This is a genomic window from Paenibacillus sp. FSL K6-3182, from assembly GCF_037976325.1.
Taxonomy (GTDB): domain Bacteria; phylum Bacillota; class Bacilli; order Paenibacillales; family Paenibacillaceae; genus Pristimantibacillus.
The window spans coordinates 6,383,087-6,498,429 of record NZ_CP150265.1; the positions used below are offsets into that span (position 1 = coordinate 6,383,087).

The 115,343-nt window shown below is 44.8% G+C and carries 99 protein-coding genes and 4 pseudogenes (2 of these 103 running past the window's edge); 21 read left to right on the plus strand and 82 right to left on the minus strand.

Annotated features, from left to right (window positions below):
* From MHH56_RS28020 to MHH56_RS28090, 15 genes and pseudogenes are all read right to left on the minus strand, one after another.
* A protein-coding gene (locus MHH56_RS28020) for an ABC transporter permease (RefSeq protein WP_339204910.1) crosses the window boundary here: on the minus strand, positions 1 to 721 show its 5' portion. Its footprint begins 74 nt before the window's first position; the window shows 721 of its 795 coding nt (coding positions 1-721); it begins with the start codon at positions 719 to 721; its stop codon lies off the left edge, out of view.
* The gene (locus tag MHH56_RS28025; protein ID WP_339204911.1) at positions 718 to 1,677 is read right to left on the minus strand and encodes an ABC transporter ATP-binding protein; all 960 of its coding nucleotides are present in this window, start codon (positions 1,675 to 1,677) and stop codon (positions 718 to 720) included. The genes MHH56_RS28020 and MHH56_RS28025 overlap by 4 nt, the downstream gene beginning before the upstream one ends.
* A gap of 21 nt (positions 1,678 to 1,698) precedes the next feature.
* A complete protein-coding gene (locus MHH56_RS28030; RefSeq protein WP_339204912.1) occupies positions 1,699 to 2,808 on the minus strand; it encodes an ArsR family transcriptional regulator in 1,110 nt (369 codons plus the stop codon).
* A gap of 171 nt (positions 2,809 to 2,979) precedes the next feature.
* Entirely contained in the window at positions 2,980 to 3,924 is a 945-nt protein-coding gene (locus MHH56_RS28035) for an EamA family transporter (protein ID WP_339204913.1), read from the minus strand.
* Positions 3,925 to 4,140: 216 nt separating this feature from the next.
* Positions 4,141 to 4,968, minus strand: coding sequence for a carbohydrate ABC transporter permease (locus tag MHH56_RS28040; protein WP_339204914.1), 828 nt, complete (start codon positions 4,966 to 4,968; stop codon positions 4,141 to 4,143).
* Complete coding sequence (locus MHH56_RS28045; protein WP_339204915.1) at positions 4,965 to 5,849, minus strand: sugar ABC transporter permease; 885 nt, start codon at positions 5,847 to 5,849, stop codon at positions 4,965 to 4,967. The genes MHH56_RS28040 and MHH56_RS28045 overlap by 4 nt, the downstream gene beginning before the upstream one ends.
* Positions 5,850 to 5,995: 146 nt before the next feature.
* Positions 5,996 to 7,306 carry a sugar ABC transporter substrate-binding protein gene (locus MHH56_RS28050; RefSeq protein WP_339204916.1) on the minus strand — a complete coding sequence of 437 codons (1,311 nt, stop codon included), beginning with the start codon at positions 7,304 to 7,306 and terminating at the stop codon, positions 5,996 to 5,998.
* A 146-nt stretch (positions 7,307 to 7,452) separates the two neighbouring features.
* A complete protein-coding gene (locus tag MHH56_RS28055; RefSeq protein ID WP_339204917.1) occupies positions 7,453 to 8,598 on the minus strand; it encodes a response regulator in 1,146 nt (381 codons plus the stop codon).
* Positions 8,599 to 8,620: 22 nt separating this feature from the next.
* Complete coding sequence (locus MHH56_RS28060; protein ID WP_339204918.1) at positions 8,621 to 10,429, minus strand: histidine kinase; 1,809 nt, start codon at positions 10,427 to 10,429, stop codon at positions 8,621 to 8,623.
* 249 nt (positions 10,430 to 10,678) lie between these two features.
* Entirely contained in the window at positions 10,679 to 12,265 is a 1,587-nt protein-coding gene (locus MHH56_RS28065) for a glycoside hydrolase family 43 protein (RefSeq protein ID WP_339204919.1), read from the minus strand.
* A 27-nt stretch (positions 12,266 to 12,292) separates the two neighbouring features.
* Positions 12,293 to 14,284 (minus strand): YjhG/YagF family D-xylonate dehydratase, encoded by a 1,992-nt coding sequence (locus MHH56_RS28070; RefSeq protein WP_339204920.1) that lies wholly within the window; start codon positions 14,282 to 14,284, stop codon positions 12,293 to 12,295.
* 28 nt (positions 14,285 to 14,312) lie between these two features.
* Positions 14,313 to 15,776 (minus strand): alpha-ketoglutaric semialdehyde dehydrogenase GucD, encoded by a 1,464-nt coding sequence (gene gucD / locus MHH56_RS28075; RefSeq protein WP_339204921.1) that lies wholly within the window; start codon positions 15,774 to 15,776, stop codon positions 14,313 to 14,315.
* 31 nt (positions 15,777 to 15,807) lie between these two features.
* On the minus strand, positions 15,808 to 16,683 hold the full coding sequence (locus tag MHH56_RS28080) for a fumarylacetoacetate hydrolase family protein (protein WP_339204922.1): 876 nt from the start codon (positions 16,681 to 16,683) through the stop codon (positions 15,808 to 15,810).
* Between the two features lie 120 nt (positions 16,684 to 16,803).
* Positions 16,804 to 17,565, minus strand: coding sequence for an IclR family transcriptional regulator (locus MHH56_RS28085; RefSeq protein ID WP_339204923.1), 762 nt, complete (start codon positions 17,563 to 17,565; stop codon positions 16,804 to 16,806).
* Positions 17,566 to 17,875: 310 nt separating this feature from the next.
* A pseudogene (locus MHH56_RS28090) lies at positions 17,876 to 18,193 on the minus strand (IS4 family transposase); the annotation flags it as partial.
* A gap of 238 nt (positions 18,194 to 18,431) precedes the next feature.
* On the opposite strand from MHH56_RS28090, the pseudogene MHH56_RS28095 reads away from it, so the two are divergent.
* The 5 genes and pseudogenes from MHH56_RS28095 to MHH56_RS28115 form a co-directional block, all read left to right on the plus strand.
* Positions 18,432 to 18,839 (plus strand): annotated as a pseudogene (locus MHH56_RS28095) (zinc-binding dehydrogenase); the annotation flags it as partial.
* Positions 18,840 to 18,963: 124 nt separating this feature from the next.
* Positions 18,964 to 19,785, plus strand: a complete 822-nt coding sequence (locus MHH56_RS28100; protein WP_339204924.1) for a helix-turn-helix domain-containing protein — start codon at positions 18,964 to 18,966, stop codon at positions 19,783 to 19,785.
* A 183-nt stretch (positions 19,786 to 19,968) separates the two neighbouring features.
* Positions 19,969 to 20,403, plus strand: a complete 435-nt coding sequence (locus tag MHH56_RS28105) for a VOC family protein (RefSeq protein ID WP_339204925.1) — start codon at positions 19,969 to 19,971, stop codon at positions 20,401 to 20,403.
* Positions 20,404 to 20,415: 12 nt separating this feature from the next.
* Positions 20,416 to 20,841 (plus strand): adenosylmethionine decarboxylase, encoded by a 426-nt coding sequence (speD, locus tag MHH56_RS28110; RefSeq protein ID WP_339204926.1) that lies wholly within the window; start codon positions 20,416 to 20,418, stop codon positions 20,839 to 20,841.
* Between the two features lie 281 nt (positions 20,842 to 21,122).
* The gene (locus MHH56_RS28115; protein WP_339209794.1) at positions 21,123 to 21,407 is read left to right on the plus strand and encodes a hypothetical protein; all 285 of its coding nucleotides are present in this window, start codon (positions 21,123 to 21,125) and stop codon (positions 21,405 to 21,407) included.
* A 147-nt stretch (positions 21,408 to 21,554) separates the two neighbouring features.
* Here MHH56_RS28115 and MHH56_RS28120 read toward each other — a convergent pair whose 3' ends face one another.
* The 3 genes from MHH56_RS28120 to lpdA are packed head-to-tail and all read right to left on the minus strand — an operon-like array spanning position 21,555 to position 24,786.
* Complete coding sequence (locus tag MHH56_RS28120; RefSeq protein ID WP_339204927.1) at positions 21,555 to 22,739, minus strand: ABC transporter permease; 1,185 nt, start codon at positions 22,737 to 22,739, stop codon at positions 21,555 to 21,557.
* Positions 22,723 to 23,355, minus strand: a complete 633-nt coding sequence (locus tag MHH56_RS28125; protein WP_339204928.1) for an HlyD family efflux transporter periplasmic adaptor subunit — start codon at positions 23,353 to 23,355, stop codon at positions 22,723 to 22,725. The genes MHH56_RS28120 and MHH56_RS28125 overlap by 17 nt, the downstream gene beginning before the upstream one ends.
* Positions 23,356 to 23,385: 30 nt before the next feature.
* Complete coding sequence (lpdA, locus tag MHH56_RS28130) at positions 23,386 to 24,786, minus strand: dihydrolipoyl dehydrogenase (RefSeq protein WP_339204929.1); 1,401 nt, start codon at positions 24,784 to 24,786, stop codon at positions 23,386 to 23,388.
* Positions 24,787 to 24,981: 195 nt separating this feature from the next.
* On the opposite strand from lpdA, the gene MHH56_RS28135 reads away from it, so the two are divergent.
* The gene (locus MHH56_RS28135) at positions 24,982 to 25,548 is read left to right on the plus strand and encodes a TetR/AcrR family transcriptional regulator (protein ID WP_339209751.1); all 567 of its coding nucleotides are present in this window, start codon (positions 24,982 to 24,984) and stop codon (positions 25,546 to 25,548) included.
* A gap of 506 nt (positions 25,549 to 26,054) precedes the next feature.
* Here MHH56_RS28135 and MHH56_RS28140 read toward each other — a convergent pair.
* Positions 26,055 to 30,440, minus strand: coding sequence for an AAA family ATPase (locus MHH56_RS28140; protein WP_339204930.1), 4,386 nt, complete (start codon positions 30,438 to 30,440; stop codon positions 26,055 to 26,057).
* Between the two features lie 352 nt (positions 30,441 to 30,792).
* Between MHH56_RS28140 and MHH56_RS28145 the strand changes: the two genes are divergently transcribed.
* A complete protein-coding gene (locus MHH56_RS28145) occupies positions 30,793 to 31,977 on the plus strand; it encodes an acyltransferase (protein WP_339204931.1) in 1,185 nt (394 codons plus the stop codon).
* 53 nt (positions 31,978 to 32,030) lie between these two features.
* On the opposite strand, the gene MHH56_RS28150 is transcribed toward MHH56_RS28145, so the two are convergent.
* Entirely contained in the window at positions 32,031 to 32,666 is a 636-nt protein-coding gene (locus MHH56_RS28150; protein WP_339204932.1) for a hypothetical protein, read from the minus strand.
* Complete coding sequence (locus MHH56_RS28155; RefSeq protein WP_339204933.1) at positions 32,666 to 33,133, minus strand: hypothetical protein; 468 nt, start codon at positions 33,131 to 33,133, stop codon at positions 32,666 to 32,668. Before MHH56_RS28155 ends, MHH56_RS28150 begins: the two co-directional genes overlap by 1 nt.
* Before the next feature lie 242 nt (positions 33,134 to 33,375).
* On the opposite strand from MHH56_RS28155, the gene MHH56_RS28160 reads away from it, so the two are divergent.
* The gene (locus tag MHH56_RS28160) at positions 33,376 to 34,248 is read left to right on the plus strand and encodes a VOC family protein (RefSeq protein ID WP_339204934.1); all 873 of its coding nucleotides are present in this window, start codon (positions 33,376 to 33,378) and stop codon (positions 34,246 to 34,248) included.
* A 96-nt stretch (positions 34,249 to 34,344) separates the two neighbouring features.
* Here the strand turns inward: MHH56_RS28160 and MHH56_RS28165 are convergent, their stop codons facing one another.
* From MHH56_RS28165 to MHH56_RS28185, 5 genes are all read right to left on the minus strand, one after another.
* Entirely contained in the window at positions 34,345 to 34,752 is a 408-nt protein-coding gene (locus MHH56_RS28165; RefSeq protein ID WP_339204935.1) for a GNAT family N-acetyltransferase, read from the minus strand.
* Between the two features lie 184 nt (positions 34,753 to 34,936).
* Positions 34,937 to 35,983 (minus strand): hypothetical protein, encoded by a 1,047-nt coding sequence (locus MHH56_RS28170; protein ID WP_339204936.1) that lies wholly within the window; start codon positions 35,981 to 35,983, stop codon positions 34,937 to 34,939.
* Positions 35,949 to 36,476 (minus strand): RNA polymerase sigma factor, encoded by a 528-nt coding sequence (locus MHH56_RS28175; protein ID WP_339204938.1) that lies wholly within the window; start codon positions 36,474 to 36,476, stop codon positions 35,949 to 35,951. The genes MHH56_RS28170 and MHH56_RS28175 overlap by 35 nt, the downstream gene beginning before the upstream one ends.
* Before the next feature lie 126 nt (positions 36,477 to 36,602).
* A complete protein-coding gene (locus MHH56_RS28180; protein WP_339204939.1) occupies positions 36,603 to 36,935 on the minus strand; it encodes a hypothetical protein in 333 nt (110 codons plus the stop codon).
* A 98-nt stretch (positions 36,936 to 37,033) separates the two neighbouring features.
* Complete coding sequence (locus tag MHH56_RS28185; protein ID WP_339204940.1) at positions 37,034 to 37,543, minus strand: GNAT family N-acetyltransferase; 510 nt, start codon at positions 37,541 to 37,543, stop codon at positions 37,034 to 37,036.
* Between the two features lie 114 nt (positions 37,544 to 37,657).
* Between MHH56_RS28185 and MHH56_RS28190 the strand changes: the two genes are divergently transcribed.
* The 3 genes from MHH56_RS28190 (at position 37,658) to MHH56_RS28200 (ending at position 40,877) form a co-directional block, all read left to right on the plus strand.
* Positions 37,658 to 38,539 carry a LysR family transcriptional regulator gene (locus MHH56_RS28190; protein ID WP_339204942.1) on the plus strand — a complete coding sequence of 294 codons (882 nt, stop codon included), beginning with the start codon at positions 37,658 to 37,660 and terminating at the stop codon, positions 38,537 to 38,539.
* A gap of 281 nt (positions 38,540 to 38,820) precedes the next feature.
* Positions 38,821 to 39,750 (plus strand): ABC transporter ATP-binding protein, encoded by a 930-nt coding sequence (locus MHH56_RS28195; RefSeq protein WP_339204943.1) that lies wholly within the window; start codon positions 38,821 to 38,823, stop codon positions 39,748 to 39,750.
* 5 nt (positions 39,751 to 39,755) lie between these two features.
* Positions 39,756 to 40,877: an ABC transporter permease gene (locus MHH56_RS28200; RefSeq protein ID WP_339204944.1), complete on the plus strand. Its 1,122-nt coding sequence runs from the start codon at positions 39,756 to 39,758 to the stop codon at positions 40,875 to 40,877.
* Between the two features lie 84 nt (positions 40,878 to 40,961).
* Here the strand turns inward: MHH56_RS28200 and MHH56_RS28205 are convergent, their stop codons facing one another.
* From MHH56_RS28205 to MHH56_RS28235, 7 genes are all read right to left on the minus strand, one after another.
* Positions 40,962 to 42,032 carry a cation diffusion facilitator family transporter gene (locus tag MHH56_RS28205; RefSeq protein WP_339204945.1) on the minus strand — a complete coding sequence of 357 codons (1,071 nt, stop codon included), beginning with the start codon at positions 42,030 to 42,032 and terminating at the stop codon, positions 40,962 to 40,964.
* Between the two features lie 231 nt (positions 42,033 to 42,263).
* Positions 42,264 to 43,946, minus strand: coding sequence for an FAD-dependent oxidoreductase (locus tag MHH56_RS28210; protein WP_339209752.1), 1,683 nt, complete (start codon positions 43,944 to 43,946; stop codon positions 42,264 to 42,266).
* A 186-nt stretch (positions 43,947 to 44,132) separates the two neighbouring features.
* Positions 44,133 to 45,623: a glycerol kinase GlpK gene (gene glpK, locus MHH56_RS28215; protein ID WP_339204946.1), complete on the minus strand. Its 1,491-nt coding sequence runs from the start codon at positions 45,621 to 45,623 to the stop codon at positions 44,133 to 44,135.
* Positions 45,624 to 45,654: 31 nt separating this feature from the next.
* Positions 45,655 to 46,209 (minus strand): glycerol-3-phosphate responsive antiterminator, encoded by a 555-nt coding sequence (locus MHH56_RS28220; protein WP_339209753.1) that lies wholly within the window; start codon positions 46,207 to 46,209, stop codon positions 45,655 to 45,657.
* A 60-nt stretch (positions 46,210 to 46,269) separates the two neighbouring features.
* On the minus strand, positions 46,270 to 47,289 hold the full coding sequence (locus MHH56_RS28225) for a LacI family DNA-binding transcriptional regulator (RefSeq protein ID WP_339204947.1): 1,020 nt from the start codon (positions 47,287 to 47,289) through the stop codon (positions 46,270 to 46,272).
* A 140-nt stretch (positions 47,290 to 47,429) separates the two neighbouring features.
* Positions 47,430 to 47,795 carry a metalloregulator ArsR/SmtB family transcription factor gene (locus MHH56_RS28230; RefSeq protein ID WP_076267233.1) on the minus strand — a complete coding sequence of 122 codons (366 nt, stop codon included), beginning with the start codon at positions 47,793 to 47,795 and terminating at the stop codon, positions 47,430 to 47,432.
* Positions 47,796 to 47,890: 95 nt separating this feature from the next.
* The gene (locus MHH56_RS28235) at positions 47,891 to 50,557 is read right to left on the minus strand and encodes a glycoside hydrolase family 78 protein (RefSeq protein ID WP_339204948.1); all 2,667 of its coding nucleotides are present in this window, start codon (positions 50,555 to 50,557) and stop codon (positions 47,891 to 47,893) included.
* 219 nt (positions 50,558 to 50,776) lie between these two features.
* Between MHH56_RS28235 and MHH56_RS28240 the strand changes: the two genes are divergently transcribed.
* The 3 genes from MHH56_RS28240 to MHH56_RS28250 are packed head-to-tail and all read left to right on the plus strand — an operon-like array spanning position 50,777 to position 52,546.
* Entirely contained in the window at positions 50,777 to 51,643 is an 867-nt protein-coding gene (locus MHH56_RS28240; protein WP_339204949.1) for an AraC family transcriptional regulator, read from the plus strand.
* A gap of 49 nt (positions 51,644 to 51,692) precedes the next feature.
* Positions 51,693 to 51,854: a hypothetical protein gene (locus MHH56_RS28245; protein ID WP_339204950.1), complete on the plus strand. Its 162-nt coding sequence runs from the start codon at positions 51,693 to 51,695 to the stop codon at positions 51,852 to 51,854.
* Positions 51,855 to 51,901: 47 nt separating this feature from the next.
* Positions 51,902 to 52,546 (plus strand): metal-dependent hydrolase, encoded by a 645-nt coding sequence (locus MHH56_RS28250; protein WP_076267236.1) that lies wholly within the window; start codon positions 51,902 to 51,904, stop codon positions 52,544 to 52,546.
* 105 nt (positions 52,547 to 52,651) lie between these two features.
* Here MHH56_RS28250 and MHH56_RS28255 read toward each other — a convergent pair whose 3' ends face one another.
* The 11 genes from MHH56_RS28255 to MHH56_RS28305 form a co-directional block, all read right to left on the minus strand.
* Positions 52,652 to 53,635, minus strand: a complete 984-nt coding sequence (locus tag MHH56_RS28255; protein WP_339209754.1) for an alpha/beta hydrolase — start codon at positions 53,633 to 53,635, stop codon at positions 52,652 to 52,654.
* Between the two features lie 235 nt (positions 53,636 to 53,870).
* Complete coding sequence (locus tag MHH56_RS28260) at positions 53,871 to 55,238, minus strand: HAMP domain-containing sensor histidine kinase (RefSeq protein WP_339204951.1); 1,368 nt, start codon at positions 55,236 to 55,238, stop codon at positions 53,871 to 53,873.
* On the minus strand, positions 55,235 to 55,909 hold the full coding sequence (locus MHH56_RS28265) for a response regulator transcription factor (RefSeq protein ID WP_339204952.1): 675 nt from the start codon (positions 55,907 to 55,909) through the stop codon (positions 55,235 to 55,237). Before MHH56_RS28265 ends, MHH56_RS28260 begins: the two co-directional genes overlap by 4 nt.
* Before the next feature lie 132 nt (positions 55,910 to 56,041).
* Positions 56,042 to 57,517 carry a YdiU family protein gene (locus MHH56_RS28270; RefSeq protein ID WP_339209755.1) on the minus strand — a complete coding sequence of 492 codons (1,476 nt, stop codon included), beginning with the start codon at positions 57,515 to 57,517 and terminating at the stop codon, positions 56,042 to 56,044.
* A 272-nt stretch (positions 57,518 to 57,789) separates the two neighbouring features.
* Positions 57,790 to 59,997 (minus strand): S-layer homology domain-containing protein, encoded by a 2,208-nt coding sequence (locus tag MHH56_RS28275; protein WP_339204953.1) that lies wholly within the window; start codon positions 59,995 to 59,997, stop codon positions 57,790 to 57,792.
* A 513-nt stretch (positions 59,998 to 60,510) separates the two neighbouring features.
* Positions 60,511 to 62,799, minus strand: coding sequence for a 5-methyltetrahydropteroyltriglutamate--homocysteine S-methyltransferase (gene metE / locus MHH56_RS28280; protein ID WP_339204954.1), 2,289 nt, complete (start codon positions 62,797 to 62,799; stop codon positions 60,511 to 60,513).
* A gap of 110 nt (positions 62,800 to 62,909) precedes the next feature.
* Entirely contained in the window at positions 62,910 to 63,812 is a 903-nt protein-coding gene (locus tag MHH56_RS28285; protein ID WP_339204955.1) for a LysR family transcriptional regulator, read from the minus strand.
* A 170-nt stretch (positions 63,813 to 63,982) separates the two neighbouring features.
* Positions 63,983 to 64,843: a helix-turn-helix transcriptional regulator gene (locus MHH56_RS28290; RefSeq protein ID WP_339209756.1), complete on the minus strand. Its 861-nt coding sequence runs from the start codon at positions 64,841 to 64,843 to the stop codon at positions 63,983 to 63,985.
* 94 nt (positions 64,844 to 64,937) lie between these two features.
* Positions 64,938 to 65,939 carry a phosphotransferase gene (locus tag MHH56_RS28295; protein ID WP_339204956.1) on the minus strand — a complete coding sequence of 334 codons (1,002 nt, stop codon included), beginning with the start codon at positions 65,937 to 65,939 and terminating at the stop codon, positions 64,938 to 64,940.
* 33 nt (positions 65,940 to 65,972) lie between these two features.
* Positions 65,973 to 66,698, minus strand: coding sequence for a class I SAM-dependent methyltransferase (locus MHH56_RS28300; RefSeq protein ID WP_339204958.1), 726 nt, complete (start codon positions 66,696 to 66,698; stop codon positions 65,973 to 65,975).
* Between the two features lie 363 nt (positions 66,699 to 67,061).
* Positions 67,062 to 67,532 carry an SRPBCC family protein gene (locus MHH56_RS28305; protein ID WP_339204960.1) on the minus strand — a complete coding sequence of 157 codons (471 nt, stop codon included), beginning with the start codon at positions 67,530 to 67,532 and terminating at the stop codon, positions 67,062 to 67,064.
* Between the two features lie 291 nt (positions 67,533 to 67,823).
* Between MHH56_RS28305 and MHH56_RS28310 the strand changes: the two genes are divergently transcribed.
* A complete protein-coding gene (locus MHH56_RS28310) occupies positions 67,824 to 68,228 on the plus strand; it encodes a VOC family protein (RefSeq protein ID WP_339204961.1) in 405 nt (134 codons plus the stop codon).
* 106 nt (positions 68,229 to 68,334) lie between these two features.
* Here MHH56_RS28310 and MHH56_RS28315 read toward each other — a convergent pair whose 3' ends face one another.
* The 9 genes from MHH56_RS28315 to MHH56_RS28355 all read right to left on the minus strand — a co-directional run bounded on the left by MHH56_RS28315 (position 68,335) and on the right by MHH56_RS28355 (position 77,976).
* Positions 68,335 to 68,658: a hypothetical protein gene (locus MHH56_RS28315; protein WP_339204962.1), complete on the minus strand. Its 324-nt coding sequence runs from the start codon at positions 68,656 to 68,658 to the stop codon at positions 68,335 to 68,337.
* A gap of 109 nt (positions 68,659 to 68,767) precedes the next feature.
* Positions 68,768 to 69,646 carry a cation diffusion facilitator family transporter gene (locus MHH56_RS28320; RefSeq protein ID WP_339204963.1) on the minus strand — a complete coding sequence of 293 codons (879 nt, stop codon included), beginning with the start codon at positions 69,644 to 69,646 and terminating at the stop codon, positions 68,768 to 68,770.
* A gap of 235 nt (positions 69,647 to 69,881) precedes the next feature.
* A complete protein-coding gene (abc-f, locus tag MHH56_RS28325; protein WP_339204964.1) occupies positions 69,882 to 71,375 on the minus strand; it encodes an ABC-F type ribosomal protection protein in 1,494 nt (497 codons plus the stop codon).
* A 329-nt stretch (positions 71,376 to 71,704) separates the two neighbouring features.
* Positions 71,705 to 72,064 (minus strand): MmcQ/YjbR family DNA-binding protein, encoded by a 360-nt coding sequence (locus MHH56_RS28330; RefSeq protein WP_339204965.1) that lies wholly within the window; start codon positions 72,062 to 72,064, stop codon positions 71,705 to 71,707.
* Positions 72,065 to 72,121: 57 nt separating this feature from the next.
* Positions 72,122 to 73,246, minus strand: a complete 1,125-nt coding sequence (locus tag MHH56_RS28335) for an FAD-binding oxidoreductase (protein ID WP_339209757.1) — start codon at positions 73,244 to 73,246, stop codon at positions 72,122 to 72,124.
* A gap of 121 nt (positions 73,247 to 73,367) precedes the next feature.
* Positions 73,368 to 73,994, minus strand: a complete 627-nt coding sequence (locus tag MHH56_RS28340; protein ID WP_339204966.1) for a hypothetical protein — start codon at positions 73,992 to 73,994, stop codon at positions 73,368 to 73,370.
* A 368-nt stretch (positions 73,995 to 74,362) separates the two neighbouring features.
* Positions 74,363 to 75,205, minus strand: coding sequence for a sugar nucleotide-binding protein (locus tag MHH56_RS28345; protein ID WP_339204967.1), 843 nt, complete (start codon positions 75,203 to 75,205; stop codon positions 74,363 to 74,365).
* Positions 75,206 to 75,381: 176 nt separating this feature from the next.
* A complete protein-coding gene (locus MHH56_RS28350; RefSeq protein WP_339204968.1) occupies positions 75,382 to 76,866 on the minus strand; it encodes an amidase family protein in 1,485 nt (494 codons plus the stop codon).
* Between the two features lie 141 nt (positions 76,867 to 77,007).
* Complete coding sequence (locus MHH56_RS28355; protein ID WP_339204969.1) at positions 77,008 to 77,976, minus strand: DMT family transporter; 969 nt, start codon at positions 77,974 to 77,976, stop codon at positions 77,008 to 77,010.
* Between the two features lie 117 nt (positions 77,977 to 78,093).
* Here MHH56_RS28355 and MHH56_RS28360 point away from each other — a divergent pair, with 117 nt between their 5' ends.
* Positions 78,094 to 79,446, plus strand: coding sequence for a PLP-dependent aminotransferase family protein (locus MHH56_RS28360; protein ID WP_339204970.1), 1,353 nt, complete (start codon positions 78,094 to 78,096; stop codon positions 79,444 to 79,446).
* Positions 79,447 to 79,449: 3 nt separating this feature from the next.
* On the opposite strand, the gene pruA is transcribed toward MHH56_RS28360, so the two are convergent.
* Genes pruA through MHH56_RS28375 form a run of 3 tightly spaced genes read right to left on the minus strand, consistent with a single transcriptional unit; the run spans position 79,450 to position 83,177 of the window.
* Positions 79,450 to 80,997 carry an L-glutamate gamma-semialdehyde dehydrogenase gene (pruA, locus tag MHH56_RS28365; RefSeq protein WP_339204971.1) on the minus strand — a complete coding sequence of 516 codons (1,548 nt, stop codon included), beginning with the start codon at positions 80,995 to 80,997 and terminating at the stop codon, positions 79,450 to 79,452.
* 60 nt (positions 80,998 to 81,057) lie between these two features.
* The gene (rocF, locus tag MHH56_RS28370) at positions 81,058 to 81,960 is read right to left on the minus strand and encodes an arginase (RefSeq protein WP_339204972.1); all 903 of its coding nucleotides are present in this window, start codon (positions 81,958 to 81,960) and stop codon (positions 81,058 to 81,060) included.
* 5 nt (positions 81,961 to 81,965) lie between these two features.
* The gene (locus MHH56_RS28375; protein WP_339204973.1) at positions 81,966 to 83,177 is read right to left on the minus strand and encodes an ornithine--oxo-acid transaminase; all 1,212 of its coding nucleotides are present in this window, start codon (positions 83,175 to 83,177) and stop codon (positions 81,966 to 81,968) included.
* A 169-nt stretch (positions 83,178 to 83,346) separates the two neighbouring features.
* Here MHH56_RS28375 and MHH56_RS28380 point away from each other — a divergent pair, with 169 nt between their 5' ends.
* Entirely contained in the window at positions 83,347 to 83,658 is a 312-nt protein-coding gene (locus MHH56_RS28380) for a hypothetical protein (protein WP_339204974.1), read from the plus strand.
* Here MHH56_RS28380 and MHH56_RS28385 read toward each other — a convergent pair.
* From MHH56_RS28385 to MHH56_RS28400, 4 genes are all read right to left on the minus strand, one after another.
* On the minus strand, positions 83,651 to 84,619 hold the full coding sequence (locus MHH56_RS28385; protein WP_339204975.1) for an aminoglycoside phosphotransferase family protein: 969 nt from the start codon (positions 84,617 to 84,619) through the stop codon (positions 83,651 to 83,653). The two genes, MHH56_RS28380 and MHH56_RS28385, sit on opposite strands and share 8 nt — an antisense overlap.
* A 131-nt stretch (positions 84,620 to 84,750) precedes the next feature.
* Positions 84,751 to 85,047, minus strand: a complete 297-nt coding sequence (locus MHH56_RS28390; RefSeq protein WP_339204976.1) for a DUF6509 family protein — start codon at positions 85,045 to 85,047, stop codon at positions 84,751 to 84,753.
* A 109-nt stretch (positions 85,048 to 85,156) separates the two neighbouring features.
* Positions 85,157 to 86,089 (minus strand): manganese-dependent inorganic pyrophosphatase, encoded by a 933-nt coding sequence (locus MHH56_RS28395; RefSeq protein ID WP_339204977.1) that lies wholly within the window; start codon positions 86,087 to 86,089, stop codon positions 85,157 to 85,159.
* Positions 86,090 to 86,344: 255 nt separating this feature from the next.
* Positions 86,345 to 86,917, minus strand: a complete 573-nt coding sequence (locus MHH56_RS28400; protein ID WP_339204978.1) for a GNAT family N-acetyltransferase — start codon at positions 86,915 to 86,917, stop codon at positions 86,345 to 86,347.
* 540 nt (positions 86,918 to 87,457) lie between these two features.
* Here MHH56_RS28400 and MHH56_RS28405 point away from each other — a divergent pair.
* Positions 87,458 to 87,643, plus strand: coding sequence for an anthrone oxygenase family protein (locus tag MHH56_RS28405; protein WP_339204979.1), 186 nt, complete (start codon positions 87,458 to 87,460; stop codon positions 87,641 to 87,643).
* A 9-nt stretch (positions 87,644 to 87,652) separates the two neighbouring features.
* On the opposite strand, the gene MHH56_RS28410 is transcribed toward MHH56_RS28405, so the two are convergent.
* The 4 genes from MHH56_RS28410 to MHH56_RS28425 form a co-directional block, all read right to left on the minus strand.
* Complete coding sequence (locus MHH56_RS28410) at positions 87,653 to 88,108, minus strand: GNAT family N-acetyltransferase (RefSeq protein ID WP_339204980.1); 456 nt, start codon at positions 88,106 to 88,108, stop codon at positions 87,653 to 87,655.
* A 324-nt stretch (positions 88,109 to 88,432) separates the two neighbouring features.
* Positions 88,433 to 89,326 (minus strand): sugar phosphate isomerase/epimerase family protein, encoded by an 894-nt coding sequence (locus tag MHH56_RS28415; protein ID WP_339204981.1) that lies wholly within the window; start codon positions 89,324 to 89,326, stop codon positions 88,433 to 88,435.
* Between the two features lie 19 nt (positions 89,327 to 89,345).
* Positions 89,346 to 90,203 (minus strand): sugar phosphate isomerase/epimerase, encoded by an 858-nt coding sequence (locus MHH56_RS28420; RefSeq protein WP_339204982.1) that lies wholly within the window; start codon positions 90,201 to 90,203, stop codon positions 89,346 to 89,348.
* Positions 90,200 to 91,258, minus strand: a complete 1,059-nt coding sequence (locus MHH56_RS28425) for a Gfo/Idh/MocA family oxidoreductase (protein WP_339204983.1) — start codon at positions 91,256 to 91,258, stop codon at positions 90,200 to 90,202. The genes MHH56_RS28420 and MHH56_RS28425 overlap by 4 nt, the downstream gene beginning before the upstream one ends.
* Before the next feature lie 173 nt (positions 91,259 to 91,431).
* On the opposite strand from MHH56_RS28425, the gene MHH56_RS28430 reads away from it, so the two are divergent.
* Complete coding sequence (locus tag MHH56_RS28430; RefSeq protein ID WP_339209758.1) at positions 91,432 to 92,268, plus strand: AraC family transcriptional regulator; 837 nt, start codon at positions 91,432 to 91,434, stop codon at positions 92,266 to 92,268.
* Positions 92,269 to 92,280: 12 nt separating this feature from the next.
* Here the strand turns inward: MHH56_RS28430 and MHH56_RS28435 are convergent, their stop codons facing one another.
* The 10 genes from MHH56_RS28435 to MHH56_RS28480 form a co-directional block, all read right to left on the minus strand.
* Positions 92,281 to 92,580 (minus strand): hypothetical protein, encoded by a 300-nt coding sequence (locus MHH56_RS28435; protein ID WP_339204984.1) that lies wholly within the window; start codon positions 92,578 to 92,580, stop codon positions 92,281 to 92,283.
* A gap of 16 nt (positions 92,581 to 92,596) precedes the next feature.
* Positions 92,597 to 93,262, minus strand: a complete 666-nt coding sequence (locus MHH56_RS28440; RefSeq protein WP_339204985.1) for a ribonuclease H family protein — start codon at positions 93,260 to 93,262, stop codon at positions 92,597 to 92,599.
* 123 nt (positions 93,263 to 93,385) lie between these two features.
* Positions 93,386 to 94,618: a glycosyltransferase family 39 protein gene (locus tag MHH56_RS28445; RefSeq protein ID WP_339204986.1), complete on the minus strand. Its 1,233-nt coding sequence runs from the start codon at positions 94,616 to 94,618 to the stop codon at positions 93,386 to 93,388.
* 201 nt (positions 94,619 to 94,819) lie between these two features.
* Positions 94,820 to 95,572, minus strand: coding sequence for a methylenetetrahydrofolate reductase (locus tag MHH56_RS28450; protein WP_339204987.1), 753 nt, complete (start codon positions 95,570 to 95,572; stop codon positions 94,820 to 94,822).
* A 168-nt stretch (positions 95,573 to 95,740) separates the two neighbouring features.
* Complete coding sequence (gene pyrE / locus MHH56_RS28455) at positions 95,741 to 96,271, minus strand: orotate phosphoribosyltransferase (RefSeq protein ID WP_339204988.1); 531 nt, start codon at positions 96,269 to 96,271, stop codon at positions 95,741 to 95,743.
* A 221-nt stretch (positions 96,272 to 96,492) separates the two neighbouring features.
* Positions 96,493 to 96,882, minus strand: coding sequence for an NUDIX domain-containing protein (locus MHH56_RS28460; RefSeq protein ID WP_339204989.1), 390 nt, complete (start codon positions 96,880 to 96,882; stop codon positions 96,493 to 96,495).
* A 15-nt stretch (positions 96,883 to 96,897) separates the two neighbouring features.
* Complete coding sequence (locus tag MHH56_RS28465; RefSeq protein ID WP_339204990.1) at positions 96,898 to 97,560, minus strand: HAD family hydrolase; 663 nt, start codon at positions 97,558 to 97,560, stop codon at positions 96,898 to 96,900.
* Positions 97,557 to 98,888: a serine hydrolase domain-containing protein gene (locus tag MHH56_RS28470; RefSeq protein WP_339204991.1), complete on the minus strand. Its 1,332-nt coding sequence runs from the start codon at positions 98,886 to 98,888 to the stop codon at positions 97,557 to 97,559. The genes MHH56_RS28465 and MHH56_RS28470 overlap by 4 nt, the downstream gene beginning before the upstream one ends.
* 371 nt (positions 98,889 to 99,259) lie before the next feature.
* On the minus strand, positions 99,260 to 100,618 hold the full coding sequence (locus MHH56_RS28475; RefSeq protein ID WP_339204992.1) for a UDPGP type 1 family protein: 1,359 nt from the start codon (positions 100,616 to 100,618) through the stop codon (positions 99,260 to 99,262).
* Between the two features lie 18 nt (positions 100,619 to 100,636).
* Positions 100,637 to 101,533, minus strand: coding sequence for a LysR family transcriptional regulator (locus MHH56_RS28480; protein ID WP_339204993.1), 897 nt, complete (start codon positions 101,531 to 101,533; stop codon positions 100,637 to 100,639).
* A gap of 119 nt (positions 101,534 to 101,652) precedes the next feature.
* On the opposite strand from MHH56_RS28480, the gene MHH56_RS28485 reads away from it, so the two are divergent.
* Positions 101,653 to 102,735 (plus strand): branched-chain amino acid aminotransferase, encoded by a 1,083-nt coding sequence (locus MHH56_RS28485; RefSeq protein ID WP_144376722.1) that lies wholly within the window; start codon positions 101,653 to 101,655, stop codon positions 102,733 to 102,735.
* A gap of 53 nt (positions 102,736 to 102,788) precedes the next feature.
* On the opposite strand, the gene MHH56_RS28490 is transcribed toward MHH56_RS28485, so the two are convergent.
* From MHH56_RS28490 to MHH56_RS28500, 3 genes and pseudogenes are all read right to left on the minus strand, one after another.
* Complete coding sequence (locus MHH56_RS28490) at positions 102,789 to 103,226, minus strand: VOC family protein (RefSeq protein WP_339204994.1); 438 nt, start codon at positions 103,224 to 103,226, stop codon at positions 102,789 to 102,791.
* Between the two features lie 95 nt (positions 103,227 to 103,321).
* Positions 103,322 to 103,636, minus strand: a pseudogene (locus tag MHH56_RS28495) (chemotaxis protein); the annotation flags it as partial.
* A gap of 209 nt (positions 103,637 to 103,845) precedes the next feature.
* Positions 103,846 to 104,464 (minus strand): annotated as a pseudogene (locus tag MHH56_RS28500) (ATP-binding cassette domain-containing protein); the annotation flags it as partial.
* A gap of 153 nt (positions 104,465 to 104,617) precedes the next feature.
* Between MHH56_RS28500 and MHH56_RS28505 the strand changes: the two are divergent.
* Positions 104,618 to 108,196, plus strand: a complete 3,579-nt coding sequence (locus MHH56_RS28505) for an S-layer homology domain-containing protein (protein ID WP_339204995.1) — start codon at positions 104,618 to 104,620, stop codon at positions 108,194 to 108,196.
* A gap of 178 nt (positions 108,197 to 108,374) precedes the next feature.
* Here the strand turns inward: MHH56_RS28505 and MHH56_RS28510 are convergent, their stop codons facing one another.
* The 5 genes from MHH56_RS28510 to MHH56_RS28530 form a co-directional block, all read right to left on the minus strand.
* Positions 108,375 to 108,656 (minus strand): substrate-binding domain-containing protein, encoded by a 282-nt coding sequence (locus tag MHH56_RS28510; protein ID WP_339204996.1) that lies wholly within the window; start codon positions 108,654 to 108,656, stop codon positions 108,375 to 108,377.
* 704 nt (positions 108,657 to 109,360) lie between these two features.
* On the minus strand, positions 109,361 to 112,795 hold the full coding sequence (locus MHH56_RS28515) for an S-layer homology domain-containing protein (protein ID WP_339204997.1): 3,435 nt from the start codon (positions 112,793 to 112,795) through the stop codon (positions 109,361 to 109,363).
* 99 nt (positions 112,796 to 112,894) lie between these two features.
* Positions 112,895 to 113,389, minus strand: coding sequence for a response regulator (locus MHH56_RS28520; protein WP_339204998.1), 495 nt, complete (start codon positions 113,387 to 113,389; stop codon positions 112,895 to 112,897).
* On the minus strand, positions 113,379 to 114,512 hold the full coding sequence (locus tag MHH56_RS28525) for a response regulator (RefSeq protein ID WP_339204999.1): 1,134 nt from the start codon (positions 114,510 to 114,512) through the stop codon (positions 113,379 to 113,381). The genes MHH56_RS28520 and MHH56_RS28525 overlap by 11 nt, the downstream gene beginning before the upstream one ends.
* A gap of 482 nt (positions 114,513 to 114,994) precedes the next feature.
* Positions 114,995 to 115,343: the 3' portion of an AAA family ATPase gene (locus tag MHH56_RS28530; protein ID WP_339209759.1), read on the minus strand. Its footprint extends 245 nt past the window's final position; 349 of the gene's 594 nt are visible here — the last part of the coding sequence; its start codon lies beyond the right edge, outside the window — the gene reads right to left on this strand; the stop codon is at positions 114,995 to 114,997.

Below are 115,343 nucleotides of genomic sequence, written 5' to 3' on the forward strand. Positions count from 1 at the left end.
CCAGCATGACCCCCTGTGTCCAGCCATGAAGCAAAACTACGCGCATGGCGTCCGCTGCATAAGTTGTAGGGAAAATATACGAGACGACCTGCAGCGCTTTAGGCAGCTGATTGAGCTCTACCATGACTGGAGATAGAAAGGTTACAACCATCATAAGCAGCTGAGCAAGCATACTGGTCAACTGCTGATTCGGCGACCAGAAGCCTATGCATACGCCGAGCCCTACCACACTCGTCAGCGACAGCAGCATAACGACTGGCAAACCCCATGATAGATGAAGGTCTACGCCATAAACAAAATAACCAATGACACCCAGCAATACGAAGGATGGAATCGTGCTCATAAGCCCGCGCAGCAAATTAGCGGCTACGAAGTTTATTTTCCGAATTGGAAGCGATGCATAAAATGTAAAATGTCCCTGATGCTTTTGCATCGATATTTCTTGCCCCATACTGTTTAAGCCCATAATAATGACGCTAAATATCATATTGCCCGCAATGATTTGAACCATCATCTCCGGGGCTGGGTCAGCGATAAAGAAACGCATAAATAAAATCGTCGTGAGCGGAAACATCGTTGCCAGCAGCACAACGATTACCCAGCTGTCACGTATAAGCGCAAATTGAATGCGGAATAAAATTTCCAGCTCCGTCCATAATCGCTTCGGTCCAGATAGTTGTATGGACTGCATGTGCCGCAAGCCAAGTGGTGTTCCATTCATGATGCGGATACCTCCTTCATCGCCAAATCATCAATATGGAAATAAACATCCTCTAAGCTTGGAGGCACTACGGCATATTCCAAAATCGGCAGTTCTGTATGGTCGATAATATACTCTAGCACTCTGCCGGCAACATTCTTCTCAACTAGCAGCAGCAAACGATTCTCGCCGCTCTCCTGCACGATCCCGTAATGATAAAGGGCAGCAGCAGCTTCGGCACGACGCCCATTCTCTGTCGTAAGCTCAAACTTCAAGCGCTGATCAACCTTCTGCTTTAACGTTGCTACATGATCAATCGCCAGCAGCCTGCCATGATTGATAACAGCCGCTCTGTCTACAACCTGCTCAGCCTCCAGCACATTATGCGTGACCAAAATAATCGTCGCGCCTTCGCGATTGCGTTCTTGGATTAAATTCCAAACGAGCCGCCTTTTTTTCGGATCAAGCTCATTGGTAGGTTCATCAAAGATAAGCACAGGTGAACGGCCAATTAGCGCTGTACCAATACCGATCAATCGTTTCTGTCCCCCGGACAGCTGCTTCAGCAGCTTGTTTCTTACATCCGCCATATCAAATTGCTCTAATAATTCCTTCGCCTGCTTTTCTGCCTCTGATGCTGGCATCCCTCTTAGCCTGCCCGTAAAAGAAAGCGCTTCGTGCACTTTCAGCGCTGACAGCACATGCGGCTCCTGTGCGTAATAAGCCACCATGCCGGATACGTGACGCGTATTCTTCATCACATCCTCGCCGCAAAACAAAACCTGTCCTTTGGTAGGTTTCAATTGACCGACCATTTGTTTAATGAGCGTTGACTTGCCCGCCCCATTCGGGCCGAGCACGCCGAGTATCTCTCCTTCACGAATCGTAAGCGAGATATTATCATTGGCTGTGACCATCGTTTTGCCTTTCTTATATACCTGACTTACTCCCTTTAGCTCGTATACATACTCACCCAATCTCATTCACTCCCTTATGTATTACGGCAGCAGCTTGCGCCTTGTTTGCTCCCAGTAATAAGCGATTTTTTCTTTGTCGAGCTCATAATAGATGCGATTATCTACCCGAATCAGCTGAATGAGATTTAGATCAAACAACATATTCGTATGATAGCTTATAGCAGCAGGCGTTAAGCCCATTTCCTGAGCAAGCTCATTGCCATAGTAATTTTTATGGCGAAGCAGCTCAATCAATTCCAGCCTTCGCCTATCGGCAATAACCTTCAAGAAACGCTCAATCGTCTCTTGATCCTCGTTACGCCATGCAAAAGCGTCATTGTTGATTCCAATCACCACCAAATTGGAATGTCCTTCACGGTCATCACGATGAATGCCAACACGCACCTGCGAAAAATAACTAACATGTACGGCTGTCTCTTTATCGACCAGATCAACATCCATCTTCGTAATATCGCGGATCGCGCGCTCTGGCTGTTCATCAAATAAGGCACGATATTTCACAGCTCCAGCTTCGCCAAGCTCCTTCAAGCGATCTCGCATAGGCATATAGGCATAACGATGAAACTGCTCCATTATAAACAGAGTCCGCTGTTTGTATTCCGCAGAAAATCGAATATGTTCCAGCAGTGCCGCATGCTCCGCTTGATCAGGCAGCTCACATCCCGCAACGAGCTCGTAAAGCAGCTCCGCATCCTTCGAGATGGCTCCCCAGTCTCTCCCCTTCGTCCATTCCATGTTCTCGTCATTATATTTCGCAGCTGCCAGGTGGAAGACGAGCTCGCTTGCAGGCTTGTCACGGTAAAACGCCAGAAAATCTTCAGAACTATTCAGCTTGTCTCGTTCCTCTACAAACAGCATAACCATGACATAGTCAAGCCGCTCTTTAAACATGTTGTCACCAAACAGGGCAGCTATCTCTGCTTTCACATAATTGCTCATGCTCGCATTCGCGGTCTCCGCCATACGAATCATTTCATCATCCAGTGTAAAATGAATCTCGCGCGCGAAAGCCTTCATATGCTCGAATTGCGCAACAAATTTCATCGTGACTAAAAATTCAATAGGCTCATGATAAGAAAAATGTAATCTTTTGGCTGCTATTTTCCAGTCTAAAATAATTAACGCCTCCATACTTCGTTAAGTATTCGTTTAATGTTATTTAAACAATATACAAAAGTCATTTAACAATCATTAAACATTAATTTAAATGAACCCACCTAAATTGTCAATATCATCCACAAAAAAAGCTCTGCACAGGCTTAACTTCTTAGCCCATGCAAAGCTTCCTCTATCCATTATTTTTTACGATCCGAATAATCGCATCAGCAAGATACCCGCGAAGGCAAGTGAAATGCCGGTGATCTCTATCTTCGTGAACTTCTCTTTCACAACGAATCGTGTATAGAGCAGCACAATCAGAACGTTTAGAGCTGTGACAGCAGATACTAGCCCCGCTTTGCCAAGATCAAATGCGGTTACAATAAGCATCATGCCGACAGCGTTAGTTGTGCCGACGGCCAAACCAATAAGAAACGTTTTTTTGCCGCTCCAAGCTGGTGGCTTAGCGGTTAAACTAACGCTGGAAGAATGCTGTGACACACGCATTTCCCCCCGGGCAGTTACCGCACCCAGCAGCGACAACGCTCTTCTAGCTCTCTCCGCTTGCAGATCTCGCAGCCACCATATACCAAAACACGATGCGCCCGTCAAAAACATAAAAAACATGGTAGGAAACAAATCTGCTTCCATAATTGTTGACCATTTGCCTGACAAATCATTTGCTGCAAACAGCAGCATGGCCAGCAGCCCCCACTGTGCTCCTTGCAAATTGCGCAGCGAGATGTCATTCGATAGCCGAACGAGAAGCACTCCGCCAACAATCACGACAAATGCAATGAATTGCATCGCATGGAGTTTTTCTCCCCAAAGTCCAAACGCAACGATCACAACAACGACTGAAGGCAATGCCGTTAGTATCGCTACAAGTGAAGCCTTGCCGACTGCAAACCCCTTGAACATACTGGCATTCGCACCGAATGAAAACAAGCCCATTTGAATGCCTATCAACGCCGCGAGAGTCCAGTTCGATGAGAACACTAACGCGCAAATTCCATTTACGAGCGCTCCCATAGTAAACGCACCGCATAGCAACAAGTTACGGTTAAGCGGCTTCTGACTCGTCCAATGGTACAGAATGCCTCGCAAGCCAAAACATAAGGCTGCAAACACTGAATAAGTAAGCCACATGAGTGCAATAGAACCCCTTTCTTAAATCAAACCTATATGAAAGATAAACAAAAAGGAAGCGGTTGTCTACACCGCTTCCCTTTTTAAACAAACGTTGCAAGTCCCATCTTGTTCTCCCTCGATAAAACATTCCCTTTGGAATTAAACTTACAATTAGTGAAAAACGCCCGATTATAGAATCAGGCGTTTCTAACAAATCTATTGATTTAATACATGTCAGCCTTTGACAGCGCCAGCAGCGATACCCTTGACGATATGCTTTTGCATAATAATAAAGAAGATGAATATCGGCACCAATGTGATGACCGTAAGTGTCATGAACATCGGCCAATCAACGGTAAATTCGCCTTTAGCTTTATAGATTTGCAGAACGAGTGTCGATTTGGAGGATGAGTTCAAAAACAGCATAGGTGCCAAAAAGTCGTTCCATATCCACATCGTCTGAAAAATGATGCTCGTTATCGTAATGGGCTTTAGCAGCGGAAAGATGATCCGCCAGAAGATGCCCCATACACTACAGCCATCGATGACGGCCGCTTCGGGCAGCTCCCGGGGTATCGACTTCATATAGCCCGTCATTAGGAAAAAGACGAACACAGAGCCGCTCGTGTACAGAATGATCAAACCGGATATTTTGTCGATCAGGTGCAAATCACTCATCAGCTGGAACAAGGGAATGAGAGTCGCTTGGAAAGGAATCATAAATCCGGCAAGCAAATAGAGCATAGCAAACCGTGTTAATCGATTCGCATTGAACACAACCGGGTATGCCGCCATCGCACCAATCAAAACGATCAATACGACAGAACAGACGGTGATTATAAAACTGTTCCAAAAGCTTTGCAAGATCGATGTTTCCTCGAAAACCTGAATATAGTTTTTAAAGATCCATTTCGAAGGAAGAGCCATCGGGCTTCTTGCGGCATCTTGCATCGTTTTGAATGTGTTGACAATGATTAAATAAAACGGAAAGAACGCTATTAATCCTGCAGGGAGCATGATAATGTCTAGAATCCATAACCGTTTTTCAAAGGTTTTTTTCATTGTATGCCCTGCTCCCTTCGTTGCATTACTGTAACTTGGAAGATAGCAATCGCTAACACTATTAGGAAGAAGACGATCGACATTGCCGATGCTAGACCGTATTGTGTTTCAGATATTCCCCTTAATACGATGACCTGGGTTATCGAGTAAGTTTCATAGCCAGGCCCGCCCTTTGTCAATGCGAATGGAATTTCGAATACTTTGAGACCGCCGGTAAGCAGCAGCATGACGCTGACCGTCATCGCAGGTGCCAGCAGTGGAAAAGTTATAAACCGAATTTGTTGTAAACGATTCGCCCCATCTATTGAGGCAGCTTCATAATAATCTTTCGGAATGGATTGCAGAAATGCCAAATACAACACTGCGTGCCATCCTGTTATCGCCCATGTTGCCACGACGATTGTTGACAGTTTCGCTAGCAACGGGGCGGATAGCCATGGCTGAGGACCGATGTTAAACAGCTCACTAAGGACGGAGTTCAGTACCCCTGACCCAATCGGTGCAAGGATAAATCCCCAAATATAGGCAAGCAGCAAGCCGCTTGGAATCGACGGAAAGAAAAAGATGGCGCGATGAATGTTTCTCGTTAAAAATTTTTGATCCAATATCATAGCGAGCGGGATAGCTAACAACGTAACAAGCAAAGCCTTGCCAAAAGTAAAAAATAACGTATAGGAAATGGCGGATGTAATCGCATCATCACTAAATATCCGCACATAGTTTTTCAAGCCAATAAAATCATATGCCTCCGTATATCCATCAAAATTAGTAAAGCTCAAGAAAAACGATTTGATCAGCGGATAGATCGTAAACAATGAGTATATAGCTAGAATCGGAAGCAAAAACAATAGAAACTGTAGTTGACGAACATATTTGACCATAATTTGCCTCCTTTGAGACTTTGATTGATGATGTCGGCAATCGATAAAACTGCATTGGAAGCATTCAATTAATAGAGGATCAAGGTGTAAATAGTTGAAGAGAGGGTAGTAGGCTTCAACATACCCTCTACTTTAACTACTTCCGATTATTTATTTTCCATTTCTTTCAGTTTCTTATCTAGTGAAGCCGTTGCTTGCTCCGGTGTTATTTTGTTTACGGCTATATCTTGGATCGATACAAGGAATTGGTTGCGCAGCGCTTCTTGATGTCTGTCCCACGATACCATTGGCAAATAAATTTTTCCTGCCATCAGCCCATCGTTATATGCTGGTGCATACGCCGGGTGGACTTTGCTTTCATAACCGTGAGCTGTAATGATGCCGCCAGTGCCTTCCTCGAATTGCTTCAACCCTTCTTGCGTTGTCATATATTCGAGGAACAGCAAAGCTTCTTCCTTGTTTTTCGTTTTACTGTTGACAGCGAAACCTACACCAGGAGCACCGTTGTAATATTTGTTGCCGGGTTCTTTTCCTGGAATCGGCATAATTTCGAACTCAATATCGGGATTCGTTTTCTCAATTGTGGCAATGTTCCAAGGGCCGCCAGGGAACATCGCTACGTTGCCAAGGGAGAACTCGTTCATTACTTGGTCACCGGTTAGTCCAATCATATCTGGCGTCAAAATTTTATTATCGATAAGCCCTTCCTTCCACATCGTTAGCACTTCAGTCCATCCTTCAGCAAATGTTGCCTCGCCCTTAAACAGCTTCTCGTCGAACGTTGGGTCTTTCGTTAGTACATTGCTGCCGAACATGGCGGAATGAATAATCGTAATATCATGCATTCTGTCATAGAGTGGAATGATGCCCGCTTCTTTAAGCTTCAAGCAGTCCTGGATGAACTCATCCCATGTTTCTGGCAATTTAGTGATGCCAGCTTTTTGAAACAATTGTTTGTTATAAAACAAGCCGCCTGCCCATCCGCTTTGAGTGAAGGCATATGTTCTTCCATCTTTACTTAGCATCGGTTTGTTACTGTCCAACATAACGGACATGAATGGTTCGTCAGTCAAATCGAGCGCGTAACCGCCATCGATAATCTCATTGCGGTTTTCTGCGGCAATGATGAAAATATCAGGTGCCGTATTGGACAACAGCATCGTCTGAAGCTTAGCAATGTAATCCTTTACCGGTGGAGCAAATTGAAAATCGAATGAAATATGTGGATATTTTTCTTTGAAGCCGTCTATAACAGGCTTCATTTCTTTTTCATTGTTCCATGCAAGAATGCTTAGCTTGACTGGTTTAGGTGCATCATTGCCCTTTTCAGCATTGTTGGCCGTACCTTCATTACCGGTATTGCCTTTATTACCTGTATTGCTGTTTTTACCGCATGCAGCGAGCACGACTGATAAACAAAGGAGAGTGATAAGAAGCAGTAGAGACGTTTTCTTCATGTTTGATTAACCCCCATGTAATCGTTTTTTTGTAATAAGCACTCGTTGTAAGCACTTACATTTAGAGTGTAATATGAACTCGCTTGAATCTGAATTCATATTGTTGCATCATTTGTTGTCAAATGTTGCACTAGCAGCAAATCCGATTAATTGGGTCGAATAGACGATGCGCGGTACTCTTTAGGCGTTACGCCGAAATACTTTTTGAAAGCGCGGCTAAAGTGGCTCTCGTCCAAAAAACCGATATGCTCCGCGATGTGGTTGTTCCTCCAATTCGTTCCAACGAGTAGTTCTGCGGCTTTAATCATCCGCACCTGGATCACATAAGCCCAATAATTCACACCGAATTCCTGTTTGAACGCACGACTTAATTGATACTTGTCTATATCGAAGCGATCTGCCACTGATTGCAAAGATAAATCCTCTTGATATCGGGTTTCTACATACGGTTTAATCCGCCGCACAGCATCCTGAAGCTTGGATCCGGTTTCCGAAGCAGGCGCTCTTACCGCTAGCATGCTCTCGGAAATTAGCTGTGGCAGAAATGCGGCATCTTGGGTAATTGAGCTGATTCCGACAGACAATGTGTGAGATGGTGATGACTCTGCCACTTTTTTCATCACAGATTCACTTAATTCCCTCAATTGACCGCTAGACAGATCGTCCCCCCCGCCGACTAGCACTACTTGCTCCTTGCGGTTTTTACAACACATAACACAGTGGATTTTGATGACCGCTTGTTCTTGCAGCAAGCAGGAATAATCATGGTCCGATGGCAGACTGTTCTCGAATGTCAAAATAGCAAAACGTTCGATGGCGAGAAATTCCAGGAAGTCTTGGAAGTTCATCAACGAATCTGCTTCGATCTGTCCAGCGTATATCGTCCGATCGAGTTCACTGCGAATCGATTTCTGAGCATCCGATACGGACTGTTGAATCAGCTCATGCAAAGCATCCCGAAGCAATTCGGCGTCGACCGGCTTTAACAGGTACTGGGAAACATGAAGTCGAAGTGCATCCCTGGCATATTCGAATTGATCATATGCACTTAAAATAATTGTTCGCGGTATTTTGTCCAAATGTTGAATCCGCTTCAGCGACTCGATTCCGTCGAGCAACGGCATATGAATATCCATGATCATCAGATCGGGACGGAAGGTTTCTACCATGTTGGCCGCTTCTTCACCGTCATATGCATGTTGCACCTTCGTAATCCCTAGCTCCTTCCAATCCATCACTTTATTTAAATATCTATGCAAAGATAATTGATCGTCCACAATAAGCAATTTCATGCTCGCTACCTCCCCGAAGATATCACGTTCTGGGCAACACGATATAAACCGTTGTAAATATCCCTTGCCTGCTTCTAATCTTCAGTCCGTAATCAGGTCCGAATTTCAATCGGATACGCTGATTGACGTTGAATAGGCCTATCCCATCCGGCTTAAAGTCTTGTTGCTTCAATTGCCTAGCCAATTGACGGCTTCTGCTCCTTGATATCCCTTTTCCATTGTCTTGGATAACGATCATAATTCCTTTTTTGACTGTCATAACCCTAATCGTCATTTTTGCTGACTGCGGATTTTCGCCAAATCCATGAAAAACCACGTTTTCTACGAGAGGCTGCAGGATCAACTTGATCGTTCTGTTTTTTAGAATCGACTCGTCCGGAATAAGAAACTCGATGTCAATTCGATCGTCATATTTTTTGTTCACAATATAGAGATAATCCCTGACGTTCTGAATTTCTTGTTCCAGCTCCACCATCTCTTCCGATTGCTTTATGGAATACCTTAGCAGACTGCTCAATGACAACACCAAATGGTTGGAATCCTCCGTACTTCCACATACAATTTCGGTTTGCAGCAGTTGCAGCGTATTGAATAGAAAGTGTGGATTGATCTGGGACTGCAGCGTTTTGAGCTCTACCTCTTTTAGTGCAATATCTGATTGATAATTTTGTTTGACCAACGTTTCGATCCGGATGACCAGTTCCCTAAATTTGTCGCCTATCAAATCCAATTCGCGATACCTGTATTTATTCTTAATGATATAAATACTGTCTTCGCCAATCTTGTCCAATGTTGAGAGCAGTTGCCCAAATGGGCGGGATATCCGAGCGGTGTTCAAGATGGATATGAGGAGGTTGAGCAGCAAACAAAGATAAATAAAACCGATCAAGTTTGACTTCAGTGAGTCTGATTGTCCTCTGATGACAGACATCGGAATCGTCGAGATCATTCTCCAACCCTGAACGGCAGTAGGGTGGAATATAACAAGTGTCTCATTTCCGCCAAGCTCGGTAACGAAACTTCCTGAGTCGCTGGCATAAATAAGCTCGATACCTGAGAAGTCAAGTTTTGTCCCGATTGCCGAACTATCCTTATGGGCGATGATAGTCTGCTGATCATCGATCATAAAGATGCTTTCATTGTTTTGATAGGAGCTAAATTCAAACATCCCGTTGATTTTGGCTAAATCCAAATTAGCAATGACAGCCCCGATCGTTCTAAGGGTATAATCTTTAACCGGAAGAGCGATCGATAACGTCGGCATGTTATATTTTGAAATATTATTTTCTAAGTAATAGTCCTGCGTATGGAGTCCAAGCGTAATGAATCCTTTGTTTGGAGTATCCGAGATCGCCTGCCTAAACCAAGCTTGTTCGGAGAAAGGATAATCCCACCGAAGTGATTTTCTGCCATCCAGGTTGTTTACATAGCCATTTTTGCCCAATATCAAAACATCACTTACCATTGATTGCAAGGAAGATACGCCAAATGCAAGGTCCGCGATATTCCTCTCATGCTGGATGCGCCCTGCGATATCCATTTCCCTGCCTGGATTCATCAAGCTTCCAACCGAATAATGGCCTGTTAGAAGAACGAGCGGGCGAGTCGCTTCTTCAAGATTGAAGCTGAGCCCGCGTGCTGCCTGCTCCATTATTTTGTAGCTGGATTGAGTGACTTCTTTGGTAAGACTTTTAGTTGAGTCCTGAACGGATAATAGTCCCAGCAACAATAAAAGTAGAATGTTTACAATTAAATATGAGAACATAATCGTTCGAATGATGGTTTTTCCAGGTAAGGAACTAATCAAGAATCTGACAGCATTGTTCATCATTCCGTCCCTCTTTCATAATTTCTAAGCCCATAAAAAGGAGTACCTCCCCAAATCTTTAAGTGTTAAGCACACCACTAACACCGAAAGAAATGGGAAGGTCCTCAGATATATAGTATTTAACAAAAAAATCTATTTTTCCCAGCTGGATTTGTTGGTATTACCACCCGAGTCCACCTGCAGCTCTATTTACACAAAACCCACAACAAAGCTATGGGTCGTATAAGACGTAATATCTGCTGTAATCTTTATTTAATGATCCGTTTGCACAACATCATACTCTTCATATCGAAAATAATCGAAATCAGCATGCTTGCGTTCCCCGCTTAAGTCTTGGACGCAAACACCGATAAAATTGCCTGTAAAACGAATATAATCAGCATATTCATCAGATAAATGGCTAACATCAAGCTGTGGGCCAATCACAATCCATTCACCTGTCTGGCCCGCATACATGAACCTGGCCATTTCACGCTGAATACTGACCTTCAATCGGTATGTTCCATCCGCAATTGGAATATCTTGATCCAGTATTTCGTTATACATTCCATTTTGTGATTGTACAATCCCAATACATGTACCTAATTTCTCATGATGCGTCAGGCGCAAATAGACATAATCACGGGTATCGTAGAACAGAATCAATCCCGCCATTTGCTGATAATGCTCTGGATGGTATTCAATGGATGTTTCCGCTTCACAATACATCGATTGTTGTCTACGCGCGACAAGACTTTGGCGATGCGTTGAACTCATGGACTCCTGGCCGCGAAGCCGCAAGAATCCTGGCCTTTCCGTTAAGGATAGCCAATCGGGACTTGCAGGGATGCGAAGGGTGTTCCATTGCAGCCCAAGCTGTGCTCTATCAAAGTGGTCGAGGCTCGGTTCAGCTGGGAATGGATGTGTTGGCAATTGAGGTGCTTGCACCACATATTGCGGCGAATTGGCTCCTCCGTCAACAGCGATCCAATCATCATCCGTCCAATGACAGCGCTGAATGGCCGTTTCTCTGCCGAGCATACATCGCTTATCAATCACAGGACGACCGACGAGGTGAACCATATACCACTCGCCGTTCTGCGTTTCCACTAGTGAAGCATGCCCCGCCTTTTGTAATTTCAATTCCGGCTTGCCCGCAGATGTCAAGATTGGATTCGCGGGATCAACTTCATAAGGACCATCGATATGCCGAGAACGCGCCATCGTGACAGCGTGTTCATATTGCGTTCCACCTTCAGCTGTCAGCAAGTAATAGTATCCATTTCGTTTATATAAATGAGGTCCTTCGGTTAATCTCAGCTGTGTGCCTAGAAAAATATTTTTCTTAGGACCAATAAGTTTCTTCTTTTCCTTCGAGTATTCCTGAAGAATAGTGCCAGCGAAAGAGTTTGTCCCTCTCCTATGATCCCAGATCATATTCAATAGCCATTGGCGACCATCCTCATCATGAAATAAGGAAGGATCGAAACCGCTGCTGTTCAAATAAATGGGCTCAGACCAAGGCCCCATTATATCGTCCGCCGTCACCATATAATTATGAGTATCCTTGAAGGCTCCCGTGCGACTTTTTACATCTGTATAAATAAGATAGAAAACGCCTTCATGATAGCTTAAGCATGGTGCCCACGCGCCACCGGAATTGATGTTGCCTTCCATATTCAATTGTGAAGAACGTGTCAATATCGAAGTGAGCGGACGCCAATTCACCAAATCCTTGGAATGGTGAACACGTACTCCCGGGAACCATTCAAATGTCGAAGTTGCAATATAATAGTCTTCTCCTACACGCAAGATAGATGGATCAGGATGAAATCCTCGCAGTATGGGATTGTTAATCATGTTCCCCAACTCTCCTTTAAATCTTGTTTAACTGTTCATTATTTTCTGGCCTTCTGCCGTGTTCATACCCGCTTCCAGCAGTTTGACGATTCTGTCTACGTCATAGACGCATCCCCGCCATGTGCCGCCGCTCGCTGCTTGCAGTGCAGCCCATAGCCGAGTGTCGTCAGGAAGATCAGGGTCTTTCGCAAGATCGGGATGAGGCTTTCTAGAAGCCAATACATTCGTTCCCACTTCCGAATCCTCCGGCACCTCACCGCTGCCTACCATTTCGACATGTCCCTCTAATTGACGGAGGTCGATACGGATGTCAATCCAATCGCCATTGCGAAGCTGGCCAACGGGTCCGCCAGCAAGAGCCTCGGGTCCAATATGACCTATACAAGCGCCAGTTGAGACGCCCGAGAAGCGTGCGTCTGTAAGCAGTGATACTTCTTTGCCGAAGGGCAGATGCTTAAGCGCTGAAGTCAGCTGGTAAGTCTCTTCCATCCCCGTACCCGATGGGCCGCGCCCAATGAGTACCATAATATCCCCGGCAACGATGCCTTTGTTTTTTATCGCATGGATTGCTGCACGTTCCGTCGTGAACACTTTCGCCCTGCCGACGTGGCGATAGACCCCATCACTGTCAACCATTGAAGGATCAATTGCAGTCGATTTAATAACAGAGCCCTCGGGACAAATGTTTCCTGTCGGGAAAGTCACAGTCGAGGTCAGCCCTGCTTGTTTGGCGCGTTCCGGGCTGAAGATGACGCGGTCTGGATCAATCCCCTCGTTCTCCAGCAAATGCCGGCGCATGCGGTGGCGGCGTTCTGACGATTCCCACCAATCCAGCGTCTCCCCAATCGTATTGCCTGTTACCGTAAGCGACTTCTCATCCAAAACGCCAAGTTTGCGCATATGCAGCATAACCTCAGGTACACCGCCAGCAAGGAAAGCTCTCACTGTCGGGTGATGTTCTGGTCCATTAGGAAGAACGCTGACTAATCGCGGGACGCTGCGGTTGACTTCTGCCCAATCAGCGACAGTTGGCAGGGTGAGCCCCGCCGCATGTGCGATTGCAGGAATATGGAGCAGCAAATTTGTAGATCCGCCGAAGGCTGCATGAACGGCCATCGCATTTCGAATGGCATGATCCGTTATAATCTGGCCTGTCGTCAGTCCGCTCTCCGCCATTTTGAGAGCAGCTCTGGCAGATTGCCGTGCCATTTCCTCCCACACCGGCTGTCCTGACGGTGCCAGTGCAGCATGAGGAACGGTCATACCAAGAGCCTCCGCTATCACCTGCGCCGTTCCCGCTGTTCCTAAGAACTGACAGCCTCCACCAGGTGTCGCGCACGCGCGGCAACCGAGATCAGCCGCTTCCTCAAGCGAGAGCTCACCATTCGTATATCTCGCGCCAATCGTTTGGATCTTGCCTGCATCCTCGCCTTGGGTCGGTGGAAGAGTAACGCCGCCAGGAACAATTACGCCAGGAAGTTTACCCATCCCTGCCAGTGCCAACATCATGGATGGCAATCCTTTGTCACAAGTGCCTACCCCCAATACGGCAGAGCGTTGCGGCAAGGAACGAATAAGACGTCTTAATACCATAGCCGCATCATTGCGGAACGGCAGTGAATCGAACATCCCCGTCGTCCCTTGTGAACGGCCATCACAAGGATCGCTAACGAAACCCGCGAAGGGCACGCCTCCAAGATCTGTGATTTCCTCCGCTGCGGCTTTCATCATGATTCCAACTTCCCAATGCCCCGTATGATAGCCAAGAGCGATCGGGCGGCCGTCCTCATCTCGAATGCCGCCTTGGGTTCCAAGAATGAGTATTTGCTTTCCCAAAAGCTTCTTCGGGTCCCATCCCATGCCAACGTTCTGTGTTAATCCGAATAAATCACCGCTTGGTGAATTACGAAGCATATCCGGGGTAAGCGGCAAGGAGCCGCTTGGTCCTGGAGCATGGGTATAGATGTCAAAATAAGAATCGATATCTTTGCCCATTATCATTTCGAAGCCTTCATTCATTTCACACCATCCATCCCTTGTGTTGTCGTTATGGCTTAATGAATACGGTTTTGATTGAAGTATAGAATTCAATAGCGGCTTGGCCTTGCTCCCTTGAATGCGAACTGGACTGTTTCATACCCCCGAACGGTGCTTGAAGCTCAACACCGGCTGTCTCTGCATTAATACGGATGAGACCCGCTTCCATATCTTGAACGAACTGCAAAGCGTTTCCGATATTACGGGTATAAATTGATGCGCTAAGACCATAGTCCGTATCGTTCGCAATCTCTATCGCTTCTTGAATATCATTCACTTCGATTAGTGTAAGCACAGGCCCGAATATTTCTTCTTGAGCAATCGACATTTTTGAAGTCACTTTATCAAAAATCGCTGGCGTGACATAGAAGCCATCTGATAATGCGCCCTCAGTTGGTCTTGTGCCGCCATACAGCAATACTGCCCCTTCTTCTACACCCTTACTAATGTAAGATAGAACGGTTTCCATTTGTTTTTCATTCGCACATGGGCCTAACCATGTCTGTCCATCCATTCCATCTCCAACCTTCAATTCAGTCACCTTCTGGAGCAGCTTCGACTTGAACTCCTCATAAATATCCTTTACTACGATAACTCGGCTTGTCGCAGTGCACTTCTGGCCAGTAGAACGAAGCCCCCCGCTAATTGTCGCTTCAACCGCAAAATCAATGTCTGCATCTGCCGCAATTAGGATCGGATTTTTTCCGCCCATCTCAAGCTGATACTTAGCCCCGCGTGCCAACGCTGCCTGCCCTACTGCTTGCCCTACCGCATTGGAGCCCGTGAAGGTGATTCCGTTAATATCAGCATGTTCCGCAATACCTTGACCAATGACGCTGCCACTGCCTACGATCATATTCAGAACACCGGCTGGTAAGCCTGCATCATGGAAGCATTGCATAACTTTCGCTGCTGTAACCGCTGTTTCCGTTGCTGGCTTCCATACGACCGAGTTCCCATATATTAATGCAGGTGCGATTTTCCAAATAGGAATAGCAACTGGGAAATTCCAAGGGGAGATCACCCCTACCGTTCCGAGCGGTGACCTTGTAGTATACAAGAAAGCATCTGGATCGGAAGAAGGTATAACATCACCTATTTTTCGCATGCCTTCTCCTGCATAATAACGCAGAATGGCCACTCCACGTGCCGTCTCGCCCTTCGCCTCGGGTAATGTCTTACCCATTTCCCTCGTCATCGCTTCACCGATTTCATTCATTCTACTTTCCATAATATCAGCTGCTTTGAACAGCAAATTACCCCGCTGTGATCCCGTTAGCTTACGCCAAGCAAGCTTGGCCGCCTTTGCAGCTGCTACAGCATCCTCTAGATCCCGTTTAGTCGAATCCGGGATCATACCTACGACTTCGTTTTTATTTGCTGGACTTATGCTTTTCTGCGTTCTGCCGCTCTCGGAGCTTCTCCATTCGCCATTAATGTAGTTGTTATATATAGCGTAATTTATATTTGCCATTTTAATCTTCCTCTCTTTTTTAAATTGCTATTTAGGCCAAAACAGCAGTATTCACTAGTGTTCCAAGGCTGGTGATTTCGATTTCAATGACATCTTCAGGTGCAAGTGTGAACTGATTCGGAGGAACGATACATGTACCCGTGAGGAGGATCGTACCATCGTACACAATATTATCCCTGTGCAGAAAGGAGACGAGTTCCTCCAGCTTGCGTTTAAGCTGTCCCGTGCTTGCTGATTCATCGACTACTTTTTTTCCATCTCTATATATCCGCAAAGTGATCTGCAACTGGTAGGGATCTTGAATCGTTTCGGCTAATCTTATGACCGGTCCAATTGAGCATGATTGTTTCCAAACCTTGGCTTGCGGAAGATATAACGGATTCTCTCCTTCAATATCGCGGCAGCTCATATCGTTGCCAATAATGTATCCTACAATATGGCCTCGCTTATTTAAAACCAAACCAAGCTCCGGTTCCGGAACCTGCCAATTCGAGTCGCTTCTCAAGCAAACATTATCAAGATGGCCAACCGTCCGAGCTGCTGTGGATTTCATGAACAATTCTGGCCTTTCTGCATCATACACCTTGTCATAGTAGGTGGATGCATTCAGCTTGCCGCCAGTCGCCTCATAATTTCTAGCTTCCTTGCTGCGCGCATAGGTTACACCGGCTGCCCATACTTCAGGGGCAGCTACTGGCATAAGTAATTCAAGACTAGCAAACTCCCTATCCAGCGGCTGATTTGAACGGATCAGATCATTCACGTCTTCAAGTGGTGTTTTTCCTGCCTTCTCGACTCGTTCAAGGAATGATATAAAGTCCGAATCCGCCAATTTGAATACCTTATCCTCGTCAGTTACTGCTGCCAAACATTGCTCTACGCCATCACGATATCGAATAATTCTCATTTTAACCTCTCCTTGTTTTATAATATAAAACGACGTTCTTAAAATATAATATAGATCGACTTGCTTTCATCGCATGTCGATCTAGCATTAACTCAATAGTTATTGCTCAGGAAGCTCATCTTAGAACTGATAACCTAGCTGGCGAGAAATTTCACTCGTTTCCTGCCGAATCAGGTCAATTAAATGTGCCAGTTCTTGATCATCAACGTGTGCTACCATGGTGGATATGCTCATCGCCGCTATCACTTGTCCGTTATGATTGTATATCGGAGCAGCCGCACACCGGACCCCCGGCTCATTCTCCTCATTATCAATAGCATAGCCTTGCTTCCTGACTTGCTCCAACTCTTTCAAAAAAGCTTCGGGGCTGTCGATCGTCTTATCCGTAAGCTTAACAAACGTATGTCCTTCCGCAATCTGCACCTGATCTTTAATAGACCGGAAAGCCGCCAATACTTTACCCACGGCGCTGCTATGCAGAGGTATTCTGCGACCGATACGTGAATAACGAATAGCGGCCTTATGGCCCTCTACTTTATCAATGTATATTCCTTCTTTTCCATCGTCCATAATGACCAAATGTGTCGTTTGGCCAGTGGTAGCAGACAAAGCCCTAAGATGCGGTCTAGCGATTTCCCGAATATCAAAATGATTGAGAAGCAATTGCCCCTTCTCTACAAACCTCATCCCGAGGCGGTATTTCCCAGTCTGCTCATCCTGTGTAATGTAATCATGAATTTGAAGCGTTTTCAACAAAGAATGAACTGTACTTTTGTGCAAATCCATTTCTGAGCTTATTTCAGACAGTTTGTACTCCATATGTTGCTCATCGAATAAGTCGATAATTTTCAGTGCTCTATCCAACGCTTGAATGATGGGCATATTCCTTCACTCGCTCCCCTCCTAGAAGAGGTTTTATATTATAAAACCGTGTTCTAAAATATTGTTGGATAAATAATAGCAAACTCTAATTGCAATGTCCACCCTCTGTTGTCATACAGCAGACCATCTTTTGAAAGCTAAAAACACGTTACAGCTCAACGAATCTATTTTTGTTTGAATAGCAAGAACATAATTGTCACTGCGTGTGAATAAAAAATATAGCTTTTTAATTTTAGATACTCAACTTTCGCAGCTTAAATCTATGAATAATCCCTTGATGTAGCTAGGCAAACCGAGGATCCACTCACGGAAATCCGGCAGAAAGTGCACGCTGTAACAAGTCTACGACAGCATCCGGTTTACGGGTGAGTGCCTCCAGACTACGCTTATATCCATGACTGCGTTTGTAAATATGTTCCTTCATTTCGCAAATTCGATTCACCAGTTTGGCAGAAGAAAGCATGACGAAGTCAATTGGAGCAAAACTAAACCCATCTGACCAACCAAGTGTTAGCATGGCAAATCCCTTGGTGAAGCGTCCAGTCTTGTGGTCGAATACACGAGCTAGCAGCTCGGCTTTCTTACTCCGATTAAGGTTTAAAACGGAATCGTCGATAATGAAAACACGCTAGAAAAACGTGTTTTTGCCTGTTCAGACAAGGACTCTTGGTGTAACATATGAATTACATCACCTTCTTTGTTTGCATGGTTGCTCGACACTTCCATGATACCGAACAAAGAGGGTGTTTTTCTGTCAAGACGTGCAATATATCCCTAATATTCCTTGTAACCATAAGGGTTATCTAGTATTTCGCAGGTGCGAAAGTTGAGTTAATAATATGAGAAGAACATGATTTTAGTAACGTGACCAGGTGTATGCATTAACAGGGATGCGTTTTCGCGCTCATTCCGAGTACACTTGTCTGCCTGAAGATGGAGTTGTAGCTTAGGAACTTCCGCCATACAGCTTGCCAAGTATTATGGGGCAGAAGTTACCGGTGTGTGCAGTACCACAAATGTAGAAATGGTGAAATTTCTGGGAGCCGATAAGGTCATCGAGAACGGGACATACTTGACAGTTGAAGGGCAAGGGATCGCAAAGGTGAGTTCGAAGGATCTAGTTTTCCTCAAAGAGCTTATGGAGACGGGGAAAATAAAATCAGTCATAAATATGCTATCCGTTGGAACAAATTCCTGAGGCTCACAGGTATGTAGAAAAAGGGCACAAAAAAGGAAATGTCGTCATCACCGTGGAACATGCTAACACAACTTAACGAAGATCTGCGCCCTATTTAACATGTTCGGATATATGCTGGTTTGACGTCTTTCTGGTACTCTACATGAGAGGAGGGAGCGACTCCACGGATTAACTTCCATGGTTCTGGTCGCACATATGCTATGTTGTTACAAACGTATATTCCGCAAGCTCCTTTATCAAGTTTTGTAGATTACTTCTGGTATTTCGAAGGATATAGTCCACCTCATTCGAAGGAGCTATCGCTGCCTGATGGTTCGATAGAAGTTGTAATCAACCTGCGTGAAGATAAGATAAAATTGTTTGACCGAGCATATAAGGACCCGTTGCAGACATATGGCAGCTCTGTTATTTGCGGGCCGCATTCCGAATATTTCATCATTGATACTTCCACAGAGACCACGGTCTTGGGCATACATTTCAAACCGGGTGGTATTTATCCATTTCTTAAAATGCCTGTGAATGAACTACATAATAGGCATGTTTCCTTGGATACACTGTGGGGAGTCAGAGCCCGTGATCTGCGCGAGATGTTGCTTCAATCGGAACTTTTGGTCGATAAATTTCGAATACTTGAAGAAAGTCTGATAAAGCTAGCCTCCCGACCGCTGATACGACATCCGGCAGTAAGTTTCGCACTTACCGAGTTTCAGAGCTTGCCTCATACTAGACCCCTCTCGGATGTAATCGGACAAATCGGTTTAAGCCAAAGGAGGTTTATCCAGGTTTTTAAAGAAGAAGTGGGGTTAACTCCCAAGCTCTTCTGTCGACTTCGCCGCTTTCAGGAGGTATTGAATAGAATAGACCGAGCCAAGAGCGTCAATTGGTTGGATGTCGCTATCGCTTGCGGTTATTATGATCAGATGCATTTTATTAAGGATTTTCAAGCGTTCTCCAGTCTTAATCCTACAGATTATTTCTCAATGCAAGGCAGGCATCACAATCATGTTGCGATCCACAGTTAAATCTTTATTCAATCGCAGACGATGTTATATCAATCGGTCAATAATTAAATATAGGGTCAATTTTTTACTATACCCTTATTTGGAGAACGGTTAGGATATTTATATGAGGCGGGAACAGTCCACATGATTGCATCTAGCGATATTGCATAGCTCATCATTCGGGAAAAAGGAAGGTGGAAATAAATGATTAATGCAACTCCATTCCTATGGATCAAGAATACTGCGGAGGCGATTGAGTTCTATAAGAAGGCTTTCGATGCGGTAGAGATTTACCGTTTGACAGAGCCTGGTGGCAAAGTGGCTCATGCTGAAATTACAATCGGCGGAGCCAAAATATCACTCGCAGGTGAATATCCTGATTACGGTATTCTGGGGCCGGAAACTTTGGGCAATACAACGGTTGGTGTCCAACTTCAAGTCGACAATGCGGATAAGCTGTTCCAGCAGGCAATTGCGGCTGGAGCGACAAGTGTTAATCCGATGACGGATCAATTCTATGGTGACCGTGCGGGAAGTGTGAAGGATCCGTTCGGACATTATTGGATGATTTATACGACTATTGAAATCGTGAGCCCGGAGGAAATGCAGAAGCGATTCCTCGCTATGTTTGAGAGTTAGCTGATCAGTGCAATGATTGCTTTGACTACATGCAAGCAAGTTAAAGGTCATGTTGCTGTGGATGCTTGGGGTATTGATTTTGATCACTTAAATGCAGCTGACCTGATATGCAAACAAATGGTTCAAGCAGCTGAAGCGAGTGGAGCTACGATTCTTTCGGTCCAATCCAAGCAATTCGAACCACAGGGCGCCACGGTTCTTATTCTTTTATCTGAGAGTCACATGTCCATTCACACCTATCTGGAAAAAGGCTTTGCAGCGCTGGATTGCTACACGTGTGGAGAAACTGTCGATCCTCAAGTAGCTATTCAAGCCATGATTGACTTCTTACAACCGAATTCAACTTCACAAGCAAGCACATCAAGAGGCATGGGTGCGCTGCATGTTCGTATTTCGGATGAGGCAGATGCCTTGGATGCTGCGGAGTCGAGAAAGTAGTGGAGATATTCGTACTTATTCTGGATCGATACAGCTTGCGTAATGTACTCTAACAGCGGTTAATGCTGTTGGAGTTTTTTTGTTTTGGGTAAAGGATAAACAAAACTTGCCTCTTATTTCTGAATCTGGTGATTGACACGGAACGATGATGCCTTATTTTGATGAACATGCTCTTAAAATGAAAACTCGCGGAACGTGGATTCGGTATATGGTAGGAAATCGCCCGAATAGAGGGAAAACGTAGGAATAAATGATCTACGATCCCCGAAAAGCATATGTAAGTGAATTTATTGTTTACAAATGCTAATTTTGTGGACACGATAATAGTTTCGTTGTTTTATTTGTTCTGGGTTCTGTTTATGGTATCTTTCACAACGATGATAAGTGCTATTTTTATTAGCCAAGGTATTATTGCATTAATTAGTTTTAGTGGTACTAGCGCGTTAAACAGCTCCAAACTGTTGGACCAGAATGCTATCGATGTACTCGGCAATGAAATTATTTTATTAAGCAGCTCCACTATGACGATAACGATAAACCTGTTTTTTACTCCCTTGATTATTTGAAAAATAGTGTCTTTAAACTATTTATTAAACGCGAATAAACAAACCTTCGAACAGTCGAGAATCTGAACTCTCGTATTCCCCCGTGTTCCCTTGACTGAAATAGGGTATCTATCTTAGTCAAGGGCGTTATTCGAACGGGTAAGGAACTTAACGATTTAACGAACCGCTGCTCGGCAGAATGTCCGCACTCACGACTCGTTCCCGGCTGGAATATGTTTTCCCTGCTTCCCGCAGTACCAGTAATCCAGTGAATAAGGACACGCCGCCTATAATGATTAGCAGTGCTCCGAGCTCCTGACTGTAGGCTGTTAGCGCTCCATCCCGAAACGCCATCCCGCGTATGAGGCGGTTAAGCCAGTTCATTGGCAATACCCATGCAAAAATTTGAAATGGCTCTGGGAAAGCAAGCGGAGTCAGTTGAATTCCAGTTGCAAGAAATGAAGGATACAATACGAAGCTGGTTCGCAAATTGACTTTAGACAAATCTTTGGCAGAATAGCCGATCAACAGCCCCATAAGTGACAATGCAAAGGCATAAACAAGCAATGGGATAATAAAAAGATAAGGCTCCGCTTCAAACCGCATTCCCCCCACCTGCTTCAGTAATCCATAACATAAGAGCAGCGAAAGGGCGGTCATGACCGCGTAAGGAACACTGCGAATCCAAAGCTGCAAGGGCGACTTTCCGTTTGCAAAGAGCTTCCCTTCCTGACGCAAACGAGGCGCAATAGAGCCCGCTGCGCTTGTTGTAATCATGAGAACCACAATGTTTACAAAACCAAGCACCATAAAGCCGACATAGCTTGTGGTTGGATTAAACAGCATCCGCTGCTGAAGAGACAACGGAGAAACAACGCCTCTAGCGGTTTCGGCGTCCATCCCTTTTTGAACCAGACGGGACATAGAAAGGGTCATATTTTCCGTTGCGATGACTTCCTGAATCGCTGTCCGAATGCCGGTTAACCCTGAGGGCATCGTGTTATCCATTAAAATGCCGATATTCGTTGATATGCCCTGCTGCTGAATCTGCTGAAGCTGCTTAGGTAGCATGATGACCGCTACAGCCTGCTCATTTGCAAGCATTATTTCCGGGCTCAGGCGGCTCGCGTACACATTTGTAACTTTCATGTAGGGGGAAGCATTTATTTTCGAGATCAGCTGCCGCGAATACGAGCTGTGATCCTCATCAATGACTACAACAGGTGATTCGCTAATTTGGTTATGCGAGAACATTAAACCAAAAAATAAGGCCGCAACAAGCGGACCAATAAAGATTAAACGCAAATACTTACTGCCCGATACGTACCTCCATTCGTCAATCAGCGATTTCATCAAGTCTCACCTCCGCCGTCATCCCCGGAAGCAAATCAGCATTTGAATCCACAGCTATTCGGACAAGAAACATACTTAAATCTGCTTGCCCTTTTTCACGTGACATGCGCAGGTTTGCAAATTGAGGAGCCGCTGAAATCGAAGTCACAATACCAGTCACCTGTGCGGGATCATCCAAATACGGAAAATGAATACCAATGCTTTGATCAACCTGAAGCTTCTGGATTTCACTTTCCTGTATGTAGAGATCTGTATAATAGTTGTTTTTTTGCAAAACCGCCATAGGCGCTCCTTGTTTTACTTGATCCCCCGGCTTAACCGGAATCCTGCTGATCAACCCGTCATCTAGTGCAAGCACATCTTCTTCTCCTTCTTCAGCTAATTTAACCTTGAATAACACATCACCCCGTTTTACCCAGTCACCCGCAGCCACACCCACCTCTACAATCGAACCTGGACTTTTCTGATAAAACAGGGTCGTTTGCTCCGCCTCAAGCACACCTTGTTTCCTCATCTCAGCCAGACTGACAGCATCCTTTCCTTTAACAACAAGAAGTGAACCTCCAACGATCAGCGCAATCGCAATCCCAATATAAAAACCAACTTTTATTTTCATTCCTCAATCTCTCCCATTCTCTATTCGCAGTTAAATCTTCTGCTCTTTTTTTATCTTCATCGTTTTTCTAACCGCGTTTTCGGCAGCCTCCATAATTACTTCTCCCAATGTCGGATGGGGATGAATGGTCAAAGCCAAATCCTCCACGGTTGCCCCCATCTCGATAGCAAGGCCAAGCTCTGATACGAGTGTTGAAGCCTCCACGCCAACGATTTGTGCACCGATCACGATTCCTGAGGCTGAGTCCGCTAAAATTTTTACAAACCCTTCAGTCTCCCTCAATGCCAGAGCTCTTCCATTGATTGCAAAAGAAGCTTTGCCAATAACAATCGGAATGGACTTAGCTTTTGCTTCCGTTTCATTTAAACCAACGCTGGCCAGCTCTGGATGAGAAAAAACGACGAGCGGAATGGCTTTATAATTAACCTCAGAGGCATGACCAGCAATGGCTTCTGCCGCAATTTTTGCTTCGTAAGAAGCCTTATGGGCGAGTGCCGGACCAGCCGTAATATCTCCAATGGCAAAAATATTAGGAATAACCGTTCTGCACTGTTCGTCTGTCTCAATCAGTCCCCTGCCCGTCACGGGCAAGCCTATGTTCGCAAGCCCTAAATGACCGTCTGTATTTGGTTTTCTGCCGATAGTGACTAACACATACTCCGCTGTAACCTCATGTTGCTCCTTATTTTTTAAATAATGCAGTGTAATTGAATCAGCATGCTGCACCACTTTCTGTGCTGTCGCCCCAGTAATCATTTGTATACCATCGGCTTTCAACTGCCGAACCACAGGAATCGCGAGGTCTGCCTCGAAGCCCGGCAGCACTTGTTCTCCTCCTTCTAGAATCGATACCTTTGTTCCAAATTTGGCATACATTTGGCCGAGTTCGATCCCGATATAACCGCCGCCAATAACGACCAAGCTGGTCGGAACTTCAGGGAGCGACAGCGCTTCTGTGGAAGATAAAATCCGTCCTCCAACCGGAAATGCTTGCAGCTCAATCGGACGAGATCCCGTTGCCAATATGGCGTTTTCAAAAGAAATGGTTTGCTCTCGGCCGCTTTGCTGAATAATTGCTGTATGTTTATCAACCAGTCTGGCCTCTCCCTCCAAAATGCTCACACCAGCAGTCTTTAATAAATAGCTAACTCCTCCTGCCTGCTTTTTCACAATTCCCTGCTTGAAATGCTGCGCAATTTCAAATGCTGCTGCCGCATCCGCATGATTGAACTGCCTGAGCAAATCATAGCGATGCGATTCTGCAATTAATGCTTTGGATGGAATACAGCCAACATGCGTGCAGACCCCGCCGAGCTGACTGCGTTCCACAATCGCCGTCTTCATTCCAAGCTGTGAAGAACGAAGCGCCGCCACATAACCTCCCGGACCTGATCCAATGACCAATGTTTCTACGGATTCGAGCTTACTCATTTCCTGATCCCTCCTGATGTAACCATTTAAAATATGATGACCGTAATATATTATAACCATCATATTTTAAAACCGTCAACAGCCGTATTAACCCCTTCCGCTAGCTAACCGTTGCTAACTCTCTCAATTGACACTCTATATTATGACGACTATAATATTTTGAAGATACAATTATGAAGCTGTGGAGTGATTACAATACCGTATCCCAAAGGTCATAAGATGAAAGTGCGGAATAAGATCGTTGAAAGTGCTGCCCAAGCTTTTCGCACGAAGGGCATACTCGATGTAAGTGTTCCGTTCATTATGAAGGGGGCAGGACTTACGCATGGAGGGTTTTATTCACACTTTGACAACAAAGAACAGCTGGTCGCCGAAGCCTGCCGGTATGCGATCAGCGATACCATAGCCATTTTGCAGAATGCTGCTGATCAGGAGAAGCAAAATCCCAAAATCAATAGTGTCATCGATTATTATTTAAGTCCGTATCACCGCGACAAAACAGAGATGGGCTGCATTCTTCCTGCTCTTTCTGGCGAAATTTCCCGTTCTTCCGAAGAGGTCCGGCAGGTATTCACCCACGAACTGGAGCGGATGATTGCTTTTATTTCCAATCTAGCGGAAATTGACACAACCAAGGGCAGCGCACTGATCAGTACAATGGTCGGCACTCTTGTTCTTGCACGGTCTGTTCACGATCCAGAACTGAGCGCTACTCTTCTTTCGGCAGGCAAGCAGTACGCCAAAGAGCTGGTTAGAGCTTAGTATTGCCCGTGGCATGTCCAATAAATAAAAAATAAGGCGTCACAGAAATAAATCTCTGTAACGCCATTTTTTCAATATTCACATGATTTCTTAAGCAAATCATGTTATCTTTGGGACATTCTCTTCTGTGTGATTGGTGGAGCCTAGCAATTAGAATAATGTTCTTTCTCTGATCTAACCCATTCAATCAAACCATTCCTTGCGGGATAGGTTTCTTCATAATCAGATTTATCCTTCAGAAGCTGGAGTCCCTTTAACGTTAATTTTGCTGGTTTTAGCGAATAGGCGTCGCCCACTCTCAATACTCTTTCTAGGTACCCTTGTTTCTCAAGAAAACGGATCATATTATCGAATTCATAGTCTAATAGGCCATAGTCCTTCCCATTAGGCATAAAATCTTTTCTATGAATTTCCCTAAGGATACTGTATCCGCCTCTCATTCTCACCTCTCCAATCTTATGAGTAATTATTGTATTCTCCCACATATAAATGCCTATCCCATACAACTAAGTAACCAGTTCTAATTCTTTTGCACGCGCAATGGCCTGACTGCGCCGTTTCACGCCTAATTTTCCGTATAGATGGAATACATAACTTTTCACGGTGCTTTCCTTTAATCCAAAACGATAGGCGATTTCCTTATTTGACAATCCATCGGTTAAAGCATACAAAATCTCTGCTTCACGATTTGTCAGCAGTTCAACTAGCGGCTGTGGCTCTGCAGTATTGTCAGCGTTATCTAATGGACTGTACTCCGAATCGCTACTAGACGCAGACGCACTGCTTTGAATTAGGAATTCCTCTGACGATTTCAAATAAACCATACGTGCAATCATAAGATCCAGCACTTCCAGTATCTCCTTCGTAAATACATCGGAGAACAGATTATTCTCCAAATAAAGAACAGATTTCAATGATGTTCCTGGAAAGGAAACCGGCATACAAAGAACAGACTGAGACTTACTGCGAGTGATATAGGGATCAGCTGCGTATGAACTGCGTGAAGCATTTGCAAGCACGACCGAATCACCTGTCTTAACCACATAACGGACGATAGCCTCCGCGTACGAAACCTCTCCATCACTCTCATTTCTAGTGCCAGCATGATCTGCAATGGTAAAAATCTCTTCATGGCTCTCCAGCATATATCCCTTTTCCGCACCGGAATACCGAAGTGCCGACTCCAGGAATTGGCTCATTACATTAGAGTCATCTGCCTTTCTTGACCAATCTGTAATTTGCCGTATAAACGCCTTTTCATCAACGAACATTGGCGTGGTTTCATGGATAGTGCTTACTTGTCCAATTTCCTCAGTGGCAGCCACGCTTTCTGTTTGTAGTTCCGCCATAGCTAATTTCAGCTTGGAATTTGACTCCATCAGTCTTTTTGCTTTAGCAGTTGCACCCCATCTTGAATAAGCAGCGCAGGCATCTGCAATCAGAACATCCGCTCCGGTAATACTCCCAGCTTCCCTATAGAAGATTGAAGCACGCTCACAAGAAATAGCCTCCATTAGCCCATTTCCTTCTCTTCGAGCTTCTCGGGTCGCTCCCTCAAATCCTTTGGCTGCATTCACTCGGTCACCATCAATACGGTGGAGCTCAGCTGTTATGAGCAAATATGCTGAAGATTCATTCCCGTAATATCCCGTCCATTGCCTCATGCTGCGCAATTGCTTGTTAAGCTTTGCACGAATGCCCTTTTGCTCATCCACCGCTGCCTCCGCATACATGGCAGCAAGCGTCAGGGAATGGTAAATATGCTGTTTGCGCACTTGCATCCGGGTTTGACGATACGTGTTGAATTTGCCCTTCTCTACCCATTCCAGGGCATCGTGATATCGTCCGAACAAATAAGCAATTTCAATCTGGCTGGTACAAGTATAATAAACCTCATTATTCAGCTTCTCCTCGAATCGATCCTTCAGCAACGGCACTACGACTTCATCGTATTCGCCCGCTCCATCCTGCATTTGTGCCACATACCACCTCGCAATGCGAAAGACATTAACTGTGACTTCATCCAGCAGCTGCTGTGAAATTTCTTCATAATTCGAAATCCGAGCAGTAAGTGTATGCAAATCACCGGTATGAGTGGTCGTAGAGGTTAGCATAGCGATACTTACATAAGACAGATTAATTGATTCCATCCCATAATAAATCGATTGTTCAAAATGCTTGGCGCTTGCTTCAGGATTCTGCTGCAGCCCAACAAGCCCCTTAATATAGTGCAGTCTGCTTCGCAAATCCGAGCTTTCAAAGGAGGCTGATAGCTTAAATGCCAAATCTATATATTGGGGTCCCGTATGGTAGAAAGAAATTTTAAAAATAATCATGCCATAGCCAGCAAGCATAAAAGCGAACGCTTCGTTGCTTCCATGCTTTAGAGCGTAGCGAATGAACCTCGAGAAAAGTACAGCAGACAGTTCAAGGCTTAATGTAAATACAGAAGAAGATATCGCCATGACCAAGTCCGACAAGGCTTTATACTCAGGATTACGATTAATCGGTAAATTCATAATCTCATGCCGCATACTAAATAATGCACCTTGCGTCATGATCAATTCCTTTACGATGACAGCTTTAGAGGGCTTACTGGAAAAAATCCAGCCAAATTCCGCCAGCGCCTGCTTTCCAATATGGACAGCAAGCTCGTCATTCTTCAAGTACGAATACATGGCTATGCGTTTCAGGTAAATCTGAGAGCGCTCCACCAAGTCCGTAGTACAGGACATCAATTGTTCGAGCAGAGCTTCTGCCTTGTCTATGCGACGGCACATAAATTCACATTCAGGCAGCTCCAGCATCAGACGATAGGCTAGTGAGCTCGTACTCCTCCAATCACCCCCCGCAAGCTGCAAGCCTTTTTCAAAAAAGTGCAGAGCAGCCGCAAATGCTGTTGCTGCCTTCGATTTCAAACCGGCCTGATAATTATATTCAGCTAGCTCCATCTTTTCTGCTTCATTTACCAGCTTATCGCTGCCCATATTCAAGTGATACACCACATCATAAATGGAGTGTTCACGCTCTTCTAATGAATGGTCGCGTAGCACACGGCCGATGGTCAGATGCAAGCTCGCTTTTTCCGCTTCGGCAATAGTCATATAAGCTGCCTGCTGCACACGGTCATGCATAAATGTATAATAACCTTCATCCGCTGCTGCATCATCCATTTCAATTTCTCTACTTAATAAACCCTCTTCCTCTACTAAACGTAAAAGCTGAAGTGTATGAAGCGGAGAGCGGCCGCTTACTAAAGCGATCGTAGAGGAATGAAAACGATGACCAATCGCAGCACCTATGGCAAGCAGCTCAACCATATCCGGTGAAAGCATACGAATACGGGTCCCGATTAAATGAAGAATGTCAGGATGTTCCGGTATTTGTGCAACTGCCGCACCATCCCAATTCCAAATCGCAGCTTCCTCATCATAATAAAGCTTATTCTCACGATACAGGCTGTCTAGAAGACGATGTACGAATAGTGGATTACCGCCTGTTCGATGATATAGCACCTCTGCAAGTGTTCGTACACGAGCCGAATTTTCGTTAAGAACATGCGAAAGAACTTGCCTTACATCCAAATAGGTCAGCGCTTCGAGGGCGATATGCTGTACAGGTATGGATGAGCTTGCATGCTGCAAGTTAAGTGTGTTCTCCATCCATACGGCTGCTTCACCTTGATTTGCTCCGTTGTCCGAGCAGCCAGAAGCCGTTTCCACTCTGAACGTTCCTAGTACTAGTAAGTTTAGTCGATTGGGAGCATGGGCAAGCGAACGAAGGACATCCAACGTAGCTGAGTCTGCCCATTGTAGATCGTCTAGAAAAATAAGGAGAGGATGTTCCTTTTCAGCAAATATATTCATAAAAAGAGGAATCAAGCGATGAAACCGAATAGCCGCTTCAGCAGGAGGCAGCGGCTCCACAGACGGAAGTTCGCCAAAAAGCTTAGCTGCTTCTGGCAGCAGCTGTACGATAACAGCTGCTCCTTGACCTAATGCCTCTTCCAACTGTAACTTCAGCTTTGCCATTCGTTCAGGGGACTGGCTGTATATTTGCCGAATCAAGCTCCGCAGAGCCTGCAAGAGCGGCGAGAGAGGAACGTCACGATTCATCAGATCACATTTTCCTCCAATGAACAGACTGCCTTCTTTTCTAGCCAGCACCTGAAACTCTCGAATAAGCGCGGTTTTTCCACTGCCTGCACTTCCGCTAACGAATACGAACGAAGACACGCCGGCTTGCGCCTGTTGCAAAACCTCGCGGAGCGCCCTTCCTTCCATTTCACGACCAAAAAGAGTTTTTGGCGGCTGAAACCGACTAGCCTCATCGACACGAGCGATTTCGAAAGGGATGATCTCTCCTTTTTTCTCCATAGAAGAAGCACAGCTTTTCAAATCAAACAACAATCCAAAAGCACTCTGATAGCGGTCTTCTGGCCTCTTCGACAACAGCTTCATAATTATATTTTCGAGAGAATCCTCCAGCTCCAAACGCACCTCACGCAAAGGCATTGGCACAATCGCAAGATGGGCATGCAGCCATTCTTCCCTATTCTGAGCTTGAAAGGGCAGACGACCTGCGAGCATGTGATAAAATATCATGCCGATTGCATACAAATCGCTTCGTTCGTCAGCTTTACGATTGATTCTGCCTGTTTGTTCAGGAGATAGGTAGGCGTAATCTATTATTCTTTCGTCTGTGAGCACAACACTATTTATTTCCGATTGAATGAGTATCCCTGCTGGATTCAAATGACCGATCAGTAGGTTTTGCTTATGAGCCTTATGTACGGATTCAGTCAGCGCGATCGCTATATGTAAAAAGGAAGATGTATCCATTTTATTTCCGTTCAGCAAATCCTTTAACTTAACATTATTTGCAAGCAACATGTTATCCAGTCCTCCATCTTATCCGTGCAATGCTACTTTGCCAAAACGTTAAAGGCTATTCCACAGTTTATCACTGTTCAGTCAAGTAATGAATAAGAATTACAAATAGGTCTGGTTGCCAATAAAAGAGCCCCAGAGAGTAGTCTCTGAGGCTCCAATCTGTTAAACCTGATGGCTATAAACGAAAGCACAAAATGCCTCTTTCAGCGTTAGGAAGAGGCTCATTCTTCTGTTATCCGATATAAAAATAAAAGTATTGGCTGAAACTGGGACTAACCTTATAATAACGAATAGAGGTTTCCTCATAGCCTCTTAACACAAGCTAGTATCTTATAAAAATAAGGGGATTTTAATGGCACAATTAGCAAAAAGACCATATTTGCCTGCGCTAGACATTTTTAGAGCATTCGGTATTTTAGCGGTCATCATGATTCATGCAACATCAGCGGTCGTAGCTAACTACGATCACAAGGCTACGCTATATCCTCTTTATGTCTTTCTAAACACATTTACCAAATTCGCAGTGCCCGTCTTCATCTTTCTAAGCGGCTTCGTCCTGTTTTACAACTACTACAACAAACCCTTCACAGCAACAGCAATTGGGCAGTTTTACAAAAAACGAATATCTAAAGTATTGATTCCTTTTATCTTATTTTCGTTCCTCTATTTCGCCTTTACGAGACTGGCAGCTTACGGATTTAGTGACCTGCAGACCTTTATCGGTTACTTTACAACGACTAAATTTCTCAAAATGCTTATTTTTGGCAAAACCTATGTCCATCTTTATTTTGTCGTTATTATTATTCAATTTTATGCAATATCACCACTAATGCTGTACGCTGTTAATCGGTTTCGAAAATCCAGCCGGCATATCGTCTGGATAGGTTTGCTGGTGCAATGGTTATTTATTTTTATCATCGTCCGGGAATATCATGTGATTAGCCCCGGCAGCTATGCGTTTACGTATATGCTTTATTTTACGGCAGGTGCGTTTATCGGTATTTATTATGAGAAATTCGCTGAATGGATTAATCTCACTAGAAAAAACGCTACGCCGGCAAAAATTGCAGCATCGCTTGTGCTGTGGGCACTATTCTTATCGTCAAATATGACTATGGTCTACTTTTATTACGAGAAACGGTTAACTGGGCTATCTGTTATAAACACAAGTCTATTAGAGCTGATAGATGAGGTGCGTTGCGTTACGGCTGCTATTGTGCTGCTTCAAGTTTCCTTCTGGATTTATACATCATGGAACAAGATGATCGTCAAAGCTCTTATACATATCGGTGCCACATCCTTTGGCATATATTTGGTCCATCCATTAATTCTGTATCTATACCGCCAGACGAATGCCAGCGGCTCTCCAATTCTGTTCCATGTTTGGGTGGCCGGCGGCTTCCTGCTCGCACTCGTTATTCCTTGGGCTATCATGGCACTAAGCGCACCATTCAAATGGCACTGGCTGTTGTTTGGTCCGCTTCCAACTAAGAAGAAGCAGCCTGCTTCTCCAATACAGCCAAGTATTCAAGGATAATAAAAAAAAGAGCCGTTCGATCGCTTCCAAAGTAAGCGCTGACGGCTCTTCTATTAAATTGCTTCCTTCATTTCCGTTTCTGATTTCGCATCCGCTTTAATCTCCCGCTGCTCATCATTTAGCTCATATAATAATTGCCCGTTTGCATCATAGGCATACACCTTATTCATCCTGGAAGCCGACTGCTCTTTAGTAGAGCTGCGAATAGAACGCCCAGCAAGATATACCCCGTCTTTCATAAGCGCATCCTGCTCATATCCATCCCACCATGCAATTTGCACCCTGCTTATATTCGGATCATTCAGTTGACCAACAGCATAATAATGACGATACTTGCCAAAAGTAGACATCCCCATCCGAAAGCTGAGTAAGATTTGCGGGTCCAGCTTCATTCCAAATCCACCGCCGCGGAAGCTCCAAAAAAGTCCAAGCGAACGTTTCACGAACAATTGATGTTGGAGCTCATGTTTATGATCAACGATTAGCAAAAGCTCATAGCCTTGGCCTGTCTTTGCTTTTAAGGAAATTGGAGCGTAAGGAGACTCCATCATATCCAGTGCACGCTGTGCTACTTTCTCCACACGAATAGAGCTTTGTGAGAAAAGCGCAGCATAGATGATGGAGCAAGCCAGAAGAATCAATAACCAACGGATCAAGTGACCGAAAACTATTTTCGTAGATGACTGCATTAGTCTGCCTTCCCCTCCTCAAGTGGTATATAAAAGGAAAAGGATTCGCCATAAGCTTCATTAAATACGGTGACGCTTTTCAGATTAGGCGGCACGTTAGTAAACGTAAATTGACCATTTGATCGATAAAGCCGCATGGATGCACCTGAAGATTGATACTGAAGCACCTCATTGGCATCTGTTTTTATTTGAATGGTATTAGGCAGTTGCGGCACCGAAAAAAAACGTTTTGAAGATAAATAAACAGTCAGCTTCCCTTCCCCATAAACAACGCCGTCAATACTTATCTCTTTGTTGAAATAGGTTTGCTTATCTGCATCCACCTTATAATAAAAACCCTTCTTCTTAGCCTCGCTCAGCTCAGCATTATGATCAAACAAATCAATTGAAGGAAGCGCAAAAAGCAGCGAAAAACCTCCAATAACAATAAGCAGCACCCACTCTACCCTTCGTAATATTTTTCTCATTCCAACCTCCTTTTGATTAAAATACTATAAGTTGATTACTTTTAATAAGCTACTTTAATTTTTATACTGTATATGCTATTATAGACCTACTTCATACGATTTGAGCTTGTAGCAGCCTTAATGCTCGTTGGTTACATTTTCCAATATTGTACATGATATAGACGTAAAGGACTATGCTTTAGGTGCAGTTTATTTAAAGCAATCAAGTATCACAACCATATATACTTCAAGGAGGATTAATCATGTCGACATTTTTGGATGAACAAATTTCACTGGGAGAAGTAAAGCTTAAGGTAAGCAATCTCGAGCGCTCAATCCTTTTTTATACGGAAGTTGTCGGGCTAAAGGTTTTGCAGCATGATGAAATGCATCGTGTTGCAGCGTTCACTGCTGATGGGAAACATACGCTGCTCATTCTAGAGGAAGTACCGAATGCCGTTGTGCCGCAAAAACGCTCTCATGCTGGTTTGTACCATTTTGCAATTCTGCTGCCGGATCGTCGCTCCTTATCGCTTGCGCTCCGCAACTTGATCACAAGCGGCATTCATATTGGGCAGGCCGACCACTTGGTAAGCGAGGCTCTTTATATTTCAGATCCGGATCATAACGGCATCGAAATTTACGCGGATCGTCCGCGTGAAGAGTGGAAGCGAGATACCGAGGGCAATTATGTGATGGCAACAGACCCGCTTGATTGGGAAGATCTGCTTGCTCAGAGTGATGGTTTGGAATGGAGCGGTCTCCCGCAAGGAACCGTTATTGGACATATCCATCTTCACGTAGGCGACCTTAGGAAGTCGCGCGCGTTTTATGAAGGCAAGCTAGGCTTTGATGTTGTTGGCGATTATGCGCAAATGGCTGCTGTATTCGTCTCGGCTGGCGGATACCATCACCATATCGGCATGAACATTTGGGCAGGCGCAGGCGCTACCTTGCCGTCAGCCAATACGGTTGGCTTATCTTATTATACGATTGTTTTCCCAACTTCAACTTCTCGTGAAGCTTGGCTCGAGCATCTGCGCAGCGACGGTGTTGAAGCTGCGGAGCAAGGAAACGCGTTCGTTGTACATGACGCTTCCGGCATTGCTATTCACGCGACTGTAAAATCGGATTAATTGTTTATTCTAGTGAGCAGAGCTGATTCAAATAACAAAGGCAGACTAGGACATCAAATCATGTCTTAGACTGCCTTTGGTTTGTTCACCCCTAAACTATCTTTTCATTAGGCGATTCATAAATCGTTCTGAATCTTTTATAAATCCATACTGTTCATACAATTCATGAGCATCATGCGTTCGCAGTATGCCGCCAATCCCTTCGAATTCTTTGGTAATGTATTCAACTAACTTCTTTCCCAGCCCTCTACCTCTATATTCTTCATCAATAAAAACATCACACAAATAATAAATCGTTGCCCAATCCGTTACAATTCGAGCGAATCCAACCTGCCTTTTATTATCGTAGATGCCAAAACAAACTGAATTTTGAATGGATTTATGAATCGTTTCCGCTGGCCTTTGGTTTGCCCAATAACTCCTTGATAAAAATTTGCAAACGGTATCCATATCAATAAGTGACTTGTCATCACTAATTAGAAACTCTTTATAAAGATGATTCAAGTTGATGCCCTCGTTTCATAATGTATTTTTATACATATAAATTAATATATATTCAGAATAATTTTATTTATATTTCTTGTCAATACAATGCAGGTTAACAGCTTCTTCTGTAACCAGTCCATACCATCAACAAAGAAAAGAGGAACTGCATACCTGCAGTTCCTCAAAACGCACAAGAATTGAATTAGTCCATCGGAATGACCTTATCAAAAAATTCGACAGCTTTTATTTCTTTATCATTAATAATGGGGGTAAATGGCTTCACAATCGTTATGGTGTTAGTTATAAGATCCCCTGAGGACATCCCCTTAAAAACAGCCGTTGTCTCCGATGTTCCATCTTTGTAATGTATGGTGATTGGATAATGATCCGCATACTCGTTTAACCCTATTTCCCGCGAGGAGCGGCTCGCTGCCTCAGAAATCTCTTTGGTATGCGCACTGTCTACTTTTATTGTAACGGAAATGGGCGAGATAGAAATGGATGATAGTGTTGCTTCGTAGTTATATAATGATATGCCCTGATCAATCTGATACGTTGTTGACATATCCTTATAGTCCAAATTGAATTTGATTTTCCATGAACCTGGGTTTACTTTTTCAAATATATCGGGATAAACATCTGCCGCCTCTAAATTACTGAGCATCAAAGTAACAGGACTTCCTGCGATTGTTCTATTCTTCGTTAAATAACTCATCATTAGACTGATTTTATTATCGCTTGGATTCTCATCGTCCAATAAGGTGTAACCGGTTGAAGAGCTATTTGAACTCATATGATCAAAACTTAAATGTGTCTCAAAACGATACCTTTTGGCATCTAGAACGGTACCTTCCGGCGCGGTGAAGTCCAAAAGAACATATATCAAATTGCTGTCTCCGATAATCTGTTTAACTTCAATGATTCCATTCTCGTTAACCGCTTTTTTGTTGACCAATTGAGCGCCGTTTTCCAAATATAGCTCCTGTTCGTCATTCGCCGGGTTTAGAAAGTTTAAAAATTTCATATCGAGGCCCATATAGCTTGCTGCAAAAGCAGTTGTCGTTAACAAACAGATCATAACCGCTGCTGCCAGCATCGCAGATCTTACATGTCTCCAGGATGCAGGTATTCTTTTGTCCACGGTTTCCGATTCAATTTTTACAATCATGTCGTGTAATAGTTTGTCCTTATGTTCCTTATTAGGCTTTATGGTTTCAAATATTCCCTTGAACTGGTTTTCCGTCAACATATATCCCTCCCAAATCATCCTTCAGGCGTGTTCGTCCTTTGGATAATTGTGTTTGCAGCGTGCTCTCTTTTCGATCTAGTAGTTTTGATATTTCTTTTACAGAATAATCCTCCACATAGTAGAGGTATAACACCGTTCTGTATTTTTCAGGAAGCCGCAGCAATTTCTCGAGTATATCCCTCTGCTGCTCATTGTTATCCCAGTAAGTTTTTTCCGACAAAACGTCTACATCAACCCTGCGAGATTTCCACCAGCTTTTTAATACGTCTTTACACGTGTTTTTGGCCGTCACAATAAGCCATGCTTTTTCATGCTCGCGGTCATTAAAGGTTTTGTTGTGCTTGAATAGCTTTAAGAATACAGACTGAACAGCGTCATCCGCATCCATCGTATTTTTCAATAGGATGAAACATAATCTGTACACCATATCGATATTCCGCTCATACATTTCAGAAAACTCACTATGGGTACGACTTATAGATTGGTTGTCCATTTATTCACCTCCTATATAAAACACGAGCGACCATTCAAAAATATCTTATAAGAACATTTTTTTATATGGCTTCATGAAATAAGAGCAGCCTGCCATACGGCAAACTGCTCCTTGTTCTTTATTTTATTAGAATTCAATCCATATTGGCAGTATTAAAAAAATGATTGTAACTACCACGCTTATAGCAAGCAGGAGCTCACCAATTCTTTTGCTGACGACTGCTCCAAAATCATGAATATGTCTTTTCGAAATTAATATTGTCGCTAACCAAAACGGCATGGAAGCTAAAAAGGGATAGTTGAAACCATCTGTGCCGTTTGAATATACTGCTAATCCCATTAGGTTAAAGAGATAGTGAGTTAAAATAAAACCATTCCCAAAATTATAATTTATTAAAAACCCTGAAAATAAAAAAAGTATAGAAAGTGATCCATAACCAAAAGGTTTTCTAACTGCCAAAATAGATCAACTCCTCCGCAGATACAATATCCATATTGTACCATATGAATTTATGTGAAGATATCTATTCTGGGAGTTTACCTGATCTAACAGGTCAATTAAATCAGCGTTTTGTAATAAAAAACCGTTGCATCTAAATTACCGTCTGCCGATCGTGCATAGCCAGGAATACGTCCGGCTTCAATGTACTCTAATGAAGTATACAGGATATTCGAAGGATCCCCCTCCCTCGTATCGAGAACTAACAATGTTCTGCCATCGTGTCTTGCTCGCCCTTCTGCCTTTTGCATAAGTAAACGTCCAATTCCTCTAAGACGATAGTTTGGATGAGTCATTAATTTTGCAATTTCCCCTCTATGTCCGCCATTTTGCTTCGTACATAGATGCAGCTGCACGCTCCCAACGATTCGATCATCGATTTTGGCAACGTATAAAATCACCTCTGGACTTAACACAGCCTCCCAATACATTACAGCATCAGAAAGCTTCATTGGGGGTAAAAAGCCAATTGAAGCACCATCTTCAACGACCTGCACCAACAGATCCGCCAGCCCGCTAACATGTTCTTCAATGGATTGTATTTGTTCAATTATCACATCATTAGCCATCCAAATCTCCTCCAAACCATGAGTATAGTTTAATAGTAATGAACCAAGTATAATTTGTATAACGAATTTATTTGATTATAATGATTCATATTTCAAATTAGTTGAGGTGCAGCTATGGATATTCCACAGTTAGAGGCTTTCTTATCGGTGTGCAAAATTCGCAATTTCACAAGGGCCGCAGAGTATTTGCATATCTCGCAATCTGCTGTTACAGCAAGAATAAAAGCGCTGGAACAGTCCGTCGGAAAGCCGCTGTTTCTACGTGATAACCGAAATGTAAGCTTAACGCAGGCAGGCATCCATTTCCTCCCTTATGCCGAGAGGATGCTGCTGCTGTTTGAAGAAAGCAAGATAACGTTATCCGAAGGATTAGAAAACTATATCGTCATGAGCGGTCCTGGCTCTGTTTGGCATTACTATTATTTGCAGCATATTGTTTCGTTTAGGCAAGCACACCCGAAGGTGGCTATTAAATTTCTGAGCTACATCGATTCCAGCTACATGATTCGTGACCTTTTACTCGATGGCGTTGTACAAGTAGCTATTCGATACGACCCTCTTGATCGCCCTAATGTTACTAAACATTTCCTATTTGAGGACGAAATTATTCTTGTTTCTTCTCAAAATAGTTCTAACTTGTTTACGAAAACAGACTTCTTTTCGGGACAATATTGTCACATCGAGTGGGGATATCCGTTTCCAGATTGGTTTCGCTCAATCGTTGGGGAAGGTTATCTGCCTACTTTTGAAACCGACCACTCCACCATAATGCTCACATTGCTTTTGCAAGGAGCAGGATTTGGCTTCCTTCCCCGATCTATTGCACAGCCTTTTCTAGATGATCACCGTTTATATGAACTGCGCTGCGAATTGCCTTTTCCAGTTACGAGGGCCTATGCTCTCTATTTAACAGACAATCGCGACCATCCAAGTGTAAAACTAGCCTTGCAATTGCTCGATGTTCCTCTAGCTTCGACAGGAGATTCAACACGCTGATCGTTTTCAAAATCTCCAAACCATTCCGGCCTCCGCCTTAAGACTGAGTCCGAAGCATGCTTAAGACGGTACTCTCATAAAATGGATACGGTTAAAATTATTGTAGCAGATCAATTAAATCGGAAACCTTACATTACAAAAACAAAGCGTATGCTTTCGAAGTGAGTTTTGCTTCACAAAAACGAAGCGTATGCTTTCGAAGTGAGTTTTTGCTTCACAAAAACGAAGCGTATGCTTTCGAAGTGAGTTTTTGCTTCACAAAAACTTTAGGAGGTTACATAATGCCCGTATTAGAAGTGCGTAATTTACAAAAGAGCTTTGGATCAGTCAGCGCTGTAGCCGGCATTAGCTTCACCGTCGAGGCTGGAGAAGTGTTCACCATCATCGGTCCAAACGGCGCAGGAAAAACGACTACGCTTGAAATGATTGAGGGGCTGCAAAATCCTGATTCCGGCCAAATCGAATTTGGTCCTCTAAATTGGACAAAAAACAGTGAACAAATCAAGGTGTCCATCGGTGTTCAGCCTCAGTCCAGCGCTTTGTTCGATTTATTGACGGTAGAAGAAAATTTAGATTTGTTCGCTACCTTTTATCCAAAATCCCGGCCAGCAGCAGAAGTGCTCGAAATGATTAATCTCACTGATCAGCGCAGCAAGCAGGTTAGGAAGCTCTCCGGCGGACAGAAACAACGGCTTGCCATCGGACTCGCCATGATTAATGACCCTACGATCATTTTTTTAGATGAGCCTACAACAGGACTAGATCCGCAGGCAAGACGGAATATATGGGACATTATTCTTAAGCTGAAGGAGCTAGGCAAAACAACCATCCTTACTACCCATTACATGGAAGAGGCCGAAAAGCTGAGTGACCGTGTATGCATTGTTGATCAAGGGAAAATCGTCACCTTAGATACTCCAGCTGCTTTAATTGATCGGCTCACGAAGGAACGAGAGGTCAGACTTACCTTTATTGATGGCGCTGAGGCAGCACTTGAGACTGAGAAAGTCGCTACACTCCACCATGCTGTCGTCCGTACGAATCGCGATGGCGCTTCGCTCCAGCTATGGACGACCCAGCCTGAAGAAACATTGTATGAGCTGTTTGGATTTACGAAGGATCGCGGTTTCCGCGTCGAGCAAATTTCTATTCGTGAAATGAGTCTGGAAGATGTATTCATTGCCTTCACCGGCAAGGAATGGAGGGATTAAGTTAAATGAACAGCACCAAACAATTTTCCAAAATGTTTAGCGCCCAGGTCAAAATGATGTTTCGCGAAAAACAAGTATGGTTTTGGAACATCTTTTTTCCGATCATACTAATGGTATTGTTTATGGTCATTTTTGGCGGAGGCTCATCCGATAGCTTTAAAGCTACAATTGCCGTTGTTGATTCACAGCCGAATGCCAATTCGAGCATGCTGCTTGAGCAGCTGCGCCAAATTCCAGTATTTGAGTTCAAAGAAGAGCAGCCGATCACGAAGGAAGCCGGCAATACGCTCATTGAAAAACAAGATATTGATGCACTCATTATTTTGCCTGAATCCGACAGCTCCACCACAATGCAGCTCGTTGTAAACAAAGCCAATGAGCAAGGAGCTACCACCCAGGCTATTGCCGGCATTTTGGATCAATTTATTCAACAGACGAATTGGACCGTTGCCAAAGCTACGCCAACATTCAGCTTAACTAGACAATCCATTTCGCAAGGCTCCGAGGATTTGAATTACGCAGACTTCCTGCTGACTGGCATGATCGGTCTAACACTCGCGCAGGGCGGTCTGTTCGGCATGGTCAGTCTAGTTGAGATGCGCAGAAAGGGACTGATGAAGAGGCTTCGCATGACGCCAGCCAAGATGGGCCTTTACGGGCTGGCAGGCGTAATTGTAAAGCTGTTGCTCGGCGTTTTTCAAATCATTATTTTAACATTGATTGGCGTATTCGGTTTTGGCGCAAATCTTCATATTAATGTATTAAGCTTAGTTATTGCTTTCTTTGCAGGCGCACTCGTATTTAATGCGATGGGTTATTTATTCTCTTCCTTCAGTAAATCTATAGAAGCTTATATGGGGATGTCCAACATTGCCAGCATGCTCATGATGTTTCTTAGCGGTGTATTTATCCCACTCGAAATCATGCCAAACTGGCTGCAGCCTATTGCACAAATTTTGCCGCTTACTTACTTCGTGGAGGGCATGCGGGATGGTCTCATCTACAATTCCGGGATCGTTTCAACCTCATTCTGGATCGGTATTGGCATTATGGTCACATGGGGTGTTGTATCCTTCTTAATCGGCTCCCAAGTGTATAAATCGAAATCAGCTGTTGAAGCAGCCTAGTCGTAATCATAAGCTAAAAAATAGGGCTGTCACAAAAGTAGATCATCCTACTGAAGTGACAGCCCTATTTTACGATAATCGGATCTATACTTTGCAAGCAGAGTGCTTCAATTGCGATTTCTCGATCTGAATCGTTGAATGTTCAATTTGGAATCTGTCGGCCAGATGTTGAATTGCTTCCTGAAGAATGACTTGGCAATCCTTCTCATCCTCAACAATAAGATGGCAGCTTAAGGAGTCTATTCCCGAAGTTATTGTCCAAATATGAAGATCGTGAACGTCTTTGACACCTTGAATGTCTAGCAGTGCTTCTTTAACCTGCTCAGCATTCACATGAGCTGGCGTTCCCTCCATCAGAATATGAACGGTTGATTTAATCACTCCCCATGCGCTTCGCAAAATAAGAAGAGCAACCACTACACTAATGATTGGATCAGCGATATACCACGAAAATGAATACATCAAAATGCCGGCAATGATCGCGCCTACCGAACCAATGGCATCTCCGATGACATGAAGATATGCACTCCGAACATTCAGATTGTCCTTCACATCCGCCTTCCGCATAAGAAACCATGCACTTGCTATATTAGCCAGCAAACCGATACCAGCTATAATCATCATCGACCCGCTCGCGACGGTCGGCGGTTCACCGAACCGCTTGATTGCCTCCGCAATGATAAACGCGGCGATAACGAACAATGTAATGCCATTAAACAAGGCTGCCAATATTTCAAAACGATGAAATCCATAAGTGCGGTTAGAAGAAGCTGGACGCACGGCAATCCACATTGCTGCCAAGCTTAACGCCAGTGCAGCTGTGTCACTCAGCATATGCCCTGAATCAGACAATAGCGCCAACGAGTTCGTCACAAGTCCCCCTACAAATTCTAGAACCATAATACCCGCTGTAATAATAAGTGCGATCAGCAGCCCCGCTTTATTATTCGGAGCATGAGAATGTCCATGATGACCATGACCATGCGAGTGACCATGGTGATGACCGTGATGGCTGTGATTCCCATGGGAATGTTTAGCTGCGTTCTGTTCATGGTTATGGTCGCATCCTCCATCTCCATGATCATGTTGATGGTTTTCCGCAATGGCTGCTGATTTTAAATTTCCCCCTAGTTTCCCATCCTGTGATCCGTTCATAATTCTCTCCCCCAATCCATTCCAACAGACTTTATTAGTCTGCATCTAAACCAACTTTTTCATGAATGCAATCGAATTTCCATAACATATGAATACATGCTCATATGTTATTAAATTTATTATATGTAATTTATGCTAATGTTGCAACAACTTTTACGCACAAAAAAGAGGCGCATCTCTGCACCTCCATTTCTATTCGGATTCCATAGATCTAACGAATATCGAAGCAGTTTAGCCTTTCAGCGGCTCTACTGCTTCAACCAGCTTTTCTTCCAGCTCCAATGTATAAGCAGTCCGCTGCTCATCATTCCACTGCAGACGATTCGCCATCGCGGCTATGACCTGTGTTTTCCACTGCTGAACATATCCGATTTGGAAAAACAAATCACCCGTGCGGCGAATAAAGAAATCAGTTGGCTTCACTGTCATTTCCGCCTCTATGGCGTAACGAAGCTGTACCGCTAGTATGAGCGGCAATTCAAAGGTTTCCGCCCAAGCGCCTGTCCTTTGCGCAAGCGAGAACAGCTGATCCACGTTTGAGCCATAACGCTGCGCCAGAAAAGCAGACTCTTCCTTACTGAAGCCATAATGTGCTCCCTCTGCTGATTTCTTCTGAACAAAAGGCTCAAAACCTTTTGACCCGCCTAAGTCCCCGCCTGACATCGTAATCGTCTTGGTCTCGCTTTTGGCAAAAGCTTTGCTGCCGCCCTCCTGCCCGAGCAGTTCTACTACTTTATCTACAACGGTTTCAGCCATCTTGCGATAACCCGTCAGCTTGCCGCCCGCAATTGAAATCAGCCCGGAATCCGATACAAAAATCTCATCACGACGCGATATTTCCGAAGGCGATTTCCCTTCTTGCTGTATAAGCGGGCGTAGGCCTGCCCAGCTTGATTCCACGTCCGCTTCCACAAGCTTTAGATCTGGGAACATAAAGTTAACAGCTTGCAGCAAATAAGTGCGATCCGCAAGCGTCATCACTGGATTGACGGTATTGCCCTTATAGTTGGTATCCGTCGTACCGAAATACGTTTTTCCCGCGCGCGGAATTGCAAATACCATGCGGCCGTCCGGCGTATCGAAGTAGACGGCTTGGCGCAATGGGAAACGACTCTGGTCGAAGACCACATGAACGCCTTTTGTCAGACGGAGCGTTTTCCCCTTTTTCGATCCATCAATTTCGCGAATATCATCGACCCAAGGACCCGTAGCATTAATGACTTTAGTTGCCTTCAACTCGTATTCAGCGCCGTTAATCATATCTTTAACCAACGTGCCTGTTATTTTACCGTCTTTGCCATAACGAAGCGTCTCTACCTTGGCATAGTTCACCGACAATGCGCCGGTTTCTACCGCTTTCTTCATTACTTCTATCGTTAGCCGTGCATCATCGGTACGGTATTCCACATAATATCCGCTGCCCTTTAAGCCATCCCGCTTCAAAAGAGGTTCCTTAAACAGCGTGTCCTCTACGTTCAGCATCATCCGGCGCTCTTTTCGTTTGACGCCAGCTAGAAAATCGTAAACACGCAAACCAATCGATGTCGAGAACTTACCGAAGGTGCCGCCCTTATAAAGCGGAAGCAGCATCCATTCCGGTGTCGTAACATGCGGCCCGTTCTCGTATACGATTGCCCGCTCCTTGCCAACCTCAGCTACGACACCAATCTCTAGCTGCTTCAAGTAACGCAAACCGCCATGGACCAGCTTCGTCGAACGGCTAGAGGTCCCCGCTGCAAAATCCTGCATCTCCACTAAAGCCACTTTCATACCGCGCGCAGCAGCATCAAGCGCAATGCCCGCGCCAGTAATTCCTCCACCTATGACGAGTACATCCAGCTGTGATTGCTGCATCTGCTTCAGTACTTGCTCACGATTTTGGGCGGCAAATATTTCTTTATTATGAATGGTCATCATGATTTCCTCCCGATTGTCTATTTATTATTGTTCTGCCATTTACAGTTCATTACTCATGAATGAATCTAAATAAACAAAAAAACCACTCAAACCGCTCCCCAATCCCTAAAAAGGGTGTGGAAGCGGTTCTCGTGGTTTCTCCTGATCTCCAACCGTTATTAACTTGCCATCAGTATAGCATAATTATTGCGCGAAAGCCATGGCCGCTCGGACTGCACGATGCCATCCGCTGTATAAATCGGCACGTGTCTCCTCTTCCATAGCAGGCTTAAATACTTTATCTACCTGTCTCAGCTTAGCCAGCTCCTCGCGGTTTTGCCAGAAGCCTACCGCAAGTCCGGCTAAATATGCAGCTCCAAGTGCTGTAGATTCATTTACTACTGGACGCTCCACAGGAACGCCAAGCAGATCACTTTGGAATTGCATAAGCATATTGTTGGCAACGGCTCCGCCGTCTACACAAAGCGACTCCAGCGGCAAACCTGATTCCTCCTCCATAACGGAGAGGACATCTTTGGTCTGGTAAGCCAGCGATTCTAATACTGCACGGACAAAATGTGCCTTGGATGTCCCCCGCGTGAGTCCAAATACGGCTCCTCTAACATCGCTATTCCAGTACGGCGTACCGAGTCCAACAAATGCCGGCACGACATAAACGCCGTCCGAGGACTCCACCTGCTCCGCCAGTGCTTCCGTCTCGGAAGCCGATTCAATAAGCTCTAGACCATCTCTAAGCCACTGAATCGCAGCACCTGCCACAAATACGCTGCCTTCAAGCGCATACTCCAGCTTGCCATCAACCTCCCACGCAATCGTGGTGAGCAGCCCCTTCTCGGAGACGATTGCTTTGGTGCCCGTATTCATTAACATGAAGCAGCCCGTACCATATGTGTTTTTGGTATTTCCTTTTGCATAAGCATTTTGACCAAACAAAGCTGCTTGCTGATCACCAGCTGCACCTGCAACTGGAATTTTGCGTCCGACTATTTCATCAACCACATGTCCGTAAACTTCAGAGGAAGAGCGTACCTCCGGCAGCATCGCTTTAGGAATGTTCAAAATATGCAGAAGCTCATCGTCCCAGCTCCGCTCATGGATGTTGAACATAAGCGTTCTAGAAGCATTCGAAACATCCGTTACATGCACCTGTCCGCCGGTTAAATTCCAGATCACCCACGTATCGATCGTGCCAAAGAGCAGCTCGCCTTTCTCAGCACGCTCGCGTGCGCCCTCCACATGCTCAAGCAGCCAGCTCACCTTCGTGCCTGAGAAATAAGCATCAATGAGCAGGCCCGTCTTCTCATGAAACTCTTGCTCATAACCGCTTTTCTTAAGACCATCACTAATTTCCGCCGTTTGGCGGGATTGCCATACGATCGCGTTATGAATCGGCTGACCCGTCGTTTTGTCCCAGACAACGGTTGTTTCCCGTTGATTCGTAATTCCGATTCCAGCAATTTGCTCAGCGGTAACGCCTGTTTTGGCCAGCAGCTCTGCCATTACCTTTTTCGTCGACTGCCATATAAACATAGCATCTGCTTCTACCCATCCTGCATGCGGGTAAGACAGCGGAAGCTCTTCTCTTGCTATATCTACAATGGTTCCACTCTTATCCACGAGCAGCGCGCGCGTGCTGGTTGTGCCCTGATCGAGCGATAACATATACGTTTCCACTTGAACCCCTCCTTCACTTCTTTGCTTCCGCTTATTTTCCTAGCTTCCACAGCTCTTTCCGTGATGTCGTTATCGCCGAAGCTCCCGCTTCAAGCGCCTGGCTGACATGCGCCTCCGTGCGAACTAGTCCTCCCGCTATAATGGGAATGCCGCTCCGCTGCTTCACTTCACTTATAATATCCGGTATAACACCCGGCAGTACCTCAATGAAATCAGGACGATTCTTGTCCAGCACCGTATAACTTCTCTCCAAAGCATCCGAATCAATAAGAAATAATCGCTGAATGGCAATCAGCCCATTTTGCTTCGTACGACCAATAACGCTGGATCGCGTCGAGATAATGCCTGCAGGCCTAATAGACTGGCAAAGAAACTCTGCCGCGTATTCATCGTTTTTCAAGCCATCGATCAAATCGGCATGCAGCAGTACCTTTTTGTTATGCTGGCTCGCCAGATCAACGATATGCTTTAACTGTCCCAAATGCCCACCAAGGAGCACCATGTATGAAAAAGGCGAGGCAAGCACCGCTTCCACATCCTTCAGCTTATGCACTGCCGGCAATACGTTTTGCCCGTTTAGCAACATCGACATCTTGCCACCTCCGCTCGAATGCTTGGATTGTACTCGTCTTAGCGGCTGCTTTATTCAGCGCTTCACTCGTTTAATGCTGCTCTCACGTTCCTGCAGCTTGGTCGGCAATACGATCTTTTTCGCAATATCCCGCTTTGAAGCTAGACGTTCAGCAAGTAGCTCAACAGCGGTCTCGCCCATATACTCCATATGCACCTTAACCGTTGTAAGCGGCGGCTGCAAAAAGGCTGAAATAGCGATATCATTGTAGCCAACAATTGAAATATCTTCTGGTATCCGAAGCTCCGCTTCATGGAGTGCACGGAGGGCGCCAACAGCCATAGAATCATTTTCGATAAAAAAAGCGGTTGGCACTTTATTCGCTTTTATCGCTTGCTGCATCAGCTTATATCCATCTTCGGAATACAAATGCTCCCCCGTATAAACAAGTTCTGCATCATAAAGTCCTTTATCAGTCATTCGTTCTATAAATACATGCTCGCGATCATCACGCACACGCTTATTATTTACTAAGTTATGCCCGCCAATATAACCGATTTCGGTGTGGCCAAGGCGAGTTAGATAATCAATCACTTCTGAAACCGACTTTCCTATATCAATAACAACAGAATCAAATCGATTGTCATCCGGGGAAGAATCAACGAACACAATAGGCTCCAGCCCCTCTGGAAAACGGTTCAGATCCTCCTTCTCGAAGCGCCCGATTGCGATGATGCCATCAAACGACTCGCCTCGCCAATCTTTCTCGTCAGAATGGACTTGCATAAACAATTTTACCAAATCCATATTTCTATGGAAGCACTCTCGCTCAATGCCTAGCCGAATGGCCATGTAATAAGGATCAAGCATTTCCTCTTGATCAGAATACCAGTTCACAAGACCAACCCGGTAACGCTCTTTAAGCCCGGCACCGTTACGTTGGCGCAGCGTCTTGTAATTTAACTGCTGCGCGATTTCAAATATACGTTTGCGTGTCTCATCTGCAACCGATATGGCTGGATCATAATTAAGCACCCGCGACACGGTCGCAATCGAAACCTTTGCTTGTTGTGCAATCTCTTTAATTGTAGCCATATTACCTTTCCTTCCTGCCAACCCGTGACGATAAGTAAAATTATACTTTAATTTTACTAAAAATCAATAAAATCCATTCGAATAAAACTAAAGCTGCTCCCCATGGTTGCTAACCGTGAAGAGCAGCTTTGTTTGATGTATTATTCATGCTTCAAATGCTGAAGCGTCAGCATAAAGACTTGTTCTACATGATCGTCATCGAGCGAATAAAAGACGGTTTTCCCGACCTTCCTGCGCTTGACGATACGCATGTTTCGCAGCAGCCGAAGCTGATGAGAAACCGCCGATTGCCCCATGGAGAGCACCTCAGTCAAATCATGAACGCAAAGTTCAGACTGCACTAGCGCATGGATAATCTTCACTCGCGTGGGATCGCCAAGCGCCTTGAACAAATCAGCCAACTGAGCAGCTGTTGTTTCATTAATCATTTTGCTTCTAACATTCTCTATGTTTACCTCAGAGCCTGCGCACGAATCATCACATGCTGCGACAACTTGATTATCCATCATCATCCCACCAACCCTATTCATCCTAAAGCACATTATAACATGTTTCGGTTGATGGGGTGAATTTGAAATGTCTGCTTGCAGCCTGCACAGATCTACCAAGCAAATCGATAGCTGCCAGATCCTGCTTGTATCGTAACGCCTGCCTCAGTCTCAGCTGCTGATGTTATTCCCGCACTCTCGGCTAGCAACCCGCCGCTCTCGGTCACCTTCATCCCTGATTCCGCACCTGGCAAACGAATTTCCGCAGTGGTATTCGAAGGAATCGTCACATCAAGCGTGAAGTGCCCCTCTTCCGATTTGGACCATTTTGAGCTAACTGAGCCATATACCGTCTCAATCTTCCCTTCCGCCCACGTCAGCCCTTCGCCCGGAAGCGGTGCGATGACGATTCGTTTATAGCCAGGAGCATCTTCCACCGTTTGAATGCCCGCTACCGTCCGGTACATCCAATCGCCAATCGCTCCGTAAGCATAATGGTTAAATGAGTTCATATCCTTGCTCCAGAAGCTTCCGTCCTCCTTGATACCGTCCCAATGCTCCCAAATCGTCGTAGCGCCTTTGGTCACAGGGTAGAGCCAGGATGGATAGGTTTGCTGAAGCAGCAGCCTATATGCTACGTCGTTTTTACCAAAAGCACTAAGCACATGGTTCAAGTAAGGAGTACCGACAAAACCAGTCGTCAGATGGTCTTTGCTTTGCTCAATCAGCTCTGTCAGCTTGGCAATAGCGCGTTTCTCTGCTCCTTCATCCAAGAGTCCAAACATCAAGGCTAACACTTGAGCCGTTTGCGTCGGAACAGCCAGCCGTCCAGCACCTGTTACAAACTCTTCTCTAAGCGCTGCTACAATATTGTCGTACAGCTCCGAGTATCTCTTCGCATCAGCCTCCTTGTTGAGCACTGCTGCCGTCTTCTGAACGATAGATACCGAATAGGCATAAAAGGCTGTCGCGATAAAATCCCGATCCGTTGCGCCTACATAATCGCCCGACTTGGCATCAAGACCAAGCCAATCCCCGAAGTGAAAACCTGTATTCCATAAAAACTCATTTTCGCCTTGGCGCTGAATATACGATACCCACGCCTGCATGCTGTCATATTGCTCTTCTAATATTCGTTTGTCTCCGTAACAAATATATAACGTCCAAGGGCAAATCACTGCTGCATCTCCCCATGCTGCCGAGGACATGTCATTCTCGCCCAGCACCTGAGGAACCACGAATGGAACGCCGCCGTCTTCTGCTTGATCCGCCTCTACATCCCGCAGCCACTTCGTGAAAAAAGGAGCGACGTTTGATAAATAGGATGCCGTTTGAATGAACATTTGCGCATCGCCAGTCCAGCCGAGACGTTCATCCCGCTGCGGGCAGTCGGTCGGTACGTCAAGGAAATTCCCCTTGAGGCCCCATTTGATATTATGCTGAAGCTGATTGACGAGCGGTTCAGAGCACTGAAACTCACCGGTTTCCTCCATATCCGAATGCAGCACAACACCTGTAAAATCATCAAGCTTAATGCTCTCCGTTTCAGGGAAGCCAATCAGCTGCACATATCGGAAGCCTTGAAACGTGAAGCGCGGCTCATATGTTTCAGACTCCCCGCCCTTCAGCACATATCGAATCATTTGTTTTGCCGCCCGCAGGTTTTCGGTGTAGAAGTTGCCTTCCTGATCAAGCACCTCTGCATGCAGCAGTGCTACTTCGGAGCCCGCTTCTCCCTTTACGGCAAACTGAACCCAGCCAACCATGTTTTGGCCAAAATCAAGCACGGTTTCCCCTTTGGGTGTCGTAATCAGAGCAATCGGCTTTAACCTCTCCTGCTTGCGAACAGGTTCATTCGCCTGCGGCCTAAGCATATGCTTCTCATGCTGAACCACTTCAACCGTCTGCCACTCTTTCGCATTGTCTTCATAAGCGGCTGTAGTCCAGCCCTCTTGTTCCAGGCGTGCATCATACGTCTCGCCATGATAAATTTCCGAGAACTGAATTGGACTGACCGCGGCCTTCCACTTCGTATCGGATACGATGACCTCTTCACGTCCATCCTCGTAAACGATGTGCATTTGCAGCAGCAGCGCCAAACGATCGCCGTACACGCAGCGCTGATTGCCCCACGCCAAATTCCCTTTGTACCAGCCGTTTCCTAGGGAAGCGCCAATTGCATTCCCGCCTAATTTCAGCAGATCAGTCACATCATAAGTTTGGGTTTGCAGCGTATGATTGTAACTCGTCCAGCCCGGCGCAAAATAACTATCGCCAACTCGCTGCCCGTTCAGCTCTAGCTCATATATGCCGAGTGCAGTCGCATAAACCCGCGCTTCCTTCACTTTGCCTGTAAGCTCAAAGCTTCTCCTCATTAGCGGGCTAGGCTCCGCCTCAATTGGCAGCATCGCAAGCGGCGCAGCGATCCAGTCGCCAAGCCACTCGTCTGGACTAAGCAGTCCCATTTCCCAGAAGGCAACAGCAGACCAAGCGGTTTCATCTCCATTTTGATTCCAAGCCCGAACTCGATAATAATAACGCTTACACGATTCAGCGACAAAAGAGTCCTGCTCAACATGCGTTGACTGCTCGCTATTCACGCGCCCTGACTGCCATAGGATCGATGCAAAGTCTGATTCTGCCGCAATCTCAATCTCGTAAGCCGTTTGAATAACTGCCCTCTCATCAGAGTGTAATTTCCATCCTAATCGAGGTTTTGTCACTCCGATTCCAATTGGGTTTTGCTGATATTCACAATATACTGCGCTAATTTCAAACATCCTGTAATCCTCCTTAAGATTATTGACAACTATTAGTTGATTGCCCGAGCCTATTATAGAGTTGGCGCCCTTTTTTTGAGTGTTCGCCTTCCTTGCCACAACGCTTTACACTATAATTATAAAAAAGCATGCTTGAAAAATGTTGGGTAAAACGGACAATATCATGCGGCAATCAGGACATTTTCACAAAATGTAGAACTTGCGCAGGGAGAGCTCACGATGAACCATCCCGTAGAAACATACCGTGGAGAGTACTTTTTTCAAAACAACCAGCTGCTTTATGTTAATCGTGCAAGCGAAAGCATCATGAGCCCTTATCATGATCACGATTTTCTTGAATGCGTATATATTGCAGAAGGAGCCGGCTATCACCATATCGGAGATCAGGTGCATAAGGTGCGGAAAGGTCAAGTATTTTTCATTCCTATCGGCATTTCTCATGTGTTCAGGCCGATTTCCTCCGACCAAGCCCGCAACCCATTAAGCGTATTCAACTGCGTCTTTTCTCCATTGCTGCTGCATAAGCTTAGTGCATTCGCTTCCGATTATCGCAGCGTGCAGTTTATTAATGATATGGAAAGCGGCAAATTTCCCTATTATTCTTGTATGGATACAAATAGTCAGTTTGAGAAGCTGTTTCTATCCATGCATAGAGAATTCGAACTGACTCAAAGCGGCTCGTCCGATTACTTGCATACGCTGCTGCTCCAGCTGCTCATTACTCTGCAGCGCTCTGTTGCTAGCGAACCGGAAGCAGCGGCTCGTGCGCCGCAGCAGCTGGAATTTATAAAGCTGTTACATGATCTTGAGCAGCGTTTCCAGCAGGAGCTGACCCTAGCTAAGCTGGCCGAGACTAGCGGCTGGAGCGAGCGTCATCTGCAGCGGCTCTTTCAGCAGTATACGAAACAAAGCTTTCATCGTTATTTGCAAAATTTGCGTATCCAAAAAAGCCAAGAGCTGCTTCGTGGCTCTCAGCTGAAAATCAATACCATTGCCGAAATGGTTGGCTATCGCGATATTCATTCTTTTAACGCATTGTTCAAAAGGTGCACCGGCATGACGCCTAGCGTCTATCGCAGAGGCTAGAGAATAACCTCAGCTGGCATGCCTAAGCAGAAGGAGGTTCAATACCATCATGTTTACTCTAAAAGAAAAGCTCTATTTGCTTCAGCTGCTGAAGCAGCAAAATCGGAAACGTTTATTTGGCTTTGGCAAAAAAGACCCGGCGCATGATCGGCTGGTAGAGAAGCTGGAGCAAATGGTTCGAAACGAGCAAGTTAACAAAGAACAACTATAATAGACTGCCATATTTCATGCCACGCATCGTCAGTCACAGGAGGAATTATGACAGGAAAGACCCATCTTGCAATCGGAGCAGCTGTTGGTGCAGCCGCTTCTGTTTATTATCCCTTTACGATCGAGCACGCCGCTTTGTACATTGCCGTAGCCGGATTTTCAGCGCTAAGCGCTGATCTTGACGGACCAAGCATGCTCAGCACCAAGCTCAGCAAGTTATCGAAGCTCATTCGTGAGCTTACGCTTTGGTCCGGATGCCTGCTAGCCGGAATCGTTGCCTATTATTTTTTCACAGATCAGTCTCCATCACCGGTGTACATAGGCGTCGCAGCCGCTATCTTCCTGCTTGGTCTTGTTGCTAAACAAGGCGTGATCCGCAATGTACTTGCCAGCGCAGTTGGCTGTGCGGTTATGTACGCAGGCTACTACTATCAAATGAACTGGCTCATTGGCTTCGGACTGTTTTCAGCTTGGGTGCCTTGGCTGAAGCACCGCGGTATGACGCATACAATATGGGCCGTTCCAATTTGGGGATATATCGGCCTTGGACTGGAAAACCAGCTTCAAATCGAAGGGATCGCGATCGTGGCTATGCTCGGTTATTTATCTCATCTCGTAGCGGATACACTCACGCCAAGCGGCGTAAAGTGGCTATATCCGCTTACGAAAAAATCTTTTAAAATCCGTTTATAATCTAAAATAAAAGCGGCAGCCTGGACGAGTTACCAACGTCCGAGACTGCCGCTTTTTTATTTAGCCTAATATCTTCTTGGTCAGCATCTGCTTCAAAATAATCATCTATTTGTCTTGTTTTACTTGCTCCATAAATGCCCGGAAGTTCTCAGCGATTTCTTTTGATTTGGTATGGTGCAAATAATGACCACCTTCAAATGTCATCACTTTACCATGAACAGAATCTTTTATTTGCCCTTCATGCAGCGGTATCCATCCTTTTACGCCTGTGTTATTCGCTTGTATAAAGAAAATAAGGGGAAGCTCTTTTGGGAATGATAAGCTTCGAGCTGCAACAAAATTGGGATAAAGATTTTCCAATTCATTAATGCTGGTGCTATTAAACATATTTTTGTTTTGCAGCATCTTCATTTGTTTTTTTGTTTCATCATCATATGGCATCCCAGCAAACGGATCCTCACCAAAACTCGTCATTAATCTGCCGAAACCTGATTGCTTGAGCAGTTTAAAAGTTCCTAATGGCAATTTAGCATCCATGCCGCCTTGCGTTGGAACACTGGTATCGATCCCGACAAATGCACTCACTTCGTTTGGATATTTATTCACATAATCAAGTCCGTAAATGCCTGTAATGGAGTGGCCCATTAAAATAAAACGGTCAATATTAAGGCTCTGCAGCGCTTCATGAATTTCACTTACAATATTATCTGTTGTTCGTTCTTTGTTGGTTCTATCACTTAATCCATAACCAAAAGGCTCAACCACGACAACTTTGTAAAATGGCGACAGCTCATCAATTAACGGCTTAAAATCAAGCACTGGTGTCGCAGTTCCTTGACCAGGCAGGAGCACGATTGTTTCTTCGCCTTGTCCCTGAATCAAAATATTCATATTTTTCCCGTCTACCTTTACAGACTGACCATAGGGTGTAATTTTACCTTCCTCTGATTTGCTGCTGATCTTATTCACGACAAATACTGTAGCTACAAAAAGGACGATTGCTATAACTAATACTGCTAGCACTTTAAGTAAAATGAACAATATTTTTTTCATTTTACTAACTGGTTTTTTGCCTGAATTCAAATCCATTTTCTTTGCCTCTCGTATGTTCACTCTCATCTTCTCCTGTCATTTTCTCTGTGTTGGGCACTCTTAATTGGCCGCTAAAGAAAGCTTATACGACGAAGATGTACTCCGCGTGACGGCAATATGAACTGAATATGAACAGCAAAAAAAATGCTGCGGCAACACATGCAATGAGTTTGCACAGGCTGCCGCAGCATAGAATAAACGAGCGATGTCGACTAATACATTATGAATCGAATTACTCTGTCGGAGTAATGATTGGCAGGGTGACAATGAAGGTCGTTCCTCGGCCAGGCTCACTTTCCACTCGGATGTCACCTTGATGAAGCGATACGATCTGTTTAACGATGGCAAGTCCCATACCGCTGCCTTCATATTTACGGCTGTGGGAGCGATCTGCCTTAAAAAAGCGCTCGAAGATACGCTTCTGATCCTCTAGTGCAATACCTATGCCGCTGTCGGATATTCGGACGATCACGTTTTTGATATCTTGTTTGATACTCACTTTAATGATGCCGCCATCCTGCGAAAATTTGATGCTGTTGCCGATTATATTAGTCCATACCTGATTTAACAAATCATGATCAGCTGAAAAAATAACAGTGGGCAAATGGAGGTCGAAATGAATTTTGCGAGTCGACCACTGCGGCTGAATTGCGACGATAATTCGTCTTATTTGCTCGTCAAGTCTAAATGCGGTTAGCCGCATCTGTTGTGACTGTGATTCAAGCAAACTCAGCTTTAGCAGACTATCGCTCATCTTGGACATCCGTTCGGCTTCAGCGATAATAATATCTAGGTAGCGATTTCGATCATTATCCGCAACATTGGCTTGCTTGAGCGCTATAGCATAGCCAGATATTGAGGTGAGCGGCGACTGAACCTCGTGCGAGACATTCGTTACAAATTCTCTGCGCATCTGCTCCAACTGCTGCAGGTCATGCATCATTTCTTCGAAGCTTCGAGCCAGCGTTCCCAGCTCGCCCGTTTGTTTAATATTCAGCTTGACGTTAAAATCTCCAGATGCAATTCGCCTAGTCGCTCTTGTTAGCTTCTTGATTGGTCTTATTAGAAATATGGAGGCAATTAGAATAAATAAGCTTCCTGTTACCAAAGCATAAGCCACAAAAGATAATCCCCATTTGAATATAGTAGAGGCAGATGGTGGGGAGAGTGCTTCCACAAACATCGCTTTTATTCCCATGTCTGTTTTGAGCGGCAATCCTATGAAAGTAACAGTAACCCCCTTCATACGAACCTGAACTATTTCTCCATCCAGTACCTTCAATACATGTTCCTTCGTTATAGCAGCAGGCTTATGTCCGTGCAGCGCTCCGAAAGACTGGAACCGATCCGTCGTTTCGTAAATTCGAACATGATAGGAATTGAGCTGCTTCATTCCACTTACGAGTTTGTCCGCTTCAGGTGAGGGGATGGTCTCATAAATTCGGGTGATATCCTGTCCAAAATTACGCATCAAAATTTGTGAGTTCTCGCTCAATTTCTCTTGAAATGCCCAAGTTGCTACAAAAAAAGCAATGACCGTGCCCCCGATCACGGAAACTAGAAATATGAGGACCACTCGTGTGTATAAAGATTTGATCATTCGTGCACCTCAAGCCGGTAGCCAAGTCCGCGCACCGTCTCGATATGAAAATCGGTTGTCGTCGCGAACCGTTCGCGCAATCGTTTAACATGTACGTCTATCGTTCGATCGTCGCCTGCATAATCAATCCCCCAAATTTGGTCGATTAGCTGCTCACGCGTATAGATTTGTCCAGGTGTTCCAGCGAGCTTATAAAGGAGTTCAAACTCCTTGAGCGGCAACGCAAGTGATTCCGTCCCTCTCATTACCTTATAGGTCTGCCGGTCAAGAATGATGCTGCCGAGCCGTATCGTCTGCGTAGAGCCAATTCGGTATCTTTTCAGAAGAGCCCCAACACGAGCCGTCAGCTCCAGTGGATCAAATGGTTTCGTCAAATAATCATCCGTCCCGAGCTGGAAGCCTTTCACTTTCTCCCATGTCTCGCCTCTTGCAGTCAACATAAGTAACGGAAGATCAGGATTGCTTCTTCGAAGCTCCTTGCACAACGTCCAACCATCCATAATCGGCATCATAATATCGAGTACGACAAGATCAATATGCATCGAGGCATAGACGGCTAGCGCTTCCTTGCCGTCTCCCGCTTCAGCTGTTTCGAATCCGTCGTTGCGTAGAAATAAACAAACGAGTTCGCGAATGTTCGCATCGTCATCAGCAACCAGTATAGTAGGCATTCGTTCCCTCTTTCCCTGTTATGCATTCCATATAATAGTAATCATTATACTATAAATCTAGATGAATTATAAAAACAGCACAGAACAGACAAAAGCAGCTGACCTTTGAGGTGAGCTGCCGCTTTTTTTATATCAGGTACCGCAAAATGTTTGATATGGACGGGTTGATTCCCCAGGGAACGTGTAATGATCAGAACGTTCACGGGAGTGATCGTAGGGGCTCGAAAGAACACTTAGAAGCTGCTCCATCACACGGTTGTCGCCTTGCTTCACTGCGGCTTCTAGCGCTTCTTCTACTCGAAGGTTGCGCGGGATTACCGCAGGGTTGCTTGCGCCCATCAACTGATGAGATGCAGCTTTGGATTCGGGCTGCCTGCCTAGTCTCGCCTGCCACAGCTCATACCATGGTGCAAATCCCTCGGTGCCAAAGAGAGCTGTATCTTCTGGTTTATCTAATGTGAACGAGCGGAATGTATTCGTGTAGTCTGCACCATGCTCCTGCATCATACGAAGCAAATCTGTAATTAGAGCCTCATCTTCAAGCTCTTCATTAAAAATTCCAAGCTTCGCTCTCATTCCACTAAGCCAGCTCTGGTGATACAACTCTGCAAATCCAGATAACGCATCCTCTGCCAGTTTTATAGCTTGTTCTTCATTGTCATGCAGCAGCGGCAAAAGCGCCTCAGCAAATCTAGCGAGATTCCACGCGGCGATACGCGGTTGGTTGCCATAGGCATAACGGCCATGAACGTCAATGGAGCTGAATACCGTTTCGGGATCATAGGCATCCATAAAGGCGCAAGGGCCATAATCAATGGTCTCTCCGCTAATCGACATATTGTCAGTATTCATCACACCGTGGATAAAACCGACGAGCTGCCATTTGGCGATTAGCGCTGCTTGGCGCTTAATGACTTCTTGAAGCAGGCCAAGATAGCGATTTCCAGCTTCGCCAACCTCTGGGTAATGCCTTTGCAAAGTGTAATCAGCAAGTTGTCTGAGTTCTTCAGCCGTACCCCACTGGGCAACAAATTGAAAGGTTCCAACGCGCAGATGGCTGGAAGCCACGCGGGTCAGAATTGCTCCCGGCAGCTCCGTCTCGCGGTATACAGGCTCGCCAGTTGTGACAACGGCGAGGCTGCGAGTGGTAGCAATACCAAGCGCGTGCATAGCCTCACTTATAATATATTCACGCAGCATCGGTCCAAGTGACGCCCGGCCGTCGCCTCCACGGGAGTATGGCGTTCTGCCAGAACCTTTCAACTGAATATCAAACCTCTCACCTGTGGGCGTAATTTGTTCACCCAGCAATAGAGCACGGCCATCCCCTAATCTGTTAAAATGACCGAATTGATGCCCAGCATAAGCTTGAGCAAGCGGCAAAGCGCCTTCGGGAATTTCATTTCCCGACAGCATAGCAGTACCGTCCTTGCTTAGAAGCGATTGAACATTTAACCCTAGTGATTTTGCGAGCGATTCATTCATAATATTCAACTGCGGAGAGTGCACAGGCGGCGGACTCATTTTTGTGAAAAATGAGTCCGGCAGCCGTGCATAACTGTTGTCAAAGTTCCAACCTGTTTTATCTAATGCTGTTTCCTCAGTCATCATATCTCCTATATTCTTGTGTCGTTTATCTTCGTTATTGTATGGTCATCTAACGAAAAAAAGTCATAAATACCATTTATCACCTAGATGGTTCCCATTTCTTTGCAAGGCAATTCGGTTTATATAGATTGATTATAACACCATTTCCTCCTTCGCTTCTCCTCTTTGAACCTAAGCAAGCGTTTGTGGGTGAATTGACTGGTCCATTACTGTGAATTGCAGACTTGGAATAGGAAAATGAATGCATAGCCATTGAGCAGAGTGCTGCATGATCAATCTAAGTACTTCTCAGGATATAGCAGCTTCTGCAGCCTCAAAAGGATCGCCGCCGCTTGCTCTCGGACCAGCGTCTGCCGCGGATTGAACTTGCCGTCGCTGCCGACCATCACCTTATACTCGTTGACGGCTTGGATAGCGTGGAGACTCGTCGCGGATAGACCCTTAATGTCGCCGAACGCCATTCGCCCCTCACTGCCGAAGGCTGCTAAACGACCAGCATTTGCGGACATCATCGCTGCCTCTTCGCGAGTAATCGTACGCTCTGGCTCGAACCGACCGGACGTACGATCAGTAATGCCGAGCTTTGCAGCTCTTGCGATTTCGTCGCTGTACCATTTGCCCGCTGGAACATCATTGAAGGGAGAGCTGCCAGCAGGCTGATCCGTAGCGCCGTGTACCAAGCGGAGCAGCATGGCTGCGAATTCAGCGCGAGACAACGTCTTTTTCGGAGCCAGCACATTATCCTTCACGCTTACGCCCTGAATGTAACCTTCATAAAGTGCATGTGCCATATTTTCTCTTGCCCAGCCGGCAACTTGATTAGCATCCTTAAAGTCAGCTAAAGGAGGAGCAGAGACCGATAAATAGAAAATATTTTTGGCCATAGCAGGCGCAGCATCCTTCCGATACCCAGTTAGCGTAACGACATGCACACCGGAGGGCATTCCCGCAAAAGCCACTTTCCCTTTCGCATCGGTCACCATCGTCTTCCCACCTACTGTCACCGTTATATTCGGCGCTGGCAGTTGACCCGATTTACGATTTGCTTTCTTAACGAACAGCTCGAAAGGAGAATTCGCTGAAGGCCGTCCCTCTGCTAGTTTGCCGTTCGCATTTGAGCCATTAACAACGACTAAGTCGATAACCTCGGTTGTATCCGAACCATAATAAAGAAGCAATCGACTTCTATCACTAAGAACATTCCCGCTGCTAGCATTTTCCGGGAACATCCAACTGCTATATCTACTATACTCAGCGAACTTCCATCCATTCTTTCCGCCGTATTGCAGGGCGTCGATTCCTTTAATCGAGGTGATTACCTTCTCCCCGGAAGAAGCCGTCTTCATTTCATAGGCAATTCCTTCTTGCTTAAGGAAAGCAAGAGCTGTATCTATCGCCTTGCCCCCACTTGGAACGCGTCCTTGTGCGATCGTACCTGTAGGCCCCTCGATCTGAATAATCGCGCTGCCCGTGGCCAAATTCAAGTCATCGATCAACCGTTCTTTGCCATTCACATACAACTTATAAGCGGTCAACGCCAAATAAGCGTGGAGCGTTGCCTTCATATCCAAAACGCCATCGCTGCGCTCCGAGAATCCACCTTCATCCAATCGACGCGACATCAGAAAATCGAGCGGATGAGCGCCTCCCTGCTGCGCGAACGCAGCAGCGTCCATTCGTTGCGATGACAGTGCAATGATAACCTGGGCTGTCGCCGCTGTGCTGAATTCGAAGCCGCCGTCGACTGATTGCTGCATGCGCAGCCACTCCAGCGCTTTCTGCTCTGACTCCGTCAGCTCCCGATCTTGCGATCTCGAAATGAGTGACAAGCCTGTCAAAGCTACAGCTGTTGCCATAGCACTACCTTTCCCATTAACGGACTCGGACCAGCTTCCATCTTTCAGCTGCTGATTCATGATGATATGAGAAAACGCGTCAGGATACCAGAAAGGGTTCGAGTTAGGAGAGTAAGGACTGGAACTCTTCGCCACGACATAAGCGGGTACGAGTTCATATATCCCCTTCTTCTCTAGGTCAGGATTGTTCAAAACGGCTGAGAAAAAATCAAGACCAGCGATATTGTTAATGTTGCTGCCGCCAGCAGCAGCATAAGCGATCACCGTTCTTGTCATATCTATATACGTATCAAATCTTCCGCCATTGTTTAATATGACATCCGCTTTCTCCTCCAGAAAGCCTTTCGGAACTGCTCGGCCGTTCTTTGCAAATCCGATCGCCGCCCAATCCGAGAAGGGCTTCTGATCATATAGCAATTGCTCCGCTTCCTTTAATGCATCCTGCATGTCTGTTGTGAAGGCCAGCGAACGGTCGACCTTGCTGCTTGCGTTAACGCTGCCGCCAGATGCCAGCTTCTCTGCCGTATTGGCTGACGCGACGCCAACAAGCAGCTGCAGCATCAGACATCCAGCCAAAAAGACGCGCCCCATTCTCATTATTATTTTCAATCCATTTTGTTTCATTCGTATTGCTCCCCCTCCTGCAAATCTACGTAAATCGTTATAATGGTAAAATTTACACTAATTGTTAGACGGTACAAAACCTTATTTGTTTCGGCTGATCCGAATAAATAAAAACGGCGATAGACTAGGGCGTCATCATGACGTTCTAGTCTGTCGCCGTATAGTTGGACAATAGCAGGCTGGCTCAATCCCATACTTGATCCAATTTGTCTGAATAAAAAAGGTAAGCAAGTTGATACCACATTGATGAGTTCTGCGGCTCTTCTGTGACTAAATCTATTAGCAATGTCCTCGCTTCTTCCAGTTTCCCTGCTTCTCTTAAACTTATGGCTGTATGAAGCTTATCCATGATATTCATTCCTTTTAAAATCAATTCGTTTCGTTTATCGTATCATATTTGAGTTATCAGCCTAATTCTAGTTTATTTATATAACAAAATCGTATCTGAGCCTATCAAAAAGAGCAGGCTGCCGTGGCAGTCTGCTCTTCCGTAATCTATTTTAATAACCTAGCTTACACCTGCAAAGAATGTTTCGCACGGGCGATCTGTGTCGCTTCAACCATGTTGCGCAAGGAATCAACGGTTTCTTCGAGTCCACGTGTTTTAAGTCCGCAGTCTGGGTTAATCCAGAATAACTTCGGATCAAGCACACGCAAAGCGCGTTCGATCATACTCGTCATTTCCTCCACTCGCGGAATACGCGGGCTGTGGATGTCGTATACGCCTAAACCTATACCCAGCTTGTAAGTATTCAGCTCAAAGCTATGAATCAATTCACCATGACTGCGTGAAGTCTCGATGGAGATAACATCTGCATCCATCGCTTCAATGGAATCAATCATGTCATGGAACTCGCAATAACACATATGTGTGTGAATTTGCGTCGTATCCTGAACCGTGCATGTAGTCACGCGGAAAGCTTTGACAGCCCAAGCTAAATAGTTGGCTTGGTCTTCTTCCTTAAGCGGCAGACCTTCGCGAACCGCAGGCTCATCAACCTGAATCATCCCTATGCCCGCTTGCTCAAGCGCTTCTACCTCTTGTCTAAGCGCATAGGCAAGCTGGTAAGCGATTTGCTCACGCGTAATGTCATCACGGACGAACGACCAGTTCATGATCGTGATCGGTCCCGTAAGCATTCCTTTAACTGGACGTTCAGTCTTCGACTGAGCATACTTCGTTTCCTCGACAGTCATTGCTTCTTCGAACGCTACATCTCCAAAAATAATTGGCGGCTTCACGCAGCGGGAGCCATACGACTGTACCCAACCGAACTGAGTGAACGCAAAGCCCGCAAGCTTCTCACCGAAAAACTCAACCATATCTGTCCGTTCAAATTCGCCATGCACGAGTACATCCAGTCCGATTTCTTCCTGAAGCTTAATCCAGATATCGATTTGATCACGGATGAAGCTAGCGTATTGTTCATTGTTCCAATCACCCTTGCGCCATTGTTGACGGGCTTTGCGCACCTCAGCGGATTGCGGGAAACTGCCAATTGTCGTCGTTGGGAAAATCGGCAATTGCCATTTTTTCTGTTGGGCAATATGACGCTCAGAAAATGGCAGATTGCGTGTTGGATTCTGCTCGCTAATAGCGGCTACGGCTTGCTGAATGCTGCTGCGATTGCGCTCGCCTGATTGCTTAAGTGCCTCTAGAGCAGCATCACATTTCTCAAGCTCGGCAGTAACGAAAGCATCTTCCGAAGTAACTGCTTTCGCAAGAAGAACAATCTCATCCAGCTTCTCATCCGCAAATGCTAGAGCCCCCTTTAGTTCAGGCAATAGCTTAGTCTCATTTTGCACTGTGACTGGAACATGAAGCAGGCTGCAAGATGACTGTACAATTAGCTGTTCAGCCGTTACGACTTCAGCCAACTCTTTCAACAATGCCAATTTATCGCGAAGTGACGCTTTCCAGATGCCGCGGCCATCAATGACTCCTGCACCTAGAACCTTGTCCTGAGGGAAGCCAAATTGTTTAATGGATGACAAGTTTGTGGACAAACCGTGTACGAAGTCAAGCCCAATTCCTTTGACCGGCAACGCAACGATGTCAGTATAGTTTTCTATGGATTCGAAATACGTTTGCAGCATGATGTTTAGATTAGTTACCGATGCAGCAAGCGTGGTATAAATATTTTTCAGGCGACTGCGATCAGCATCGCTAAGTTTTGTTACAAGAATTGGTTCATCTATTTGTACCCACTGAACGCCTTCTTTTTCAAGCTCTTGCAGGATCTGCACATAAAGCGGCAGCAATCGATCCAGCCAAGCATCAGTCTCTGATTGACTGTATCCTTTGGACAGCTTCAAGAAGGTTAATGGGCCGACAATAACGGGTTTTCCCTCGATACCGAGCTTTTCCTTAGCTTCCAAATATGCGATAAGCGGCTTATTCTCTGTAAGTACAGGTGCTGCTCCGTCAAGTTCAGGTACGATGTAGTGATAGTTGGTGTTAAACCACTTGGTCATTTCGCTTGCCGTTGCATCCTTCGTTCCGCGGGCAATGCCATAATAAACCGACAGTGGTACTGAACCGCCTTCGTAAGTGAAGCGCTTCGGAATGATCCCGAACATCGTTGCTGTATCAAGAATGTGATCGTAATAGCTGAAATCATTGACCGAGATAAGGTCGATGCCTTTCTCCTGCTGCTTGCGTAAATGATTCAAACGGATTTCTTGAAGCTTGCCATGGAACTCTGATTCTTCAAGCTTGCCTGCCCAAAACGCTTCTAGCGCCTTCTTCCATTCCCGATCCGCACCAATACGTGGATATCCCAAAACACTGCTTTTCACCATCTCGTAACACTCCTATACAAATTGTTACAAGAAAGATAACACGTATTCACTGTTATAGAGTAACTGGATTAAACTATATCTAGTCATAGCCTTAAGCTATACCCGCACTTTTATTTGCCAATCGCTTGTTTGAGCGCCACAATATATGCCGACCCGAGCTTGGATAAGGAAGCATTTCGCTGTGAAATCCAACCTACATTGATCGTCTCCTCGCAATCGAGCGGTACTGGAATAATCTCATTGCCGTTTAAATCAGCGCTTAGAACACCGGTCGATATCGTATATCCGTTTAGTCCAATTAGGAGATTGAACAGCGTCGCCCGATCGTTTACACGGATGCTTTTTTTATGAGTCATCGTACTTAAAATTTCTTCTGAAAAATGAAAAGAATTGTATTCGCCTTGGTCAAAGGACAAATAGGGATAATTTTGAAGCTGGTCAATGGTCACGATCGATTGATTGGCTAACGGGTTATTAATGCTGATGAAAATATGAGGCTTAGCTGTAAATAAGCTAATAAACTGTAAATTCGCCGTTTTGAGCAGCTTATTGATTACCTTCCCATTGAACTCGTTAAGATACAAGATTCCAATCTCGCTGCGCAGGCTTTTAACATCTTCAATAATTTCGTAGGTTTTAGTCTCGCGTAATGTTAATTCATATTCTTCCTGACCATACTCGCGAACCAAACTGACAAATGCATTCACTGCAAAAGCATAATGCTGAGTAGAAACCGAAAAATGCTGCGGCGAAGGCTTGGCATTCAGGTAACGGCTTTCCAACAATTCCGCCTGCTCAACGACCTGCCTAGCATAACTTAAAAACTCAACACCTTCCTTAGAAAGTGAAATTCCTTTATTAGACCTCTCGAAAATCTCTAGCTGCATTTCCTCTTCCAGATCCTTAATGGCATTGGAAAGACTAGGCTGAGAAATAAACAACCGCTTGGCTGCCTCATTAATGGAGCCTCGATTGGCGACCTCAATTACGTATTTTAATTGTTGTAGAGTCAATGAAATACTCCCTTCTAACATCCTGCTTGTCTTTCTTACATTATACATATAAAACAAGCCAAACATTGCATCCTCTGCCGTTTAAGCATAAGAAAAAGGAACCCGAATTGCAGCGGATTCCCAAACGTTCTTTAAAGCTATCGCTGGAATGCTCAATCTACGTCTTTCCTTCAATTTCTCGCTATAGCACTGCTTTCAGTACAATCATTCAATATACCTCTACTGATGAAAGGTGCGATCGATACCAGTGCTTTTAAGCCTTCTTTCTCAAAAGCTTTTTTCGCACATTCGTCAATTGCCTCTGTACTTATAAATGGCGCCAGCGATACAATGGCATTTATGCCCTCTTTTTCGACGGCTATCCTTGCACATTCATCAATGAATTCCTTACTTATAAATGGGGCCAGTGACACAATGGCATTAATGCCTTCTTTTTCAACCGCCATCTTCGCATATTCATCAATCGCACCCTGACTAATAAATGGGGCCATCGCTACGAGTGAATGTATGCCTGCTTTTTCAAAAGATAGCTTCGCGTACTCGTCAATCGCAGCTTCACTCATAAATGGAGCTAACGATACGAGTACATAAATGCCCTCTTTTTCAAAAACCTGTTTTGCAATTCTGTCTATCGTCTCTTCACTAACAAAAGGAGCAATGGACAAAAGATCGCCTATTTCAGCAACCTCCTCTGCATTCGCAACGAATTCATCCACTTGTTCTGTTTTGAGCAATGGTGCAATTTCGGAAATATCTTTAAGTGAGACTTCATTATGTTGTAAATAATCTTCTGTTGAATGATCCAGCATACTTCTAAGGAGTTCAGTACCTTTGCCTTCGTCCAAAATCTCATCGATACTGACATCAAAAATTTCTGCGATCTGGGGAAGCTTAGAAATATCAGGCATCGTCTCTCCCCGCTCCCAATTGCTCACCGCCTGATAACTGATATTAAGTCTGTCTGCTAAACCCATTTGGGTAATTCCGATCTTCTTCCTTAGCTTCGAAATATTTCTGCCTACCTTCATCATATCAAACACTGTCATCACCCCTCGTTCAAGATACTTTCAGTGTATATTTGACCCTTCTTTTTGTATATCAAGCGGTGCTTGAGCCCAGAATTTCTCAAACCAGATATAATTCAAGTAGTGCTTGCAAGGCCTCACGATGCTGATTCAACCAGTTATTTCGTGTTTGAAATTGATGGAGTATATAGTTGAAGTTAGCTTCAATCGATTTTCCTGAGTAATGCTGACCTATATAAATATGGAGAACTGCAATATGATAAATCTGCGTCATGAGCTGCAAATGATTAATTTCTTGTATAGTTGCCTTGCGAAAATCGGCATACCCCTTAATATAGGCTTCAGTCATTTCCAAAGATCCATCCGACATTTGCAAAATATGATTAAGGCTAATGGCAAATTCCATAAAACTAGCATCAATTGAAGTGAAATCAAAATCCAATACGCCACATATGTTGTTGTTTTGGGACAATAGGTTGAATATGAGCAAATCATGATGAACGAGCTGCCTTGGCAAGCTTTTTAGCTGGTGGATAGACATCTCAACGGACAAAATCGTATCTTTATAGAAGTTCAGGTGGGATTCAGAAATGTGAAATGGCGGATTTTCAATAAAAGAAGTTATATCATTACGATGGGCGAGTGGATGAAGATCATAAAGATCTGAGAAAGCTTTTCCATGGTGGTCTAGCAGATCAGTTTCATATTCGCTCAGTGTTGAAGAGATTTCTCCAACTACCTGACCAAGTTTCAAGGCTTGTTGTGTTTCTACTATTTCTGGTACACGGCCTTCAATAAATGATACGACCGCACCTAAAGTACCGTCTGCTAGTTGTATGTATTCATCCCCATTGAGCGTCCGAAGAAATACAGGCACTTGAAATGTAAGATTGCTGCCATTCAAAAACGAAGTTATTTTCGATTCCATTTCTATGCTTTGTACATTTTTCGTATAACGATCGTAGATGCGGACTACATATTTTCGATCATTGATTTTAACAATCTTCGTGAGGTTTGTTAAACCAAAAGGAACGGACTCGATTTCATAGCTCGGATGAATAAAATAAAAGTGTATTAGCTCATCGATTAATGTCTGCATCATATCCCCCTAATCCTAATTAAGGATGCTATCCTTCTATTTCCGAGCTTTCACAATGAGAAAATGAGGATTAGTCGAAAGACGATCATACCAACGCTTATACCAATCCATAGCATCTGGTTTATCTTTAAAAGCTAAATCCGGCTGCGGCTCGATGATTTGATCAATGATAAATTGGGCTGATGTGACATTCAGAATCTCTTGAAGAGGCCTCCTATAAAATGTAACCTCCACTGGGCCAGATTCTTTCTTATTCCAGGTTTCCATAAGCAGCTCGTGAGCAAAATAATCAGGTCTTTCAAAATGTTTAAAGTCCATAAATGGATGATGTACGGAGAAAACAACTTGTCCACCCGGTTTCAATATGCGATGAAATTCTTGAAAGGTTGGGGCCCAATCATCGATATAGTGCAGGGTTAATGAGCTTATTATAAGGTTGAATGTTTCGTTTTTAAATGGGAGGGGCTCCGTTAAATCACAAGCGAATACTTCTGCCTCATGACCAACTCGCCTTTTGCATGCTTCTACCATAGCAGGACTCAAATCAATAGCTGTTACTTGAGAACCGCGCTTTAAAAATTGCTCCGTGTACCAACCTGCAGCACAGCCAGCATCAAGGACTGTAAGTGAATTCATATCATTTGGCATAAGTTTCATCATTGCTGGCCGCTCATAATAAGCGTTGTGCCCGCTCTCAGTATCCACATGCTTTTCGTAGTCTTTTGCAAGTTTGTCGTACGCTGTGACAACCTTTTCCTTCATTTTGTTCACACCCTCCTATTTCACAAATTTCACCCATAACCTATCAAAAACAAATTTGAAAAATGCCACGTAGAAATAGCTAGCGGAATAATCGATAATAGCTTAAGCCAATTCTTTTTAGCTGCAAATCCGACCACTAACATGATTACCCCTATGATTAACAATACAATTAGTGCTAAAAATGACATCTTGATGCCTCCCAGCTCGTAATCCAGCAATCATCAGCTTCCTTACAAATCAATTCTAATAAAAACCTTTTTTTGAAACGAGTACCAACTTTTTGTAGTACCTGTTCATATATGATTTCTATTATCTTGCTTGATTGTTAAGAGAAGCTTGCCAGTACAAAGCGTTTAAACGAGGTTAATCAAGGTCAGTGACTAGCTCTTCTGCCCTAATCTTTAATTGATTATTTCGATGCTCCAAAAAACTTTTCATGTACTTTCTTAATATTAATCTTTCTGTGAACCACCCAATTAATCCAAACGGAGCCTCAAAAACCAATATGTCTTTCATTAATGTCATTCCATCATGTTCCTCAAATAAATGCTCATGTCTTAAACTTTTAAAAGCCCCCTTACTCATTTCGTCTACAAAAAGATAGGGTCTTTCATATTCCGTAATTTTCGAGGTTAGTTTTTGTCTGATTAGAAAATGAGTAGCCTGAAAGGTCACGGTTTCTCCTTTATTAATCATGCCTTCAATCGTACCTGCTATAGCCCTCTCCTTCGTATGTTTCCAGACCGTTTGAGTATGTACTTCTATATTCCTCGCTAAGTCAAAACAATGATGTATTGGAGCATTTATAAGAACCTCGGTTTTAACAGTAACCAATCCAAACACCTCATTAAGCTACAATTACTCTTAAAACCAGCATTGTACCCATTTTTAAATTAACTCTTTAGGCAGCCAATGATCAGAAATAATATATAAATACCTTCTCCAGCTGCAACTTCATTTTATCATTACTGGAAATTCACTGCCTGCCAGCTTGATAAAATAAAGTTAAATTTTTTTTTGGAATCTGTCGATTCTCTAATTTCTCATTCGTTGTCTAAATAGAAGCTGAGTTCATCGGTTATCTGCAAAAATAATCCAAACTATGGGATGAGAGGATGTTATAAGATGGCAAAACACACAACTTATATGATGTCGGAGGACGCAAAAGCTCAAGCTGAGTTCTATACTCATGCGCTTGGTGGAGAGATCCTGTCCGTTATGACGCATGGACAGCTTCCTGATGCAAAGGAAGAACTCAAGGATAAAGTTGTTAACTTGAGTCTGATGGCTGGAGGAATTCACTTTTTAATGTCCGATTCTGTATTTGAACCAATCATTCGCGGAAATGCCATACATCTGTGTCTCGAGTATGATGCAGAGGCTGAAGCCCGCGAAGCCTTCGATAAGCTAGCTGTAGGCGGCAACATAAAGTGCCCGTTAGAACCCGCATTCTGGGGCACATTATTCGGACATATCGAAGACAAATACGGCGTAATGTGGATGATCACCACTGCTGGACCAACTGCCTAAACTATAATTGCATGTGCAAAGCCCGCCCGAAAATAATATCGGGCGGGCTTTTTTTGGAGAAATAAGAAGAACTGCATAACGGCAGCTCCTCCACTATAGTTATCCGTTAGTTGAATAAATTTGAAGGAATCTCGCCATCGGAAAAGTAACGGATTACTTTATTTTTTTCTTCAGCATATTGAATCTCTTTTTTTGTACTGTTGCCTATATATCCATCCACATCAATTACGAATATTTCATCAGACATATCTATTTTTCTAAAATGCAGATGCCCTAGTAAATCTGCTTGTTCTTCTGTAATTTTAAAACCATCGCTTTGTTCAAAAAAAGCAACGCTAATAACAATATTGCCTTGAAGTGTAAGAAACGCGTTTGCTTTTTCAAATTGATTTTTGAATTTTGTAGAACCGCATAAAGTTATGACTGCCATGTTCAATTCCTTTCTGATGATGTTCTTATGATATCAACTTAAAAAAAACTTTATTCTCCAATTTTTCATGTCAATGCACAGCTGTTACTCTTGAACTTACTCTGTGTACTTAACTACTCGCCAAAAAAGGCTCTATGTGAATGTGAACGTAGGAAATGCTGTGCAATTCAGCAATACGTCTCTCAATTTGTTCTGAAATGTCATGGCTTTCGCCTACATTTAGCTGATGGTCTACGGCAATCGTTACGTCTACCAGTTTGTTATTCCCGTGAATACGAGCTTTTATATCAATTATTTTCTCTACACCTGGGGTATCGGAAACGGTTTGTTTAATGGTTTGAAGTTCTTCATGATCGAAACCGTCTGTAAGCGCATGTGAACAATCACGAAAAATATCCCATGCTGTTTTACAAATAATGATGCCTACAATTAGAGCTGTGACTGGGTCGAGCCATGGCAAGCCAAATTGTGAACCGATGATGCCAACAAAAGCGCCCATGCTTACAAGAGCATCCGAACGATTATCTTGTGCGGCCGCCATCATTGCGTGACTGTTTATTTTCTTTGCTAAACGAATGTTGTAAAGATAAACGAAATAAATGGCTATGGCACAAAATAGGGCAGTCCACGCTGCTATAATATCAGGTGATTCGATTGTTGGAGCTCTGAACTTCATCACCGTTTGATACAATACTTGTATACCAACAGCGAACATTATAAAAGAAGCGATTAGGGCAGCTACCGTTTCAGCTCTGTAATGACCATACCGATGGTTTTTGTCCGGTGGTTTCCGTGATATTTTAAGCCCGATCAACACGGCTATAGAAGCAATAATATCGGTTGAGTTGTTTAGACCATCAGCTGATAAGGCTTCGGAGCCAGTGAGGTAACCTATAATTAACTTTATTGCGGACAAGAAAATATAAGCGCCAATGCTCAGCCATGCACCTTTTTCGCCTTGTTTGATATCATCATACGTTTCTTGCACTTATTTCACTCCCAGTCGGTTTTGCAGAACAAAACCTATGTTACTTGATAGAATGCGTGTGGGTCTAGAGAAACAGTTTTGTTTTTGGCATCAAAAATAAGCTCAGACAAACAGTGTTGCACAGCCCCAATTTTAAATATCGAATCATGCAACTGGCAAATAATAAAACTGACCTTTGATTACACAAAAAAAACAGCAGCCTTATGGCTGCTGTTTCGTTTAAATGATACGATTTTTAGTCAAAGTTTCCCGTCAGTTCAATCGTTTTTGTGGCGACACGGTCGTGAAATTCACGATCATGTTCGACGAACACAATGGTCGGTGCATACTCATGCAGCAGCTCCTCAATCTGCATCCGGGAAATGACGTCAACAAAGTTCAGCGGTTCGTCCCAAATATGCAGATGAGCCTCTTCACATAGACTTCTCGCGATCAGAACCTTTTTCTTCTGTCCACCGCTAAACGCCGACATATCCTTCTCAAACTGGATACGGGCGAAATCAAGCTTTCGCAGCACGCTTTTAAATAAACTTTCGTCGATTCCGTGCTCTGCTGCATAATCCGAAAGTGACCCTCGCAGATGAGAAGTATTCTGGGATACATAGGAAACGCGCAGCTGAGGATCAATCCGAAACGTACCCGTATAGTGAAGCGCCTCGCCGTTTAGCAGGTGGAGCACACTAGACTTACCCGAACCGTTTGGACCCGAAATGGCGATCCTATCCCCTTGTTCGATCGTCAAGCTAACGTTCTCGCAAACTGATTTTTCCCCGTAATAAATCGAGACGTGATCCAGCACAGCCAGTTCCGATTTGGAATACGCGAGTTGAGAGATCACAAGGCTTTCTGACTGTTCAATATTTCGAAGCAGTTTCGATTTCTCTTCTACAGCGGCGTTTTGCCGCTGCTCAATGGATTTCGCGCGTTTCATCATTTTAGCAGCTTTGTGCCCGACATATCCTTTATCCAGCTTGGAACCGGAGTTTCGTGTGCCGTTTTTCGATTTTTCAATCTCGTGGGACCAGCCGCTTGTGCGTTTGACAGAGCTTGATAAACGCTCGATATCTTTATATAGCTTTTCGTTTTGTGCCAATTCGAACGTGTCCTGGCGAGTTTTGTTCGTCCACCAGCTGGAGAAGTTGCCTTTTTGAATTTCTATATTTGTTTTGTTGATCGATAAAATATGATCGACACAGCGGTCGAGAAATGAGCGGTCATGTGACACAAGAATAAAACCGCGCTTCGTGTTTAAATAATCACCGACGAGTTTACGTGCATGCAAGTCGAGATGATTGGTTGGCTCGTCGATGAGCAGAAAGCGATTGTCCTGGATGAACAGCACGGCAAGCAGTACCTTCGTTTGCTCGCCTTGGGACAGCGTTTCGAATGGTCGGTACAACACATCTTCCGAAACCTTAAGCAGATTCAGTTCACGCATCAGCTTCCAGCGCTCATAGTCTGGCACGATTTCTTCGATGACGTCGACGGTCAAATATTCCGGATGTTCGACGGGAAACGGAAAATAATCAAAGGCAACGGGTGCGGAGATCGTACCGCTGTATTCGTATTTCCCCTGCAGCAGGTTAAAGAACGTCGTTTTTCCCCGACCGTTTCGCCCTGTAAACCCGAGCTTCCAGTCTGTATCGATTTGAAAATGAACATTTTCGAATATGAGGTCATAGCTGCCTGGATAGGCAAAAGTGAGATTAGATACTTGAATCGCGGGCATGGCGATCATCCTTTCGTATGAAAATAAAAAAGAGACGCAAGAAAGGTGCTTTCTTGCGTCTCTAATCCATACGAGGAAATACAGCCCCATTTTATGGGACTGGATGACTATCCGGATAGGGAGAGCAAACGAAATGCAGACCTTTCTTGCAGAGACGAAATAAACCAACCACAGCGGATCGCTGAGTTCGTTCTTTTCGTGATCTCACAGCAAGAAAGTTCTACATTGTATTCGTTCAACTCCCGTCATCAAAATTAGGTACAGTTTATCACAATCTTAATTTAACTACAACCTGCGAAGTCCCGTCATACGCTCTGAGCCATATCTAATTAGTTCTTTTCGATAATAGATTCTCGAAGGCTCTTAGAAAGACTTTTGACAACCAGCTCGTAAGAATGATCAATCATTTCAAAAACATCCGACTCTGGCAAAGAACCGTCGATCGTAATTGTATTCCAATGTTTTTTATTCATATGGTATCCTGGTCGAACAGCCTCATGCTGTTCCCTTAAGTTTTCCGCAATTACCGGATCACATTTTAGGTTTAAGCGAAGATGCTCCCCTTTGTCCTCAAAAATAAACGCGAATATTTTACCTGCAACTTTGATGACCAACGGTTCGAATCCGAAGGGATAATCCTTAGTCGCTCCGTTCTTCGTTAAACAGTATTCGATGATATTATTCTTCAAAACAGCAGCTCTCCTTCTACGATATTAAAATGACTCATTATGAATTTATCCTACAGCTCAGCTAATGGCTTTACAAATTTCATAATCGGTTAAATCGATATCCACTTCCATTCCTAGTGCTAGCTTAGCCAACTGATCTCCGATATAAGGTCCCATCGTCAAGCCGGAAGCCCCGAGACCGTTTACCGCAAGCAGTCCCTCCCAATCTGGAATGGCGCCTATAACCGGAAGAAAATCGGCAGTAAAAGGGCGAAAGCCTACTCTTACTTCCTGAAATGTACTATCTGCCAGATCAGGTGCGAATGGAAGACATTTGCTTAAAATTTCATGCATTCCACCGGATGTGATCCTCGTATCATAACCTTCAATATCATTTTCATGAGTTGCTCCTATGACGATTTTTTGCTGATCAAAGGCGAGCAAATATTGATCGGAAGGCGGCATAACAACCGGCCAGATGCCAGTATTCTGTTTGGCATCTGGAACCTGCAAGTGCATGATTTGTGCTTTCTGATAACTCACTTTAAAATTAATGCCCAACGGTTGCAGCAGCTGCCCTGCCCAAGCCCCTGCACAGACGATCACGATGTCAGCCGGGTAACTAATTGCCTGGGCCGTTACACCCGTTATTCGGTTGGATTGATATTCAAGCCTAGCATCCCCATAGATAAGCTCAGCCCCATTCCTCTGTGCAGATCGAAGCAAAGCATCACGCAGCGCACGGCCGTCCACACGAGCAGCTCCACTAATATGAACGGAAGAATATCCTTCGACGAGCAGCGGGAAGAGCTCTCGGGTCCGTTGTTCATCAAGCTGCGTAATCTCACCGATTTCTGGAGCTTCTTCTAAACGCTTGTAAGCTCTCGCTTCCATTTTCTCGATTTTCTCCGAATCCATATGTATACTGAGGGCGCCTACCTTGGCATATCCGGTTTCGGTTTCCCCTTCACTTTCCAGCTCTTCAATTAAAACAGGGTAATAACTTGCTCCAGCCTTAGCAAGGCGATACCACGCCTTATTGCGCCGCTGCGACAGCCAAGGACAAATAATGCCAGCTGCTGCATCCGTAGCCTGTCCTTCATCTTTCCTATCGATAATGAGGACATCTGCTCCCCGCTTAGCCAAATGGTATGCGGTTGATGCTCCAGCAATTCCTGCACCAATGACAATGATTTTCATGATGATTTCACTTCTTTCTATAATCGCTCTTCTCATTATAACGAGATCCCTCTCAAATAGAAAAAGCCGCGTATGACGCGGCAATTTAAGTTTCTCATGAAGTGCAATGGTCTATTATCTAATTTTAATCATCTGACATATCCGTTAACGATATAGGTATTTCAACATAATCAGGTCCTACAATCTTTACACCATCTTTTTCATCTGAGCCCACCGCAACCGAAATACTGAACTTATCTGACTCTTGTATTGCCTTTTTATCAGAAACTAAGTCAATCACAACCGTTCCTGTACCGTCTCCCGTTGATTTATAGGCGTCTCGTCCTCTTCCAACTTCAATTATTGCTCTCCATTTATTTTCTGTATCCGCGGTAGTCAATGTCGTTATATAGTCCGCAGGTATGGATTTTGTTTCTTTTTCAGGATAACTGCTTGTAATGTTTGAAATATACCATTTATCAGGAATATTGAAAGCAACACCACCCCAGTCTTTAGGGTCGATTGAAATCGAAGCAACAATCTGTATATGTTCCGGAATTCCTTTGTCTCCCTTGATAAATAATGTTCCTTTTGCTGATGTATTCAAATCTGTAGAATCAGAACTCACGCTAAAACTTCTAGTTTGAACTATCTTTTCGTTAACTGCTGTTTTGTGAATAAATTTCTCTTGTCTTGATGACAGCTGTAAAATTAAAATGGCCACACTAATTATTAATACAGCAAGCAAAATGTATCTCGCTTTTATAGTCATATCTGCCCTCCTTAGCAGTCCACATAACTTTATCTTTTACGAAGTAAATCAGCTTCTAAATACTTTGTAAGGTAAATCGTTACTCCCAAATGATATTGTATAAATATCTTAACATATATTGGTTTTTCATCCTTATTGAATTAATCTTTCAGTTAGACACACACTTACCACTAAAATAAAAACAAACATAAGAAAAGACCGCCATCGGCGGTCTTGGACTTACAGCGACAGCACGAACAAAAAAAGCAATTCCCTCTCAAAAAGGAATTGCTTTACCTGTTGTTTTTGCTACGGGATCAGCCTGTTGTCGCAGGGCTGTTTAGTAAAAAAAGAGCCGCCCGCCCGCCGGCCGCCCCATCCTTTTTAAACTATTGCTGCTCTTTATCCAAATAACCGCTCACTAAATATGATATCATCTCAGCATTGGTGCTCCGCGGAGCGCTAGCAAAGTCATCGCGATTCGAACGCAATTGAAAATAATATGCAGCATCATTATCCTCATATAATCGTTCTCGCAATATACTCTTTTCACTTCCTAATTGATTTAAAATTTGTTCATAAAATTGTCCTTGAGTCAGCGTATCCACTGCGTCTAAATGAAAAATTCCTTTTAGCTCTTTTTCAATAATGAAGCGCAGCTGTTTAGCGAGCAAAACATCCAGAAGGTTGTTAAACATGAGATTGCTGTAAACCTCTATCTCTTTATTATTTTCGATACTATCTTTAACCGTGTTCCATCTCGGAGAATCTTTCCCCCATATCGCGGGTATTCTGACAATGATCGCTCGTTCATTCAAAATTTCTGTAAGCATGTTTTCACATTCGATTTTGAATTTCCCATAATCGGTGCCAGAAATAGGTAGATCTGTTTCAAAATGAGGCTTTGAAAAGTCCCCATCAAATACGTTCGTCGTAGAAAAGAAATACAGTCGGCTATTATGCTTAGCTAATTCCATAGCCAATTCTTTATGGAACAACAGCTGTTGATCAAACTCTCCTCTTAAGCAAGAAATAACAATATCGGGTTTAATCGAATGGATGATTTCCTTCATTTCAGCCATTTGCTCAACATCTAATTTGTACTGCTTATCAGTAGGCAGACTCGTAAATGATGAAGAATAAGTGCCATACAGGTCAAAACCGTGCTGCATTTCATCGACTAATGCTCTTCCTACAAGACCGCTTGCACCTAAAATAAGTACCTTTTGCATTATAAATACACTCCTCCAAGACACCTTTATTAGAAAACGATCCATGAGTAATAAAAGATACGCAGTCACTAAAACATAACAAGCCATACTTGTTTCTATTCCTTATTTCTTCCCAAAAAAACAGACGTAAACCAGCGGATTATACCCGTTGTTTACGCCTGCTTATTTCAAGCTATTCAATTAAAAGCTGACGGAGACACACGATGCTTGGTCGCCTGCTCAAAGCCATACGCGAGTTTAATTAAGGTAGGCTCGCTGAAGGCTGTACCGATAAAGGTGACCCCTTGCGGTCCCTTGGTCGTATAGCCGCCTTCGGCAATGATTCCCATCTCCGCATAACCGCCAGGCACGGTAATGACCGGATAACCCGCTCTTGCGGCAAGATCATCGCCATCATCATTGCCTAGGAACAACAAAGCATCCAGTTGATGCTCCTGTAAAGCGAAGTCAATCCCATGCTTGCCTGCCAGCTCTTTATTTCTCAAAATACTATCGACATATTCCTGTTCGGTCAACGTTCCGCTCGTTTCCTCTGCCGAAAGCAGCGTATCCTGCCCATATTTTAAAGCAATGTCTGCGTGCTCTTCGTTATAAGCAATTAGCTCCTTCAAGGAATGAACAGGAACCGATTCATCCAGCTTTCCGAGGTAGTCATTGATATATTTTTTGAATTCATATCGCAGCACATGCCAATCCCATTCAACCTTCTCACACGGCAGCTCAACGGGATCGATAATCGTCGCGCCAGCCTGTTTCAAAACCGCAATAGCCGACTCCATGATCGCAAGCCTGTCTTCGTCCAAATCTTTATAATAAAAGCGCGGAATTCCGATCCTTGCTTGCTTTAAATAACTAGCATCAAGGAATGGCGTATAGTCGGAATGAGCTTGCTTTGCCCCATTTACCGTAACCGCATCTCGCTCATCGGCGCCTGCCAATGTTCCAAGAAGAATAGCCGCATCCGTTACCGTTCTAGTCATCGGGCCTGCCGTATCCTGACTGTTTGTAATCGGTATAATGCCCGCTCGGCTTACTAACCCAATCGTTGGTTTAATTCCTACTAAGCTCGTTTGGCTTGCAGGGCTAATGATGGATCCCGAAGTTTCCGTTCCAATTGCAGCAGCTGCCAAGTTGGCGGCAACCGCAGCGCCTGATCCCGAGCTTGAACCGCCAATGAACAGCTCTCCCGGACCATATGGGTTAAGCACAAGGCCTCCTCTTGAGCTGTATCCCGCCCACATCGTGCCTGACATGAAATTAGCCCATTCTGTCATGTTCGCTTTGCCTAGCAGAACAGCTCCTGCGGCACGTAATTGTGAGGCAACAAAGGAATCTTCCGCAGCATATGAATTCGCTAAAGCTACTGATCCCGCGCTTGTGTGCATATTGTCGTTTGTATCGATGTTGTCCTTGAGCAAAATCGGAATACCGTGCAGGCTGCCACGACTCCCTTTTTCTTGTCGCTCTTTATCTAAAGCTTTGGCAATTTCAATGGCATCGGGATTCATTTCCAAAATAGATCGAAGAACGCCATCATATTTGCTGATTCGCTCCATATATAACTGGACCAGCTCTTCTGAGCTTATCCATCCCTTTTCCATTGCTGATTGCATGCTTGTAATATCCGCTTCCACAATCCATGTATCCTTATTCTCGATCACTTGATCATCCCCTTAACGCCTCTTCTAATAACCTACAAACCTAATCATATCCATTATTAGAGCAGCTGTCAGCGTAGAGAATGGGTATAACTAAGCTTTCCGGCAGCAGCTGTACGACTCAGTTGGAATCGCTGCCTTCTGTTATCGTTCCACCTTTTGAGAAACACTTATCGTAGATGTTCCCTTTCTTTTACCGAATGCCCCCATGTTCGTGCCCAGCACACCAACAACGATAACTGCAGCGCCAATGAAATGGTAGTATGCCAGCTTCTCGCCGAGAAACACAAATCCACCGATAACAGAGACCAACGTAGCCAGATGATTAAATACGCTCACTTTAGACGCTTCAAGCTTGGATAAGGCGTAATTGCTGAGCAAGCTGGATACGAGCGAAGAGAGTACGCCCAAATATAATATCGATAGGAGGAACACTGGACTGGCAAATGGCTCAAAATAATGAGCAATCGTTCCTTTGGCGACATGTTGGCTTATTGCGATAAAGTTAAATACAAGGAAGCCAATAGCCGTCATCATATACGTCATCGTCATTACCTTCATGCGACCAGAGAGTCGCCTTGCTAGTACGCTGTAGCCGGCTAAGGAAAGAGCTGACAAAAGTATGAGCAAGGTGCCTTTAACATTAGAAATATCGATTGACGTCCCCTTCATGACAAAGATGAATATAACCCCAACAACAGAGAGCAGGGTCGAAAGCTTCTGTACCTTAGTCGTTCGCTCCTTCAAGAAATACGCTGCGGCAATCATCGTGAAGATGGGCACAGTGGCATGAATAATGCCTGCTTCTGCGGAGGATGTAAACTGCAATCCATAGGCTTGGAAAGCAAAAAACATCGACGGATAAAAGACAGCCAGCGGAAGAATGCTTAGCATATCCCGCGCTTTAAGCTGCAGCTTGATCCACCCGAATGCGACTGGTATTGTTGCCGCAATAAAAGATATGGTGAAGCGGTGGGCGAGACTGTCCAGCGGACTTGTAACCGTCAAGGCTATTTTTCCGAAAAGAAAAGAAAGCCCTACAATAATGGAATAAACAATAATCGCTGTATACGCAAGCCGTTTCGACTTCAAATTATGGGGTGTTGTCATCATGGTATACCTCCTAGTAACTGTTCGCTTTATATAGGTATCGTATCTCCAAAGCTGCACATGCTACAATATACAAAAAAGCCATCTGTATCGGTACAGATGGCAGGAGGCACTGTTAAAATGTACTTTTATTTAAAGCTCATGAATGAGCTGGAGGAGCTCATTGCAACGCAGCCCTATAAGGATGGGCAGAAGCTCCCTTCCATTCGAGCGCTGGCAGGGCAATTCAGTTGCAGCAAGAGCACAATTATTAAAGCTTTGGATGAGCTGGAGAAACGCCATCTCATTTATGCGATGCCAAGAAGCGGCTATTTTGTTGTAAAAGGGATGAACGCCGCTCAAGATGAAGCAACCCGCCTGCTCAACTTTGCAGCATCGGCGCCCGATCCGGCATTGTTTCCTTATTTGGATTTTCAGCATTGTATTAATAAAGCCATCGACACTTACCAGAAGGACTTATTTGTTTATGGCACCGCCAAAGGAATGGATTCCTTGATTGATATCGTTCGCAAGCAATTGATGAGCTATCAGGTGTTTGCACCAGAGCGCAATATCTTTGTTGTCTCCGGGGTTCAACAGGCGCTGTCTCTGCTTGCATCTATGCCATTTCCGAGCGGCAAGCAGAAGGTGCTGATTGAGCAGCCAGGTTATCATCTGTTTATAGAGTATTTACAAACACGGCAAGTACCCGTAATCGGCATCGAGCGTCGTTTCTCCGGCATTGATTTCAACAGGCTGGAGGAGATCTTTCGCACAGAGGACATTAAGTTTTTTTATACGATGCCGCGGTTTCACAATCCGCTTGGCTGCTCCTATTCGAAGAAAGAGAAGCAGCTGCTCGCTAAGCTGGCCGCCAAATACGATGTATATATCGTTGAAGACGACTTTCTAGCTGATTTCGAGCAGAACAGCAAAGCCGATCCGATCTACACTTATGACGACTCCTCTCATGTCATCTATTTAAAGAGCTATTCCAAAATTATATTTCCCGGCCTTCGTATCGGTATTGCGGTCATCCCTGATTTACTTGCAGAAGCGTTTCGCCTATACAAAAAACAAGACGACATCGACAGCTCCATGCTGTCGCAAGCCGCTCTTGAAATCTATTTGCGCAGCGGCATGTTCGAGCGTCATCGCGCCAAAATCCGCGGGAAGTACTCGGCAAGGGCGAAGCTTCTCGATACGGCGCTTGCGATGGAAGCTTCACGCAGCAAAGGTGCCTTCACCTATGAGCGATCCAAATATCCGATCGTTCATACTCATATTTTGCTTCATGAAACCATTTCTGTCCCGCTCCTAATCAGCAAATTGCGCAAGGAGGACATACTGGTTGATGCCATGGATCGCGACTACTTGTCTACTTTTCAGAGGGCAAATCTATTGAAGCTTAATGTGACCAATGTGATTGAGGGGAACATTGAGAGCGGCATTGAACGGATCGGCAGCCTAATAGCCCAATCCGCTCGCCTGTAACGATTAGAATTTTTCTGATACAACCTTCGCCTGCGTGAAGAGCAGCAAATAATCACGCCCGCCCGCCTTCGAATCCGTACCTGACATATTAAATCCGCCAAAAGGATGGACGCCAACTAAGGCCCCCGTACACTTACGGTTAAAATAAAGATTGCCGACATGAAACTGCTCGCGGGCCTGCTCCAATTTGCTGCGGTTCCGCGAGATGACGGCACCCGTCAGCCCATAATCGGTGTTATTCGCGATAGCAAGCGCTTCGTCAAAGCTTCCCGCTTTAATAAACGCGAGTACCGGCCCGAATATTTCCTCTTGCGCGATGCGGGCAAGCGGAGCGACATCCTTAATGATTGTAGGTTCAATGAAATAACCGCTACTATCTCCAATTTTGCCGCCATGCACGATGATTCCTTCGCTGCGCCCGACCTCGATATATTTTAAAATGCTCATGTAGGCTCGCTCGTCAATGACCGGTCCAACGTAAGTAGACTGCTCGCTTGCTTTCCCAAGCTTTAGCCGTTTTGTTCGTTCAACAACCTTATCAATAACCTCGTCATAGACGAGTTCATGCACAACAGCACGCGAGCAGGCCGAGCATTTCTGTCCAGCATAACCGAAAGCGGATGCTGTAATCGCATCGGCCGCCAGCTCAAGATCCGCCTCCGCATCAACAATAATCGTATCCTTGCCGCCCATCTCTGCAACGATGCGCTTCAACCATTTCTGATCCGGCTGGCCGATAGAGGCTTTCTCGTTAATACGCAGGCCTACCTCCCTTGACCCCGTAAAGCATATAAAGCGGGTTAATGGATGCTCCACCAAAAAATCACCCACCTCATTTCCCGCGCCGGGCAAGAAATTCACAACACCGTCAGGCAGCCCTGCCTCCTCCAGCAGCTCAACAAATTTCGCCGCGATAACAGCCGTCGCGCTGGCCGGCTTTAATACTACCGTATTGCCGGCAACAACCGCCGCCATAGTCATGCCCGCCATAATCGCAAGCGGAAAATTCCATGGCGGAATAATAACGCCAACGCCAAGCGGGATATAGACTAGCTCATTATCCTCGCCTGATACAGCAACAATAGGCTGACGCTCTGCAAGCCGTTCCATCTCCCGCCCATAATACTCCAAAAAATCGATGGCTTCAGCTGTATCTCCGTCGGCCTCCGCCCAGCTCTTGCCCGCTTCATAAACGAGCCAAGCAGAGAACTCGTGCTTACGCCTTCGCAGTAACGTCGCTGCTTTATACAATACTCTCGCCCTCGCAGAAGGCGTCACTTTTTTCCAATGCTCGAAAGCCTCTGCGGCGGCAAGTATAGCTTTATGCGCAAGCTCGGAATCCGCCTGTGAGACGATTCCTACAAGCTGCCCAACATCAGAGGGATTGATTGATTTCCGCTTTTGAATCGTCTCGATGCGGTCGGCACCAATCCTTAGAAAATACTCTTGGCCCAGCTCCAGTTCAACTTTGCGCAGCGCCTCCTGAAAATCATTAATATGGTCGAGTACCGAAAAATCGGTAAATGGTTCGTTCTGATATGGCTCCCGCATAGCTCAGTTCCTCCTGCTCATTCGAATCTTTGCTAGTCGTTTGAGGCTCTTTCCCTTGCTTCACAAAATCTGTTCGCCGAGCAGCGAGCCAATTAGCTCCACCGCAAGTTTAGCCGTCTGGTCATTATGGTCGAGGCTTGGGTTAACTTCCACAACTTCGGCTGATGTTACCAGATCCGATTGATAAAGAAGCTCAAGTGCAAGATGCGCTTCACGGTAGCTGAGCCCGCCCCTGACAGGTGTGCCCGTACCCGGTGCCTCAACCGGATCAAGGCTATCAATGTCAAAGCTGACGTGGACGCCATCAGTCGTTTGCTTAAGCTGCTGTATCACCTTCTCCATCACGCGAGCAATACCAAGGCGATCAATATCATGCATGGTATAACAAGCGATGCCTAAAGATCGGATATAGGCCTTCTCGCCGGAATCAAGCGATCTGGCTCCGACAATCGCGACATGCTCTGGCTTTATTTTGGGCGAAAATCCTCTTAAATTCGTTAACAAAGGAATGCCTCTGCCAAGGCTGATGCCAAGCGACATCCCATGTATATTGCCTGAGGGACTTGTATCCTCCGAATTCAAATCCGAATGCGCATCAAACCAAATGACTCCAAGATTTTTAAAATGCTCGGCTAAGCCAGCAATCGTCCCAATGGAAATGCTATGATCTCCGCCTAGCACTAACGGGAATTCCCTTGCCGCAACGATCTCCGATACGCGCTCAGACAATCGGCTGGTCACTTCGTGCACCTCAGACAAATGTTTGGCATTTACGGATTGAAGCGGCGGTATTGGAGTGACTAAGCCAATCTCGCCCGCTAACCGATGCGGGATGTGAAGCTCCGCCAGCTTGCGGCTAAGCTCTGCCGCCTGCAATATATGCGCTGGACCAAGCTCCGCACCGGGATTCCCTGCCCCTTTCCCAAAAGGAACAGCAACGATTGCCACCTGTTGAATGCTCATCGCCGTCACGCTCCTGCCTGTATGCTATTCGCGAAGACCGTTTGAATTTGTTCGAAGGCAAAGTCGAGCTCCTCTTCCGTGATGATGAGCGGCGGTGCCAACCGAATGACATGCTCATGCGTTTCCTTGCAAAGCAGTCCCAGCTCCATCAGCTTCTCGCAATAAGGCCTTGCAGGCGTCGAAAGCACAATGGCGATGAACAATCCGCGTCCTCTAATTTCAACAATGTCCGGATGGCGCAATGTAGCAAGCTTGCTCATCAAATACTGCCCCAACAGCTGTGAGCGGTCCGTCAGCCCTTCCTCTTCGGTTACTTCAAGCGCTGCAATCGCAACAGCGCAGCTAAGCGGATTTCCTCCAAAGGTTGAACCATGAGAGCCCGGCTCGAATACATCCATAATGCTCCCGTTCGCGGCGATAGCCGATACAGGCATGACCCCTCCACCCAGCGCTTTCCCCATAATATAAATATCAGGAATGACATTTTCCCAATCGCATGCGAATTTTCGTCCTGTACGCCCGAAGCCGGTTTGAATCTCATCTGCCACAAGCAGCACCTGCTGTTCTGCACATAGCTGAGCAACAGCAGCAAGAAATCCATTCGGAGGAATCCGAATGCCCGCCTCGCCTTGAATCGGCTCAATCAATATCGCAGCGGTATTCGGCTGCATCACCGCCTTCACTGCCTCCAGGTCGCCATATGGAACAACACGAAATCCAGGTGTAAAGGGGCCATAACCTTGCTTATATTCCTCCGTTGAGGAGAAAGACGTCAGTGTCAGCGTTCTGCCATGGAAATTGCCCTCAAAAGCGATGATTTCAGCTTGATCATTCGGTATTTGCTTGACGCCGTAAGCCCAGCGACGTACAGCTTTGATCGCCGTCTCAACTGCCTCTGCCCCTGTATTCATAGGAAGAATTCGTTCCTTGCCGGTATAGGCTGCCAGCTTCTCGCAAAACGCACCAAGTGCCTCATTATGAAAAGCTCGTGATGTAATCGTGACCTTATCCGCCTGCTCCTTTAACGCTCTAATGATCCGAGGATGTCGATGCCCTTGATTCAATGCCGAATAAGCGCTCAACATATCCATGTAGCGCGCACCTTCTGAATCCTGCACCCATACGCCCTCTGCGCTGCTAATCACAATCGGCAGGGGATGATAATTATGGGCGCCAAATTGCTCTGCCAGCTCAATATCCTTATTTGCCCTGTTCATCACCTGCTCCTCTCTGCATGCACCGCAAAAAATAGCTGTTTTTGAATTTTATGCGGTTAAGGGGCGACAAATAACAAAGGGAACCGAGGATAGGCTTAAAGTAACAATTTCACTTGTACAAATCCGCGAGGCTTGCTTTAATAATATTTGGGGGAAAGGGGATTGAGTGATGAAAAACAAAAAGGTTTTTCTTACAATGCTGATTAGCCAAATCTTGTTTGGATTGTTTACGATCGTTTGGCTTTTTGTCGCGTTAATGTCTGTTATGATGTTCGACTCGCCAGGTTCAGAAAATCTATTCTGGCCTGTGCTTTTATTCATTGTGATTTGGCTTTATCCGGTAGCTCTTATTTTGTCCATTATTGTAAGCTGGGTGCTTTATCGGTTCAACAAAATGAAAATAGCGGTTACCATCGCAATGGTACCGCTCATTTGGGTGCTGCCTCTTTTCGGTTTTTTAATCTATGCCAATGTCAGCTGATCGATGACATGGCTAAAAAACGTTGCCAGCCCTGCTCCATATTATTGCGTGTCCATTGCAGATGATTAACATCCTCATACTGCCGGAATGAGCACTCTATACAAATAATAAGATCCAAATAAAGATCATAGAGTGCTCTGCGCCCACGTTCTGCCGTAGTCAGCTGCGTTATTCCATAACCTTCAAGGAACGCAGCCGTGTTACAGAAGTGACTAAAATAATGCTCCATTAGTGGATCGCCCCAAAGTGCACGCTCAAAATCAATAATTCCTGTAATCGCTCCGTCTTTTATAAAAACATTGCCGTCCCATAAATCCCAATGAATGAGCCTCGGTTCCGTTACTTCATCCAGCACGCCAAGCCTACGCGCAACCTCGCTTCGAATCGTATCGTATTCCTCAGTCAGCCGCACACCTTCACTTTCGCCATCTGCAAGCACGCCAAGCAACAGGCTGTGAAAAGCCTCTCTCCATGTGCGATTCGCTTCATTGTTAGCCGCATATAAGCTAAATCGCTCTCCGTGAATTTCATTTAATTGACGGTTATAGATACCTAGCTGATAATCGATCTGATTACGCTGCTCATCGGTCAGGCGATCCTTCACTTTGTTATAAGGTTCGCCATCCAGCATCTCCATAATGAAATACTCGCAGTTTACGATCGATTCCGAAGCATCATGGACATAAACAGCCGGTACTGGAATCACGCCCATTTGCTTCACCAATCGCAGCACCTCAACCTCTGCTTTCATCAAACCTTGCTCATAGCTCATCAGTTTCGCAGACGCTAGCGGCGCCGCTTTCACGATAATTAATCGCCCGTCATCCAGCATGACTTGATAGGCTGCGTTCGCCCATCCATCCGTAAGTTCTTTAACAGCAATGGCAGCTTGTCCAAAAGCTTTCGATGTAATCGCTGTCATTTCACTTTCTGACAGCTTCCTCTTTATTCCGCTATCCATCGTTTCTCATCCCCTATACATGGATTTCGCAACTGCTGCGGCAGGCTATGCGCAATAGAGCTAATAATTAGCTCTATTGGCACAGATGGTATACTGAATTATGTATTATAATTCAACTGCTAAAAGGCTGTTTATTCCTCCGACTTGTCAAAATGCTCCTGACAAAACGCCAGTACCATCTTCTCTTCATCCTCTTCCAGCTCAAAATCAATGTACTTATTGGAGGAAGTGGTTAGAAATTCATACTTTGCGATGCGGGCTGTATCCTCTTCGATCACATAAATGACACGGAGCGTCACGCCCTCGTCATGATAAAGCTCATCATCATCCGCTACATCCAGATCGAGAATGAACTCATACCTCTTTCCTGACAAAATGCCAAACGGGTCCTTCATTAATTCAGCGCTATATTCTGTTACAGTAAACATGTCATCCGCTCCTTCTTCTCTAGTATAGCAAAACAAAAGCAGCCTGAAACTTGAAATCCAAGCTTCAGACTGCTATTTTTTTGGCAAACGGCTGCTGCCTCGCTGTTTCTTACAGGCTGCTTAGCGTTTCTGTAAGAACAGGTACGATTTGCGATTTGCGGGAAACAACGCCTTTGAGTACCGCTTTATTGTCTACCAACGTTACGTTGTAAGCTTTCTCAACCGCGTGAGCTTGAACGCCAAGTGCAAGCGCTACGGAATCATTGTTCAAAATGTCCGTTACAACAAGCACAAACAGATCAAGACCTTTTGTTGCAATAATATCGTTAAGTGCTGCTTCCAGCTCCGCTTGGCGAGAAATAACATCGTTTGTATCAACCGCGTTTACTTGCGCGATTTCTACTTTGTAGCTACCCATTGCGAATTCTTTCGCATCTAGGGAAATCAGCTGTGCAATCGTTTTGTCGCTAAGATCCGCGCCTGCTTTAAGCATGTCCAGACCATAGCTTTCTGCATTAACGCCAGCGATTTCAGCAAGCTCGCGAGCGGCTGCTACATCTTGCTCCGTGCAAGTTGGCGATTTGAACAGCAAGGAATCAGAAATGATAGCAGACAGCATAAGGCCAGCAATTTCTTTGCGGATTTCAACGCCGTTCTCTTTGTACAATTTATTCAAAATCGTCGCTGTGCAGCCTACAGGCTCAGCGCGGAAATATACAGGGTGGCTTGTCTCGAAATTAGCAATACGGTGGTGATCGATTACTTCAAGTACACGTACGCTGTCGATATCGTTTGCGGATTGTTGACGCTCGTTATGATCGACCAAAATAACAGTGTCAGTCTCGTCAGCAACATTCTCGATCAAACGAGGAGCTGGAATGCCGAAATAATCAAGAGCGTATTGTGTTTCGCCATTAACGTCCCCAAGGCGAATCGCCTCAACGTCAGCACCTAGCTTTGTTTTTAGCTCAGCGTATGCGATCGCTGATGTAATCGTGTCGGTATCCGGGTTTTTGTGCCCGAAAATAAGCGTTTTAGTCATTTCGAGTACTCCTTAAAAGTTATTTTTCGGCTGGACCAAACAGTCATTAACGGCCCATGTCCTTTTGTAAATGCTATACTAAAAACCATTATAGCTTTAAGTGCTCTTTATTCCTATACCTTTACACTGAATTAAATTATAAAATTTGTGAATGATGTATTGGCTGCACGATAAAATGCTGTTGATGTTCGATGAATTTTAACAAAACGAAAGGACTGCCCGCTGGCAGCCCATTCATTTTCCGTTTTTCAACTATCACTTTTTAAGCTTGTAATAACTGTATTCCCTATTTTCAATAACGATATTGTTTTGAAATTCAAAACCGCATTTTAGGATCACTTTATTCGATGGTACGTTGCGTATCTGAGCGATAGCCACGAGCTCCTCGACATTCGTATTTTCGAACAAATACTGAATCAATCCGTTTGCAGCTTGAGTCGTGTAACCCTTATTTCTATGATCATTTGAAATCCCATAAAAAATCTCTCTGTTGGGCGGCGATATTTTATCCAATATTCCTGTCCCGCAAACACCGATAAATTTGCCAGTATCTCTGGATATTATACTCAGTCGCAGCCGCAGCTCTCCTATATCACCATCGTTGGATACCTCTTCTAAAAAACGCAGGTTTTCTGGTATTTCATAATGGTTGAACCAGTCTGCCCTTTGTTCCTTAGAAACATTCCAATCCAGCAAAAATTCATGAAAATGAGGCTGCCAAGTGAGATTATGCAGAGCATCTAAATCCTCGACCTGATACTCTCTCAAAATAATATCTTTGCACGCTATAGTTAAAATGCTATTACCTGTATTTTGTGAATGACTCATCGATATCCTCCTAATGTATAGAAGGAATACAAAGCAGAATATTGAGAAGCATCATAAATCACAAAAAAAGCAGCAAATCACAAGGATTCGCCGCATGATGTGATGTATAACACACTTTGCTTTGTTTCCTTGTAATAGTAAAAATAGAATTGTGGATTAAACTATTACAAAGTAACTGGCATAGTGTTGATTCCCCTTCCAAATATAACCTGATAGAAATTGTAGCAAAATTAAAGCTCAAAGACAATAAAATACACAGAATCTATCTGTGCAGGCAAACTATTTCTGACCGGACTTCGAATATAATGTGCAGCCGCTAACTTATTTACTTCTTGCCGCAGGCGCAGTTCTACTATTTGTTCTTCGCTGGCGTACTGAGCGACGAGCAGATTTGCTCGTGTAACAGGTATGATCGATCTAACTGTTAGTTAAGATGCTGAGGCAGCCTAGAATTGAAAAGAAATACTTAGGCTGCCTCAGCCATAAAAAAAATAGGCTTTACAACAAAATGGAAATATATTCCCGCTGCAACCTATTTGCTTGCCGGCAGCTAATGTATTTAACGTACCTTTAAACGATATGCTTGCCTCAGCAGATCCAAGTGTTGCAGGCCCCGAATTATGGACGCGTTATGTTGCCAGCTGGACGCCATGGAATCATGTGCGAACCATTTCCACCCTTGCGTCGTTGGTTTGTTTTATTATAGAGTTCCGACATTCGGGCTAAAGGCTGTACTTAAAGTTTTTTTTCAAAACAAAGGCTTGAATCGCACGCAACATATTCACCATATCTATCAATTTCATAATAATGATGTTTTTTATAGAAATGAAGCGCTTCTGGCTGAGGAGCCCCTGCTTCCAAACGAATATATTGATAATTCATATCCTTCGCTCTGGCTTCTAAATCATTCAAAACCTGTGCGGCTATGCCGTTCCTTCTAAATTCGGGGCTGACATAAAATCGTTTTAATTCTATATACTCCTCATCCAGCGGTTTTATGGCTCCACATCCAACCGGTTCCCCTTGCTCGTATGCGACCACAAATACAATTTGCTCAATCCCTGGATCATTAAAATCTACTGTAAATACTTCCTCTGCCGTATATCTTTGCGCTAAATCCTCATCCAGCTTCTGAATAAGCCTATGTAAATCTGTATCGGTATGTGATACTTGTACAATTTTCACTGCCATTTCTGCACGTCCTCTAGTTTGAATGGTTTACATGATTATCAATCGATGGTACTCCGTCCTCTATTATTTTACCGAATTCGCTTCACCCTTGCCAACTTAAAGCTAACTGCAAAAGTCAAAAAAGCTCTCATGGACTAAGCCATGAGAGCTTTCTTTTGGGCGGTTTCATGAGATTTTCGCTTAAATCTACATCACACATTCATCTCAAACCGATGACTAACCTCTTATTTGCCGCCGTGCAGCCAGACGGTTTGCCTTCCAGCTGGACTGCTTACAGCCAATAATTCATCTGTAGAGAACGATTGAGGATGCTCCATGCTTGTTTTATTGTCCTTTAAAAGCTTTCAAAAACTGAACGGCTTTGCTAATATCCGCTTCTGGACTCGTACCAACCTCACGCTCGATCGTCAGATATCCTGTATAGCCAATTTCCTGAAGCGCTCGCAAATATGCCGGCCAGTCCACAGTACCATCACCAAGCGGCACTTCGCGGAACGCGGAGCCTGTTTCGGCCATCGCAGCAATTTTTTCATGGTCGAGTGCAACCTCGTAGCCATAATCGCCATAAACGTCGCGCGGATCAACGTCTCCCAGCTTCACGCCGTCCTTCGCATGCGTATGAACGATATAATCCTTAAGCGTGTACACGCCTTGAACAGGATCATCTCCTGTAACCATAACCATGTTGGCAGGGTCAAAGTTAACAGCTACGCCTTTGGTGCCAAGACCATCAAGAAACGACTTCAAATGCGCAGACGTCTCAGGTCCTGTCTCAATCGCAAAATAAGCGTTCATGTCATTCGCGAATCTAGCTAGCTCTTCACATGCCGCATGCATCGTCTCATAAACACGGCTGTTTTTGTCGCTTGGAACGATACCGATATGCGTCGTAATAATGTTTGTTCCAAGCTCCATGCCAAGCTCCATAATCCGTTTGGATTTATCGATTTTCGCACGGTTTTCCGCAGGGTCCTGAAAACCATGGCCGCCCAAATCGCCAACAAGAGCGGAAATATCAAGGCCCAGCCCATCAATATAAGACTTCCATTCTTTTCTTGCAGCTGTGTTCAGGTTAGCAGGGTCCAGCTCGCCATGTACTGCATACATTTGCACGCCATCCGCACCAACCTGCTTCGCTTTAAGCAAACCTTCCTTTACACCAACCTGAAAGCTATCCACGATAACGCCGATTTTGTTCGTAATGATAGGTGATGTCATCTTCGAGTCACTCCTTCGTTTAAATTTCGTTCCATACACGTTTTACGAATTCAAAGCCAAGTCTCGTTCCAAGACGGCAATCTTCCAAGCCTTCAAACTCGATGGAAATATAATCATCATAGCCGCTTTCTTTCACTGCACGCAGTACTTGCGGCATAGCGATGTCACCATGTCCGACGATTGCGCCCCGAAGCCAATTGCCGCCTTTGGATTTAAACCAGCCTTCACCCGGATTTTCGGTAGATGGACGATAGTAGAAATCTTTAATATGGACCATAGAAGCCAGGCTGACATTGTTTTTAACAGCAGCAAGAGGATTCTCATCCACACAAAGGAAGTTCCCGACATCAAGCGTTGTCTTGAAGTTTGGACGATCTACAACCTCAATGAGTGCCTGTACCCGGTCGCTATGTTGTATAAAATAACCGTGATTTTCTACACTTGTTGTAATTCCAAACGTTGCTGCATAATCCGCAACAGCTTGGCAAGCCTTCGCTAGCTTTGGCAGCTCCAACAAGAAGTTCGAAATGGATAGGTTTTGCGATGATGCCACATCATGACGCATCTTCTTCACGCCAAGTGCTGCTGCAATATCCACTTCACGCTTCAAGCGGTCAAGCTCCAGCTCGAATTGCTCTTCATTTAAACCGGAGAAGTTTGCACCTACCGCATAATTCGATATTTCAATACCGCTTTCCTGCGCTTGCTTCTTAATCACTTCGATCAGTTCCGGATTTTCAGTAAGGTTAAAGCCAAGCGGTACTATTTCAACATGCTCTCCTCCAATGGATGCAATATATACGATAACATCCTGTATCGTCATTTCGCCCGTTCTCAGTGCATTATATAAGCTGTATGTGCTGATTCCTAATTTCATAGACGCACTTCCGCTCCTTTTGCTGCGGATTCATAAATGCCGACTAATATCTTCATAATTTCCACGCCATCCGCCACTGGGCTGATTGGCTGTTTTCCGTTAGCAACACAATCAACGAAGTGGTTGATCTCATTTTGGAAAGCGCCAACAAAATCAAAGCCAGCGTGATCCGTCTGCGGATATACGTTTAAGATCGTGTCATTTTGCTCTGTTACAATAACGGTTTCCGGATCGATTTCAAAACCGCCTTTTTCCCCATACAGCTTAACTGTATTTTCATTAGACTTGGCATGCAGCGTGAAGCTGACATCTACGAGCAGCGATGCGCCATTCTCGAAGCGAATAAGTGCATTCGCCAAATCCTCAACTGTGTTTTTCTCCGCATCATAATCCGCCGCTTGGTAGAAGCTTAGGTTTTTTACATTGGCACGATTGCCAAGCTTGCGATACGTATTGGCACTAACGGATACCGGCTTCGGACGTCCCATCAAATACCAGCAAAGATCGATGACGTGTACGCCAATATCAATAAGCGGTCCGCCGCCTGAGCGCTCAATGTCGGAGAACCATCCGCCTGGATTTCCAAGACGTCTGAGCGTTGATGCTTTGGCAAAATAAATTTCACCGAACTCGCCTCTGTCAGCCATCGCACGAATCAATTGTGCACTCGTATCGTATCTGCGGACGAAGCCCACTTGAAGGAGCTTGCCGGATTGCTCTACAGCCTCTTGTACAAGAAGCGCATCTTCAACCGTACGGCAAAGCGGTTTCTCTACGAGCACATGCTTGCCAGCTTTAAGAGCCGCAATGCTGATTTCAGCATGCGTATTGTTCCACGTACAAATGCTGACTGCATCAATAACTGGATCGGCGAGCAGCTCGTGATAATCCGTATAAATTTTTTCGGCGCCATATTTCTCAGCTGCGGCTTTTACGCGCTCTTCATTTAAATCGCAAACCGCGTAAATGTTCGCATTAGGATTTTTCTTATAGGAATCTAGATGAGATGATGAGATAGAGCCTGTTCCAATAACCGCGATTTGTATCGGTTTCATTGCTAATCTCTCCTTATGAATTCTAATAGTAAGGTTTTGCATGTCTACACTTTCGTATTATAATGGTTTCAACCTGCAACTCCATGTAAAGCTGTGCGGTTTGTTTGTACAATTGTGCTATCCTACTGAGGAGGTCTTTCAAGTTGAAAAAATTCGAAGAACTGCGTGAGCCCATGGACATGCCAGACCCTCATTTTCCGATAAAACTGCATCACAACACCTTCGACCAGCAGGGAATGGTCATTTTCCAGCATCATTTTCATGAACATCTTGAATTTTTATATTTTGTGTCGGGCAAAGCCTCGATAGAGTGCGGTTCTACTACGATAACAGCATCCGCTGGCGATCTCATCGTCGTGAACAGCAATGAGCTTCACTACGGAATCAGCCTATCATCAGATTTGTACTACTATGCGCTCATCGCCGACATTTCCTTGCTGCACAGCCAGTCGGTGGATGCTGCCGAAACGAAGTTCATTACGCCCATTACGCAGAACCGCCTTCTGCTGCAAAATTATATTGGTGACGACAGCAAAGTAACGTCCTGCATGCATGCCATCATCAATGAGCTCGAGCAGCGCGAGTTCGGTTACGAGCTGGCCATAAAATCCGAGCTCTACCGCCTGTTGACGCTGCTGCTTCGCGGTCATGTCGCTACCGTGCTCACCAAAGACGAATATGCAGAGCGTATGAAGAACATTGAGCGCTTCGCGCCTGTCTTCAAGCATATTGAGGACAGCTACAAGGATGAGCTTTCGGTGGACCAGCTGGCAAGCATGGCAAACCTCAGCCGCTACCACTTTAGCCGATTGTTCAAAGAGCTGAGCGGCCATACCGTTACAGAATATATAACGATGACACGGCTCGGCAAAGCCGATTACTTGCTGCGTCATAGTCCGCTTACCGTGTCGGAGGTTGCAACAGCGACAGGCTTCAATGACATTTATTACTTTAGCCGTACGTTCAAAAAACACAAAAAAGTTTCCCCGTCCTCGCTTCGGGGAAACTAATGTTGTTTAATGTTAAACATTTAAATTTTTGTGGTAAAACAGAGTGGCCGCTCGGGCCAGCTCCTTCAGCTTGTCTTCATTCATTTCAGTAAGGTCATAGGCAATAGAGACATTTTCAAAGAAATAGTTCCAATCGCCTGCCTTCTCAATTGCTTCGATTTCTTTTATTAAATGGCCGAAGGTCTCTATTCCTTCAATGCTTATATAGATTCTTGCTAATTCATAGAAACCTTCCGTGTTGCACGCAACACCTGTCATTGTTATACCCACTATAAAGTGTTCAAAATAATGGTCTGGATATTTATCTTCCAATATGCCCCACCGCTCCTCATTTGCGGCCAAAATCCGCTTTGATTTCGCCCCACTCCTCGGTATTCCATTTCAATACCTTATTCGTGTAGGTATGGGTTTGAAGCCACTTCACAGCTTGATCTGTAAGCTCCCAAATTTTCGAAGTCGAAGCATCCCTTTTTAAGGTCGAGGCTACTTTTTTGTTGCGAAGCCAGCTTAGCGCTGTTCTTGAATCACTGTAAACCGTCCTTGTGCTGCCTTTCTCCTTCAAATAGGAAAGAGCATGTACGATAGCAATAAACTCGCCTAAATTATTAGTGCCGTTCGGTACCGGTCCGACGTAAAACAAAATTTCACCTGTCTGCGTGTCTACCCCTTTATACTCGACAGGACCGGGATTTCCACGCGTACCCACGTCAACAGAAATACTATCATAATCAATGGAAGCAGTATCTTCCTGGATCAGTACAGGCTGCTTTACGCTGCTCCTTGTTTTTGCGCTCGAAGCAGCAGCTTTGCCTGAGCCTGTCCCCCAATGACTGCGCCAGCCGTCTTGGAAAGCTTTTTCCGCCAGCTGCTTCGTCTCGAAAGATTTAAACTTCGCATCCTGTACTCCGCTAACCTGCGCTTGGCACTCGGGCCATGAAGTGAATATCCCTGTTTTCTTGCCAACCCATACGACATAATATTTTCCTTTTGCCATTTACCAAAATACCACCTTTGTTAAAGTCCTTATTCATACTTTCATTCCAGCTGCTTATATTCGAATAAAACGCTATATTACATTTAATTCTATCTATTATAAAACGTCCATGCCTTAAAGCAACTATGCTCGATAACCTTCATTCTTATTTGGTCTGCCCTTAGACGTTATAGTACATGAAAGCAAATATCCCAGTCCCAAGAAACAAAGCGGAATCGTCGGATAAAAATATCTTGGCGTAGGCGAGAAGGGTAGATACAGCAGTATGCTAAACACGGCGAGCAATGCAATCATCATATACATCGCATTTCTTCTTTCATGGATAATGATCTTTACGAGTCCACCCAAACCAATGACCATAACGATCATATGCAAAATAGTTATCAGCTTGGACAATAGCTTATTTACTGTTATATATCCTAAACCCGGAAAAATCTCACTAATATAAATTAGCAGCTTGCCCCAGCTGTACCAGCTCAGGTAGGTGAAAAACTCATTGCGGAAACCATTGATGATTCGCTCATAAGCTATTCTCCCCATTTCCGCAGGATCTTGTTTAACGTCAACATGAGGACTCCGTTCAAAAGGATATGAACCCCATAACAACGGATTTCCGGTCTGCTCCGCGAGCAACAGCACCTTATCTAAGGTCATCCAATTGCGAATCCACCAGGGCAGCATCATTGCAGCAAAGCCGATCGTAATAACGGAAATCGCTTTTAGCACCGCTGCCATTCCATATTTTCTGCCGTATACCGCTACACCAGCTAGCAAAACAACTATAAAGGGAACGATCGTTGGCCGGATCAGTACACAAATGCCGAAGACGACACCTAGTGATAGAAACCATCTAAGCTTTGTCTCCTGTGCACACCTCACTAAAAGATAAATAAATAATAGAAAAAATAAACCGTATAACGTTTCCGTTAAAAGATACATTGACGATAAAATAAACGTGGGATGCAATAAATAACAAGCCATCATCAACAGACTAATGCCCGTATAAGCAAACATTTGTCTCGCAATCCTATACATGATAACTGCACATATAAGCTGAATCAATATTTGCAGCGCCTGAATTTGTACGACTGGGGGACGATCTCCCGCATATCCAAATACGGCATAACAGCCAGCCAAAAAAAGAGGATAACCTGGCGTTGTAAACGCATTAGATTTTTCTGAATAAGCATATGGCGCATATCCGTAAACGCCCTCATGAAGTAGCTGCAGCACCATTTTATTATAGCCAACCTCGTCACCCGTCAGCTTTTTATCCCAATCTGTATAATAGCAGCGAAGCAGCAAGCCTAGCACAAGCAATATGGTGAAAATGACCGTTTTGGTTCTGATAGCCATATCGTCTTCAACCCTTTTTTAATATATTGTACGAGATCTTAACTTCCTTACATTTCCAAATGACCACACTTGAACGATTGTAGCATTATTCTAATCTTGCAGCCAATGAAGTTTTTTTCATAAAAACACAAAAAAAGACTGCTCCTCTTGGCATGTTGCCTTTGGAGACAGCCGTCATTTATTTTCCATTCGCATTTTACTTTATACGAGTACTTTACTGAAGATCCCATCAAAATAAGCCTGCAAATCTACTTTTATCGGCATAAAATAAATATGGCTGTTCGTCTTCTTCGTAAACGCTAATGCTTTCCTCGCAAAATCGATATTCCACTCAAGCGTCGGTTGAAAATCAGCAGGGAATACAACATGATTTCTTGTTTCCCAATATTTTTGTGATTTGTCCGATACGACCGGCGATACGCCCCAGAAAATTTCGGAGCCCTTCACCATATCTGAATACTGCTCCATCAAGCTCAGATCAAAAAATGGCTGCGTGAAGAAACCGTCTGCTCCCGCTTCAAGCTTTTTTTGTACATACTCATATTCCTCGTCCATGCTGCCGCGATAAGGATCTATTGCTGAATACACCTTAATATGGGGGTAATCCTTCTTGATCTTGGCGATCAAGTCTAAACAAGTCGTCGGATAAACAACCTTCTCACTATTTTTTGGAACATCGCCGGTTACGACGAGCACCTCAGTAATGTTATGTTTGTCTAAGCGCTCTATGAATTGCAGCGGTTCTACACAGTCGAAGTCCATTGCCCGGATATGGGGAATGCTGGACTCATATAGAGATTTGCATAGGCAGGATGCCTCCCAGCTGCGCAGCTCGAACCTCGTCAAATCAGGAATATTAATTGTATTGATAGCAGGAAACTGTGTTTTAATTAAATCCAGCTCCGCCTTCAGCTGGGCCTCGTCTCTTGGAACCAGCTCTAATGAAATTCTCACCTCATAAGCCCCTTACTCTATATAGAATGAATAGAATCCATGCTCGTCAAGAATATTGCATATTAATACATATTAACGAATTTTAATTCAAATTGCCAATCAATTTAATAGCAGCTTGCTATCATTTTCTCTTATAAAGAGTAGTAATTGCTCAGGTATTACGAAATATTACTTAGTCGAAGCTTGCAATAGCTCATCGATATGGAATAAAGAAATGTAGGTTAATCCCGCCTCTTCGAGATTCCTCCTGCCCAGCGGCTCTCGTTCAATAACCGACATAACGGACTTGATCTCAGCCCCATATTCCCTTAGATCATCCGTGCTGATAAGAATCTGTCCTCCTGTTGTAACCACATCTTCAATAATACAGACCTTTTTCCCTGCTATATCTACTCCTTCAGCAAGTTTACAGGTACCATATTTCTTTGCTTCTTTTCTTACAAATGCAGCAGGTATGCCTGTTTTCAGTGAAAGAGCTGTTGCAATCGGAATTCCGCCCATCTCGAGCCCCGCCAATACTTCGGTATCGCTGGGTACTAACGGAGCCAGTTTCTCTGCAATTTCAGCCAATAGCCTAGGATTGGACTCAAATAAGTATTTATCAAAATAGTGATTCGAAGTTTGACCTGAACGCAGCTTAAACTCTCCCTCTAAATAGGCTGCTTCATAGATTGCTCTCGCCAATTGTTCTCTCATCATTTCTAAAACACTCCTTCGCGTTTTTAAGTATAAAAAAAAACACTAAAGCAGCAATCGCTTTAGTGTTTCACATAAGAATGGAAATATAAAAATGATAATCGAGGTCTTTCCCTAAGCGCCTCTATCATCATCTCCATACCTCCACCCCTTCCAGTCATTCCTATTATTGTAAAGGTGAATTTACCATTTTACAACTAATTTTTCATAGATGGCGAAAAGAGCTATAGACAAGCAATTACTCTAGACACCTGTAGATCGTTTTTCTTTTCCTCTAATGTAAACCATGCGATTCCTTTCAATACCTGCTCATCAGCAGAGAGCTCAGGGTCTACTCCAAGATGCGCCTCTTCCTTCGCATCAACGGTAACAAGGTAGCAATAATCCGGCCCTAATGAATATTCCGCTTCAAATAGTAGTCTTTCAGCTTTGCCATTTAGACAGACTTCTTCCTTAACCTCACGAATAACCGCTTCCTCATTCGTTTCTCCAGCTTCTACGCCACCGCCGGGCAATGTCCAGAAGCTCCGATTCTCGAGGGGATGATCTTGAAAGACCATCAAAATTTTCTCATCACGAATAATTGCCGCACAAACCCTCGGTCTTAGCTCCATTTTAGCTTTCCTCCGTTATTTCCATTGTTCAACTAGATGTCTAATTTCTATTAAGTCCGTCACCTTCGCGTCATACTCAAATGACTCCGTATAATAGTTGTCTTCCTTCCATATTCCCCTCATGCCTGTCGCTTTGCTCGCAGTGATGTCATTGACTGGATGGTCTCCAACATAAACACATGCCTCTATTGCCACATTCAGTTTTTCCGCAGCTCGCAGGAATATAGCGGGATCAGGCTTTCGGAGGCCCTCCCGCTCCGAAATAAGAATTTCATCAAAATAATGAGCGATTTGGAGGGCCTGAATATTGCTCGCTTGAAAGTTGCCGAATCCGTTCGTAATCATCGCCAGCTTATAGCCTTTTTCCTTAAGGCTATCGAGCAGTTCTATCATATTAGGAAATGAAACCGCATGATTTGAGAAACCTATTTTATAGTCTTCTAGCAACTCATTCCAATCCATCCTAAGCCCAAACTCTCGTATGAGCTCCTGGTATACTTTGTCCTTCCAAACATAGCCACGACTGTCTAATGCGATGAACCTTTTAATATAACTCTCTTTATCCACCTCGCCGTTCGGTCTAATCAATCTCTCGAATTGCTCCTCTACGAACTTCAATAAGGAACGATCACGATCCAGCAGCGTACCGTCTAAATCAAAAATAACGGCTTGTATCATGGCTTAACACTCTTCACTGCTTTTTTGACGCCGCCAAACAGCTGAACCGTTAATTCTGGTACAGATCCGTTTACAGTAAAAGTTATCTTTCCGTCCATTCCATTCAAGAAAAACAGCAGTTCTCCCTCTACTGCGGAATACGGACAGAGCTCAAATTTAAACCACGTATTTTGGGTGAGATAAAACTTCTCTTGCTCTTGCGAAATGATTAATGGCGAGCCAGGCTCCCCTTCCACATCGTAGCTGCCAACGAGATTGTTATACTGATTGATTTCCAGCTTGATCGGCGTATGCGGTATCGGAAGCTGCACTTCCCCGCCCAAAACAAGCCGCGCCAGCTGCTGACTAATCGGTCCTACCTGCGTCGTTACTAGATTAGATAAAACGATTACCGTTACATCTTCTTTTTTATAATGCCTCATTTCGGTTAAGAAACCATTAATGCCCCCGCCATGGCCGATAACTGTCCTGTGGCTGCCCATAATTTCTTCCTCATATATAAATAATCCGTAGCCATATGTTTCTTTGAAAGGTGTCGTCATGCTCGCATAAGCCTTCTCGCTGATCTGCCTATGTGAATGCAGCGCCAGTCCCCAAATATAAAGGTCCTCAACGGTCGAATACATGCCTCCAGCGCCGGATGGAATAGTCATTTCCAGAAACTCTGCATTCACTACTTCACCCCAAACCTCGTAGCCGGATGCACGGTTTTTCAATATTTTCTTAGCATGATCATAACCGGTATTTATCATTCCGAGCGGCTTCAATATGGCATGGTAGATATAGTCCTCGTAAGTGCGTCCGGATATTTTCTCGATAATTGCTGTAAGAAGCACATAACCTGAATTGCTGTAATCAAACTTCTCCCCCGGTTCAAACAACAAGGGTTTGTCTGCAAATCTGGCAATGAGGTCGTCTGTAGAAGAAACAAGTCTCATCTTTGATACAAAATCCTCTAGGCCTGTGTAGTTCGGAATTCCTGATGTATGTGTTAGCAAGTGATGAATCGTAATTTTATCGCCATTTGGATAGCTGGGGAGGTACTCGGAGATCGGATCTTCTACGTTCAAAAGCTTCAGTTCATGCATCATAACGATTGCTGCTGCCGTAAATTGCTTTGTAATCGAGCCGATACGGAATTTCGTCTGCGGGTCATTCGGAACATCAAGCTCAAAGCTTGCCATCCCATAGCCCTTATTTAAGATAATTCGTCCCTCGAATGCAACCAATACACAACCGTTAAGATAACCTAGCTTAGCTAGACAATTGCAATGATTGTCTAGTTTTTGTTGCAATTGATCGGTAGATGTTACGTGTTCTGTATTCATCAGATCATCTCCCTTTAGAAAGAAGTCTATTCTATTAGCTAATTAACATGAATAATCAGCCACCTCAATAATACCGTACACACGTTCGTAATGTAAACATTTTCCTTGTTGATATCTTTTTATAAAATAAGTAACGCAGCCCTATATTTAGACTGTGTTGGCGCTCGAATGATTTTAATACATGTAATGAACTCAGGAGACGTTATTTCAATCAAATTATCGTTTTCTGAACTCTAACGAACTCCAGTAACGTTATTCTGCAAAATAACTTCAATGTATGGAGCTACAACGTTAAATAGCGCCAGTGGGATTCGTTACATACCAAAAAGAGTCTAATTTGATCATATAGCGACTCTGGAGTTCGTTAGCGATCAGTCAAAGCCCCAATCTTCCGCTTTCAAGCCTTCACCGTTATACGAAGTTAATGGTGAAATTTCAATATCACGACCTTGCAGCTGCTCTTCAGAAACACCGGCGGCGCGCAGCCAGCTTCGATGAAGCGACTGAACGAGCTTGCGTGCACTAAGCGGACTGTCTTCACCCGATTTATTTTTGACCGGAGCGAATTCCTCCTCACGAGTCCCCCGCACAACAGTAACTTCATCGGCCAATGGAAAAAAATCGAAAATAAAGCGTTCGAGCTTATAGGCATTTGGCTCCGTAGGTGTGATGATGCTTCCTTCGGCGTCCATGTATTTCATCTTTTTGGAGGCAATATGGAAAGGGATATCCGTATCTGCATGCTCTTCAATGAAGTTCAGCTTAAATAAATGGATAGAAATATGCCCTAAGCTATAGAACGATCGTCCGTCATTCGTTCTTTTATCCTTGATGGATGACGGAATTTCGTTATACTCGAGCACAGCCGGACGATCATTTTTCAAACATAAAATCCCGATTTTCTCGTCAACATCCGTTTTTTCGATAACCTTTGTTGCAACCATCTGATTGCGTGACGCAGCTAGTCCAATAAAAGCAGGGTCTGCGACCTTTATGAGCGCATTGTCTACATTATAATAAAACAACCACTCTAAGCCTCTTTGCTTCATATCAGCAATTGCTCCTGTGCGTTTTAACGACGCGAAACATTCTCCATTGCCGCTAGGGGCCAGCATAAGTGTTCCGTCCTCCGATAAAAGCAGCTTACCGTCATGACCGAGCGCAGGCATCGTATTTTGCTGGAAGAAAAAACAGTCCTCCGCTGGATAACCAAAGTAATGTAAGGAATGAAAAAATGCCTTCGTTGCTTCATGATTATCGGGGCTTGTCATGATATACCATGGGATAGACTTGCCGGCTTTTCTCGATAAATACAGCAGCCGCTCTGCTTGAAGCTGAAATAAAGATTTATGGGATGGAAGTCCAATATCCAGCGTACCCTTAGGCCCATCATGGCCAAGCCTGCTGCCCTGACCGCCAGCAACAACGATAACTCCAGCTTTCCCAGCTCGCAGCAGCTCCCATCCCTTTTCTGTATATGCCGCTTTTTCTCCCTGTTCAAAGTCTTCCCAGTCTTCAAAAGGTATCGAAGATATCGTATCGTTGTTCAGCTTCTTAGTATCGCTGCGGCCGGCTAAAGTTTTGGCTATCCGCTCAAAATCAATTTCTAAAATTTGCGCAGCCAGCTTGTTTTTCTCCTGCTCCGGTAGGTTTGCAAGCATCTCCAGAACATGCTGCTGCTCATACATACGAAGCTTGGCTTCCGCTAATCTTATAGGTAGCTGATCCAAGTGTTGTCTCCTCCTTTATTACATTTCAGTACGAAAGCTTTCAATAAATTGCTGCGCGCGCTTGGACAAATAATGATCCTTCAGCCATAGAATGCCAACACCAGACTGAAAGTCTGCATCCTCAATGTTGAGCATTTTGACGACGGTGCTTGGAAAAGAAGACATAACCGATTTCGGAAATACGGTCGCCCCAATGCCGCAAGCGATAAGGGACATAATAATGGCGACACTAGAGCATTCGCATATAATATTAGGAACGAAGCCGTGCCGTTTGCACTCGTTCACGACCTGCTCATGCATGCGAGTCGTTCGATCCGTCTTCAAGGTGAGGAACGGAAACTGGGCAAGCTCCTTCATGCACAATGCTTCTTTTCCTGCATATTCCGTCCATGAGCTTGGAATAACGGCTACAAACGGATCTGATGGCAGCGGCATAATGGAGTATTGCTGCGGATGTTTCTGTGCCTCAAACGGCAGCCGAGCGATAACTAAATCTATGGCTCGCTTCTCCAGCTGTTCACCAAGATAGAAGTGATCGCCCTCCGATATTTTAAACGTAACTTGAGGATATTTTTCTCTGAACAGCTCAATATTTTTGGGCAATAAGGAAATGCAGGAAACAACAGACCCGATCGACAGGACGCCGCGAACCCCCTCCTCCATCCCCTTTACTTCTCTGAGGGATTCATCAAATTGCAAGAGCAGCGACTCTGCCTTCTGCTTGAGCAGCTCACCTGAATCGGTCAAAATCAACCCTTTGCCGTTTCGTTCAAACAGCTTGACGCCAAGCTCCTCTTCCATTTGCTTCAATTGCCTGCTAAGAGGCGGCTGTTCCATATTAAGCAGCTTTGCAGCGCGCGTAACCTGTCCCTCTTGTGCTATAGTTAAGAAGTATTTAAGCTGCCGCATGTCCAATTCGATCACTCCGTCCGTTCATACCCTAAAGGTATGGACATTCAATAAAATAGATATTTTAAATATATCGCATGAAGTGATAGCATTCAATTAACGATCAATAAAGGGAGATGGGCCATTTGCTACAATCATTGGAAATCGAGTTAACCAAAAACAAGAAACAACAACCAGAAGTGGACCAGCTTGGGTTCGGCAATCATTTTACGGACCATATGTTTATTATGGATTATTCGACGGACAACGGGTGGCACAAGCCGCGTATTCTGCCTTACCAACCGATCGTATTAGACCCTGCAGCTAAAGTGTTTCATTATGGACAAACGATCTTTGAAGGCTTGAAAGCGTATAAAACCGACGATGGTCGCGTATTGCTGTTCAGACCTCAAAAAAACATACAACGAATGAATCGCTCTAACGAGCGACTCAGCGTGCCTGAGCTCGATATTGATTCAACGATTGAAGCTTTAAAGCAGCTTATTTCAGTTGATAAGGACTGGATTCCAACAGCACCTAGCACATCGCTTTATATTCGTCCTTTCGTCATAGCGACTCAACCTCAGCTTGGTGTAGCACCGTCTACAGAGTATAAATTCATCATCATTATGTCGCCGGTAGGCGCTTACTACACAGAAGGCGTGAACCCGGTAAAAATCTTCGTCGAATCCGAGTACGTTCGTTCCGTAAAGGGGGGCGTGGGCGAAGCGAAGACTGCCGGCAACTACGCTGCTGGTCTGAAAGCACAGGAGCTTGCTAAAGAGAAAGGTTATTCTCAGGTGCTATGGCTCGATGGCGTACATCGCAAATATATCGAAGAAGTCGGAAGTATGAACGTCTTCTTCAAAATTAACGGCGTTGTTCATACACCTGCACTAAACGGCAGTATTCTCGATGGGGTGACTCGCAATTCCATCATTCATATGCTCCGTCATTGGAATATTGAAGTTGTCGAGCGTCCGATTACGATCGAAGAGCTGTATGAGGCTGGCCGCAGCGGCGCATTAGAGGAAGCTTTCGGAACTGGTACGGCTGCTGTTATTTCTCCTATTGGAGAACTGAACTGGCAAGATGATGTTCTCGTCATCAATGGAGGCCAGACTGGCGAAATCTCCAAGAAGCTTTACGATACGCTAACGGGCATTCAAATGGGCAAAATTGCAGATCCATTTGACTGGATGGTAGAGGCTACTCCTGTTAACGTCTAGCTTATTTTAATAAAAGGCTGCCGAATCCATTGATCGGCAGCCTTTTTACTATTTTAGTTGCCTGGGTTGCCATCTGTTCCGCCGAATGCAAAGTGGTAGCCATCCGGGTCCTCGATGACGAACTCTTTCCATGGTCCTCCGTCTGCATAAATGATTGGTTCCACGGAAATGATAACATTTTTACTGCGGAACTCCTCGTACAGCGCATCCAATTGTGCCCATGTTTCTGTGTAAACCTGTACATCCACGGCATAACCGCCGCCAGCTGGACGCTGATTCGGCCTTACATCCGAAGGGTCGGCCGCTTGAAATAGCTTGAGTGCTACGCCATGCAAGCCGCCGCGCTCTGCCCACCAATCGGTTACATTAAAACCAAGCGAATCGCGATAAAAGCTTTGAGACTTTGCTAAATCGGATACCATTAATACGGTAAGAGAGCTAAGTTGATTAGACATTTCCGCTTCTACTCCTTTGATAGCATCGTAATCCATATTTTTATTCGCTTATTTGTTTATATTTCCTTTTTCCTTGAAGAAAATGAAGCTGGATCAAAAGGGCAAGACCATTCATTTGATGGATACGCCATCTAAAAAACACTAACATTTCTTTTAACTAAATTCTTAAATACCGAGTATTCCTTATTCGACTTAATAAAACTTAATATCTTCTCGGCACATTCTATTAGATTCATCTCTTCCGTATTTACTTCGAGGTCATATTCATCAATGCTATATACTTTGCTGAACTGTGAAGCTGCTAGTCCAATATTTCTATCTCCTCTTGCTTGCTCTCTTCTTATGAGTTCTTCCTTCGAGCATATTACACCTATAAATAATGTAGGCTGATTGAAAAATATATCAAGACACTCATTAAACCACTTGTCATTCTCGATTACAGTATCTAACGATAGAACTATCGTCTCACGTTAGCTTAATATCCAATCGGTCCAGTAATCCCATGTTTTAGAACGCAAATTTGCCCACGTTGCGTCATATGAACAATCGTTTGTATGATTTTTCATACAAAAAAAGACACTGATCTCCTATTCCAGTGTCTTTTTTGTTGATACTTTTCCACCAACAAAGAGGGTTATGATTTAAAGCAAAGCAACTACTTAATCAGCTCTTCTAGCTCTTTAGCCAATACTTTTGCAAGTACAAAATCTGTATCTTATAAAGCCAATTCTATTTTCGTTTCAACTGATTTTTTCTTTTGTTCAGTTTCTAAATAGTCTCTATCAAAATGACTAGCATAAATCATCTTTCTAAATTTATGTATACTCATTTTTCGAATCGTCTTATCGTCAATGATTAAAACATAATCCATACCATTTACCACAGAATAGAAATCATGACAATCGCACCTTTATGGTCTTCAATGGCTTTCTCCAGTGCTATTTGTGTATAGGTGTCTAAATGACTTGTCGGTTCATCAAGAAGCAATACGTTTGCTTTACTGGCGGAAACTTTAGCCAATTGAAGCATATTTTTTTCCGCCAGATAAAGATTCTATCTTTTGATTAACAATTTCCCCTTCAACCTTCAAAGCAATACTTTGAAATATATGATCTAATCTCTTCATAAGTTTTAAACCCAGCATCGATGAATTCTTCTAGCATTGTATTAGAATCATTTAGCATTTCGCCTTGAATATGAGATAAGTAAGCCACTTTAACATCAGCATTTATTTGAATTGAATCATGATTATTTTCAAAGATTTCTCGGAGCAAGCGTTTCCATAGATTCTATATTTTGACAGGTTGAATACCTGGTAAATATACCACATCATATAGTTGGGCGTTTGTCAAATTGACAATGTGTCCGAATACGATGCGGGTAAGCCGTGGGCGCACCGGATCGAAAAATAAGGAGGATTTTCATTTATGCAAAAACGATTTAGCAGAATGCTCGCGTTCCTCTGTTGCTTGGTAATGGTGGCGTCGCTAATGCCTACCAGCTATGCCGCCGACACTGACAACATCGAGAACGCAGAAGCGAATGAAACGCCGACCGCCATTTTCGGAACTCCCGAACTCGGGTCAGACGACCCACTGTGGGCCCTGACAATGGAGCATCACATCAACAAAAGCACTGTGCCCGGCGACTCCAAACCCCATGCCACGGGCACAGCCAGAATACTTTGGGACCACAACTACCTGTATGCCCGCGTAGTTGTGGAGGACAGCAATCTATATCAGGGAGCCGGCGGAGATCACCAGTACGACAGCCTGGAGTTTTATGTCGGCACCGGAACCGGAGGCGCAAACCAATGGCGCGTCAGTGCGACGGGCGTGTTTTCAGGGCAGGCCGCTCCGGGCAGAGCTGCGTGGACCCAGATCACGGAAAAAGGATATATCGTGGAGATGAGAATACCCAAAAGAACCTTGACCTTGGAGGAGGGCATGCTTACCTTTGAGGTTTATATCAATAACTCGACGAAAAAGGGCGGTGACCGCTATGAAGTCGTTTCCTGTTTCGGAGATCCGGACGCGGCTTATACCAGCGCTGCTTCATTTACAAACAGCCTGGAGCTCTCTTTAGCCAATGAAGTGGACACCAGATTCTCAATCACCGCCACGACGGGATCGGGTGGCCGAATAACGCCGAACCCACCCGGCGATGTTCTGAGAATAGATAGTGGCTCAAACAAAGAATTAACGTTTTCCCCCGATTACGGCAAAATTGTGGATACCGTAACGGTAGACGGCGAGGCCGCGACTCTATCCGCTGGCACTTATACCTTTTTAAATGTTAACGCTGACCATACAATTCACGTGACATTCAAAAACGATCCGGACGCGGAGCTGCTTCCCTTTATCGTATGGAATGACAACTTCGCCAGTGGCGAGTACACGACGGCTGTCATCATTGACTTAGGCGAGGGGAAGGCGGCGTTAGGCTCCGAGCTTAATCCGGGCTTGTTTACCTTATCGGCTAGGAACACGACCCTGAACGGTGACTCGGTGACCTTTGAAGGGACGCGCAAAATCACAAGGGTATACGCCAATGACGAACCGAAGGTGCGCGGCTATCTGGGGACGGTAAGCAATTCACCGGATTATCAGGCCGGACTGGCAAGCGGCCGTTACATCGTAGTTGAGTCTGAGTTTTATTCAGCGAGCGGCGGCAATATAACGCTGGATGGCAGCAGTAACTCGACAAAGCAGGTTTACAACATCGTCCAAAACGGCGAGATCGTACTGACAGAAGGGAGTCCGCTTCGCAACGTGGTTTTTGAACAGGAAAAAGTTGTGAATCCGATCCTTGACAAGTTTACAACACCCACGGGCAATTCGGTCAATCGCGTGCTCTACCTTCACAAGGATGAAAACGGTGAAGTGTTGCAAGGATTGCCGCTGTATGTCTATACCCACGGTATGGGACGTGGCGGCACAGTCGCTACGACAGACCAAAAAGCGGCCATGAAATCCGCCAACGGCGCGGTCGCTCTGATGAAGAAAATGGAAGAAAACCCCGGCAAATACGCCAGCCATATACTGAATATTTCCTATAATGGCACGTCTACTCCCTCCACAGACAATGTTAAGAAGGTTATAGACGACCTGATTGCTAGCGGCGCAGCAGACTCTAATCGTATATATGCAGCGGGCTTCTCATGGGGCGGCCAGTATACGAACAACTTAGTTAACGCCTACCCCGGCTTCTTCGCGGCCGCCGCACCTATGTCCCCGGTAAGCGGCTCACCGAACGCGAACGCCAACGACATTCACACCAACCTGGCCTATTGGATGTTTATAAATGCTCATAACGTTGGAATATACCAGACTAACCTCACTAGCTTCATAAACACCAATATGCCGAAAATGATCAACGCTAGGGCTTCGCGCTTTGAGAGTAATGAGGCTCTTACGTGGCCCTACAATCAATTTGATCAGCCGAATCAGAGGCCGAATCAGGCCAACACACCTGTCCTCGCTGATTATGTAGCGCACGAAGTTGAAGCGGCGGTTCTTTACAACCAGATAACTACGGGGACTTGGAGCATAGCTCCCACGGCGCAGTCCTCTAACTTGTCGGCTTGGAACAATGACTACACAGACGTCTTTGATTGGATGTTCGCGCAGAGAAAAACGGACGTGCCCGGTGCTCCGGGCGGCTTCAAGGCGACGGCGGGCGACGGACAGGTCACATTGAGCTGGACTGCTCCGGCTGACGACGGTGGCAGCGCGATATTGGGTTACAAGGTCTGGTACAGCAACGTGACGCCAGTCACACTGGGTGCGGCGGAGACCAAATATACCTTCACGGGCCTGACAAACGACCAAGGCTACACCTTCAAGGTCGTTGCGGTAAGTGCGAAGGGCGACGGCGCGGAGATCAGTGCAACGGCTACGCCGACGAAGACGACGACTCCCATTGTGCCCGATCCTTCTGGTGGCAACAGCGGCAATACGGGCACCGGGACAAACGCTGGATTGTCGAAGGCGAACTACACAGTGAATACACCTAAGGATAAGCCCGCGGTTACAGACAAAAACGGCAACACCACCCTACCCGGCGGCGGCGAGATTGCGACCAAGGGTGGGACGAAGATTAAGGTACCCGAAGGCACAACTATAGACTCAAACGGTAAGGTGACTATTCCGGCGGACAAGAGCGCCGAAGTGGCACTACCCGGCGGCAACAGCACAGTGACCATTCCGGGCGGCTCGACGATAGCGGGCGACGGTACGGTCACAGTGGGCGGTGGAGACGCGCATGTGAACCTGCCGAACGGCAACCAGGTGGATATCCACGGCGGCTCGAAGATACAGAGCGGCGGCGCGGTTGTGGTAGGACCGGGCGGCGCGAGTGTCGGCTTAGACAACGGCATGTCGCTGAACATCCATGAGGGTACGGAGCTTGTGTTCGATGAAGACACCCCGCTGGGCTTCCTCGTGATGTCGGGCAATCCTTTCAAGGATGTCAAAATGGACGACTGGTTCTACAGCTACGTAAACTTCACCTACACATACGGTCTTTTCAACGGCACAACGTCCAAGACGTTCTCACCGGGCACCTCATTGACGCGCGCGATGTTCGTGCAGGTACTGGCCAATCTTGAGAACGTAAATCGCTCCGGCTACACGAGTTCCCGCTTTAGCGACGTGACGGATGGGCAGTGGTACACGGCAGCAGTCGAGTGGGCGGCCGAAAGCGGCATAGTCAACGGTAAAAACGCAGACCTGTTTGACCCCAATTCACCGATGACGCGCGAGCAGATGCTGGTGATACTGTACAATTACATGAAGTACAAGGGCTATGAGATACCTGAAAGCCAATCTAAGTCCTTCGCGGACGAGAGTGAGATCAGCTCATGGACGTTGGAGGCCGTTCAGGCGCTGCGGGGCATCGGCATTATATTAGGCAAGCCGGACAACCTCTTTGACCCCAAAGCCACCGCCACCCGCGCCGAAGTGGCCACTATCTTTGTAAGGTTCGTCGAATATCTGGCTAAGTAAAAGCGTAAACAGAAAAATGCGGACCCTTCCGGCTGGACAATATCCAACCGGAAGGGTCTCCTTCTATTTTACAAAGAAAATCTCCGGTCTGATGCTGCTAAACACACGACAGTAGCATAGGGCTTTGGTCTATGACTGCTTCATTATCACTTGGGTGCCGCTGTCGATGCACGCGCTATCAATGACGGTCTGTATAATAACCCCTCATTTCCCGATCGGTTTGAATCATATTCAACAAAAACTCGGCGGCTTTTTTGCCGAGTTTTTGCTTTGGATACTTGACGGAAGTCAGCGGAACCTCGCAGGTCGCGGCGAGACTGCTGTCATCGATTCCAACGAGCGAAAGGTTCTCCGGTACGCGACCAAATTCTTCACCCGTTTTCAGATTAGTTGCTTTTAATTGATCATCTTCAAATACAACTTCATAGTGTCCAGTATTAATCACGGCTCTATTAATCATTATCTCATTCCATTTTCTTCAATCCCGATATATCCTTACCACACACTCCACATGCCCCGTATGCGGGAACATAGTGTACTGGGTTGATGTTTATTAAAGTAGATTACAGCCTTAATTTCAAGGGTTTTCACATTTCTAATATGGTTGCATTTGGTTACTGTTTGCTCTGAATTAACAGCGTTCGTCCTCAATCAGTCCCCAAATAATTGTACAAACTTCACTAGTAGTTTGGTAAGTGTTCATTTTCACAATCAATGAATTTGATCGTTCTGTACCTTACTCCAAAAAATGTTTTATTGAAACATACCAATCGTATGCGCTCTACTTGGCTTCTGCACGATGATTTAAGGTACATTTCAATAATACCGCTTATCATCATCGTCCACAGTTTTTATATAATTTGCTTTTCTGGTATTCTAAGCCACTAAACGAACGTTACTCAGCTGTTTCCTAGTAAACAACTTTAAGATGTAATTCTAAGTATACTGGGAGGTTGAAGCAACATGCATTTCAAACTTAAAGACAAGAATGGCAATATCATCGGCCCCGCTATAAACGCGGATCATAAATTGATCCTTATAATGGTTGAAAAAAAGTCGGTCAAGGTTCTGTTCATTTCCTTCTATACAAGAGCATGTCATTAAAAAAGAGTTATCCCTCAAGCAGTTATTATACTGCCTAAAGGATAACCCCGTTATTTTACTTTACTTATTCTCTTGCTCCAACATATTCAGCAGTACCGTTACAGCCTCTGCTCTTGTTGCTTGGGCTTTGGGATTGAATTGGTTTGAACTAGATCCTACCATAAGGCTAAGCTTATTTAATTCCGCTACAGCCCCTTTCGCCCATGACGGAATGCTCTTATCATCTGCGAAGCTGGTAACAGTATCTGATTCGATGTTCAGCTTAAGCGCATTCGCGATCATCACGGCCATCTCCGAGCGTGTAACCTTTGCATTCGGAAGGAAGGTGCCGTCCTTATAGCCATTTATGATGCCGGCTTGTACCGCTTGCGCGACCGCTTTCTGGGCCCAGGTTCCGATCTTCACCGTATCTGTGAAAGTCAACGCCACTCCTGCTCCCTCTGGCTTCAATGCATTCATCAGCATGACTGAGAATTCCGCGCGAGTCACAGTTTGGTTCGGTTTGAACGTTCCGTCAACATAACCTTTTATGAAGCCAATGCTTACCGCTTGCTTGATTCCTGTCTCTGCCCAGTGCCCTGAGATATCGCTAAGTTTGATTTCTGTTGTAGTGTCTATTGGACCGACCTTTACTGGCACATCCCCCGTCGATGGACCGCCACCACCACTGGATGATGTATCTGCTGCTGCAGTTGCTGGGAACACTGCGGTTACAACGCCTGAATCAGCCATATTTGTTGTTGTTGCTCCTGCAACTGTAAAGAAGTCTGCATCCACACCTATTAAGGTATATCCTGCTTTTGGTGTAAGTGTAATCGTTGCTGTGTATGCTGTACCTGCCGCAAATGTTGTAGTCACCGCTGGCAACCATGTTACCGTCCCTGTGTAGTACATTGTCTCCGTTACTGTCGCTGCTGGCGTTGCCCCTGTTACCGGTGCTGTTACTCCTGCTATGGCTGATGTTGCGATTGGTTCTATTGTCGTATTGATGTTCGTTATATCGACCGTCAATGTTATTGCGCTGGAAGGATCTGCAGCTACACGGACGTAGACCGTATCTCCTGCATTTACAATAATATTATCTGCATAAGTGCCCGTGATCGCGGTGTAATCAACATCATTAAGCGAATATTCCATTCCATTCGCAACTTTGATCAATTTCGTTGTTAAGTAATCCGTTCCTGGCGTCAAGGCTGTAAACGCCCATAATTGAGGATATTGCTCTGATACCAAATACCAAACTGATTCGAAATCCCAATCCGTAAATGTGCTGCTGGTTTGCATTTCTGCAGTTGTTTTACGAATACCTATTCCATTAACCAATTGTTCTGATGTAATAATGCTGTCATAGAAGCTGTTGCTTATTGTTCCAGATTTGTTATATCCTAACAAACCGCCCACTTCGGAAGACCCACTCACACTTCCTGTGGCGTAGCTGTTGCTGACCGTTCCATCATTCCAACCAACCAACCCGCCTACATTATTTAGCGTTCCACTCACACTACCAGTCGCGTAGCTGTTGCTGACCGTTCCATAATTCCTACCAACTAACCCGCCTACATTATTCGCCCCGTTCATACTTCCTGTGAAGTAGCTACCGCTGATATTGGTTTCATCATTCCAACCAACCAACCCGCCTACATCTGCCCCGCTCACACTTCCTGTGACGTAGCTGCTGCTGACTGTTCCATTATCAATGTAACCAACCAATCCGCCTACAGTATTACCAATTTCGTCGCCTATAATATTCACATTTTCAAGCTTCATATTTGATAGTACAGAATTTTCAGCATAACCGAATAACCCTACAGGTATATCGTGATTAGGCCTGTTAATCGTCAAACCCGTGATTGTATACCCGTTGCCGTCCATATTTCCTTTAAACCATGTATCCCAATCTCCTATAGGCAGCCAGCCTTCGTCGGCCTGATAACCGCTTAAATCAATATCCGCTGTCAGCTTGAAAAAAATGCCGGAATCTAAATAATACCTGACCTGATTGAGTTGATCGGCGGTGGCTATCTGGTAAGGATCACTTTCCAAACCCGTTCCTTCACCTGTATAAAAATGCAACATATTCTGAACTACTGTTGCATGAGAATAACCAGTTGCCTTTATCTTGATTGTATGACTGCCTTTTGACAGCACACCAGCGTTTATCGTGATCATCCCGGCGCTGATCGTGTAATCCGTTTCCAATAACGGATTCTCTCCGTCCTTCACTGCCGTAATCTCTCCGCGCCACGTCTCATCATCTGCAAACGTAATCTCGATGTCGTTCAAGTTATCATTGTCTGTCGTGTCCGCAGTCAAGCTCGGCGATGCATTAACAGTGTTCAGACTCATCACCGTGACTTTAGAGCTATTCCCCAAATCCTGATAGGCCACATAAGGGGTGCCATTGTCTACATACAGGGACGTGTAATGTGCCTCACCCGCTGAAAACCCAGCGTTGCCCACCGTCACCCAATCGCTGCTGACGCTGTCATACTTCTTCACCGTGGCTTTAGAGCTATTCCCCTTATCCATATAGGCCACATAAGGGGTGCCATTGTCTACATACAGGGACGTGTAATGTGCCTCACCCGCTGAAAACCCAGCGTTGCCCACCGTCACCCAATCGCTGCTGACGCTGTCATACTTCTTCACCGTGGCTTTAGAGCTATTCCCCTCATCCATATAGGCCACATAAGGGGTGCCATTGTCTACATACAGGGACGTGTAATGTGCCGAACTCGCCAAAGATCCATCGCTGCCCACCGTCACCCAATCGCTACTGACGCTATCATACTTCTTCACCATGGCTTTAGGGCTAATCCCCCAATCGATATAGGCCACATAAGGGGTGCCGTCTGCAGCTACATACAGGGACGGGTAATATGCCTCCCCCTCTGAAAATCCAGCACTGCCCAAGGTCACCCAATCGCTGCTGACGCTATCATACTTCTTCACCGTGGCTTTAGAGCTACTCCCCCCATCCATATAGGCCACATAAGGGATGCCATTGTATACATACAGGGACGTGTAAGCTACCGAACTCGCCGATAATCCATCTTTGCCCACCGTCACCCAATCGCTGCTGACGCTGTCATACTTCTTCACCGTGGCTTTATCGCTATTCTCCCCATCCATATAGGCCACATAAGGGGTGCCGTCTGCAGCTATATACAGAGACAGGTAATCTGCCCTACCCTCTGAAAATCCTGCACTGCCCACCATCACCCAATCGCTTCTGACGTTGTCATACTTCTTCACCGTGGCTTTATCGCTATTCTCCCCATCCATATAGGCCACATAAGGGGTGCCATTGTATACATACAGGGATGTGTAATCTACCCTACCCTCTGAAAATCCAGTGTTGCCTACTTCCTGCCATACCTGTAGAGTATCCGCCGCAAACGCTTTAACTCCACCAACAAACAGCCCATTCAATCCACCTAACACCATCAACATCACTAAGGTGATGGAAACCGTTTTTTTTAGTATAATATTCATTAATGTTCCTCCTTCAAATTTTCAACTTACTCTTAACTAAGACAAGTATAACTACTACTTCTGACAGCAATCTGACAAATTCGACGTTTCAATGCTTCTCTAGAGCTTTTCGGAAAGTACTCTTTGCAGGGTTTTGTGGAGTCTAGCCTGTTCAACCGGTTTCACGATGTAGTCATAGGCATTAACTTCGAATGCAACCTGAGCATATTCTTTATAGGTTGTAACAAACACTAGCTTCAGCTTTCTACCGCCCTCTTTCAATCGTTTAGCAAATTCAAGACCACTCTCTCTCGGCATACTAATATCCAAGAATATCAAATCCACCTCATGATTCACCAAATACGAGTATGCGGCCGTGGTCTCCTGGAAGCTTCCTACGATTTCGATCTCATCCAGCTTAGCTAACATACGTTTCATAATGAAGTGCATAGCCTTCTCATCATCGATAATAACGACTTTCAGACGACTCCCCTCCTCACACGTAGCAAGAACTACAGTATAAACAATCCCACTGACAGCAAACTGACAAACTTCGACAACAAGAAAAAGCCTGCATATGCAAGGCTCTTCATCTTTCTGTATGTTAGGTATCAAGCTCCGCTAGCAATTGACTGTAATAGCCAGTTACAATAGGTGAGGGGCTTATTCCAAGCTCTTGATAAAGTGTCTCTGTATAGTGAAGATATTGCCGCATGAGTGCTACTTTATTATTCTGTAACGCTAAGGATTTCATAAACAGCTTAATGGTTTCTTCATCTAGCTCATAGTGAGCAGTCAGCTTTGTTAATAATCGAATTGCCGTTTGGGTATCCCCTCTATTTAACAAAGCTCTGCATAAGCGTTGGGTAAAAGCTGTATACATCAGCCGAAAGCGTTCTACCTCGCTCCATGCCCAATGGAAAGCGCGGTCCCCGAATAAATCTCCGGCATAGAGCTGCTCCAGCGCTAACGCCTGTTCTATATGGATATCATCCACTACAGCGATCTGCTTATAGCCTTCTTCAAATTGAAGCATATCGACATCTATGTGGTTAAGCTCTAACGCATAATAGTTGCTGTCCGAATGTAAGCTATCCTTCAGCCCATAGGTGTCCAGCAATTTACGAAGCTGATAGACTGTCGTGTATAAATAGGTTTCTGCATTCTTAAGTGGCATATCGTCGAACATATCTTCAATGATTCTCGCTCTGGATACAAGCCTGCCTTTATGTATTAACAAATAGCCAAAAAGCTCCGCGCTTTTGCTAGTCTTCCACTTGACTAACTCGTTCTTGGCATTACGAATCTCCATTCCGCCCAAACAATTAAATAGGACTCGTATAGAGGAAGAGTCAAGTTCTACCGAACCTTTTACTGAAGACATTTCGGAAAGCGCCCTTAGGACAGTACGATGAAGCCTTGCTTGATTGACGGGCTTTACGATGTAATCAAAGGCAAATACATCAAATGCAGGAAGCGAATATTCTTTGTGTGAGGTAACGAATACGATTTTCATTTGCCTGCTGCTCTCTCTTAATGGCCCGGCAAATTCCAGTCCGCTTTCCTTCGGCATATTAATATCCATAATTATCAAATCCACGTCTTGGTTCGTCAGAAACGAGTAGGCCGTCGATGTCTCCTGGAAGCTTCCCACGATCTCGACTTCATTAACCTTACCGAGCATTCGCTTCATAATCAGATGCATGCCCTTCTCGTTATCGATAATAACAACCTTCATATGCTTATCCTCCTTCCGTCCTGAATTATAGATTGAGAGGAAGATTCGGGAGGAGCGGGGATTGAGAAATGGAAGGTGCTTCCTTGCGAAAGCGCACTGTCAAACCAAATTTCTCCTCCATTCAAACGAACAAATTCCCTGCATTTGGTGAACCCCAGCCCGACGCCTCGCTCTCCGGCTGTCCCCGATGATGAGACCGGATAGACTTCCTGTAATATAGCTTCTGCTTGTCCCGCCGAAATGCCTGATCCCGTATCGCTTACCGAGACAATTATTTCTACCATTCGCGGGATATGCTCGAGTAATAAATCGATTAGACTGTTTAAAAATAGAAACAGCGGTAGCCTTGGACTCAGATATTAAGTCCAAAACTGCCGCTGTTTATTGAACTAACGTTCTCCGTTAGCTCAATCCCGAAATCCCTCGGACGCTGAGGGGCGATAGCCCCAATGCTTGAATATGGTGGTATCTGGATACGCCATCTAGGAAACACTAACATTTTTTTTGCTTAATTTCTTAAATACCGAGTATTCCTTATCGGACTTAATAAAATTTAATATTTTTTCGGCACATTCTTTTGGGTTCATCTCTTCAGTATTTACTTCGAGGTCATATTCATCAAAGCAATATACTTTGCTAAACTGTGAAGCTGCCAGTCCAATTTTTCTATCTCCTCTTGCTTGCTCTCTTCTTATGAGTTCTTCTTTCGAGCATATTACACCTATAAATAACGTAGGCTGATCGAAAAATTGATCAAGAAACTCATTAAACCTCTTGTCATTGTCGATTACGGTATCTACTATTACATTAAAACCCAGTTCTGATAACAAT

What these genes read in the sequence shown, in the direction of transcription:
- MHH56_RS28030 (WP_339204912.1), bottom strand. Translation starts at nt 2,808, where the DNA reads ATGGAGGCGTTAATTATTTTAGACTGGAAAATAGCAGCCAAAAGATTA.
- MHH56_RS28035 (WP_339204913.1), bottom strand. Translation starts at nt 3,924, where the DNA reads ATGTGGCTTACTTATTCAGTGTTTGCAGCCTTATGTTTTGGCTTGCGA.
- MHH56_RS28040 (WP_339204914.1), bottom strand. Translation starts at nt 4,968, where the DNA reads ATGAAAAAAACCTTTGAAAAACGGTTATGGATTCTAGACATTATCATG.
- MHH56_RS28045 (WP_339204915.1), bottom strand. Translation starts at nt 5,849, where the DNA reads ATGGTCAAATATGTTCGTCAACTACAGTTTCTATTGTTTTTGCTTCCG.
- MHH56_RS28050 (WP_339204916.1), bottom strand. Translation starts at nt 7,306, where the DNA reads ATGAAGAAAACGTCTCTACTGCTTCTTATCACTCTCCTTTGTTTATCA.
- MHH56_RS28055 (WP_339204917.1), bottom strand. Translation starts at nt 8,598, where the DNA reads ATGAAATTGCTTATTGTGGACGATCAATTATCTTTGCATAGATATTTA.
- MHH56_RS28060 (WP_339204918.1), bottom strand. Translation starts at nt 10,429, where the DNA reads ATGATGAACAATGCTGTCAGATTCTTGATTAGTTCCTTACCTGGAAAA.
- MHH56_RS28065 (WP_339204919.1), bottom strand. Translation starts at nt 12,265, where the DNA reads ATGATTAACAATCCCATACTGCGAGGATTTCATCCTGATCCATCTATC.
- MHH56_RS28070 (WP_339204920.1), bottom strand. Translation starts at nt 14,284, where the DNA reads ATGAATGAAGGCTTCGAAATGATAATGGGCAAAGATATCGATTCTTAT.
- gucD (WP_339204921.1), bottom strand. Translation starts at nt 15,776, where the DNA reads ATGGCAAATATAAATTACGCTATATATAACAACTACATTAATGGCGAA.
- MHH56_RS28080 (WP_339204922.1), bottom strand. Translation starts at nt 16,683, where the DNA reads ATGAGAATTATTCGATATCGTGATGGCGTAGAGCAATGTTTGGCAGCA.
- MHH56_RS28085 (WP_339204923.1), bottom strand. Translation starts at nt 17,565, where the DNA reads ATGCCCATCATTCAAGCGTTGGATAGAGCACTGAAAATTATCGACTTA.
- MHH56_RS28100 (WP_339204924.1), top strand. Translation starts at nt 18,964, where the DNA reads ATGTTGTTACAAACGTATATTCCGCAAGCTCCTTTATCAAGTTTTGTA.
- MHH56_RS28105 (WP_339204925.1), top strand. Translation starts at nt 19,969, where the DNA reads ATGATTAATGCAACTCCATTCCTATGGATCAAGAATACTGCGGAGGCG.
- speD (WP_339204926.1), top strand. Translation starts at nt 20,416, where the DNA reads ATGATTGCTTTGACTACATGCAAGCAAGTTAAAGGTCATGTTGCTGTG.
- MHH56_RS28120 (WP_339204927.1), bottom strand. Translation starts at nt 22,739, where the DNA reads ATGAAATCGCTGATTGACGAATGGAGGTACGTATCGGGCAGTAAGTAT.
- MHH56_RS28125 (WP_339204928.1), bottom strand. Translation starts at nt 23,355, where the DNA reads ATGAAAATAAAAGTTGGTTTTTATATTGGGATTGCGATTGCGCTGATC.
- lpdA (WP_339204929.1), bottom strand. Translation starts at nt 24,786, where the DNA reads ATGAGTAAGCTCGAATCCGTAGAAACATTGGTCATTGGATCAGGTCCG.
- MHH56_RS28140 (WP_339204930.1), bottom strand. Translation starts at nt 30,440, where the DNA reads ATGTTGCTTGCAAATAATGTTAAGTTAAAGGATTTGCTGAACGGAAAT.
- MHH56_RS28145 (WP_339204931.1), top strand. Translation starts at nt 30,793, where the DNA reads ATGGCACAATTAGCAAAAAGACCATATTTGCCTGCGCTAGACATTTTT.
- MHH56_RS28150 (WP_339204932.1), bottom strand. Translation starts at nt 32,666, where the DNA reads ATGCAGTCATCTACGAAAATAGTTTTCGGTCACTTGATCCGTTGGTTA.
- MHH56_RS28155 (WP_339204933.1), bottom strand. Translation starts at nt 33,133, where the DNA reads ATGAGAAAAATATTACGAAGGGTAGAGTGGGTGCTGCTTATTGTTATT.
- MHH56_RS28160 (WP_339204934.1), top strand. Translation starts at nt 33,376, where the DNA reads ATGTCGACATTTTTGGATGAACAAATTTCACTGGGAGAAGTAAAGCTT.
- MHH56_RS28170 (WP_339204936.1), bottom strand. Translation starts at nt 35,983, where the DNA reads ATGTTGACGGAAAACCAGTTCAAGGGAATATTTGAAACCATAAAGCCT.
- MHH56_RS28175 (WP_339204938.1), bottom strand. Translation starts at nt 36,476, where the DNA reads ATGGACAACCAATCTATAAGTCGTACCCATAGTGAGTTTTCTGAAATG.
- MHH56_RS28185 (WP_339204940.1), bottom strand. Translation starts at nt 37,543, where the DNA reads ATGGCTAATGATGTGATAATTGAACAAATACAATCCATTGAAGAACAT.
- MHH56_RS28190 (WP_339204942.1), top strand. Translation starts at nt 37,658, where the DNA reads ATGGATATTCCACAGTTAGAGGCTTTCTTATCGGTGTGCAAAATTCGC.
- MHH56_RS28195 (WP_339204943.1), top strand. Translation starts at nt 38,821, where the DNA reads ATGCCCGTATTAGAAGTGCGTAATTTACAAAAGAGCTTTGGATCAGTC.
- MHH56_RS28200 (WP_339204944.1), top strand. Translation starts at nt 39,756, where the DNA reads ATGAACAGCACCAAACAATTTTCCAAAATGTTTAGCGCCCAGGTCAAA.
- MHH56_RS28205 (WP_339204945.1), bottom strand. Translation starts at nt 42,032, where the DNA reads ATGAACGGATCACAGGATGGGAAACTAGGGGGAAATTTAAAATCAGCA.
- MHH56_RS28210 (WP_339209752.1), bottom strand. Translation starts at nt 43,946, where the DNA reads ATGACCATTCATAATAAAGAAATATTTGCCGCCCAAAATCGTGAGCAA.
- MHH56_RS28220 (WP_339209753.1), bottom strand. Translation starts at nt 46,209, where the DNA reads ATGTTGCTAAACGGGCAAAACGTATTGCCGGCAGTGCATAAGCTGAAG.
- MHH56_RS28225 (WP_339204947.1), bottom strand. Translation starts at nt 47,289, where the DNA reads ATGGCTACAATTAAAGAGATTGCACAACAAGCAAAGGTTTCGATTGCG.
- MHH56_RS28230 (WP_076267233.1), bottom strand. Translation starts at nt 47,795, where the DNA reads ATGGATAATCAAGTTGTCGCAGCATGTGATGATTCGTGCGCAGGCTCT.
- MHH56_RS28235 (WP_339204948.1), bottom strand. Translation starts at nt 50,557, where the DNA reads ATGTTTGAAATTAGCGCAGTATATTGTGAATATCAGCAAAACCCAATT.
- MHH56_RS28240 (WP_339204949.1), top strand. Translation starts at nt 50,777, where the DNA reads ATGAACCATCCCGTAGAAACATACCGTGGAGAGTACTTTTTTCAAAAC.
- MHH56_RS28245 (WP_339204950.1), top strand. Translation starts at nt 51,693, where the DNA reads ATGTTTACTCTAAAAGAAAAGCTCTATTTGCTTCAGCTGCTGAAGCAG.
- MHH56_RS28250 (WP_076267236.1), top strand. Translation starts at nt 51,902, where the DNA reads ATGACAGGAAAGACCCATCTTGCAATCGGAGCAGCTGTTGGTGCAGCC.
- MHH56_RS28255 (WP_339209754.1), bottom strand. Translation starts at nt 53,635, where the DNA reads ATGGATTTGAATTCAGGCAAAAAACCAGTTAGTAAAATGAAAAAAATA.
- MHH56_RS28260 (WP_339204951.1), bottom strand. Translation starts at nt 55,238, where the DNA reads ATGATCAAATCTTTATACACACGAGTGGTCCTCATATTTCTAGTTTCC.
- MHH56_RS28265 (WP_339204952.1), bottom strand. Translation starts at nt 55,909, where the DNA reads ATGCCTACTATACTGGTTGCTGATGACGATGCGAACATTCGCGAACTC.
- MHH56_RS28270 (WP_339209755.1), bottom strand. Translation starts at nt 57,517, where the DNA reads ATGACTGAGGAAACAGCATTAGATAAAACAGGTTGGAACTTTGACAAC.
- MHH56_RS28275 (WP_339204953.1), bottom strand. Translation starts at nt 59,997, where the DNA reads ATGAAACAAAATGGATTGAAAATAATAATGAGAATGGGGCGCGTCTTT.
- metE (WP_339204954.1), bottom strand. Translation starts at nt 62,799, where the DNA reads ATGGTGAAAAGCAGTGTTTTGGGATATCCACGTATTGGTGCGGATCGG.
- MHH56_RS28290 (WP_339209756.1), bottom strand. Translation starts at nt 64,843, where the DNA reads ATGATGAAGGTAGGCAGAAATATTTCGAAGCTAAGGAAGAAGATCGGA.
- MHH56_RS28295 (WP_339204956.1), bottom strand. Translation starts at nt 65,939, where the DNA reads ATGATGCAGACATTAATCGATGAGCTAATACACTTTTATTTTATTCAT.
- MHH56_RS28300 (WP_339204958.1), bottom strand. Translation starts at nt 66,698, where the DNA reads ATGAAGGAAAAGGTTGTCACAGCGTACGACAAACTTGCAAAAGACTAC.
- MHH56_RS28310 (WP_339204961.1), top strand. Translation starts at nt 67,824, where the DNA reads ATGGCAAAACACACAACTTATATGATGTCGGAGGACGCAAAAGCTCAA.
- MHH56_RS28315 (WP_339204962.1), bottom strand. Translation starts at nt 68,658, where the DNA reads ATGGCAGTCATAACTTTATGCGGTTCTACAAAATTCAAAAATCAATTT.
- abc-f (WP_339204964.1), bottom strand. Translation starts at nt 71,375, where the DNA reads ATGCCCGCGATTCAAGTATCTAATCTCACTTTTGCCTATCCAGGCAGC.
- MHH56_RS28340 (WP_339204966.1), bottom strand. Translation starts at nt 73,994, where the DNA reads ATGACTATAAAAGCGAGATACATTTTGCTTGCTGTATTAATAATTAGT.
- MHH56_RS28345 (WP_339204967.1), bottom strand. Translation starts at nt 75,205, where the DNA reads ATGCAAAAGGTACTTATTTTAGGTGCAAGCGGTCTTGTAGGAAGAGCA.
- MHH56_RS28355 (WP_339204969.1), bottom strand. Translation starts at nt 77,976, where the DNA reads ATGATGACAACACCCCATAATTTGAAGTCGAAACGGCTTGCGTATACA.
- MHH56_RS28360 (WP_339204970.1), top strand. Translation starts at nt 78,094, where the DNA reads ATGTACTTTTATTTAAAGCTCATGAATGAGCTGGAGGAGCTCATTGCA.
- pruA (WP_339204971.1), bottom strand. Translation starts at nt 80,997, where the DNA reads ATGCGGGAGCCATATCAGAACGAACCATTTACCGATTTTTCGGTACTC.
- rocF (WP_339204972.1), bottom strand. Translation starts at nt 81,960, where the DNA reads ATGAGCATTCAACAGGTGGCAATCGTTGCTGTTCCTTTTGGGAAAGGG.
- MHH56_RS28375 (WP_339204973.1), bottom strand. Translation starts at nt 83,177, where the DNA reads ATGAACAGGGCAAATAAGGATATTGAGCTGGCAGAGCAATTTGGCGCC.
- MHH56_RS28380 (WP_339204974.1), top strand. Translation starts at nt 83,347, where the DNA reads ATGAAAAACAAAAAGGTTTTTCTTACAATGCTGATTAGCCAAATCTTG.
- MHH56_RS28385 (WP_339204975.1), bottom strand. Translation starts at nt 84,619, where the DNA reads ATGGATAGCGGAATAAAGAGGAAGCTGTCAGAAAGTGAAATGACAGCG.
- MHH56_RS28390 (WP_339204976.1), bottom strand. Translation starts at nt 85,047, where the DNA reads ATGTTTACTGTAACAGAATATAGCGCTGAATTAATGAAGGACCCGTTT.
- MHH56_RS28395 (WP_339204977.1), bottom strand. Translation starts at nt 86,089, where the DNA reads ATGACTAAAACGCTTATTTTCGGGCACAAAAACCCGGATACCGACACG.
- MHH56_RS28400 (WP_339204978.1), bottom strand. Translation starts at nt 86,917, where the DNA reads ATGAGTCATTCACAAAATACAGGTAATAGCATTTTAACTATAGCGTGC.
- MHH56_RS28410 (WP_339204980.1), bottom strand. Translation starts at nt 88,108, where the DNA reads ATGGCAGTGAAAATTGTACAAGTATCACATACCGATACAGATTTACAT.
- MHH56_RS28415 (WP_339204981.1), bottom strand. Translation starts at nt 89,326, where the DNA reads ATGACATCACCTATCATTACGAACAAAATCGGCGTTATCGTGGATAGC.
- MHH56_RS28420 (WP_339204982.1), bottom strand. Translation starts at nt 90,203, where the DNA reads ATGAAATTAGGAATCAGCACATACAGCTTATATAATGCACTGAGAACG.
- MHH56_RS28425 (WP_339204983.1), bottom strand. Translation starts at nt 91,258, where the DNA reads ATGAAACCGATACAAATCGCGGTTATTGGAACAGGCTCTATCTCATCA.
- MHH56_RS28430 (WP_339209758.1), top strand. Translation starts at nt 91,432, where the DNA reads ATGGACATGCCAGACCCTCATTTTCCGATAAAACTGCATCACAACACC.
- MHH56_RS28440 (WP_339204985.1), bottom strand. Translation starts at nt 93,262, where the DNA reads ATGGCAAAAGGAAAATATTATGTCGTATGGGTTGGCAAGAAAACAGGG.
- MHH56_RS28445 (WP_339204986.1), bottom strand. Translation starts at nt 94,618, where the DNA reads ATGGCTATCAGAACCAAAACGGTCATTTTCACCATATTGCTTGTGCTA.
- pyrE (WP_339204988.1), bottom strand. Translation starts at nt 96,271, where the DNA reads ATGATGAGAGAACAATTGGCGAGAGCAATCTATGAAGCAGCCTATTTA.
- MHH56_RS28460 (WP_339204989.1), bottom strand. Translation starts at nt 96,882, where the DNA reads ATGGAGCTAAGACCGAGGGTTTGTGCGGCAATTATTCGTGATGAGAAA.
- MHH56_RS28465 (WP_339204990.1), bottom strand. Translation starts at nt 97,560, where the DNA reads ATGATACAAGCCGTTATTTTTGATTTAGACGGTACGCTGCTGGATCGT.
- MHH56_RS28470 (WP_339204991.1), bottom strand. Translation starts at nt 98,888, where the DNA reads ATGAATACAGAACACGTAACATCTACCGATCAATTGCAACAAAAACTA.
- MHH56_RS28490 (WP_339204994.1), bottom strand. Translation starts at nt 103,226, where the DNA reads ATGGATTACGATGCTATCAAAGGAGTAGAAGCGGAAATGTCTAATCAA.
- MHH56_RS28505 (WP_339204995.1), top strand. Translation starts at nt 104,618, where the DNA reads ATGCAAAAACGATTTAGCAGAATGCTCGCGTTCCTCTGTTGCTTGGTA.
- MHH56_RS28510 (WP_339204996.1), bottom strand. Translation starts at nt 108,656, where the DNA reads ATGATTAATAGAGCCGTGATTAATACTGGACACTATGAAGTTGTATTT.
- MHH56_RS28515 (WP_339204997.1), bottom strand. Translation starts at nt 112,795, where the DNA reads ATGAATATTATACTAAAAAAAACGGTTTCCATCACCTTAGTGATGTTG.
- MHH56_RS28525 (WP_339204999.1), bottom strand. Translation starts at nt 114,512, where the DNA reads ATGAAGGTTGTTATTATCGATAACGAGAAGGGCATGCATCTGATTATG.